Annotated in this window: 76 protein-coding genes and 4 tRNA genes (1 of these 80 only partly in view); 27 read left to right on the top strand and 53 right to left on the bottom strand. The window is 52.1% G+C overall.

Going from position 1 to position 85,607, the window contains the following annotated elements:
- The 6 genes from AAGJ81_06570 to fusA form a co-directional block, all read right to left on the bottom strand.
- A partial coding sequence (locus AAGJ81_06570) for a hypothetical protein (GenBank protein ID MEM0965793.1) occupies nucleotides 1-722 on the bottom strand: 722 nt, incomplete at its 3' end.
- Nucleotides 723-1,164: 442 nt separating this feature from the next.
- The gene (hemN, locus tag AAGJ81_06565) at nucleotides 1,165-2,529 is read right to left on the bottom strand and encodes an oxygen-independent coproporphyrinogen III oxidase (GenBank protein MEM0965792.1); all 1,365 of its coding nucleotides are present in this window, start codon (nucleotides 2,527-2,529) and stop codon (nucleotides 1,165-1,167) included.
- 18 nt (nucleotides 2,530-2,547) lie between these two features.
- Nucleotides 2,548-2,850 (bottom strand): Dabb family protein, encoded by a 303-nt coding sequence (locus AAGJ81_06560; protein ID MEM0965791.1) that lies wholly within the window; start codon nucleotides 2,848-2,850, stop codon nucleotides 2,548-2,550.
- Between the two features lie 119 nt (nucleotides 2,851-2,969).
- Complete coding sequence (locus AAGJ81_06555; GenBank protein ID MEM0965790.1) at nucleotides 2,970-3,686, bottom strand: metal ABC transporter ATP-binding protein; 717 nt, start codon at nucleotides 3,684-3,686, stop codon at nucleotides 2,970-2,972.
- Complete coding sequence (locus tag AAGJ81_06550; protein MEM0965789.1) at nucleotides 3,679-4,125, bottom strand: hypothetical protein; 447 nt, start codon at nucleotides 4,123-4,125, stop codon at nucleotides 3,679-3,681. The genes AAGJ81_06555 and AAGJ81_06550 overlap by 8 nt, the downstream gene beginning before the upstream one ends.
- A gap of 69 nt (nucleotides 4,126-4,194) precedes the next feature.
- Nucleotides 4,195-6,282 carry an elongation factor G gene (fusA, locus tag AAGJ81_06545; protein MEM0965788.1) on the bottom strand — a complete coding sequence of 696 codons (2,088 nt, stop codon included), beginning with the start codon at nucleotides 6,280-6,282 and terminating at the stop codon, nucleotides 4,195-4,197.
- 179 nt (nucleotides 6,283-6,461) lie between these two features.
- On the opposite strand from fusA, the gene AAGJ81_06540 reads away from it, so the two are divergent.
- Nucleotides 6,462-7,001: a hypothetical protein gene (locus tag AAGJ81_06540; GenBank protein MEM0965787.1), complete on the top strand. Its 540-nt coding sequence runs from the start codon at nucleotides 6,462-6,464 to the stop codon at nucleotides 6,999-7,001.
- 291 nt (nucleotides 7,002-7,292) lie between these two features.
- Here the strand turns inward: AAGJ81_06540 and AAGJ81_06535 are convergent, their stop codons facing one another.
- From AAGJ81_06535 to AAGJ81_06510, 6 genes are all read right to left on the bottom strand, one after another.
- Entirely contained in the window at nucleotides 7,293-7,904 is a 612-nt protein-coding gene (locus AAGJ81_06535; protein MEM0965786.1) for a histidine phosphatase family protein, read from the bottom strand.
- A gap of 260 nt (nucleotides 7,905-8,164) precedes the next feature.
- Nucleotides 8,165-13,675, bottom strand: a complete 5,511-nt coding sequence (gene uvrA, locus AAGJ81_06530; GenBank protein ID MEM0965785.1) for an excinuclease ABC subunit UvrA — start codon at nucleotides 13,673-13,675, stop codon at nucleotides 8,165-8,167.
- A gap of 130 nt (nucleotides 13,676-13,805) precedes the next feature.
- A complete protein-coding gene (gene clpB / locus AAGJ81_06525) occupies nucleotides 13,806-16,421 on the bottom strand; it encodes an ATP-dependent chaperone ClpB (protein MEM0965784.1) in 2,616 nt (871 codons plus the stop codon).
- Nucleotides 16,422-16,690: 269 nt separating this feature from the next.
- Nucleotides 16,691-18,193, bottom strand: coding sequence for a YihY/virulence factor BrkB family protein (locus AAGJ81_06520; protein ID MEM0965783.1), 1,503 nt, complete (start codon nucleotides 18,191-18,193; stop codon nucleotides 16,691-16,693).
- Between the two features lie 19 nt (nucleotides 18,194-18,212).
- Nucleotides 18,213-19,286: a hypothetical protein gene (locus AAGJ81_06515; GenBank protein ID MEM0965782.1), complete on the bottom strand. Its 1,074-nt coding sequence runs from the start codon at nucleotides 19,284-19,286 to the stop codon at nucleotides 18,213-18,215.
- Between the two features lie 33 nt (nucleotides 19,287-19,319).
- A complete protein-coding gene (locus AAGJ81_06510; GenBank protein ID MEM0965781.1) occupies nucleotides 19,320-20,147 on the bottom strand; it encodes an NAD(+)/NADH kinase in 828 nt (275 codons plus the stop codon).
- A gap of 101 nt (nucleotides 20,148-20,248) precedes the next feature.
- Between AAGJ81_06510 and AAGJ81_06505 the strand changes: the two genes are divergently transcribed.
- The gene (locus AAGJ81_06505; GenBank protein MEM0965780.1) at nucleotides 20,249-21,175 is read left to right on the top strand and encodes a site-specific tyrosine recombinase; all 927 of its coding nucleotides are present in this window, start codon (nucleotides 20,249-20,251) and stop codon (nucleotides 21,173-21,175) included.
- A 19-nt stretch (nucleotides 21,176-21,194) separates the two neighbouring features.
- On the opposite strand, the gene AAGJ81_06500 is transcribed toward AAGJ81_06505, so the two are convergent.
- Entirely contained in the window at nucleotides 21,195-22,085 is an 891-nt protein-coding gene (locus AAGJ81_06500) for an amidohydrolase family protein (protein MEM0965779.1), read from the bottom strand.
- Between the two features lie 80 nt (nucleotides 22,086-22,165).
- On the opposite strand from AAGJ81_06500, the gene AAGJ81_06495 reads away from it, so the two are divergent.
- Nucleotides 22,166-22,891, top strand: coding sequence for a class II aldolase/adducin family protein (locus tag AAGJ81_06495; GenBank protein ID MEM0965778.1), 726 nt, complete (start codon nucleotides 22,166-22,168; stop codon nucleotides 22,889-22,891).
- A 64-nt stretch (nucleotides 22,892-22,955) separates the two neighbouring features.
- The gene (locus AAGJ81_06490) at nucleotides 22,956-23,996 is read left to right on the top strand and encodes a LacI family DNA-binding transcriptional regulator (GenBank protein ID MEM0965777.1); all 1,041 of its coding nucleotides are present in this window, start codon (nucleotides 22,956-22,958) and stop codon (nucleotides 23,994-23,996) included.
- Here AAGJ81_06490 and AAGJ81_06485 read toward each other — a convergent pair.
- The 5 genes from AAGJ81_06485 to AAGJ81_06465 all read right to left on the bottom strand — a co-directional run bounded on the left by AAGJ81_06485 (nucleotide 23,962) and on the right by AAGJ81_06465 (nucleotide 27,550).
- Nucleotides 23,962-24,714: a dipeptide/oligopeptide/nickel ABC transporter ATP-binding protein gene (locus AAGJ81_06485; protein MEM0965776.1), complete on the bottom strand. Its 753-nt coding sequence runs from the start codon at nucleotides 24,712-24,714 to the stop codon at nucleotides 23,962-23,964. The two genes, AAGJ81_06490 and AAGJ81_06485, sit on opposite strands and share 35 nt — an antisense overlap.
- Before the next feature lie 107 nt (nucleotides 24,715-24,821).
- Nucleotides 24,822-25,598, bottom strand: a complete 777-nt coding sequence (locus tag AAGJ81_06480; protein MEM0965775.1) for an ABC transporter ATP-binding protein — start codon at nucleotides 25,596-25,598, stop codon at nucleotides 24,822-24,824.
- Between the two features lie 21 nt (nucleotides 25,599-25,619).
- Nucleotides 25,620-26,627, bottom strand: coding sequence for a hypothetical protein (locus AAGJ81_06475; protein MEM0965774.1), 1,008 nt, complete (start codon nucleotides 26,625-26,627; stop codon nucleotides 25,620-25,622).
- Nucleotides 26,614-27,024, bottom strand: a complete 411-nt coding sequence (locus AAGJ81_06470; GenBank protein ID MEM0965773.1) for a hypothetical protein — start codon at nucleotides 27,022-27,024, stop codon at nucleotides 26,614-26,616. The genes AAGJ81_06475 and AAGJ81_06470 overlap by 14 nt, the downstream gene beginning before the upstream one ends.
- Before the next feature lie 7 nt (nucleotides 27,025-27,031).
- Complete coding sequence (locus AAGJ81_06465; protein MEM0965772.1) at nucleotides 27,032-27,550, bottom strand: transcriptional repressor; 519 nt, start codon at nucleotides 27,548-27,550, stop codon at nucleotides 27,032-27,034.
- Nucleotides 27,551-27,581: 31 nt separating this feature from the next.
- Between AAGJ81_06465 and priA the strand changes: the two genes are divergently transcribed.
- Nucleotides 27,582-29,915 (top strand): primosomal protein N', encoded by a 2,334-nt coding sequence (priA, locus tag AAGJ81_06460; protein ID MEM0965771.1) that lies wholly within the window; start codon nucleotides 27,582-27,584, stop codon nucleotides 29,913-29,915.
- 97 nt (nucleotides 29,916-30,012) lie between these two features.
- Here the strand turns inward: priA and AAGJ81_06455 are convergent, their stop codons facing one another.
- Nucleotides 30,013-30,426 carry a PIN domain-containing protein gene (locus AAGJ81_06455; protein MEM0965770.1) on the bottom strand — a complete coding sequence of 138 codons (414 nt, stop codon included), beginning with the start codon at nucleotides 30,424-30,426 and terminating at the stop codon, nucleotides 30,013-30,015.
- On the bottom strand, nucleotides 30,413-30,667 hold the full coding sequence (locus tag AAGJ81_06450) for a hypothetical protein (protein ID MEM0965769.1): 255 nt from the start codon (nucleotides 30,665-30,667) through the stop codon (nucleotides 30,413-30,415). The genes AAGJ81_06455 and AAGJ81_06450 overlap by 14 nt, the downstream gene beginning before the upstream one ends.
- Nucleotides 30,668-30,905: 238 nt before the next feature.
- Here AAGJ81_06450 and AAGJ81_06445 point away from each other — a divergent pair, with 238 nt between their 5' ends.
- Nucleotides 30,906-33,734 (top strand): alkaline phosphatase family protein, encoded by a 2,829-nt coding sequence (locus AAGJ81_06445; protein ID MEM0965768.1) that lies wholly within the window; start codon nucleotides 30,906-30,908, stop codon nucleotides 33,732-33,734.
- Between the two features lie 17 nt (nucleotides 33,735-33,751).
- Here the strand turns inward: AAGJ81_06445 and ubiE are convergent, their stop codons facing one another.
- Together ubiE and AAGJ81_06435 are read right to left on the bottom strand one after the other, a co-directional pair.
- Entirely contained in the window at nucleotides 33,752-34,477 is a 726-nt protein-coding gene (ubiE, locus tag AAGJ81_06440; protein ID MEM0965767.1) for a bifunctional demethylmenaquinone methyltransferase/2-methoxy-6-polyprenyl-1,4-benzoquinol methylase UbiE, read from the bottom strand.
- Nucleotides 34,478-34,637: 160 nt separating this feature from the next.
- Nucleotides 34,638-36,227 (bottom strand): AAA family ATPase, encoded by a 1,590-nt coding sequence (locus tag AAGJ81_06435; GenBank protein ID MEM0965766.1) that lies wholly within the window; start codon nucleotides 36,225-36,227, stop codon nucleotides 34,638-34,640.
- Nucleotides 36,228-36,383: 156 nt separating this feature from the next.
- Between AAGJ81_06435 and AAGJ81_06430 the strand changes: the two genes are divergently transcribed.
- Nucleotides 36,384-36,713 (top strand): HU family DNA-binding protein, encoded by a 330-nt coding sequence (locus AAGJ81_06430; protein ID MEM0965765.1) that lies wholly within the window; start codon nucleotides 36,384-36,386, stop codon nucleotides 36,711-36,713.
- 10 nt (nucleotides 36,714-36,723) lie between these two features.
- Nucleotides 36,724-38,052 (top strand): histidine--tRNA ligase, encoded by a 1,329-nt coding sequence (gene hisS, locus AAGJ81_06425; GenBank protein ID MEM0965764.1) that lies wholly within the window; start codon nucleotides 36,724-36,726, stop codon nucleotides 38,050-38,052.
- A gap of 96 nt (nucleotides 38,053-38,148) precedes the next feature.
- Here the strand turns inward: hisS and AAGJ81_06420 are convergent, their stop codons facing one another.
- The 8 genes from AAGJ81_06420 to purD form a co-directional block, all read right to left on the bottom strand.
- Nucleotides 38,149-38,754: a YqgE/AlgH family protein gene (locus tag AAGJ81_06420; protein ID MEM0965763.1), complete on the bottom strand. Its 606-nt coding sequence runs from the start codon at nucleotides 38,752-38,754 to the stop codon at nucleotides 38,149-38,151.
- A complete protein-coding gene (locus tag AAGJ81_06415) occupies nucleotides 38,747-39,271 on the bottom strand; it encodes a deaminase (GenBank protein ID MEM0965762.1) in 525 nt (174 codons plus the stop codon). Before AAGJ81_06415 ends, AAGJ81_06420 begins: the two co-directional genes overlap by 8 nt.
- Nucleotides 39,258-40,664, bottom strand: a complete 1,407-nt coding sequence (locus AAGJ81_06410) for an MBL fold metallo-hydrolase (GenBank protein MEM0965761.1) — start codon at nucleotides 40,662-40,664, stop codon at nucleotides 39,258-39,260. Before AAGJ81_06410 ends, AAGJ81_06415 begins: the two co-directional genes overlap by 14 nt.
- A gap of 2 nt (nucleotides 40,665-40,666) precedes the next feature.
- On the bottom strand, nucleotides 40,667-41,995 hold the full coding sequence (argA, locus tag AAGJ81_06405) for an amino-acid N-acetyltransferase (GenBank protein ID MEM0965760.1): 1,329 nt from the start codon (nucleotides 41,993-41,995) through the stop codon (nucleotides 40,667-40,669).
- Between the two features lie 336 nt (nucleotides 41,996-42,331).
- Nucleotides 42,332-43,333 (bottom strand): oligopeptide/dipeptide ABC transporter ATP-binding protein, encoded by a 1,002-nt coding sequence (locus AAGJ81_06400; protein ID MEM0965759.1) that lies wholly within the window; start codon nucleotides 43,331-43,333, stop codon nucleotides 42,332-42,334.
- A complete protein-coding gene (locus tag AAGJ81_06395; GenBank protein MEM0965758.1) occupies nucleotides 43,330-44,340 on the bottom strand; it encodes an ABC transporter ATP-binding protein in 1,011 nt (336 codons plus the stop codon). The genes AAGJ81_06400 and AAGJ81_06395 overlap by 4 nt, the downstream gene beginning before the upstream one ends.
- 13 nt (nucleotides 44,341-44,353) lie before the next feature.
- Complete coding sequence (gene purN, locus AAGJ81_06390) at nucleotides 44,354-44,941, bottom strand: phosphoribosylglycinamide formyltransferase (GenBank protein ID MEM0965757.1); 588 nt, start codon at nucleotides 44,939-44,941, stop codon at nucleotides 44,354-44,356.
- Nucleotides 44,942-44,946: 5 nt separating this feature from the next.
- Nucleotides 44,947-46,260: a phosphoribosylamine--glycine ligase gene (gene purD, locus AAGJ81_06385; GenBank protein ID MEM0965756.1), complete on the bottom strand. Its 1,314-nt coding sequence runs from the start codon at nucleotides 46,258-46,260 to the stop codon at nucleotides 44,947-44,949.
- 131 nt (nucleotides 46,261-46,391) lie between these two features.
- On the opposite strand from purD, the gene AAGJ81_06380 reads away from it, so the two are divergent.
- From AAGJ81_06380 to AAGJ81_06355, 6 genes are all read left to right on the top strand, one after another.
- Nucleotides 46,392-46,922 carry a hypothetical protein gene (locus tag AAGJ81_06380; protein ID MEM0965755.1) on the top strand — a complete coding sequence of 177 codons (531 nt, stop codon included), beginning with the start codon at nucleotides 46,392-46,394 and terminating at the stop codon, nucleotides 46,920-46,922.
- Nucleotides 46,923-47,147: 225 nt separating this feature from the next.
- Nucleotides 47,148-48,806, top strand: coding sequence for a 30S ribosomal protein S1 (locus AAGJ81_06375; protein MEM0965754.1), 1,659 nt, complete (start codon nucleotides 47,148-47,150; stop codon nucleotides 48,804-48,806).
- A gap of 231 nt (nucleotides 48,807-49,037) precedes the next feature.
- A complete protein-coding gene (locus AAGJ81_06370; protein ID MEM0965753.1) occupies nucleotides 49,038-50,057 on the top strand; it encodes an RluA family pseudouridine synthase in 1,020 nt (339 codons plus the stop codon).
- 4 nt (nucleotides 50,058-50,061) lie between these two features.
- Nucleotides 50,062-50,202: a hypothetical protein gene (locus tag AAGJ81_06365; GenBank protein MEM0965752.1), complete on the top strand. Its 141-nt coding sequence runs from the start codon at nucleotides 50,062-50,064 to the stop codon at nucleotides 50,200-50,202.
- Entirely contained in the window at nucleotides 50,195-51,397 is a 1,203-nt protein-coding gene (gene hemW / locus AAGJ81_06360; GenBank protein MEM0965751.1) for a radical SAM family heme chaperone HemW, read from the top strand. Before AAGJ81_06365 ends, hemW begins: the two co-directional genes overlap by 8 nt.
- A 49-nt stretch (nucleotides 51,398-51,446) precedes the next feature.
- Complete coding sequence (locus tag AAGJ81_06355; GenBank protein MEM0965750.1) at nucleotides 51,447-52,343, top strand: cell surface protein; 897 nt, start codon at nucleotides 51,447-51,449, stop codon at nucleotides 52,341-52,343.
- A 28-nt stretch (nucleotides 52,344-52,371) separates the two neighbouring features.
- Here AAGJ81_06355 and AAGJ81_06350 read toward each other — a convergent pair whose 3' ends face one another.
- From AAGJ81_06350 to AAGJ81_06320, 7 genes are all read right to left on the bottom strand, one after another.
- The gene (locus AAGJ81_06350) at nucleotides 52,372-52,659 is read right to left on the bottom strand and encodes an acylphosphatase (GenBank protein MEM0965749.1); all 288 of its coding nucleotides are present in this window, start codon (nucleotides 52,657-52,659) and stop codon (nucleotides 52,372-52,374) included.
- An 89-nt stretch (nucleotides 52,660-52,748) separates the two neighbouring features.
- Nucleotides 52,749-53,393 (bottom strand): lipoyl(octanoyl) transferase LipB, encoded by a 645-nt coding sequence (lipB, locus tag AAGJ81_06345; protein MEM0965748.1) that lies wholly within the window; start codon nucleotides 53,391-53,393, stop codon nucleotides 52,749-52,751.
- A 1-nt stretch (nucleotide 53,394) separates the two neighbouring features.
- Nucleotides 53,395-53,904 (bottom strand): DUF456 domain-containing protein, encoded by a 510-nt coding sequence (locus AAGJ81_06340; GenBank protein MEM0965747.1) that lies wholly within the window; start codon nucleotides 53,902-53,904, stop codon nucleotides 53,395-53,397.
- A 5-nt stretch (nucleotides 53,905-53,909) separates the two neighbouring features.
- On the bottom strand, nucleotides 53,910-55,742 hold the full coding sequence (locus AAGJ81_06335; protein ID MEM0965746.1) for an AsmA family protein: 1,833 nt from the start codon (nucleotides 55,740-55,742) through the stop codon (nucleotides 53,910-53,912).
- Between the two features lie 100 nt (nucleotides 55,743-55,842).
- Nucleotides 55,843-56,313 carry a hypothetical protein gene (locus tag AAGJ81_06330; protein ID MEM0965745.1) on the bottom strand — a complete coding sequence of 157 codons (471 nt, stop codon included), beginning with the start codon at nucleotides 56,311-56,313 and terminating at the stop codon, nucleotides 55,843-55,845.
- 34 nt (nucleotides 56,314-56,347) lie between these two features.
- On the bottom strand, nucleotides 56,348-57,133 hold the full coding sequence (locus AAGJ81_06325; protein ID MEM0965744.1) for a hypothetical protein: 786 nt from the start codon (nucleotides 57,131-57,133) through the stop codon (nucleotides 56,348-56,350).
- A 76-nt stretch (nucleotides 57,134-57,209) separates the two neighbouring features.
- On the bottom strand, nucleotides 57,210-58,097 hold the full coding sequence (locus AAGJ81_06320) for a septum formation inhibitor Maf (GenBank protein ID MEM0965743.1): 888 nt from the start codon (nucleotides 58,095-58,097) through the stop codon (nucleotides 57,210-57,212).
- Between the two features lie 170 nt (nucleotides 58,098-58,267).
- Here AAGJ81_06320 and metG point away from each other — a divergent pair, with 170 nt between their 5' ends.
- Nucleotides 58,268-59,791 carry a methionine--tRNA ligase gene (gene metG / locus AAGJ81_06315; protein ID MEM0965742.1) on the top strand — a complete coding sequence of 508 codons (1,524 nt, stop codon included), beginning with the start codon at nucleotides 58,268-58,270 and terminating at the stop codon, nucleotides 59,789-59,791.
- Nucleotides 59,792-59,818: 27 nt separating this feature from the next.
- Here metG and AAGJ81_06310 read toward each other — a convergent pair whose 3' ends face one another.
- The 3 genes from AAGJ81_06310 to AAGJ81_06300 all read right to left on the bottom strand — a co-directional run bounded on the left by AAGJ81_06310 (nucleotide 59,819) and on the right by AAGJ81_06300 (nucleotide 62,333).
- Complete coding sequence (locus AAGJ81_06310) at nucleotides 59,819-61,051, bottom strand: hypothetical protein (protein MEM0965741.1); 1,233 nt, start codon at nucleotides 61,049-61,051, stop codon at nucleotides 59,819-59,821.
- A 19-nt stretch (nucleotides 61,052-61,070) separates the two neighbouring features.
- Nucleotides 61,071-61,760 carry a hypothetical protein gene (locus tag AAGJ81_06305; GenBank protein ID MEM0965740.1) on the bottom strand — a complete coding sequence of 230 codons (690 nt, stop codon included), beginning with the start codon at nucleotides 61,758-61,760 and terminating at the stop codon, nucleotides 61,071-61,073.
- A gap of 487 nt (nucleotides 61,761-62,247) precedes the next feature.
- Nucleotides 62,248-62,333: transfer RNA gene (locus AAGJ81_06300), tRNA-Leu, on the bottom strand.
- An 89-nt stretch (nucleotides 62,334-62,422) separates the two neighbouring features.
- Here AAGJ81_06300 and gcvT point away from each other — a divergent pair.
- The 3 genes from gcvT to AAGJ81_06285 are packed head-to-tail and all read left to right on the top strand — an operon-like array spanning nucleotide 62,423 to nucleotide 66,103.
- Nucleotides 62,423-63,526, top strand: a complete 1,104-nt coding sequence (gene gcvT, locus AAGJ81_06295) for a glycine cleavage system aminomethyltransferase GcvT (GenBank protein ID MEM0965739.1) — start codon at nucleotides 62,423-62,425, stop codon at nucleotides 63,524-63,526.
- A gap of 26 nt (nucleotides 63,527-63,552) precedes the next feature.
- A complete protein-coding gene (gene gcvH / locus AAGJ81_06290) occupies nucleotides 63,553-63,939 on the top strand; it encodes a glycine cleavage system protein GcvH (protein MEM0965738.1) in 387 nt (128 codons plus the stop codon).
- Nucleotides 63,902-66,103 (top strand): DUF3857 domain-containing protein, encoded by a 2,202-nt coding sequence (locus AAGJ81_06285; GenBank protein ID MEM0965737.1) that lies wholly within the window; start codon nucleotides 63,902-63,904, stop codon nucleotides 66,101-66,103. Before gcvH ends, AAGJ81_06285 begins: the two co-directional genes overlap by 38 nt.
- 77 nt (nucleotides 66,104-66,180) lie before the next feature.
- On the opposite strand, the gene AAGJ81_06280 is transcribed toward AAGJ81_06285, so the two are convergent.
- Genes AAGJ81_06280 through AAGJ81_06270 form a run of 3 tightly spaced genes read right to left on the bottom strand, consistent with a single transcriptional unit; the run spans nucleotide 66,181 to nucleotide 68,714 of the window.
- Complete coding sequence (locus AAGJ81_06280) at nucleotides 66,181-67,251, bottom strand: hypothetical protein (GenBank protein ID MEM0965736.1); 1,071 nt, start codon at nucleotides 67,249-67,251, stop codon at nucleotides 66,181-66,183.
- A 40-nt stretch (nucleotides 67,252-67,291) separates the two neighbouring features.
- Entirely contained in the window at nucleotides 67,292-68,188 is an 897-nt protein-coding gene (locus AAGJ81_06275; protein MEM0965735.1) for a DNA glycosylase, read from the bottom strand.
- Nucleotides 68,175-68,714, bottom strand: coding sequence for a hypothetical protein (locus tag AAGJ81_06270; GenBank protein ID MEM0965734.1), 540 nt, complete (start codon nucleotides 68,712-68,714; stop codon nucleotides 68,175-68,177). The genes AAGJ81_06275 and AAGJ81_06270 overlap by 14 nt, the downstream gene beginning before the upstream one ends.
- A 103-nt stretch (nucleotides 68,715-68,817) precedes the next feature.
- Between AAGJ81_06270 and AAGJ81_06265 the strand changes: the two genes are divergently transcribed.
- Nucleotides 68,818-70,137 (top strand): hypothetical protein, encoded by a 1,320-nt coding sequence (locus AAGJ81_06265; GenBank protein MEM0965733.1) that lies wholly within the window; start codon nucleotides 68,818-68,820, stop codon nucleotides 70,135-70,137.
- 37 nt (nucleotides 70,138-70,174) lie between these two features.
- Nucleotides 70,175-71,776: an apolipoprotein N-acyltransferase gene (lnt, locus tag AAGJ81_06260; GenBank protein MEM0965732.1), complete on the top strand. Its 1,602-nt coding sequence runs from the start codon at nucleotides 70,175-70,177 to the stop codon at nucleotides 71,774-71,776.
- A 63-nt stretch (nucleotides 71,777-71,839) separates the two neighbouring features.
- Here lnt and AAGJ81_06255 read toward each other — a convergent pair whose 3' ends face one another.
- The 5 genes from AAGJ81_06255 to AAGJ81_06235 form a co-directional block, all read right to left on the bottom strand.
- Complete coding sequence (locus AAGJ81_06255) at nucleotides 71,840-72,118, bottom strand: hypothetical protein (GenBank protein MEM0965731.1); 279 nt, start codon at nucleotides 72,116-72,118, stop codon at nucleotides 71,840-71,842.
- A gap of 10 nt (nucleotides 72,119-72,128) precedes the next feature.
- Entirely contained in the window at nucleotides 72,129-72,323 is a 195-nt protein-coding gene (locus tag AAGJ81_06250) for a hypothetical protein (protein MEM0965730.1), read from the bottom strand.
- Complete coding sequence (locus AAGJ81_06245; GenBank protein MEM0965729.1) at nucleotides 72,320-72,577, bottom strand: hypothetical protein; 258 nt, start codon at nucleotides 72,575-72,577, stop codon at nucleotides 72,320-72,322. The genes AAGJ81_06250 and AAGJ81_06245 overlap by 4 nt, the downstream gene beginning before the upstream one ends.
- A complete protein-coding gene (locus AAGJ81_06240) occupies nucleotides 72,570-72,890 on the bottom strand; it encodes a type II toxin-antitoxin system Phd/YefM family antitoxin (protein ID MEM0965728.1) in 321 nt (106 codons plus the stop codon). The genes AAGJ81_06245 and AAGJ81_06240 overlap by 8 nt, the downstream gene beginning before the upstream one ends.
- Before the next feature lie 223 nt (nucleotides 72,891-73,113).
- Nucleotides 73,114-73,189 (bottom strand) — tRNA-Ile (locus tag AAGJ81_06235).
- Nucleotides 73,190-73,445: 256 nt separating this feature from the next.
- Here AAGJ81_06235 and AAGJ81_06230 point away from each other — a divergent pair.
- The 5 genes from AAGJ81_06230 (at nucleotide 73,446) to AAGJ81_06210 (ending at nucleotide 77,096) form a co-directional block, all read left to right on the top strand.
- Nucleotides 73,446-74,264 (top strand): PEP-CTERM sorting domain-containing protein, encoded by an 819-nt coding sequence (locus tag AAGJ81_06230; protein ID MEM0965727.1) that lies wholly within the window; start codon nucleotides 73,446-73,448, stop codon nucleotides 74,262-74,264.
- 34 nt (nucleotides 74,265-74,298) lie between these two features.
- Nucleotides 74,299-74,862: a hypothetical protein gene (locus AAGJ81_06225; protein ID MEM0965726.1), complete on the top strand. Its 564-nt coding sequence runs from the start codon at nucleotides 74,299-74,301 to the stop codon at nucleotides 74,860-74,862.
- Nucleotides 74,863-75,042: 180 nt separating this feature from the next.
- Nucleotides 75,043-75,363, top strand: a complete 321-nt coding sequence (locus tag AAGJ81_06220; protein ID MEM0965725.1) for a hypothetical protein — start codon at nucleotides 75,043-75,045, stop codon at nucleotides 75,361-75,363.
- A 41-nt stretch (nucleotides 75,364-75,404) separates the two neighbouring features.
- The gene (locus AAGJ81_06215) at nucleotides 75,405-76,418 is read left to right on the top strand and encodes an SgcJ/EcaC family oxidoreductase (protein ID MEM0965724.1); all 1,014 of its coding nucleotides are present in this window, start codon (nucleotides 75,405-75,407) and stop codon (nucleotides 76,416-76,418) included.
- Between the two features lie 33 nt (nucleotides 76,419-76,451).
- Nucleotides 76,452-77,096, top strand: coding sequence for an HAD family hydrolase (locus AAGJ81_06210; protein MEM0965723.1), 645 nt, complete (start codon nucleotides 76,452-76,454; stop codon nucleotides 77,094-77,096).
- A gap of 339 nt (nucleotides 77,097-77,435) precedes the next feature.
- Here the strand turns inward: AAGJ81_06210 and AAGJ81_06205 are convergent.
- The 3 genes from AAGJ81_06205 to AAGJ81_06195 form a co-directional block, all read right to left on the bottom strand.
- Nucleotides 77,436-77,520: transfer RNA gene (locus tag AAGJ81_06205), tRNA-Leu, on the bottom strand.
- Between the two features lie 258 nt (nucleotides 77,521-77,778).
- Nucleotides 77,779-77,854: transfer RNA gene (locus AAGJ81_06200), tRNA-Thr, on the bottom strand.
- Between the two features lie 126 nt (nucleotides 77,855-77,980).
- Complete coding sequence (locus AAGJ81_06195; protein ID MEM0965722.1) at nucleotides 77,981-80,104, bottom strand: ATP-binding protein; 2,124 nt, start codon at nucleotides 80,102-80,104, stop codon at nucleotides 77,981-77,983.
- Nucleotides 80,105-80,220: 116 nt separating this feature from the next.
- Here AAGJ81_06195 and AAGJ81_06190 point away from each other — a divergent pair, with 116 nt between their 5' ends.
- Complete coding sequence (locus tag AAGJ81_06190) at nucleotides 80,221-81,852, top strand: ABC-F family ATP-binding cassette domain-containing protein (GenBank protein MEM0965721.1); 1,632 nt, start codon at nucleotides 80,221-80,223, stop codon at nucleotides 81,850-81,852.
- Between the two features lie 69 nt (nucleotides 81,853-81,921).
- Here AAGJ81_06190 and AAGJ81_06185 read toward each other — a convergent pair whose 3' ends face one another.
- Nucleotides 81,922-84,417 (bottom strand): DEAD/DEAH box helicase, encoded by a 2,496-nt coding sequence (locus AAGJ81_06185; GenBank protein ID MEM0965720.1) that lies wholly within the window; start codon nucleotides 84,415-84,417, stop codon nucleotides 81,922-81,924.
- A 217-nt stretch (nucleotides 84,418-84,634) separates the two neighbouring features.
- On the opposite strand from AAGJ81_06185, the gene AAGJ81_06180 reads away from it, so the two are divergent.
- Entirely contained in the window at nucleotides 84,635-85,135 is a 501-nt protein-coding gene (locus AAGJ81_06180) for a type II secretion system protein (GenBank protein ID MEM0965719.1), read from the top strand.
- Between the two features lie 22 nt (nucleotides 85,136-85,157).
- On the opposite strand, the gene acs is transcribed toward AAGJ81_06180, so the two are convergent.
- On the bottom strand, nucleotides 85,158-85,607 hold the end of the coding sequence (acs, locus tag AAGJ81_06175; GenBank protein ID MEM0965718.1) for an acetate--CoA ligase. It continues 1,518 nt past the right edge of the window; 450 of the gene's 1,968 nt are visible here — the last part of the coding sequence; the start codon falls outside the window, past its right edge; its stop codon occupies nucleotides 85,158-85,160.

Genomic DNA, 85,607 nt, shown 5'->3' with positions numbered 1-85,607 from the left:
GAGATTTCCTTCTTCTCTAAATCGATAATGGCAATCGCATTGCTTTCTTGGAGGGTGACCATGGCGATACTACCATCTGGTGAGACGGCTATGTATTCGGGTTCGAGATTCTGTGAAAGGCTGGAGGCGGGATTTCCCGGATGAAGACCTTCAATGGTTGTTCCGTCAAAACTCTCGAAGGTAAGGTGGACTGGGTCTTCATAGGCGGTGAGCGGATCCGTTCCGATGGGTATAATCGATACCGATCCGGGTGGATCGATGGAGTAGTCGTCGGAAGGCTCTCCCTCGTTCGCAACGAGTAGGTAAGATCCGTCGGGTGTAAAGGTCACCATATCTGGGAGTGGACCAACCTCGACCTTCTGGAGTAATGCGCCTTTTGGATCAAAGAATGCAACCAAACCGTTGTCCGTTGCGGGATCGGAAGAAACGGCAACAGCGATCAGATCATCGTGAATCGCTACGGATTGCACCCCATCACCATGTGCGTCCAGTGGGATGGAAAAGGATTTGGTTGGGTTCTTTGGATCGCTAATCTGCACCACATCGATCCCCGGAAGATTTCCATTTACAATAAAAAGCTGCTGAGATTCAGGATGGTATTGGACGATCTCGGCAGCGCCTTCATCAAAAACGCCAGTCGACCAGGTGCCGATCGGTTTCAAGGTGATTGCTGAAGCAATCGAAGCAGCAAAGAGTAGAGTGGGTGGAATGGGATTTACCATTCGAGGTTTGTCGGGCCAATTGATGTCGCCGACAAGTCTACAGTGTTTGGGAGGTGTGACGTTTTCGACACACAATTTTTGAGGGAAATCGAAGTGCCCTTAAGGAGAAGCGTGTGATTTCGGACTGTCTGTCGACTAGCGAACAAACGGTATCAGTCTGTCAGTTTTACCCTAGAGCATTCTGTATTCATTCTGTCCAATCAGGCTGAGAGGATTTCTTGCGGCCAACGAGGCAGAGCGCCTCGTAGCGCACTAGAAGTGCGTGAGAGTCGCTCAAACGCTGTTGGCACAAAAAAACACTCAGTCCTACTGATGGGGCAAAAAAGAGGGGTCGCAGCGTTAGTCCTGAGTTTACGGGCTTCTAGCCCGCTACACTCAGGGCCGCCTTGCGCTGCCCTCTTTTTTCTCCCCACCTGATGCGACAGAATGAATACAGAATGCTCTAGACTGTCTTGGAGTATCGTGCCTGCTCACTGTATCGATCTCTATCAAAGCACATGGCAATGTTCCTCAAAAAAAGGCGTCCAATTTCGCTCACCTGAATTGTGTTCCCATTGTCCTGAATCAGTCCGTCGTCCACAAGTTCGACCAGCTGCGATTCGCTCTCCTGAAAATAGTCGTCGAAATCGATATTCCATCGAACTCCAAACTCTTCGCGATCAATCTGGAGGTCACACATGAGTCGCTGGATGGCATCGCGTCTAATCCTATCATCCTGATCCAGGAGGCATCCGCGTTCGATAGGGAGTTTCCCTGAACTGAGAAGATGCGTGTAAGTTTCGAGATTCTTTGAATTCTGACGGTAGGCCGATGATGTTTGGGAGATTGACGAAATACCGAATGCGGCAATCTCCAAACCGGCCTTGGTGCTATAGCCTTGAAAATTTCGCTGCAGGGATTTGGCGTCTTGGGCGAGAACCAGCTCATCCTCCGGTTTAGCAAAGTGATCCATCCCGATGTACCGGTATCCATTCTCCGTCAAAAAACTCACAATCAACCGAAGCATCTCCACCTTCTCCTCTGCCGACGGGAGGCCTGCTTTTTCAAGCATTCGTTGGGCGGGTTTCATCCAAGGGACGTGAGCGTAGTTGAAGATAGCAAAACGATCGGGATCAAGGGTAAGAACTGTCTCCAATGTCTTCCGAAAAGAACGAACGGTTTGACCGGGTAGCCCGTAGATCAAGTCGATATTGACGGACTCGAACCCATAGTCACGGAGCCAAGTCATCGTTCGAATATTGGTCTCTTGCGGCTGAATCCGATGGATGAGTTTCTGAACTTTCGGATCTACATCCTGAACGCCAAATGAGGCACGCTTTACCCCGATGGACCCGAACGCGTTGACCTGTTCTTCAGTTAGATGAGCGGGAGCTAGCTCCACTGAGCATTCCGCATCATCGGAAAAAGTGAAGCGTTCCCGGATGGACGACCCCAATTGTCGAATCGCATCAGCCGGAAAGAAATTGGGTGTGCCTCCTCCAAAATGCAGCTGTTCCACGACTCGACCCGAAACCAGCTCATCCCGGTAGAGATTCATCTCCATCTCCAGTAGCTTGCTGTACTCTCCAACTCGACTTCGGTCTTTGGTGATGATCGTATTGCAGCCACAGAACCAACAGAGGGTTTCACAAAACGGAAGGTGAAAATAGAGCGATAGTGGAGCGGTCGAGTTTCGGGTGTCAGAAAGAAGTGAGGAGACGTCCACCTCCTCCTTGAAATGAATTGCAGTCGGGTACGAGGTGTAGCGGGGGCCCGGCCGGTTGTACTTTTCGATCAGACCAGGTGGGATATCCAGAGAGACAGTCATCACCGCAGGTGAGCGGTTTCACACTTCGTAATCGACGACCGCGCGCTCACGGGTCAGTGGTCCAATCAGATCTTTGACCTTTTCATGCTCAGGATGGATCTGGTAACTCTCCAAGTCCTCCTTGGATGCGAAGGCGGTGTAAAGAGCCATTTCGAAAGAGGCAGGGGAACCGTTGAAATCCCGGCCGACCTCAATTTCCAAAAGCTCCGGAACCACTCCCTTCAAGGCGAGGAGGGATTCTTTGACCCTATTCATGTTCTCTTCCTTCGAATAGCCATCGGCTGTTTCCTTAAATTTCCAAATCACGATGTGCTTAATCATGTGGAGGGAGATATCGAAGAACCATCGTTGACTCAAACAAAAGTAGGCAAACAGGTCGCTTCTCCTTTCCGAAAGTAACTTTGCCAGCGGGAAGGCCGTATTGGGATCTGTCCTAAAACCTAAAACTCCTTCAACGTCGTCTGCGAAAGAATCTCCGAGGAAACACCGAACCCTATCTGCTCTGTCCGCAGGAGAAGGGTTTTTTGAAAGGTCTGTGGAATGGAGGGTAAATCGTGGTGAGAAGCAAGGAGAAGCGACCCCTCTTGGACCAAAGAAACAAGAATCTGTGAAAGGGTCTCGGATGCAGATGGATCCAATCCGGAAAACGGCTCGTCCAACAGAAACAGGGTAGCGCCACCAGCAACAGCCCTCGCGAGAAACGCTCTCTGCTGCTGACCGCCGGAAAGCTCTCCAATTCGTCTTTTTGTCAGATCCTTGAGTCCCATTTTGTCGATGGCTTCGTCTGCTGCGTTCCGGTGTCTTTTCGAAAACTTTCCCCAGGAACCGGCTTTCGAGTATAGACCCATTTCAACAAGGCCCTGAACGGTGATCGGAAAGTTCCAGTCGATCTCCTCGCGCTGCGGAAGGTAGGAGAGCAGACTACGGATCGCTTCCTTGGTCAACTTCGACTCGTTCCAATGGATCTCTCCGCTTACCCCTTGAATGAGACCAGCGATGGCTTTCAAAAGAGTGCTTTTGCCAGCACCGTTCCGACCGATAATGGCAACGGATTCTCCACTTTCTGCGGAAAATGAGACATTCTTTAGCGCACAGTTCTTCTGATAGTGGACGGTTAGGTTCTCCACCCGTAAGCACCCCTTCTTTCGGTCACTCATTGAAATCGGACCGGCGAATGGTGATTGTCGAGGCAGGTCTTCGAATCCAATGCACCGTGCTGTCGGTTCCTTCAGAAGAATCCTCTACCTCGATGCGGATGGCTACAGGTAGATCACGAGGATCGAATGACCCCGAGAGAATCAATGCTTCATCGTTCCATCTTTCCAACTCTACCGAGAATGCCGAATCGGTCATGGTGAGAACCTCGACGTTCTGATCACCCAGAGCGACATGAGACGACGCAAATGGAGCGGTTGCGATCACTTCGATAAAGACTGGGTTTGGAGAAAGCTCCGCGTAGTCAGCTTTGTCTACTGAAGTTAACAGGTCCGTATCATACGCCTGCTTTGTGTTTCCTACAATTGACGACAAAGCCAGCCACCCAACCGCAATCAGGAGGAGGAGGATAAGAATCTGAAGTGGAGGCCAAACACGCATCGCAGACGAAACCGCAACCGAGGCTAGTCGCCCAAGTTAGGATTCGGCAACCGAAGACGAGCGTGGAACTTACTTTTTGGCCGCCTCGAGCTCTTGGGCCTTCTTGACAACCAGATCGGAGATGTTCTTCGGGGTCGATGCGTAGTGAGAGAACTCCATAGAGAACTGACCACGGCCCGAAGTCATTGTGCGTAACGCACCGATGTAGCCAAACATCTCACTCAGCGGGGTTTCCGCTTTGATCCTGACTCCTGATGCTGCCGGTTCCTGGCTCAGGATGACCCCGCGACGTCGATTCAAATCGCCGATCACGTCGCCCATCTTATCGTCACCACAGAACACGTCGACCTTCATGATCGGTTCTAGGATTTCTGGGGCGGCTTTCGGAACTGTTTGACGGTAAGCTGCTCTGGCAGCCGTTTCGAAAGCGACCGCTGACGAGTCCACCGCGTGGAAAGCTCCATCGCTTAAAGTCACCTTGAAATCGAGGCAGGGATATCCGGCCATAACGCCCTTTTCTACCGAGTTTCTGAAGCCCTTCTCGACTGCAGGCCAGAACTCGCGCGGAACGTTTCCTCCAACAACCTTGGACTCGAATTCGAAACCGGATCCCGGATCAAGTGGCGTTAGGGTGTAGTCGATCTTGGCAAACTGACCTGCACCACCGGACTGCTTCTTGTGCGTGTAGGAGTCAGTGAACTCTCGGGTGATGGTTTCCCGGTAAGCCACCTGCGGTTCACCCACGGAAACTTCGACGCCGTGTGTGCGCTTAAGGATGTCCACCTTGATGTCCAGGTGAAGCTCACCCATTCCCTTCAAAATGGTCTCTCCGGAGTCCTCATCGGTTTCCACGCGGAAGGACGGGTCCTCAGAAACCATTTTGCCGAGGGCGACTGACAGCTTTTCTGCATTTCCTTTGTCGTTCGCCTGAACCGCGATCGAGATCACCGGATCGGGAAAGATCATAGGCTCGAGAGTCGCTGGATCGTTTGGATCACAGAGAGTGTGACCGGTCTGAACAGACTTCATGCCGAGAAGTGCTACAATGTCACCTGCTTTGGCAGTATCGATCTCACTTCGATCATCGGCATGCATTTCGATAATGCGTCCGATACGCTCGGTTTTGCCGGTGGCCGTATTGAGGACGGATTGGCCCTTGGCGATTGTGCCCGAGTAGAGGCGGGTAAAGGTGAGAGCTCCATACTTGTCGTCCATGATTTTGAACGCCAAAGCCCGGAGCGGCTCACTGTCGGAGACCACTGCAAACTCACCCGTTTCATTCCCTTCCAGATCGATTTCTGGCTGAGGTGGGACCTCAGTTGGTGCAGGAAGGTAATCTACTACGCCATTCAAAAGGGGCTGAACCCCTTTGTTCTTGAAAGACGATCCGCAGTACGTGGGGAAGAACGACAGATTAATGGTTCCTTTTCGAATACACTTCTTGAGTGTCTCGATATCGGGTTCATTTCCTTCGAGATAGGCCTCCATAACCTCGTCGTCCTGTTCGACAGCAGTTTCGATCAACTTCTCACGATACTCCTCCACTTTTTCGACCATATCTGCGGGAACATCCGTGATTTCATAGTTGAGCGGATTTCCGGAATCGTCCCACACCCATGCTTTCCGGGTAAGAAGATCAACGATCCCTTTCAGGTCGCTTTCCGTTCCAATGGGCAGCACCATGACAAGAGGCGTCGCCCCGAGAACGTTTTTCACCTGGTCGACCACTCGGTAAAAGTCGGCTCCAATGCGGTCTAGTTTGTTGACGTAGATCAGGCGAGCTACCTTTGAATCGTTTGCGTAACGCCAATTGGTCTCGGACTGGGGCTCAACGCCTCCAGAACCGCAGAAGACGCCAATTCCACCGTCTAGAACTTTAAGCGAACGGTAGACCTCAATCGTGAAGTCAACGTGACCCGGAGTGTCAATAATGTTGAAACGGTGGTCGTCCCAGAAACAGGTCGTTGCGGCCGACTGGATGGTGATCCCGCGCTCTTGTTCCTGCTCCATGAAATCGGTCGTTGCCGCACCATCATGCACCTCGCCCATTTTGTGGATCCGGCCGGTTAGCATGAGAATACGCTCGGTCGTAGTCGTTTTGCCGGCGTCAACGTGTGCGAAGATGCCGATGTTCCGGTATTTGGATATGTCGCTCATGGATGTTCTCTATTAAAAAAACTTTCGAAAATACTGAGGTGGAAACCGACTGCAAGGAAAGAAAGAGAATGCTTTGGAACTCGGTGGGTGGCTGGGCACACTCTCTCGGAGGTGTAAGCCTCAGGCAGAAGCGTTCTTGCGCTTAGCGGAGTTCCTGATTGAATTAGGCCATCTTCACATTGAAAACAATAGTCTTTCTGGGCCTCCTCTGCCTATTCGCTGGTTCATCCGTTCGTGCTCAAGTCCGGCAAATTGATTTTACCCAGCGTAACGAAGCTATCGAGTCGAAACGTTTTGAGACCAGCTCGGAAAATCCAGTGCCTAGTGGAAAGTGGATGTCTCGGCGCTACAACACCACTTCGTTTCAAACCACTGACCACCCATTTGCATCTCAGAAGTTTTCGGTTGAGAAGATCAACCTGTTTCAATCCGACCGCTTTGAGACCCCGGAGCTTGACATGGGCATGATGGAGACTGGTGATTTCCGAGGGAGCGGACTGCTCTTCGCATCATCAAATCTGGAGCGTATTCGCTTCAACACTCTCCACCACAGTGCCAATCGGGAGTCGGTTGTTGCTGACCGACCGGCGGTGAGGTTTGAGGATCTGGTGGATCAGCTATCCCTCGCTGAATTAAATCGATATCAATTCAGAAGGAGCCGTGCTCGAGAGCCGGGAGTTCCAGTCCAGCAGGCTGCCAGTGGAGCCGGAAACAGGTGATCATCTGAAGGTCTCTCGGTCTTGCTACGATCAGCAAAAATTGGGAAATGCCGAACTACGAATACGAAACCGTCCCGAGAAAAAGGGGTGAGAAGCCAAGGCGTTTTGAGTTTTCTCAGTCAATCAAGGATAAACCTCTCACCCATCACCCCGAAACTGGTGAAGAGTTGAGAAAAGTGTATTCCGGGTTCTCTGTCGGTCCCTCAACGGCGCGAGGTTCCAGTGGCAGTCCTTCTTCGGGGGGTGGGTGCTGCGGTGGAGGCAGCTGTGATTGTAGCAACTAAGAGAAGTCTACCAGGCGTCGGGAGCGATTGACCCCAGCACTTGGTAGCCATCGCCAAGAGGTTTCAAGACAAACGTCACTCCTTGCGGTTCGGGATAGATACCGGTTGCGGCTTCAAATGGATCGTCATGGGCAACGATTACGGTGTTGGTCCCGTCGGCAGGTATAGCAGACAAGTAGGGAGCAACTCTTTTCTTCATCTCGGCAAACTGCTCAGGAGTGTAGTCCTCGAACGGCAAGAAGTTGAAGTCGGGATTCTTCTCGTATTCGCCGAAGGCGAGCCATGCGGTTTGCCATGCTCTAAAATACTCACTGCTCAGGACAATCCCGACCGGAATGTTGTAAAACCGAACGGCATTTCCGATGTGCACAGCTTCGTGCCAACCCGCTTCACTGAGGACTCTTTGCGTCGAACCATCGTTTACGTCTGCGGAAACTTGATCGGCATAGTCTTTTTCCGTCGTTGCATGCCGGATGTAGAGAATGAGACCTCCTTCTTCCAATTGCTCCAACAATTCAGATTTGCTCAAACCTTCGTCGAGGCTTGTGTCATCTGCCGATAAAACAGAAAGCGTCAGAGCACTGGCGAGTAGTGAGAGAGTGAGTTTTTTTGGATTCATCGGGTTACTAAAGATTCACTAAATGAAGACTGAATCTCAATAATGCGAAGGAGAGTCGTTCGGCGTCAATGGAGAAAGGGAATTAGAGCAATCTGCACACACGGTGATAAGCTACGCTGATGAATTTCGAGGCCTCAAATCGTGAGATCTCACTTCTGAGAAGCCTTCATGAGAATATCTCCAGACCTTCCGGGAGGAGTCTCTAGAGGCATGTTGACAGGTCAATTCATCTCCTGGTCGTCGTTTGGAGGACGAGCGTTTTATGGGCACTTCGAGAGCAACTGTCTCAGGCTGGGGCCGGTAGGACTCTTCTTGTTCCGAACAATCTCTTCCGGAGTGCCGGCGTGAATCACTTGCCCGCCTTTAGACCCGCCTTCCGGTCCGATTTCCAGAAGGTAATCGGCCTCGGCGAGAATGTTAGCTTGGTGCTCGATGACAATTACTGTGTGTCCATCGTCGACAAGACGATGAAGAAGACCCGTTAGCCGCTCACAGTCTTTGAGGTGGAGTCCAATGGTTGGCTCTTCAAGCAGGTAAAGGTTTTCGTATCCAGAGGATCCTGAACCTCCCTCAGCCAGTTCGCTGACAAGCTTTAGACGTTGTGCTTCACCTCCGCTTAGGGTCGGGGAGGGCTGGCCCAGCTTGAGGTAGCCGAGTCCTGTTTCGACCATGAGCTGGAGAACTTTCTGGATGCTGTTATCGAAGTAGAAAAAGTCGGCTGCCTCCTCGAATGACATTTCCAAAACGTCTGCGATCGATCGATCTCGCCAGAGGATTTCGAGAAGATCGTCCCGGTAGCGTTTCCCCTCACACTCTTCGCAAACGACAGACGCATTAGGTAAAAAGTTCATCTCCAGCTTGCGGACGCCCGCACCCTTACAAGTCTCACATCGGCCACCAGCAGAGTTGAAGGAGAAGGATCCTGAATGTAGTCCTCTGACCTTTGCTTCGGTCAATGAAGCAAAGGAGTTTCTAATTTTATCAAAAACGCCGATGTAAGTGGCTGGAGTGGATCGTGATGTCTTTCCGATCGGTGATTGGTCGATCTCGATCACCTTTCGGATTCCCAGGAAGCCGGATACTCTACGAATCAAAGAAGCACCAGTTTGTCCGGTTCCGAAAATCTTCTTCAAGGCACCTGCACCTAACTGTTTTGAGTCGTTTGCCAATCCGAACCCGACCGAGCGAAGAATAGCCTCATGGACCAGAGTCGACTTTCCCGCGCCGGAGACGCCGCAAACTGCTGTGAGTCGACGTCGCGGAATTGCGACACTGCCACCTTTCCAATTCCGGAGCTGTATTCCTTCCAGTCGTATCCAGTTCTTGTTGCCTTCCGGCAACTCCCGGCGGGAACCGCGCAAAGGATGATTAGCGGTCCGCTTGAGGTATTTCCCGGTTTCTGAACGACGATTTTTAATGATCTGGGCTGGGGTTCCTTCTGCGACGACATTCCCTCCATGAACCCCCGCTCCCGGGCCAACATCGATTACGCGATCGGCGTTGAGGATAACGTCAGCGTCATGTTCGACAACGAGGACGGTGTTGCCCCTCGACTTGAGCCGATCAATGGATTGAAGGAGCTTTTCGTTGTCGCGGGTGTGCAGGCCAATCGTCGGCTCGTCCAGAACATAGAGCACCCCCGTAAGATTCGACCCGAGTTGGGACGTAAGGCGAATTCTCTGGGCCTCTCCTCCGGATAGTGTGCGGGTAGGGCGGTCGAGAGTGAGGTAGTCCAGTCCAATCTCCTCCATGAAGATCAGTCGTTCGCGGATTTCCGGTAAGATCTCGGCTAGAATCGCCCTTTCGCGAGGACCGCCCTTCACTTCCGAAAGAACACTGATCACTTCAGAGGCTCTTAGGGAGAGAAGTTTAGGGAAACTAATTTTCCCGAGAGAGTGTGTGTCGAGAAAGACATTGCGACTCATCTCCCCTAACCGTGCTCCCTTGCAGTCTGGGCATATTGGCTCTTCGCCATTCTCATCCTTTTCGTCCAAAAGAGTGCCCCGCCCCCTACAGGTTGGGCACCATCCTTTCGGCGAATTCCATGAAAAGTGTTTTGGGTCTAGGTCTGGAAAAGATTCACCCGTCTCTGGATCTACCCGCGTGCGCGAGAAATAGATTTTCTCACTGGTTTTACTGGTTTGGAGAAATGCTGTGCCATTTCCTACCTTCAGCGCCTCGGAGAAGATTTCCTGAGACCCTTTTTGGTCCCAGGCTGAAATGTCTGCAAGGACCACGTCGACATCATGTTCTCTGTAGCGATCAAGCTTTTCAAACTTCTCAGGGGATATCCACCTACCGTCACAGATGAGAAACGGGTGATCATGGGCACCTGCCCAGTCTGCGATGGGTTGGTGGTGACCTTTCTTTGAGCGAACGAGCGGCGAGCCGAGGAAGAGTGTCTTGGCGCGGGATGAAATTTCCGTGCGACGCTTGTGGAAAAGGCGGACAAGTTGCTCTTCGGCCATGGCCTCCACTGGGTTACCCGTCTCAGGATTGTGTTGGACACCGATGCGAGCATAGAGCAACCGGAGGAACTGTGCTACTTCAGTGATCGTGGCCACCGTCGACTTAGCCGTTCCGGACGTCACGCGTTGTTCGATCGCGACACTCGGTGCAAGACCAGTGAGTTTTTCGACAGAAGGTTTGGGAAGTTGCTCCACGAACTGGCGTGCGTAGGCCGACATGGACTCGAGGAAACGACGTTGACCTTCCGCGAAGACAATGTCGAAAGCCAGGGTGGACTTGCCGCTGCCCGAAACACCTGAAACTACGGTTGTCCTTCCATGGGGAATCTTCACGTAAACGTCGCGCAGGTTGTGTTCCGAGGCCCCTTCTATCGAAATAGAATTTGGGCGTTTTCCGTATTCAGACTGTGATTCAGCCACTTTTAAAACTTCTTTGGGAAAGGAGATAACCTTGCCATTTGAGTTTGGGGTATGGGATTTCTGATCTGTCGTGCCCTGGATCGAATCTCGGAGAAAGGCTGCGGAAAGGCTATTGCCGGAAGCAACCTCTTCCGGGGTTCCTGCCGCTACGATTTCACCACCGGACGAACCGGCTCCCGGTCCCATCTCTATCAACCAATCCGCAGCGCATAAGATGTCCGGGTGGTGTTCTACGACTACAAGACTGTTTCCAGCTTCCACCAACTCTTCAAAAACAGAAAGGAGGTTGGTAATATCGTGCCGGTGAAGTCCGGTTGTGGGTTCATCGATGAGAATCAGACTCCCGTTTCCAGATACTTTTCCGAGGTGTTTGACGAGCTTTAGTCGTTGAGACTCTCCACCGGAAAGCTGATTGAGAGGATGCCCGAGGGACAGGTAACCGAGGCCGACGCGTTGGATTGGCTCTAGCTTTTGAACGATGGATGGATCCCCGGCAAACTCCTTCAACACCTCATTGACCTCCATTTGCATCAGGTCGTGGACCGAGAATCCGTTCAGCTGGATCGCGAGAACCTCCGGTTTGAACCGCTTTCCGTCACAGACTGGGCAAGGCAAGTAGAGATCGGAAAGGAATTGCATTTCCACCTGCTCATAGCCCAGGCCCTGGCAGTGTTCGCACCTACCATCTCCGGTATTGAACGAGAAGGTGCTCGCGGTCATCCCGGCTTTCATCGCCTCGTCTGTCTTTGCGAATGCCTTTCGGAAGTCTTCCCAGGCACCACTAAGCACCGCCGGATTGGATCGAGGGGTTTTGCTCAGACTGCTCTGGTCGATGCGCACGACTTCACCTATTGAAGTGCTCGCATCGATATCGCGGATGATGGCGGGATCTTCAACTGCTGTGCCTTTTTGAGCAGTTAAGCCCTCGTAGATGACTTTTTGGAGGAGGGTGGATTTGCCTGATCCGGAAACTCCGCTGATCGCCACGAAGCGATTGAGGGGAAGGTGGAGGTTGACCTCTCTGAGGTTGTGCTTTGAGGCACCGTAGAAAGAAACTCTCCCGGTAGCATTTTTGTTTCTCTGGTCCATCTGGATCTTTCTTCTGGCGAATGATCGTACTGGACCTTTCTTTCCCGAAAGGTATTGCCCGGTGAGACTGTTTGGGACTCGTTGAATTTGCGCAAGGCTACCTGCAAAAGTGACTTTGCCGCCGAGCTTGCCGGGTTTTGGACCGATTTCAATCAATCGATCGGCTGCCCGCATGATTCGCTCGTCGTGCTCAACGACCACAACGGTATTTCCCTGGGTAACGAGTCCCCGCAGGATGGCGGTCAGGCGATCGATGTCCTGAGGGTGGAGTCCTACAGACGGTTCATCGAGAACGAAGAGGGTTTCAACCATGGATGTTCCGAGGCAGGTTGTCAGGTTGACTCTCTCTGTTTCTCCGCCGCTCAGGGTTCGGGTTTGTCGGTTGAGGGTCAAGTAACCCAGTCCGACCTGATCAAGAAAACCCAGCCTTTGAAGGATAGAATTCAGCAAATCTCCTCTCTCGGCGGATTCAAAGCGATCTGCCAAAAGCCTCCGCAGTGAACTCACTTCAAGATCATAGAGGTCTGGAAGAGTGAAGCCCTGCCACTTCCAGCACATGGACTCTTCACCGAGACGTTTGCCATCGCATGCCGTGCATTTGTCATAGGAGCGGTACTTGGAGAGAAAGATCCGGACGTGCATCTTGTAAACATTCCGCTCGAGCCATCCGAAGAAGCGTTCAATTCCATACCATTGCCCACTCCAGTCCTCTTCATCCGGCGAGAAATCGGGGTCACCCTCCCAGACGAATCGTCTCTCCTTTTCCGTTAGCTCGGCCCAGGGCACATCCATCCGCAAATTAGCCCGTTTCGACTGTCGGCGAAGATCATCGAGCGAGTTGGAGTAGACTTTCCCCTGGAAAGCTCTGATCGCCCCTTCATTCAGGCTGAGCGAAGTATCGGGAATCACCATGGACCGGTTCAGGCCGATAACGCGACCGAATCCTCGGCACGTTGGGCAAGCGCCAATTGGGGAATTGAAAGAGAACAAAGCCGGCTGAGGGCGGCGAAAGACACGTCCTGAAACGGGAGACCGAAGCCCGTGGGAGAAGCTCTCCAGTAACTTTCCTTCCTCAGAGAGAATGACCAGCTCACCCTGACCATGAAGGAACGCAGTAGACGCCGCTTCGAAGAATCGATTCCGGTTTGAGGGGGCGACCTTTAGCCGGTCTTGGATGACGTATACCCTGTCTCCTTTCTTTGGCTCCTGAGTCCTTGTGTCTAACCTTACGAGGGTTTGCCCGGCTGCAATGCGCGTATACCCCTGCTTCTTCAGGGATTCTACGATCTCTCCCCAGGAAATGTTTTTGGGTCGTGCAACAGCAAACGCTACCAGAATCACTGATGAGATCCGAGGATCCTCAGAAATGCTCGCCCAGATCGATTGTGGAGAATCGTCGGAAATCGCTTTTCCGGATGCCGGGTCATAGAGGGTGGCAACAGTCGGAAACCACGCTTTAAAGAAGTCACACAGTTCTGTCATCGTCCCGACGGTTGAGCGGGACGCGCGAACCGAGTTCTTTTGCTCCAGAGCGATCGAAGGACGAATGTTCTCCACCTCGTCGACATCGGGGCGGGGCATCATTTCGAGAAACTGACGCGTGTATGCGTTGAATGTCTCGACATAACGTCGCTGGCCCTCGGCGTGGAGAGTATCAAAAACCAGGGATGATTTGCCGGCTCCGCTCAGGCCGGTCACCACAGTCATCTTCCCAATCGGGATGTCGAGGTCGAAGTTTTTGAGGTTGTTCTGCCGGACTCCCTTGAGCCGGATCGCTTTCAGATTTGATGGCACTTTCGTGAGATAAGTCGGGAAGCCAAAGTTCGCAATCACGGAAGGTGGTAGGAACCGATCTTCCTTTAGAAGTCCAATGGCTTTCCCCAGGATTGCCTCACGAGTGAGTCGTGAGGTTTCCCGTTTGGACCTATGCTGCCTGCTCGTCCGAGAACGTTCCGTTTGGCTTTAGGGTGGTCTCGCCATTTACATGGTCTAACCCGACAACTTGTCCTTCTTCAATTTCTCCGGAGATGATGGCCCGTGCCATCAAAGTCTCTACCTGTCTTTGAATAAAGCGTCGCAGTGGTCTTGCCCCATACACCGGATCATAGCCTTCTTCAGCGATCCATTCGTAGGCTGCTTCGGTGGGCTCGATTCGTATTCTTCTTTCCTCAAGGCGGGTATTCAAATCGGCAACCAAAAGATGAGTGATCGATGAAATCTCCTTCCGAGTGAGAGGTTTGAAGAGGATGGTGTCGTCAATCCTATTCAGGAATTCCGGCCGGAACGATTGTCTTAGCTCTGCCATGACCGATTCATGAACCGAGTCAGGAATCAGTTCCCCTTTCACGCCTTCCTGCAAGTGACGACTGCCAACGTTCGAAGTCATGATGATCACCGTATTCTTAAAATCTACGGTTCGCCCGTGAGAATCGGTTATGCGCCCATCGTCCATCACCTGAAGCAGGACATTGAAGACATCCGGGTGAGCCTTCTCGATTTCGTCAAAAAGGAGCACGCTGTAAGGCTTGCGGCGGACGGCTTCCGTCAACTGGCCGCCTTCCTCGAATCCAACGTAACCAGGAGGTGCCCCAATAAGGCGGGCAACGGCATGCTTCTCCATGTACTCGGACATATCGATGCGCGTCAAGTTGGCCTCTGTATCGAAGAGAGTGCGGGCAAGCGTCTTTGCTAGCTCAGTCTTTCCCACACCAGTCGGACCCAGGAAAAGAAACGAGCCAATGGGGCGGTTGGGATCCTTGATCCCTGCGCGTGCCCGGAGAATGGCCTCGGTAGTACGTTCAACAGCTTCGTCCTGACCAATCACTCGGTCGTGGAGGATCTCCTCCAAACGCATCAGCTTCTCCCGTTCACCCTCGAGCAAGCGGGAGACGGGGATTCCCGTCCACCGCCCAACGATATCGGCGATCTCTTCGGCGGAAACCACTTCCTTGAGGAGATGGGTCTGAGACTCTGCCTTTTCGTAGCTTTTTAGTTTTTCCTCCAGTTGAGGCAGCTTGCCATGCTGCAGTTCGGCCAGAGTGCTCAAGTCATACTGACGTTCGGCAGTCTCCATCGCGTGGCGTGTATCTTCAATTTCCTTTCGAATGGAACGGGCTTCGTTGATGACCTCTTTTTCGTTTTCCCACTCAGCTCGTAGGCCGTCCATCGACTCACGCATGTCGGACAATTCCTTATTGAGCGCCTCCAAGCGCCTTTTGCTCACGTCGTCCTTCTCGTTCTTGAGGGCAGCCTCCTCAATCTCGAGTTGAAGGATTCTTCGATTCAGCGAATCCATCTCCCCAGGCATACTGTCCATCTCAGTACGGATCATCGCACAGGCCTCGTCCACAAGGTCGATCGCCTTGTCCGGGAGAAAACGGTCACTGATATAGCGATTCGATAGGGTAGAGGCCTGCACAAGGGCGTTGTCCTGTATCCGAACTCCATGATGCACCTCGAAACGTTCTTTGAGCCCCCGCAGAATTGAAATCGTATCTTCTACGGTGGGTTGATCGACCATCACGGTCTGAAAACGACGTTCAAGTGCTGCGTCTTTCTCAATGTTTTGTCGGTACTCATCCAGGGTGGTAGCACCAATACAGTGAAGTTCTCCGCGGGCTAGCATGGGCTTTAGCATGTTTCCTGCATCCATCGCTCCCTCAGCCTTACCGGCTCCGACGATCGTGTGTAATTCATCGATGAAGAGGATTATGCGCCCATCGCTATTCTTTACTTCCTGCAAAACAGCCTTCAGGCGCTCCTCAAATTCTCCTCGATACTTTGCTCCCGCCAAAAGGGATCCGAGATCGAGTGAGAAGATGGTTCGATCTTTCAAACCATCCGGCACGTCGCCTCTGACGATTCGCTGGGCAAGTCCTTCCGCAATCGCCGTTTTTCCCACGCCCGGTTCGCCGATCAGAACCGGGTTATTCTTCGTTTTGCGGGAAAGAATGCGGATCACGCGTCGAATTTCGTCGTCCCGCCCGATGACCGGATCCAGTTTGTTGTCCCGAGCTTTCTGCACGAGGTCTTCACCATATTTGGCAAGCGCTTCAAATGAGGCCTCTGGATTCTCTGAAGTCACTCGTTGGTCACCTCGAACCTCTTGTAGTGCTTCTTCGATCTTTTTGGAGGTGATCTCAAAACTCTTGAAAAGTTCCTTTAATGAGGGGGGTCTACCGCTGGCGATCAGGCCAAGAAGGAGATGCTCCGTGCTGATAAACTCGTCTTTCCTGCGTTTGGCTACGCTCTCCGCTTCAGTCAAAGCAGCTTGCAAATCGGTGCCTATCCCCGCCTGCCCAGTTGAACCGCTGACTTTTGCAAGCCTCTCGATCTCACGGTTTGCGGCAAGGACGATAGCGTGAGGAGTGATTTGCAGGCGGTTGAGCAGTCCGGGAACAATACCGTTTTCCTGATGGGCTAGGGTGGCCAGTAGGTGCGCGGGCTCGATCTGGGAATTTTGGTGTTCCCGCGCAAGAGCCTGAGCTTCCACAACGGCTTCTCGGGCTTTTTCGGTAAATCGATTAAAATCAGGGTTCATGGTTATTGTTGTTGCACAACCGATGCCGAAATCTGTGGAATCGAAATAGAATCTAAAAGGCTTCTGGGTCTGAAAAAATAATTCTTAAATATATCTATATCAATATTTTAAGAACTAATTATGAAGGTCTGAATAACGCCGATCCTTTAAAGATCGAAGGTATTCAAGTGACAATGATCGGGCGTTCTTAAATGGGTGAGCCATTATGGCTCAATTCGTGATCTGTCGAACCTGATTCCTTTCAGCACCGAAAACTCATTTAGGGCACTTTACGACTTCGTCTCTCCATCTTCTCTCAGGACCTCGGCAATCGACCGGTCGAGGCTACCTGAGAAAACGAAGGCAGACTGAAACTCTTGGAGGAGGGGCTCGACGTCTCCAAGAATATGGGCGCCCTGATTGTTGCCCTCCCGAGAAAGACTTCGATGGAAGTCGCCAAGGGTTTTTTGATCCAGCGGTAACCCCGGCTGAAAACGGGTTTCTGCCTGCCGGTCCTTTTCGTTTGGTTCGATTGGGCGAATCCACCCGGAAGAAGTTAGCTGGCTCAGACAATTGTTCATCAATTGTGCCGGCACTCTCAGTTGGTTGGCAATCTCGGTGGTGCTGGGTGGCTCCTGGTAGCGAAGGAACTTTCGGGCAACGTAAAGGAAGCAAGAGAGCGCAAGTGATTCACGGGTCTGGGGGCTAATGTTGCTCCACGCTTCTTCGTTCGTGAGGTTGTTGGCGTTCTGGACCGCGTAGGCGACCTGACACGAAACGAGAACGATCAACCAGAACAAATATAGGCCAAACATCAGAACTGGTATAATACCGACAGAGCCGTAAAGGCTTTGGTCGCGAAGCACCTTGTGGACGTAGAGGAAGGAAAGCGAGTGATTGGCCAGCATGAGGAGAGAGCCAATAAATCCACCGTAGAAAGCAGCGCGCCAGTGAACGGAAGTGTGCGGGAAAAACCGGTTGAAAACCGCCAGAACCAGGGTGAGCAGCAGAATCGAAATCACAGGTCCGGCCCATGTGTTGATGTCCTCGTATTCAACTCCAGGGACGAAGCGATTGAAAAGGTTGATTGCAGCTGATGCGGAGAGAACGGTCACAGCGGTTATACTCAGAACCGCACCCAAACTCGCGATTGTCCAATAGGAGATGATCCGCTGGGCCCACGACCTTCCGCGTTTAACCCCCCAGATCCCGTTGAACGTCTTTTCAATCGACGTGATGAGCTGGATGACGATTACGATGAGGGCTACTGAGCCAACCACTCCAACTGTGCCCGAACGAGCGCTTTTGACGATTTGATCAATAAAATTAATGACCGAAGGGTTTATCTTTTTGGTAACCCCTTCATTATCTTCCGCGGTAGAGGGTGCACTTTCGGTCGATTCCTCATTGGTCTCCTTTGTTTCGCCCTTTGTAGAAGCGTCCTCATCGAGGTCCCATTCAGACACGGGAGGTGCCACAAATATCAGAGCCTGACTCAGCTTCTCGACGATCACATTGTCTTGCTCGTCTCCTTTGAGCAGGAAGCTGGAGATCATGATTCCGATTGCGAGCAGTGGACCGAGTCCGATCAGAGAATAATAGCTTAAAGCAGCCGCTTGGCTGAATAACTTGTTCCCATTAATTCCCCTCCAAACGATAATCAGAATACGAAGTAGGGCGAATGACCTAGCGCGACGGTTCTTAGGATCATCGTCTCCACTCGACCAGATCTCTCTTTCGAGAAGGGTAGGAATCAAACGAATCCCGTCTTTTATTTTACGGAGAATTCTCATCCTGATGACCAATCGGAAGTCAAAACCAGAAGAAGCGAACCAACACAACGCCACCTCCCACTGATAGGGCAATGAAGAGTAGCGTGGTCGCGAAACGCGTGCAAAGAGTGGCTCCAATGATGCCGGATTGAAGAGCGGTCATCGCCACGAGGGCAGTCCATTCTTGTCTCGAGTAAAAGAGGAATAGAAAGAAGCCGATACCGATTCCGCAACGCAACCGGGCAAAAGGGAATACCGCGGTCTTACCGAAGCCGATTGCCAGTGCGAGGAAAACATCGATGACTACAAAAACGAGTATCCAGTTCTTCAGAAAGAAGCTGGTCGTAAAGTTTCGGCTCTGGATCATCTCGAAAAGTGTCTCCCAGAAAGGTTGAACGATTGCGGCTGCCGAAAGAAGAAAGGAGAGGAGCAACCCCGGAAGAAGGATTGAGAATGCCCGTTCCCGTGACTTGCGAAAGCTTTGAACGTGTTTGGTTTGTCTTGTGTTCCCTTCTGCTGCCTTAAGCATGTGGTCAATGTCGGGGGATTCCTGTAAACCATTTTCCGTAACCTCCATCAGTGGCTTCTTCTTTCTTAGGCTTGGAATCTTGGTATCCCGTGAAGCACTCGTGGCGAGGGTTGGTTCCTTCTTTTTGAGGCGGAGAACTGGCTTATCCTGGGGGCGTATTCTCTCCCAAATGGGATCTTGGGCGAGTGGTTTAAATCCGCTGTCAACAGACCGGGAAACTGGCGTTGTTGCCCCGATAGCACTCGCTGCGGCGAGGCTGCGAAACTGATCTAGTGTGTAAGGTCCTTGAACCTCGTCCGTAGTCGAATTGAGAAAAAAGAACTGAGACAGAGCAGAGCCTTCTTTTTTCCTCTCTAGTGGAGTGTCCTCGGCTGTCTCCTGACCGATTTCTGACTCCTCATTGGACGATACCAGATTCCATAGCTCCTCATTGGAAGAAAACGGTGCAAACCCTTCGGTCTCGATCTCGCGAAACAGCGTCTCTTCGTTCAGCATCTCCGCTTTGTATAGCTCCTGGAGCTGTTCAACGGAGAACGGTCCATCCGCTGAAGTTGCATTTGGCGATCGAACGTAAAATTCATCCATTTCAGTGTCGGGTTTTCGGTTCGAACTGTTTCTCTACAAAGCAGTTTCCCGCCAAAGAAGTTTGGTGCGAACCGTAGAAAAATGGGAGTATCCGTTTCGATGAATCAGCGAAACAGTTTTTTCCGGAGTGCTGATCGACAGAGGAAATTGGGAGTCCTCAAAGACCATGTGTCCGTCCAAAGTGATCTGAGGGCAAGAGGTTTCCACGTCCGTGCGAACTTCAATCTTTGTGTCTGCTGAAAGAAGAACACTTCGGTTGCTTAGTGAATGAGGACAAATTGGCGTGAGGGTGATACCTAGAACCGAAGGGTGCACGATTGGACCACCCGCCGATAGATTGTAGGCCGTTGAGCCTGTAGGTGTGGAAAAAATCAAACCATCACAGGCAAATTCGTTCACCAGTTCTCCATCCGCAAAAACTTCGAGCATCATCATTCGGGAGGAGGAGGTTTGTTTGATCACGACATCATTCAGGCAAAAATGTTGTTTTTCTCCAGGAACCCATGCTTCGAGAAGAGTCCTTTCCTCTATCTCATACTCACCCGAGAGAATTTGAGTAAATTCGCGCGTGATCGTATCGGGCGAGAAGGTGACAAGAAATCCCAGTTTGCCCAGATTGACTCCAAGAATCCTTACATCAAATTCGAGTGCCTGAGGAACCACCCCGAGAAAGGTTCCATCGCCCCCAATCACACAAACCGCATCGCAGCCTTCTAAAAAACCGTCGGGTAGCGGGTGATCTTCGGTCAAGAGGGTGGTGACCCCGCGATCCTCGGCGAGTGCCTTGAGTTGATCGCCAATTTTGCGGGCACCGGGCTTTGAGCAATTGACTACCAAAGCGACTGTGTGAAGTGGATCCACGAGGTCACCCTAGTCCTCACTTGTAGTATGACAAAGAAAATTCGTGAGCTAGATTCAGTTCGACAAATTTTTGGGACACTAGGTAAATCAGGGTCTGGAAGATGACCGACGATAAGAAAAGAGATCACTTCTGGCGTGAGGACATCGACGCTTTTCTTGCATGGATTCAGCTGGAGAGGGGACTTTCCTCGAATACGGTCGAAAGCTACGAAAAGGATTTGACGCAATTCGGACAATTTCTCGAAGAGGCAGGCTGTTACTCGTGGCGGGATGTCGATGAGTCGAAAGCAGGTGAATTTCTCGCGTCATTGTCAGAGTTGAATTTTGAACCTAGTTCGTTGTCCCGAAAGCTTTCTGCCCTAAAGGGTCTTTCCGCATTTCGAGAACGGGAGAGTGGCGCTGCGAGCTTTACTGAAGTTGTCCGTGGGCCTCGTTCGGGAAGAAAGGTTCCAAGTAGTCTCACTGTGGAAGAGACGCTGCGACTTCTGGAGTCTCCTTCCACTTCCACTCCCCATGGTTTGCGGGATCGTGCAATTCTCGAGCTGTTGTATGGGTCTGGACTACGGGTGAGTGAGCTCACGGCTTTGCTTCTCCAGTCTGTTGATTTGGACAACAGGTTCGTCCGCGTTTTTGGCAAAGGATCTAAGGAGAGGCTCGTACCCGTTGGAGGAAGTGCACTAAAAGCCTTCCGCGATTACCTTCAGGCTGGACGACCTAAACTCGTGAAGGCGAAGACAGGTAGCGAAGTCTTCCTAAGTCAACGTGGATTACCAATTTCCCGAAAGACGGTTTGGCACTTGGTCAAGGTCCACGGAGAACGGGTAGGACTCTCCCTTTCCATTAAACCCCATCTTCTGCGACACTCTTTCGCGACCCACTTACTGGAGGGTGGTGCGGATCTACGAGTGATTCAGGAAATGTTGGGACACGCAGACATTTCCACGACCCAAATCTACACAAAAGTCGATAGCGAACGGCTTCTTGATGAGCACTCAAGGTTTCATCCACGCAATCAGGACAGTCTATGAAAATATCCTGAATCCGGTATTACACCTCAGTGATATCGAAGAGCCTCGAGGCGTTGCGATGGAGGATCGCGTCCAGCTGTTTACCTGAAAGTCCTGATTGCGAAATCTCGCTCAGAAACCTCGCGCGGCCTGGCCCCTTTTCGCTCGCGGGATAAAGTCGCAAAGGATAGTCGGAGCCAAAGAGTATTTTCTCCGCTCCGACCATCTGACAAGCTAGTTCGAAGATCTTTGGATCGTAGAGAAGGGGACTCGCTGCGGAATCGTAGAAAACGTTCGCGAACTCTTTACGCACAAAAGGGTTGAGTTCATAAAACAAAAGACCGCCGCCCCAGTGTGAAAGTATGACGGTGAGTTCTGGATGATCAGAAATGAACCTTTGGATTTCCTGAAAGGGCGTTTCCAATCGGCCGCCGTGGGTCCGCCCCACCAGTTCAGACACGTGAAAGTTGAACGCAAGATTCTGCTGGGCTGATCTTTCAGCCAGCTCTTGCCAAAACGGATCTAGAATGCTCGAATGCTGAACGGTTGGATGAATTTCTCCAAAACCAGAGAACCCCTGCTCAACCGCTTTCGCCACGACTTCCCCTGGCGGTGGACCCCCTGGATGAACAGAGGCTAAGGCCGAAAACTTTGAAGGAAACTGTCGTAACCAACCTGCCATTTCGTCGTTGTGAAGAGAACAGGTGTCTGGGTTTTCCCAATACCACCCCAAAAGAATGGTATATTCGATTCCGTCTTTTTCGGTTTCTCGGTAAAAGTCCGTTTTCCCCCTCCAGCACTGAAGCGAAGGTTTCGAACCACTCGGTAGAACGAGTTCACTCCAGTGTTTTTCGCCTTTTTCCAAGGCCCACTTTTGAGGGTTTGCAACTGCTTCCTCAGGGAAAGCATGAGCATGACAATCAATCACCATAATCCAGTCGAAAACCTCACAAAAGCCGCGAAATTTACAGGGTTGCTCTCGATCTGTCGATGGGTTTTGGTTCGGGCTCTATGCTCGAAAACCTTCGTTTGGCCGTCCATGAGGCGACACTTCAACTCATTGAAAACGGACTGGTTGATTATTTCCGGGGAAACATTAGCGGCTTCGACCGCAGGAGGGGACTGGTCGTGATCAAGCCCCGAGGAATCGATTACGTAAATCTCTCTCCAGAGAACTACCTGGTCGTTTCAGCGCGGACTGGCCAAGTTGTAGAGGGCCTGGGAGCGCCTGCTACCGGTCTCGAGGCTCATTTGAGTCTGTACCGGGATCTTCCTGACATTCGATCTGTGGTCGGAACCCACTCAAAGTATGCGACGATGTGGGCTCAAGCGGGCCGGGCGATACCCTGTCTAGGGGTCGCTCACGCCGATTTTTTCCAAGGAGAGATTCCTATTACCGTTCCCTCCGAGGACGAGATTGACGATGAAAGCTACTACGAGAGGGTGGGAGAACAGATTGTCGCGCACTACGAAGCTAGTGGTGAAGATCCCAGTTTGGTTCCCGCGATTTTGGTCGACCGGTTGGGCCCGGTAACTTGGGGTGATTCTCCAATGGATGCTGCCCGAAATGCGGTTTATGTCGAGATGCTCGCGGAACTTGCTTATGGGACGCTTACGCTGAACCCGGATCAGTCTTCGCTCCGGGATTCGGATATACGCAGACACTTTTCGCTGATGAGGAAGCGGGGAATTGTTCCGTCCTATCGGATCAGGGGTCGCCAGATTGAGCTTCGCTAGTCAAGGGGTGCAGTTTTACAAGGATTCGGGATGAGTATTCTTCTCGAGAAAGTCTGAGGTCGCTATGAGTGGCTCTCGAAGGCGGAGAATCAACTCAACCGAAGCTCTCGCTCGCTCATTAGGCTTGTCCCGCTGGACCGTTTCCCGAGTGCTGAACGGCCATGGCGGTGTGAGTAAGAAAACGGAGGCGCGGGTCAGGGCGCTCGTTCGAGAGAGTGGTTTTGAACCCAGTCTTTACGCGAGAACGTTGCGGGGAGGAAGGACCTTGACGATAGGCGTCTGTATTCAAGAATTGGATTCACCTTCACTGAGCAAGAAAGTGGGTCGTCTACAGGCACTGTTCCGGAAAGAGGGTTTTCGCTGTCTTTTAGAGCTGACTGGGCGGAACCGGGTCCTAGAAGAGCAGGTGCTTTCCCGATTTCTCAATCTTAAGGTCGACGGAATCGTTGTGATTGGGTCGATCCTTTCGGGAAACTCTCCAGTTTTTGCAGAACTGGTCCAGTCTGGAACACCGGTTTCCCTGGTGGATCCAGAGACAGACGTCGACTTCCCTTCCGTTGAGGTCGACCGTGCGGGTGCCATGGAAAAAATGCTCGAACTGCTTTGGAAGGAGCAACACCGCTCTTTTGGCCTCGCTGGTTTCGATCCGGAGTATCCATACAGCTTTCAGCGTTTGAAAGGAGTAGAGCTTTTCCTCTCTCGCCGAAAGGCAACAAAGATTTGGTCACTATTCGAACCTGGAATGGTTACACATGACTATGAGTATGGAGAGAGACTTGGAAAAATGGTTTTGAAGGAGAAAAAGAAACCCTCGGCAGTTGTCGCGGTGAATGACCGTGTTGCGATTGGTCTGATCACTCATCTTCGAAGTGCGGGAGTTCAAATTCCTGGAGACCTATCGGTGGTAGGTCACGATAACCTTGATGTCGCGTCTTTTACCGAACCAAAGCTCACAACGGTGGACCAAAATATTCATCTACTGATGCAAGCAGCGGTCAATGGGATCATTGACGGAATCGAAAAACGGGGAAAGGTGCCAGTGCGCCAAGTCATCCCGACGGAAATTGTGATCAGGCATTCTCACCTGAGAAAGGTTTCGCAGTAGGAACCGGGTCCACTCGGTCATCTTTCACCTCCAGTCTAAGGACTGAGTCCAACAACCTCTTGGTCTCCTTTGTCTTAGGAGTTGAGAAGACTTCGGCAGACTGTCCCTCCTCTTTCAAGTTTCCTTTGTGCATGATGACTACCCTTTCACAAAGACTCTCGATCAGGGGTAAATCGTGAGTGATAAAGAGTAGGCTAATACCTTCTTCCTCGCTGATCTTTTTTAGCAGTCGCACCACCGAGGCTTGGGTAGACGCGTCCAGAGCGCTTACGGCTTCGTCGCAGATTAGGATTCTAGGTTGAACGGCTAGAGCGCGGGCAATGCAAATTCTCTGCCGTTGACCGCCGCTAAATTCGTGGGGATACCGAGGGAGGATCGAAAGATCCAATCCAACTCTTTCGAGGAGGCTAGTGCAGGCACTCGGATAGTCTTTTGCAGGCGGCGGATTGGCTTGGGCAGCAACTGCTTCAGAAAGACTTTGCAGTATGGATCGTCGCGGATTGAGTGAATGGTATGGATCCTGAAAGACCATTTGAACCAACCGCGCCCGATCGATCCTCTCTTTTTGAGATCTGCCATGATAAGTCTTCCCGTTGATCGAAATTGATCCGCCGGAGATCGGTTGTAGCCCGAGAATTGCCCGGGCCAAAGAAGACTTTCCACTCCCGCTCTCTCCCACGAGTCCGACTCTTTCACCTTCTTCAATTCGAAAGGTCACTTCGTGAACTGCCCTAAACCCTCCACGGTACTCAACTGAAACGTTTTCAAGTAGGAGTTGGCTTTCAGTTTTTTCTCTTGGGAACATCGGTATAGGAGCAAAATTGTTCAGAGAGCGGAAGCAATCAGTTCCCGTGTATATTCGTGCTGGGGATTTGCTAGGACCCTCTTAGTGTCGCCGCTCTCGACGATCTGTCCCTTTTTTAAAACCGCCATTCGATCTGAATAGTGAGAGACCACGCCAAGGTCATGAGTAATCAAAAGCACACTCCGGGCGTTCTCACTCGCTTGATTCCGGATGAGCTCCAACACCTCTTTCCTAATCGTTGGATCGAGCGCTGTTGTAGGTTCATCGGCTATTAAAACGGGGGGCGAATTGGCAATCGCCATTGCCAGGACGATCCTCTGCTGCATTCCGCCACTTAGGTGGTGAGGGTAGGAGCCGAGAATACGCTTCTCCGGATCGAGTTGAACGGATTCGAGAAGCTGAGCCACGCGAAGATCCGTCTCCTCTCGGGATCTCCTTGGCTGAATGGCCTCGGCAACTTGTGTTTTTATCCGGATAGTTGGGTGAAGCGCAGATGCCGGTTCCTGAAAAACGAACCCGATCTTAACTCCACAGTTTTTGCGCAAGGTAGCGAAGTCATCTGCGGGAATCGAACGACCGGCGACAGCAATTCGGCCGCTCACCTCAGTGTTGTTGGATTGAAGTAGACCTCCTGCAGCGAATCCAGCAGTCGATTTTCCGCTACCACTTTCCCCAACAAGTGCAAAGACCTCGCCCCGAGAGACCTCAAGTGAAAAGTCTCTAAGCGCAAAATCGGAGGATTCATTCAAACCGTAGCAGACATTCAGATTTTCGTATTGTAAGACGAATTCACTCATTGTTCGTTTTGCCAGTAGCACCTAGAAGAGAAGATCCAGCCAATGGTCCGAGAGTAACGAGCTAAATCTGTCCGCGTTTTCATTCTTTGGGAGGCATTTTGAAATCTCGGACGGTGCGTGAAGCTTATCTCCGAGGTCGATCGCAAGCCTCTGAAAACTCTCGTCCCATTGTTTGTCGTCGCACTTGAATCTGGCGGACATTATTTTACCCTCCCGAACAACGAGGAGGCTGCTCACTTCTCCGAAAGAAGACTTCACCGTTTTCCTCAGCTCATATTTTGGTGAGCGCCCGTAGATCCACCCGTTAGACTTGAAACGTTCACCATATTTCTCATTTGCCGTCTTGAGCGCGATTGGAGGCTTGTCAAGGAGAGTGAGACACGGATGGAAATCCTGAAGAGTAGCAACGAAATCCTCGGCGAAGGAACGAGTATCGGAGAGTTTTGGAAGAAAAGTGGAGAGATTGATTGTTCGGTTGCGGTTCGAATCGATGCTCCGATCTCGGTATGCCGAGGAAGATGGGGTGAGAAGGGAATGCAGTCGATTCAAATCAGATTTGAAGAGCAGCGTTCCGTGGTGCAGGATCCGACGACCAGAGAAATACTCGGCATTCCCGGAGAATTTCCCTTCCCCCTTAAATAGATCGCTCCGGTTGCGAATCTCCACCGAGAGTTTCCTTGCCTCAAAATAGGGAAAGAGGAAGTGGAGATGACGGCAGAAATCTACCCGAGGCTCTCCAGTCGAGATGAGAGCGTAGTTAAGATTGCCGAAATCATGGTACACCGTTCCTCCCCCCGTAATCCTCCGATGGAGACTTACGTTGGACTCAAATACTTCTTTCGCGGAGACTTGCGCCCAGAGGTTTTGGTTCTTTCCCACATGGAGCGATGGGCGATTGATGTAGACCAGAAGATAATCCTCTTCAGAGTCCCTTAAACAGGCCTCCTCCAAACAGGCGTGGAGAGTCGGGTCGTCATCGTCCGAAATCCAAGCGTAGCGAACTCGTCCCGATGAGCTAGGCGACCCCACCTTCCAAGTGCTTCCTCACTCTCTCAATGAGAACTACGAACGGGCGATACTCCCGAAGGTTTTTCAAATCTTCGTCGTTCAACATCCAAGAAATGTCACGGTAGCCGCGTTTAATCGCATTTTCCAAAGACTCGACGGCTTCCTTCTTTCGATTTCGCAATGCCAGGCTACACGCCAAGTTGTAGTGAGCCACTGGATTGTCTGGATCCTGGCGAACAATCCTCCGGTCGACCCTCAGGCCCTCGCCAACCCTACCACTTTTAGTGTAGTAATGCGCCAAGACCTCAAGAACGCGCAAGTCCTTGCTGTTTCGGCGAGAAAGATCCTCGAAAAAACCGACTTCGAAACTGTAGTCTTTTTCTTCGTCTGTGCTGGTTGGATTGAGACTTGACCCCATCCCTTTGTTAAACCTTGGCAACGCCTCCGGAAAGGGCCTTTCGGCGTGCTTCCTCAACCGCCTCACTAACCTCGATATCCGCCCTATATTTCGCCTGTACCTGCAGGCGCTGAGATACCACCTCGAGACCCAGTTTGGCGGCGACTGCCTTGCCATACCATTCCATAAAAGGTGCGTCCACCTCGTAGATTTGGTCGTCTTCCATGCAAATCACCTGCGCTTTGAAAGTATCCGCCGACCGATGGGCCATGTAGTATTTGTAGTCCTTTCCTATGTCGACTTCGCGGATCAAACCACTTTCGACCATTATCGGCAACGTTCTGTAAATTGTCGCGCGGGAAACCGTATGGTCAATTGCCCGCGCACTGTCCAAAAGCTCTTCCGCGGTGAAGTGGTGCTCACTTTCGTAGGCGGCTTTAAAGATAGCGTGTCGCTGATTTGTAATCCTCAATCCACGGCTGGAAAGAAAATCTCTAAATGTGGTCCACGGATCTTCGGTTTCTGTCTGAGTCAGGGGTGTTTCCATTTCTTATTGAGACGAAATTGACACTGATAGGGTGAGGTGTAAAGCGGATTCGGGAAATTCAGTTGAATGGGAGTTGGATTTTCCGCTCACTCTCAGGGTGTCGAGCAGCAAAGGGAATCGATCTGTTGAGTCGGCGACCTTCGTTGAGGTCGTTCCTTTGAGTGGGGGCGACCTTCGATTGACTTACAGAGTTCCAGCTGCTCTTGGAGCGATCTCTCTCGGAAGTCTTGTGGTTGTTCCTCTCCGGGGCGGGCGGCAGAAGGCTCTTGTAGTAGGTGTAAGTGACGTCTGTGATTTGCCGGAGAATCGCATCAAGTATGTCAGTGCGCTCGTGTCCGAAGGTTCGGTATTACCGGGAGATCTCCTAAAACTGGCCCAGTGGATATCCGACTACTACATGGCTTCCTTTCGCGCGACTGTGGAAACGATGGTCCCCGCACCGGTTCGGGAGGGAAAAGCGGCAAAAGCAGAGGTTTGGATTGAAGCAGTTCGTCCGGTAAAGGAGGAAGCCATCGATCAGCTCAAACGGAAAGCACCTCGCCAGGCTGAGCTTCTCACTTTTCTTCTCGACCAAACGCAGGCGCAGCCTAGGGGGATGATCCTCCGGCGGATGAATCTATCATCGACGGTTGCAGGGGGCTTGGTCAGCAAAGGATTGGCGGTTTGTTCGATCGCAACTCCATCGCGGGAGTCCTATCGAGACGGATTGGATGGAGAGGCGGTTCAGGAAGCGGGGCCTCCGGTATTGACCGAGGAGCAAAGTAAAGCCTTCGAGAAGCTGGAGGTTGCACGAAGCCAAGAAGCTTATTCGTGCTGGCTACTTCACGGGGTAACAGGATCGGGAAAGACCGAGGTTTATCTGCGCCTCATGGAGAAGACGATCGCTGGGGGTGGACAGGTATTGTTTTTGGTCCCGGAAATTGCCCTGGCGCCACAAACAGTAGCGAGGGTACGGAGCCGGCTGGAAGCGATCGGAGCACAGGTGGTGGTTTGGCATAGTAATTTGTCTGCGGGCCAACGGGCCGATGCGTTCCGGGAGGTTGCCGCTGGTAGAGCAAATGTGGTGGTGGGGGCGCGGTCGGCGGTCTTTGCACCTTTTACGGCACTACGCCTTGTCATAGTCGATGAGGAGCACGAGCCAGCCTACAAGCAAGAGGAGACTCCGCGCTACCATGGGCGGGATGTCGCGATTCTTCGTGCTTACGTCCGAAACGCCATGTGCGTTCTCGGTTCTGCCACTCCCGCTCTTGAAACCCTCTATAACGTTGAAACGGGCAAGTATTCAGTGGTCCGCTTGACCAAAAGAATCGATGACCGTCAGATGCCTCTTCTCCATGTGGTCGATCTGAGACGCGCCAGGTCTGTTGGAAAAGGGACAAGCCTCTTCTCGGATCTATTGAAGGAGAAGATGACAGATCGTCTGGAAAAGGGCGAGCAGGTCATTCTCTTTCTAAATCGCCGGGGTTACTCGACCACCGCTCTTTGCCCGGATTGCGGTCACGTGATCGAATGTCCTCATTGCAGTGTAGGACTGACCTTGCATCGCACGGATAACCGCATGCGGTGTCATATGTGTCGTTATGAAGAGGTGGCACCGTCCAGCTGTCCTTCTTGCGGCTCTGCGGGCTTTCGATGGAAGGGTTCGGGAACGCAACGGGTTGAGGATTCAGTGATGAAGCTATTTCCGCGGGCGACCGTCGTTCGGTTGGATGCGGATTCAGCCCGCCGCCGAAACCATTTCCGCCGCGTGCTTGGCGATTTCAGAAAGGGTAAGATCGATGTATTGGTTGGCACGCAAATGATCGGGAAAGGATTGGATTTTCCGAACGTGACTCTGGCTGGGCTGGTTGACGCAGACCTCTCGCTCCACCAAGAGGACTTTCGTGCGGCGGAGAGAACGTTTCAGTTAATCGTTCAGGTGTCTGGAAGGGCAGGGAGGGGAGACCGATCCGGTGAAGTCGTCGTGCAAACCGTAACTCCTCACGCGGCCCCCATCCAGTTTGCTCGGCAGCAGGACTTTGATGGGTTTCTTCGCGAGGAGCTGGAGTTGCGAAGGGAGTTTCGCTACCCGCCTTTCCGTCATCTGATCCGTCAGTTGTTTCAAGGGAGAAATGAAGAAAAGGTATGGTTTGTCGCCGAGAAATGGGTCGAGGCGGCCGAAAGGGCCCTCGGTGCCGAGGTCGAAATACGGGGTCCTGCGCCGCCTCCGGTGGAGAAAATCGCCGACCAATACCGAGTCCAACTCTGGTATTTTACTGAGGCGGTTCAATCGACGGGAAAACGCCTATCGGGATTGCTGGAAAAGTTTGATCTACCGGAGGGAGTTAGAGTGACCTTTGATGTGGACGCAGTGAGTCTCCGCTGAGGAGGAATCAATTGGCTCAACGGAGGGACCGAGGCACTGTGGTCTGTTGGGTGCAGACTCAGATCCACAAAGATACTCGAAACTCACGAAGTAGGGTTTACAGATCGATGAACGGATTGATCACCTGAATACCACCGTAATTCTGATCGTGAGTGAGGTCTTCAGAGAGTAGAGTTGAGCAAGCTTGAAGGCGGGCAGCCTCTATAATTGCAGCGTCCCAGAAAGATAGTTGCCACCGCAGCTTTGCGGACAGAGCGTTATCCATCAACTCAAGGGTCATGGGCTGAACAGAAAATCGTTTCCAGGTTTCAATAAGGCCGGTTGCTTCAGGGTGCGAAAGTGGGCTTTCCCGCGATTCTCTTGTTGCTTGGACATAGAACTCTTGAAGGACCTGAACCGAGAGGCATGGGTCCCGGTCTCTGAGGATGGAAGAAGCCACCTCGGCCTTATCCTTTTCTGCGGGCGCGGGGCTAACTCGGTAGAGCAGAATGTTGGTGTCAACGAAGCGCATTTCGGTCGTGGGCTTCTTCACGACTTAGACGGTCCGCTGCCGTAAAGGTGCATCCCCTAATCCGAATTTGGTCGACGATCTGTTGCTCCTCAAGGGCAAGCTGCTCTGACTTCGTTCTTTCGGAAGACAAGGCATTCAGGGTTTCTCGGACGATGGCTGAGAGAGAGGTCCTTCGCTCAGCAGCGAGAACGCGTGCCCGGTAGTAGGTCTCGTCGGGCACAGAAACTGTGATATTTTTCATACACACAGAAAACTAACTGAGTCAGTTTCTGTCAACTAATTGGTTGTACAAACGGGGCTGGCGACTCTTCTACCCGCGGGAACAAAAAATGCGCTCAATGGAGGGACCACGGCCTCGTGGTCTGCGGATTGCTCGGGTAAGGTCGCGAAATACGTTCAATATGGGGCAGAGCTCGACGCCATAGAAACTGGCACTTCGGGGTAGACGATTCCTAGATTCGTAGCTAGCGATTACAAAAATGCCCGAACGAAAAGTCCTACTCATTGGCTGGGATGCCGCCGACTGGAATGTCGCTCTCCCTCTCGTTGAACAGGGGAAGATGCCCGCTCTGAAGCGCCTGATGGACGAAGGAGTATGGGGGAATTTGGCGACGGTGCGACCGGTTCTATCTCCTATGCTTTGGACGAGCATTGCCACTGGAAAACGAGCGTGGAAACACGGGATTCATGGCTTTTCCGAACCTTGTCCTGCCACTGGAGGGATACGTCCGATCACTAATCTTTCCCGCAAAACGAAAGCAATCTGGAACATTTTTAGCCAGCAGGGATGGCAGAGTAATGTAATCGGCTGGTGGCCCTCTCATCCAGTGGAGCCGATCAATGGCGTAATGATTTCGAATCACTTTCAGCAGGCCGTGAAGAATCTGGAGGAGGAATGGCCCATGCGTCCCGGCACTGTTCACCCCAAGGAATTGGAGGAACCGCTCAAGGAAATGAGAGTTCACCCCGCTGAGTTGCAGAACGAACATATTCTACCCTTTATCCCAAAGGCGTCAGAAATCGATCAGGATAAGGACAAACGGATGGCTTCCTGCGCAAAGGTGATTGCTGAAATCTCTGGTATCCATGCAGCTGCTACTGCTTGTATGCAGCTTGAACCGTGGGATTTTATGGCCGTGTATTACGATGGCATAGATCACTTTGGGCACGGGTTCATGAAATTCCATCCCCCGCGGCAGCCTTGGGTAAAGGAAGAGGAGTTTGAACTCTACAAAAACGTGATCGAGGCAGGCTACCGGTATCACGATATGATGCTGGATGTTCTTCTGCAGCTCGCGGGCGAGGATACGACCATTATGCTGATCTCGGACCATGGGTTCGAGCCGGGGAACCTCCGTCCGGCATCTATCCCGAATGAGCCGGCTGGACCTGCCGCCGAACATTCACCCTACGGTATTTTCTGTTTGAAGGGACCCGGTATTCAAAAAGGAGAGCGGATCTTTGGGGCTTCTCTGCTCGATATCGCACCGACCCTTCTTCATCTCTATGGTTTGCCGGTTGGCCGCGATATGGACGGCAAGGTGTTACTCAATTGTTTTGAAGACGAAGAGACGGTTGAGTTTGTGGAGAGCTGGGATGAGATCGAGGGGGAGTACGGCGACGGACGTCATCCACCTGAGGCGGGAATGGACGCCGCAGAGTCGAGAGAGTCGCTCCGGCAGCTTGTGGATCTTGGCTACATCGATGAACCGAATCCAGACCGCGGTAAAGCGATCGATGAAACCCTTCGTGAACTCCAGTATAACCTCGCGCAGGCATATATGGACGGGGGTCTTTACTATGAAGCTGTGGAAATCCTCGAAAAGCAGTGGGATAGATGGCCGGAGGAGAGTCGTTTTGGAACCAAACTACTGGCTTGCTGGCTGGCACTCGAAAACGGGGAAAAGGCAAGGGAGACATTTGATCGTCAGCTCGAACGCAAGAAGGCGGCCGTAGAGTCGGGAGGGAAGGCGTTGCAGGAACTTCAGGAGGAGCTGAAAGCCGAGGAGGAAAAGCGGAAAAAGGAAGCAGAGGAACAAGGTGAGGAATTCGAGCCTGCCGAGTTACCACGGGCGACGCAGATGAAGATTCGTCGCTTACGCGGACAGTCAGGGACCAATCCGCATGCCTTGGCTTACTTAAATGGTTGCGTGCTCACTTTGGAGGGAAAGCACATGGAAGCGTTGGAGTCGCTCGAACAGGCCACGAAAGTTCAGACCGCGAACCAACCCAGCCTGTATTCAAAGATCGGAGACGTTCACTTCGCTCTGGAGCAATGGGACGAAGCAGAGAAGAGTTATCAAAAAGTTGTCGAAATCGCTCCGAACAGCCATGATGCCCGCTTAGGTCTGGCGCGGGTTCATTTGAAAAGAGGAAATCACTTCGCAGCGGCAGATGAGGCTTTTGGATCGCTGGAACTGATCTTTCACAATCCGAGGGCACATCTGGTTTACGGCACGGCTCTCATGCGAATGGGCAAGGCAAAGCTGGCAGAGTTGACGCTTCTCACAGCAGTGTCACAGAGCCCCACGTATCCGGCGGCTCATGAGCAGTTGGTTGTTCTCTACGAAAAGGCTCTAAAAGATCCAGAGAAGGCCACACGTCATCGAGAGTTGGCAGTTCTAGCAAAAGAAAAAGCTGAGCAGGCGAAGAAGAACCGGTCCGAAGGTCGGCGGGAATTGTCAGCGTTTCCACCGATTGTAAAGGTAATGGGTAAAGCAACGAAGGGCTTCGCAGATATACTGATCATTGTCTCCGGTTTACCGCGTTCAGGAACCTCTCTCATGATGCAGATGTTGGAAGCTGTAGGCATCCCGATTGTTTCGGACCGACACCGGGTTTCCGACGAATCTAACCCGAAAGGCTACTACGAAGACGAACGGGTAAAGAAGCTGGCAGCGGACAAGGACAGAACGTGGCTCAAAGAGTCACTAGGCTCTGCAATCAAGATTGTGGCTCCGCTCCTAGGATTCGTTCCGCGAGACCTTCCGTGTAAAATTATATTTATGGAGCGCGACGTTGTTGAGGTGTTGTCGTCCCAGCGGAAAATGCTGGATCGGGAAGAGAAGACCGGAGCCATGACCTCTGATGAGAGTCTAGCAAAAGTTTACGCGAATCACCTGGGGAACATTAACAAACTAACCGCTAATGCGGAAAACTGGGAACTGCTTCCGGTTCGATACAGTGAGGCGGTTGGCAAGCCACTTGAAACAGCTAAGCAGATCGTGGAGTTTCTCGGTGGAGGTCTCGATTTTGAGGTGATGGCTGCAGTGGCAGATTCTTCTCTCTATCGTGAAAGGAAGATTTAATCTTCTCCCAGAAGGGGCTACTTTCTTGCGTGATGCAAAGCAACGATTCCTCCGGTGAGTGGTGTCGCCTTCACCGACTCGAATCCCGCAGCTTTGATCTGGGTGGAGAGTGAATCCCTGTCCGGAAAAGCACCAATCGTCCCACCCAGATACTGGTAAGCGTCCACGTTTCCGGTGACCTTAGAAGCGATCCACGGCAAGACTTTGTTGAGGTAGAAATAGTAAAGTGGTCGAAGGATTCGGTAGGGCTGGGAGAACTCGAGAATCAGGAGGGATCCTCCCGGTTGTAAAACTCGATACATTTCCTTCAGACCTGCATCTCTATCTTCCAGATTCCGAAGACCAAACCCGATGGTTGCAACGGAGGCAAACTCATCAGGCAACGGAAGAGACAGACAATCCCCATGGCGGAACGAAAGTCCACTTCCGCGCGAATTCTTTTTGCGGGCCTCTTCAAGCATCTCTTCGCAGAAGTCCAATCCAATCACCTCAGTCTCTGGAGTGAGTTTTTTCCGCAAGAGAAGGGCGATATCGCCCGATCCTGTAGCCAGATCAATCACGATTTCCGGTTTCTCTTTTTTTGCCCGGGAAACCGTCCGATGCCTCCAGTAAACATCGATCCCTACGCTGCAAAACCGATTTGCTCGATCATACTTCCCGGCGATTCCAGCAAACATCCGGTTGACCTCACTAGACTCAATGACCGGTCCGCTCGAGGCGCTGTTATTGGCATGGGTTGACATGGATTTGGAGGATCAGGAAATAAGAACTTAGGGTGGCGGAGGACTAAGGGAGGGAAGCATCTTATGAATCCATGTCAATCCATGCAAAAACTGATGCAGAGTGTTTAGCATGGATGGACATGGATGCACAGGATGGGAGAGGTGTTCGTCTTCGGGACTACTACTCAGTCGATTCCTCGTTCTTTTTGAAGCTCTGGATGACCCAGTTTGAGATTTCGCGGTCAGGATTTTCCGCACAGGCTTTGTCGATCAGAAACTCTTTTTCTCCTGAGTTTCGCGAGACAATCTTCAGACCGTAGGGCAGATCTTGGAAGTGCTCGGTGCAGAATGAGGCGAAGTCTCCACTCACACCTTCAGCTTTCTCAACCAAGTAAAACAGAGCCTCATCCGTAAACCGAAGGTTGAGAGAGTGCTCCTTTGCGAACGCGTCCACGAAAGGCTGGATGATGCTGCGGTCAATCGAGTGCGAAGGTGCATGTTTCTCGAGAAGTGATGAGAGCTTTTCATCTGGGTCCGAAACGAAATCAGTGTCCACGGTCAGGTGCTCGAGGTTGGTTGAGGGAAGCTCGAATTTGAAATCCCGAAACAGTCGCTCCAGAACTGACATCACTCCTCGCGCACCAGTGTGCTCTTCGTGTGCTTTCTCGGCAATCGCGTGAATCGCCTCGTCTTTTACGTCCAACTCGATCCCGTGGTTGGCAAAATCCCGAACGTATTGCTTCAGAACACTGCCTTCAGAAGTCTGCATAATTTCCGCGAGATCCTTAGGGCGTAGCGAGTCGAAAGCGACCCTGACCGGAATTCGTCCGACAAACTCGGGTTCGAACCCGTATCGGATAAAGTCGTTCGTCTCGGCCAAGCGCAGGTATCGGTAGAGGTCCTCTTCAGATTCGGCAATTTCACTCGCGAAGCCCATGCCCGTTTTACCGACACGCTTCTGTATTGATTTTGCCAGCTGATCAAATGCACCACTGACGATGAAGAGGATGTTTTTTGTATTAATCCGGCGGCTGGTCTTTCCACGTCCGCCTCCCATCATCGCTTGCATCTGACCCATCATATCGGTTTGGCTAAAGGGGTTTACCTCAGTCTCTTCCATGAGTTTGAGCAGATTGATCTGCACACCCCGGCCCGAAACGTCTTTTGACCCACTCGCAGCCTCACTGGCAATTTTGTCTATTTCGTCGATGTAGATGATTCCCTTTTCGGCGAGGTCTACGTCACCACCGGCAACCTTCACAAGATCCCGGACGAGATCTTCCACGTCAGAACCCACGTATCCGGTCTCAGAAAACTTCGTAGCATCCGCTTTGACAAACGGGACTCCAATGAGCCGAGCAAGATTCTTCATGAGGTAGGTCTTGCCGACTCCAGTCGGTCCAAGAAGGAGGATATTCTGCTTTTGGTATTCGTAGTCCCTCTCTTCCTCGGGTGCTTCGAACTGACGCCGAATGTGGTTGTAGTGGTCACAAACTGCTACCGACAAGACTTTCTTGGCGTCGCTCTGGCCGATGACGTAACGGTCAAGCTGTTGAAAGACTTCTTTCGGCTTCAGTTTAAAGCCGCGAATCTTTTCTAACCTTTCCTTTGCCTCTTTTTCGTCGTCTTCTCCTTTTTCTCCACTGGGAGCCGGAGAGGCAGGCGTTGCGTGAACTCCTTGAACCCTGACCCTCGGATCTCCTATGATCGATTGGATCTGTTTCTGCAGCTCCTCAAATGGGTTGTCTGATTCTTTCTCTTTGTCGCTCATGATAAGATAACCGAGACGGTACGACTGAAGCTGTTGAAAAGCAATGATCGACGGCGATTGGATTTTGCCTCTTGAATTTCGCTAAAACGTTGACAGGGAATCGCGTATGAGGGATTTTTGCAGCCTCCAACGAAAAATTGATCGGAAGTCGTCTTCATGTCCAACAACCTGACAAAACGAGATATAGTCCTCAAGATTTACGAGGATTCGCGAAACGACTTTCCGCAGAAGGATGTGAAAGAGATCGTGCAACAGACGCTCGACGCCATTGGTGAAGCGATTTGCGAAGGGATGAATGTCGAGCTTAGGAACTTCGGCGTCTTTCAAATCCAGGTGAGAAAAGCAAGGGTGGGTCGCAATCCGAACCGTCCGGAAACGGATGTGATGATTCCTACGAGGGCGGTGATTAAGTTCAAGGCGGGTAAAGAGATGAAGGAAAAACTCAAACACCTTGATCTCGATTCGCTCGACGGGTCGCGGGAGTAGGAAGGTCCCGATGTATCAAGCCCTTCCCGGTTTTCGGGACTTTCCACCGGAACGTTTCCGGGAGCGAAACCGCGTGTTTCGCATCTTGAGGTCTACTGCGGATTTGTTTGGTTTCGAGGAATTTGATGGACCAGTTTTGGAGCCGCTTGAGTTGTATGTGGATAAGTCAGGCGAAGAGATAGTCGACCAGCTCTTTTGGTTTGAGGACAGGGGTGAACGGAAGGTTGCGTTGCGGCCAGAGATGACCCCAACCCTCGCCCGAATTGCTGGTTCTATGGCGAATTCCCTCAAGAGACCCGCCCGTTGGTTCACTCTGAATGAGCAGTATCGTTTCGAAAGGCCTCAAAAAGGAAGACAGCGGTCCTTCTTCCAGTTCAATCTCGATATTCTGGGTGAATCTGCAGTGGGTGCAGACGCTGAAGTGATTGCCTGCTTCGTAGCGGCTCTTGAAAGGTGCGGTCTAACGCAAAGAGATTTTCGAGTGAGGCTAAGCGATCGTCGAATTTGGACCCGCTTCCTCGATCTGATGGGAATACCCGAAGAAAAGCAGGATGAATGTCTTTCGGTGGTCGATCGCATCGAGCGACTTTCCGCTGAAAAGACCCTCCAGTCTCTCAATCCTGTCCTCGGGGAGGCTTCCGAGGATTTTCTGGGTCGGGTGGAGGAGCTACGGACGATTCGATCTGATGATGATTTGAGGGCTTTCCTTCTCAGTCTCTCCACCCGAGTCGACGAGAATGAAAGGACCTCTGAACTGCTGTATTCGTGGAAGGAATTTCGCTCGTCGGTAGAGGCGTTGGGTCTTGGAAACTGTGCGGTCATGGATCTCGGGATTGTTCGCGGGCTGGCCTATTACACGGGTCCGGTGTTTGAAATTTTTGAATCCACAGGTGAGGGACGTGCGCTCGCCGGTGGGGGGCGTTATGACGACTTGGTCGAAAAGGTTGCGGGAACTCCGATGGAGGCAACGGGAGGCGCAATGGGTGATGTCACTCTTCTTGATCTATTGGAGTCGAAGGATCTTCTTACCAGAACCGAAACCGGAACGGATTGTTTTGTCGCGGTTGGAGATGCCACCGCCAGGCCGAAAGCGTTGCAGGTAGCGCAGCTGATTCGACAGTCCGGGGTTTCAACTTCTTACCTGTTTCGTGAGGCAGGATTTAAGAAGCAGTTCAAGGAAGCAAATCGATGCGGGGCCAAGGTTGTGGTTTCGGTGGGGGAGAGAGAAGTTGAGAGCGGGCTGTTTCCCGTGAAAGAACTGTCCACAGGCGAACAGGAAAGTATCCCTCTTGAGGGCCTTGGTGATTTTGTAAGCAGTCTGGTTCTGGGGGAGTCTTAGTTTTTCGCTGTCTCGACCTCACCGCTCTAGCGGCTTCCACTCTAAAGTTGAGATCCCGAAAAGGTCGGGAATCCGCTTAGACAATCTCTCCGGTGATCAATTAAAATCTAGATCCTCGGGCGGACGGGGCAGTAACTCGTCATCGTCGGATGCCTCGGAGGAAAGATCCACCTCGTTCTGGGCCAACGAGTCATCGGTAAGCTGGTTCCAAAGTGCCGGGTTTCCGTCTTGGTCCAGGACTTCAGTGGCGATTGGCTTGGTGATCCACGATTGGGCTTGAAGCTCAGCTTCCAACTGACCGGCACTCCACCCAGCATATCCGAGGTAGGCTCGCACCGTTACTGGATCATCACCCTCGATGAGATTGAGGGCGTGTTCACTGGTGATCCCGAAAAACATCTTATGTGAATTCTCTTCCTGATCCCACTTCCAAGCGGTCAGGATGAGCTGACTGTGATCGACGGGCCCACCCTCAAAAATCTGAATATGGGCGAGCTTCTCAAAGTGTTGCTCCGGATACATTTCCCCTAGAGTCTGACCAGTAGGCCTGTTCAAGATTACGCCAAGGGCTCCACTGTCGTCGGAGTGAACCGGCAAAAGGATTACCGTCTTTTCGAAATTAGGGTCTTGGAGTGACGGGTGCGCCACGAGCAGCGATCCCGATAGACCGGAAAGACTGTTGAATCGTGGTGTGCTATCCATTGCTACTTAGACTCTCTAGGATGATCCCGGATTCTTCAAGAATTTCCGTTACCATAGGGTCGTTTCGGTAGTCGTAGAAATACTTGATTTTCTGGATACCTGCAGCAGCAAGGACTTTTGCACATTGGATGCATGGAAAATGACTGATGTAGGCAGTGGCTCCCTGGACGGAGATGCCGCGTCTGGCTGCATCCGCAATGGCGTTTTGCTCGGCGTGCACGGTTCCCTGTTCGTGACCGTCACGAACTCGCGAAAGGTGGGGTGAGCTCGGTAAAAAACCATTGTAGCCCGCCGCTATGATACGGTTCTTGTGGGTTCCCCCGGAAACCAGAACACAGCCAACATGAAGCCTCTCGCAGGGAGATCGACTTGCGATCAACAACGAGGTGGCCATGAAATATTCATCCCATGACGGCCGCCCCGGACGAGCGGAAACCAAAGCAGAAACCTCAGCCAGAAAGCTCTCCGAGTTCTCATCTACACCTGAATCGACCATCTGACCCTTAGCAATGGACACGCTCAAGTGGCTCCGGGTCAATGATTCGGCTGTCGAGGACGCTGGCGTACAACTCCTCCTCGAACCAGGCCCTTGCCTCCGGGTCGCCATGCGTGAGCACGACAGTTCCCGGATTCATTCTGATGGCATAGTCGAGAAGCTCCTCGCGATCGGCATGGCTGCTCAGATCAAATTTCTCAACCTTGGCACGGCAGGTCGCGACGAAATCAATTTCTTTGAACAGGATATCAACCCCATGTCCGGCCGATAGAATATCGTATCCAGGTGCCTCAGGGTCACAGTAACCAACGAAACAAATGGTGTTTGAGGACTCTCCGACCATCGCAGCAGCGAGGTGGTAAGAGGGAGTGTTGGCTACGACCATTCCACTACTGACGACATAGATCGCAGGTCCGGGAGGGTTTTTGCCGGGTCGGATATCCTTGGGAATCTTCCGGACATTCATGTCTTTCAAAATCCGCTTCCGAAACTGCAATGCGCTGTTTTTCCGGGAAAGAAGATCGAAGTAGTTGGCAAGGTCCATTCCAAGGCCGGAAGCAAAAACAGGACACTCAGGAATGGCTTGTGTCCGAAACGCTTCATGGAGAACGGAGAAGATTTCCTGCATACGTCCGAGAGCGAACACGGGCAATAGGACCGAACCACCATGGCGGATCGTTTCGGAAACCGTACTGACAAGGCGTTCCACTTCCTCGGAACGACTTGCTCCTACTGAGCGACTGGTCATTCCCCGCGTCGTCTCCAGGACTAAGGTATTGATGTCAACAGGCTCACCGACCTCCGCTCCGGGTAGGATGTGTTGGTCGGTAAACAAGATATCGCCCGAGAATAGAATCGACTCTTTTTTATACCGTAAGAGAACGCTGACTGCACCGGGAACGTGCCCCGCATGAAAAAACTCAACGTCAAGGGTCTCTCCATTTGCGTGGAGCTGATTGATCCGGTCTACCGGAACCGCTGTGAACCTTTCCTCTAGCATCCTGACTTCTCCATCCGTGAAAAGTGGATACTCGGGGACATCCTCCTCCTCGCGCTGACGGCTCATCACTCGGACGGAGTTACGCATCATCCGAGGTGCGAGAACCGACGACTCACGCGACATCCAAATCTCTGCGTTCGGATGTTGACGAGCGACCACCGGAAGAGTGCCGAGGTGATCGAGGTGGCAGTGCGTAAGAATGATCAGGTCCAAAGCAACGTCTCTGATTTGATCAAAGCGCGGCATTGCTTCTCTACCTTTCTTCTTCGGGTGTAAGCCAGCATCCACCAAGATACGAAAAGGTCCGATCTCGACGAGTGTGCTGTTAGAGCCAATTCCGCCGTCTCGATTCAAATCGGTAAGAAACATAGTGGATGATTCAGTATGGGTAGCCGAAAGATTACCTGCCTTCATGGCTAACTGAGGTTCTTGACGAGAACCACTGGCTTCCGAGCTTCCGAGTGAACGAGGTCCCGCCGGGAACCGGGCAAATCATCTTCCGAAGCTTCTTCGTAGCCGCAAGCGTCGCGGAAAAATGCGAAACTCTGAGTGCTCAAAGCAAAAAGCCTCTTGAGTCCCTTCGCCTTTGCTTTGCGTTCCGCATAATTTACCATCTTCAATCCGACCCCACGTCCCTGGTAAAAAGGTTGGACAAATACGCTCGCGATCTCGCCATCCTGTTCAGCAGGGTAGGAAATCATCGAAGCACACGCAACCAGACTACCGTCGATCTCATAAAGGAAAAAATCTTCGATAGAATCTCGGATGGATTCGAGGGAACGTTCGCGCACTGCGTCACTGGAAGCCGCATTTTGGATCAAATTGTAGAGCGAATAAAGGTCGCTGGATTCTGCTTGGCGAATTTCATCGTATTCATTGCTATGAATCATTGTACCGAGGCCAACCTTGTCAAATACCTCGGTTAAGAGTGCGCCAAATACCCTTCCGTCGAGAATGTGAGCACGAGGTGTCCCTTCTTCAAGAGCAGTGAGAGATGCCGCAACCTTAGAATGAAGCTCGCTCGGTATAGCTTCCGGTCCCCTCGAAACCGTTTCCCGAAGAACCTCAGCGGGTATGTTGAGAAGAGACTCGCCATGAACCGTGAGCCCTGGGTGCGAGGTCAGGAAAATGAGCTTGGAAGCTTTCAAAGCGGAAGCGACTTCGGCTGCAATCCAATCAGAATTCACGCGGAGAATACTTCCGCTTCTGGAGGCGTTTACGGGACTTATGAGCGGCGTGATACCAGAGTCGAGAAGCTGAGTCAGCATTTGGCTGTCCACTTTCTCCACTTTGCCGGTCCGCTGATAGTCCTCTCCCCGAATGATTCCTTTAACGGTTGCCCGAACGGCATTCGGCACCGCACAACTGATACCGAGCTCGGTAAATTGAGAGAGAATGTGGGCGCTTACCTGCCCTGAGGCTTCGACTGCTAAATGGAGAACATCATCGTTTGTCGGTCCCGACCCATATGCATCCTCTACCGCTATACCACGTTCTTCCCCAAGAGAACGGATCTGTTGCCCAACCCCATGAACAAGAACCACTCGGATGTTCAGGCTCCGAAAGACCGCAAGATCCATCAATAAGTTCCGAAAATTCTCGTGGGCCACCACGCTCCCATCGACTGAGATAACGAACGTGTGACCGCGAAACATCGGGACATACTTGAGGATTCCCCGCAAGTCAGCCGGCTTGATCGGAGCTTCCGCGTCGACTGTAGAATGATGAATCTGGTGTGCACTCATGATGGTCCCAAACCGCTAAACTAGGAGACGTTTGGCAGATTGATCGAAACAAAAATGCTGGAAGCCAACTCTGCTTTTTGACTTGAGGGGCCAACCTTCAGTCCCTCGGAGGAACCCTTCTCTTCCACAGGTCTCTATGAGGTATACGATCCCAGAGTGAAATTTTCGAAAGGCCGTAGTGATTTCCAGGGGGAAGGTCGCAGGCCTCTCAGAGACTACACTCTACAAAGAGCGGCGACTTCAGTCGCCGAACTGGTTCCCCGCTCCAGGCCTGGAAAAACAACTGCAGGCAACCAATAACTCGAGGCCCTAATTCCGAGGTAAGCTCGGCTGTGGTCATCCTCCTTTCCGCATCTCTTCATACCCCTCAATAGTTCCAATATGCGCCTCAACCCAGTGATCAGGTTCGATCTCGATAAACTCGCCGGGGATTGCTGCCTGCTCTTCCGAGCACTCCAGATAAGTACGGTAGGCAAAAGCGCAACCAGGAGGTGGGTCGATAGGAGAGGGCACGTCGCCCTTAAGAAGGATTCGGTCTCTTTTAGCCGTTGGATCAGCCTTGGGGATCGCAGATATGAGTGCCTTGGTGTAGGCGTGTTTTGGATTCGAGAATAGTTTCTCGCGACTCGTCAGTTCGACAACTTTACCAAGATAAAGGACGGCAATTCGGTCGGATATGTGACGCACGACTGACAAGTCATGCGAGATGAATAGATAGGCGAAACCGTGTTCCTTTTGTAGGTCCAAGAGAAGATTTAGAATCGAGCTCTGCACGGAGACGTCCAAAGCAGAGACTGCCTCATCGCAAACAATTAGGGAAGGTCTCAACACGAGAGCTCTGGCGATTCCTATACGCTGCCGTTGGCCACCGGAAAACTCGAAGGGATAACGGTCGACAGTATTGGCATCCAGTCCGACTTCATCCAGAATTTTGGCGACCTGCATTCCTCTCTCTTTCCGGGTCCCAATCTTGTGGATGGTCAGAGGTTCTTCCAGGATCTGTCCGACGGTCTGGCGGGGATTCAGCGATTCAGCGGGGTCTTGGAAAATCATTTGAACCTCCCGTCGGTAACCAAGAAGGGAGCTGCCACGAAGTTTCAAAACGCTCTCACCATCCAAGCGGATGTCTCCATCAGTGGGTTTAACCAATCGGCAGATGGCTTTACCGAGCGTAGTTTTGCCGCATCCCGATTCGCCTACAATTCCGAGAGTTTCTCCGGGGCTTATCGAGAGCGAGAGGTCATCCACGGCCCGGCATACCCTCTTGACACGAGGGATTAGGCCTCCTCGCAAGGGGAAGTGCACCTTAAGATTCTCGATTGTTACGCCCTCTTTCATCGATCAGTGCGCACTACATCACAATCCTCCACCCAATGACCGGGCCGGACTTCAATTAAACGCGGGCGAATCGTTCGGAAATCTTCCGACTCCAAATATTCGTCTCTCCGCGGATGATCAGAGCGTGGTGCGAAACGGGCACCAACGGGTAAATCCTGTAGTCCCGGTACTCTCCCCGGGATCGTCGGAAGCATAGTCTTGGGTCTAGATTCCAGCGACGGTATGGAGCGGAGAAGTCCCGCCGTGTACCGATGAAGTGGATTTAGAAAGAGTTCTTCTACAGGGGCCACTTCCACGATCCTTCCCGCGTACATGACTACGACCCGATCGCAGGTTTCCGCGATAACGCCAAGGTCGTGAGTGATCAGTATCATGGCCATTGAGAAAGATTCTTTTTTCTCGCGAAGGAGGTCGAGTATCTGAGCCTGTGTCGTCACGTCGAGTGCGGTGGTCGGCTCGTCTGCAATCATCAGTTTCGGCCCGCAGACCAGTGCCATTGCAATGACTACCCTTTGACGCATGCCTCCAGAGAGTTGATGGGGGTATTCCTTCATTCGTTGTTCGGGTGCAGGGATGCCCACTTTTTTCAACACATCGAGAGACCGTTCGTAGCTCTCTCGCTTTCCGCACATTTCATGGATGAGAAGGCATTCCGCGATTTGTCGGCCTACAGTGTGGACGGGATTTAGAGCGGTCATAGGCTCTTGAAAAATCATTCCGATCTCCTTTCCCCTCACCCCTCGCAGTTTCTTCTCTTCCAGTGTGGCAAGGTCCACTCCCGAAAACTCAATACTCCCACTCGATACCCGTCCTGACGGCTTGGGCAGCAGGCCAAGAATACTGTGAGCGGTGACACTTTTCCCGCATCCAGACTCACCCACAATTCCAACCGATTCATTTTGGTGAACCGAAAAGGTAACTCGGTCAACGGCCTCTCGGAATCCCGCATCGGTTTCAAAGCCAGCGGAAAGACCCGTCACGGAGAGAAGACTGTTGGAACTTTCCATTCTTGTTCGAATCTTAAGAATTCAGAAAGGATAGGGGATCCTTTAGGAATTCAACGAACGCCCTGCCTTCCAGCTTTTGAACTTTTGCCTTTAGGGTTTCGGGAGTGTCATCCGGTGCCACCGGGCATTTCTTTTGGAGTATGACCCTCCCGGCATCCACTTCTTCTTCGGCAAGATGAATCGTGCATCCCGATTCCGAATCACCGGCTCTAAGGACGGATTCATGAACCGCAAGATCCATCAATCCTCCGTGGCGAGGTAACAGAGAAGGGTGAATGTTTACCAAGCGGCCCCGCCAACGCTCGACAAAAGGAGGAGAGACGATTCGCATGTATCCAAGCATCAGAACCAACTCTACCTGATGTTTTTCGAGTTCGGCGGTGACGGCTGCGTCAAACTCTTCACGCGTCAGGTCACCCGGACGAATTGCTCGGCTAGGGATTTCCTGCTCCCTGGCAAACTCAAGTATGGGTGCCTTCTTCCTGTTGGATACGATCACCGCGAGATCAATCGGGAGCTCACCTTTTCTCCAAGCCGCGACAATTGGCCTTAGCGCGCTCCCTCGCGTCGAACCCAGAACGCCAACTTTCACTTGCTGCATGTGATTCAACCTCGTAGCTGGTCAATCAAATCCACACGCTTTTGGACAAGAGCTGCCGTTCCGATATCCGATCTGTGAAAGAGGGGACCTGGAACTGATAAAGCCAAAGACTCCGCGGCTACTTCAGCTTCTTCCAAAGACTTTCCCGTCCCTACGAAGGCAAGAGTCCGTGATCCCGCCGCCAAGAGCCTGCCGTTTCTCGAGTCAACGGACGCGAGGAAGAGGTTTTTACAATCTGCCACCTCGGAAAGATCGATCTCAAACAATTTGCGGGGACGCTCTGGATAGCCTTCCGGGACCAGATACTTGCAGACGCTAGCCTCACTTTTGTAGGAAACGGAAGAGGGATCAAAGCTGCCATTGGCAATACCTCTTAAAGCCGTAAGAAAATCGCCTTCGAAGAGGGAGAGCAAATTCATGCACTCCGGGTCTCCGAAACGAGCGTTGTACTCAATCAAACGGATGCCATCTGCGGTAGCCATGAAGCCGCCGTAGAGAATACCGCGGTAAACGCTCCCGGTTTCGCTGGCAATCGCTTCAAGGGTTTTTTCGTTCATATCCACAGCCGCTTGGTAATCCGACTCTTCGGTGAAAGGCATTCGGTGATCTGGCATTGAATAGCTGCCCATACCGCCGGTATTCGGACCCATGTCGCCTTCATAGGCGCGCTTGTGATCCTGAACGAGAGGGGAGTGTGAGACAGTTTTTCCGTCCGTGTAGGTGAAGAGTGAAAACTCGGGGCCGATACACTTCTCCTCGATGACGAATTTCGAACCTGCATCGAGAGTTTCGAGACACCAAGAAAGAGCCTCCTTCCGTGTCTGAAGGTGCTCTCCGGAAACCTTGACTCCCTTGCCACCCATAAGCCCATCGGCTTTGAGGACGAAATCGTCTCCGAGCTCCACAAGAAATGCTTCCACTCCATCCATTGATGAAAACCACTGAAAGACGGGTGAGCCAGGTATGGAGTGTTTGAGGAGAAGTTCCCGGGTAAATCCTTTGCTGGATTCAATCTTCGCCTGCTCTCGGCCAGGGCCTGCAGTAGCAATTCCAGCTGCCGACAGCGCATCGACGACTCCTGCCTCCAACGGCGCCTCGGGACCCACAACGGCAAAATCGGCTCCGTGTTCGACTGCGAATTCACAGATCTTTGTGGGATCTGTCAAAGGGCCTTCTGTATAGGCAATCGAAGCAGACGACAAACCAGGGTTGTTGGTGCTCCCGTAAACAAGCAATTCGGACTTTTCTGGAGAGGCACTTAAGGCCTTTGCGATGGCGTGTTCGCGAGCCCCAGAGCCAATAAGGAGTACTTTTTCCATTCAGCGTGAAGTGTTTCTTCGATTCTGAGGGTGCGCAAGACTCAGTTTTTGAGTTTGCAATCGAAAGGTGAATTTCATCTTCTTGAAACGCTTCCGGCCTGTCGTTCAAACCCCCCAAACGCATTGTTCAGATGAACCTAAAACCCCTTCTCTTATGTGTCGCATCTAGCGGCCTCTTTCTCTCCTCCTCGTTTTCCGCTTCCGAAGCTGGGGACGGCTCAGCGCGTTACTATGAGAGTCGCCCTGACAGCTATGATGGAAAGCAAATCGAGCTCGACTGCACTTTCGTTACACGGATCAATGGTGGTCCTCAAATTGAAGGAGTTGTGCTTTTTCTCGCCCACACTGAAGATGAGGAAAACTCCCGCCGTGGGGGAGCGATTGTAACGGCAGTGATGGAAGACGATGCAGACAGCTTTATCAAACGATATGGCGATACGGTAGATGTCGACCGTGGAACTGCTGACCGGATTGATAGCCGCCGATTGAAAGGCACTTTTTATGTTCTCGACCGGGGTCACGTTTATGTGGATGCATCAGAGAACGGAGAGGCCCACGAGCTCATTCTCGAGCGCGCAGAAGACGTCAAAACAAACATTCGGCGCGGAAAGGCTGGTGGCCCAAGGCCAATGAAGGGTCCGAAGGGAAGAGCCGAGAGCTAAGGCCAAGTCTACCCTCGATAGTCACTAGGCCAAGGTGGACTAGTCGGGAACAGCCCCTGCCAGAGAATAGGGGCTTTTTTTCTTGCGAGTTGCGAGTCTCTTTGACTTGATTCCGCGCTTGGCTGAATTTCGCCCACTTTCATTGGGTGAGGCCACTCACTAACTACCAACAATAACCACTAACCATCAGGCTTGATTGCACGATTGAGCCTTACAAAAAAACCTATGAGTTCCTTAATGGAAGAACTTCTCTCTGACAGCAGTATTGATAAGCTGGAAGAGGGTGAAATTATCAAAGGGCGGATCATGGAGATTCGTCCGACCGAAGTGATCGTCGATATCGGCGGCAAATCGGAAGCAGCAATCCCCTCGGTTGAATTTTCCGATCCTGGAGATTTGGATGTCGGAGGCGAAATTGAAGTCTACCTTGACCGTTTGGAGGATCGCGACGGTAACCCCGTCGTTTCCTACGACAAGGCAGAGCAGAAAAAGAACTGGGAGCACATCCTCGAAAACTGTGACGAGGGTTCGATCGTCCCTGGACGGGTTAAGTCCAAGGTAAAGGGAGGGTTGATCATCAGCATTGGAGTAGACTCGTTCCTCCCAGCGTCCCAGATTGATATTCAGCCGCCTAAGAATCTGGACCAATATGTCGGACAAACCTACGATTTTAAAGTCATCAAGATTAACCCGGACCGGAAAAATATCGTAGTTTCCCGCCGGGAGCTGATCGAAGAGCAGAGAGCGGAAAAGCGTCGCAAGCTTCTTGATGAGGTCAACCCGGGCGATGTTCGCCGTGGGGTGGTGAAGAACATCACTGACTATGGAGCGTTTGTGGATCTCGACGGTCTGGATGGTCTCCTTCACATCACCGACATGAGCTGGGGTAGGGTTTCCCACCCGAGCGAAATGCTGAAAGCGGGCGAAGAAATTGACGTTCAGATCCTGGAGGTCGACCGCGACCGTGAGCGGGTGTCACTGGGCACGAAGCAGCTTAGTCAGAATCCTTGGGATCTCATTGAACAGAAGTATCCGGTCGGCGCTGTGGTCAAAGGCCGCGTCGTCAATCTGGTCGCCTACGGTGCATTCATCGAAATCGAAGAAGGTGTCGAAGGTCTGGTCCATGTGACCGAGCTTTCCTGGACGAAGCGCATCAACAAGCCATCCGAAGTCTTGCGGATCGGCCAGGAGGTCGACGCGGTTGTTTTGGGGATCCAGAAAGATGAGCAAAAGATTTCTCTGGGAACCCGTCAGCTCGACGAAAATCCTTGGGACATGGTCCGCCACAACTACCCGGTCGGTGCTCACGTTCGCGGGCAGGTCCGGAATCTCACCAACTACGGTGCCTTCATTGAATTGGAAGAAGGTATCGACGGAATGGTTCACGTCTCCGACATGAGTTGGACCCGCAAGGTCAATAACCCAACAGAGGTGGTGAAGAAGGGTGACGAGGTCGACGCGATCGTTCTGGATGTGGACGTAGACAACCGTCGAATCTCTCTCGGTATGAAGCAGTTGAGCAACGACCCATGGGAAGAAATCGACCAATACTTCAAGATTGGCGATGTTGTCTCAGGCACGGTCATCAAGCTCACGAACTACGGAGCCTTTGTTCAACTGGAGCATGACATTGACGGCTTGGTGCACATCAGCCAGCTCAGCGAAGATCGGGTTGAGAACGTGAAGGATGCGGTGGATGTCGACCAGAAAGTGACGGCCCGTGTGATCAAGATCGACCGGAATGACCGCCGGATTGGTCTCAGCATCAAGGCCGCTGAGTACTCGGATGACGAGGTGGCAGCCGAGGCGGCAGCTTACGACTCGCTCTCTGGAGACGAGGATCTAGCGAGCCTCGGGGACATCCTCGATCAGGCCGGTCGCTAAACCCAGCGATTCAACAAAAGATTTTCAGCCCCTCGGTGCCAGGTCGCACCGAGGGGCTTTTTTGTGATATCGAATTTGAGAAACTCTGCTGACACCGAACCTACTCGAAGGAGACTGTCCAATTGATTCACGTAGTCTTGCCGAAATTTGTGACTTCGATAGGGCTATCGGATCTGTTGCAAAGCCGATTGGTTTCGGAGAGAGTAAGGGTGTAGGGATCATATTTCTGTTTTGAAAACCTCAATTTACAATGGCGAAAAGGAGTTGCCACTTCGATCAGACTTCAGTCGAAACGTAAGGGTGGATGAGGCCGAGAGATCTGTGGAGTGGATCGAGGCTCAGGTGGTTTCGGCGAATCCGGTTCGCCTGGATAGCTGGTTGTCTTCCCACTTTCCCGAGGTGTCCCGTTCGCGCTGGCAAAAGGCGATTCGCGAAGAAAGAGTGGTCAGAAGCGAGAAAGATCTTGTGCCTCGAGTGATGGTCTCGGATGGGGATATTTTGTCGATTGACGCTCAAGTATTCAATGACAACTCGAACCATCCCAAAATTCCCGAGCCTCAGGATCTGCCCCTCACGATTCTCTTCGAAGACGAAGACATTCTGGTCATCAATAAAGCATCGGGGATGGTGGTCCACCCCGGAAACGGCTGTGAAAATGGAACCGTAGTCAACGCAGCCCTTCACCACACTCACGGCAAGCTCGCGGCTCTGGATGAGGTTGAGAGACCGGGTATCGTTCACCGGCTGGATAAGGAAACCTCGGGTGTGTTGATTCTTGGCAAAACCGAAAAAGCTGCGAGGGATCTCTTCTCCCAGTTTCAGGCCCGCTCCATTTCGAAAACCTACATTTGTGTAGTTCAAGGGGTTCCCGATCAGCAGGTGGGAACCTGCGACGGACCCATTGGGAGGCATCCGGTCAATAGGACAAAGATGGCAGTTTTGCCTGACGGGAGACCTGCTGTTTCTCATTGGGAGGTTCTCAATGGCTCTAATGATGGATGGAGTGCCTTGCGGGTCTCGATTGAGACGGGTAGGACGCATCAGATTCGTGTTCATCTGTCGGAAATGGGATTCCCGGTATTGGGAGATTCTCTTTATGGCTTCCGAAAAACACGTGTTTCTGGTGATGCGGCACGGGTGGAGCGTATCCTCTTACACTCTTTTGAGACAGTCTTTCGACATCCAGTATCAGGCAAGGTTCTTGAGGTGCAGGCACACCTGCCAAGTGAAATGACCACTTTTATCAGTTGAGCGGATGGAAAAGGAGCGGAAAGAAGTGGATGAAGGGCAGGGGACCGAAGGTAAGGGAATTCCTCTCAAATGGATTTTCTACGCGATCCTTGCTTACGCGTTTTTCCAGACTGCTTACCTTTGGTGGCAAGTGAAGGGTGAATAGGCATTCGGGATCTCCGGAGTCGACGGATTCTTCTGCCGCAGTTACCACTCCGATTCAATTTCACCCGAATTATATTCCAAATGGGGCGGCACTCTATCTGCACGTTCCGTTCTGTACTGCGCTTTGTGACTTCTGTGCGTTTAAAAAGAGTCTCCCCTCTCCGGGAGATTGGGATCGATACCGGGCTGGATTGGAAGCGGAGTGGGAGAGCCTTCATTTTGAAGGGACAGTTAGTAGCGTATTCTGGGGTGGAGGGACACCGGGTCTTTTGAAAGCCTCGGACATTCTCAGAATCGGGGAATTGATCAATGAGCAAGTGGCCTCTGGCACAGAATGGACGGTTGAGCTGACGCCGCTTTGTCCGACTCGCGAGAAGCTCAAGGCCTGGTGTGAGATCGGAGTGAATCGCCTGTCCCTTGGTGTTCAGTCCTTCTCCCCACGGCTTCTGAAAGCAATGGGACGGCCTTATGACCCCAAGAATCTGGAGGCTATTGTCGGAGAGATTCGGGAAGCGGGTTTCAAAAATCTTAATCTCGATCTGATCATCGCTTTTCCCGGTCAAACGGTAGAAGAGCTGGAGGCGGATTTGGAGCAGACAGTGGCTCTAAGTCCAGACCACGTTTCTGTTTACTGCCTTACTCTGGAAGAAGATACCGCTCTCTATACCCGGTTGACGCAATCCGGAAATCAGCCCGATCCTGATCAGGAGGCCTCTCTCTACGAGCGAGCGTGGTGCCTTCTTGAAGAGGCAGGGTTTCACCAATACGAGATCTCAAACTTCGCAAGGGAGGGTTCCCACTGTAACCACCACTTGAATGTTTGGTCCATGGGTAACTGGCGCGGAATCGGGCCGTCCGCAGCTTCGCAGATCGGTTCATTGCGATTCCGAAATGCTTACGATCTCAAAAAGTGGAGCGAGTTTCCGTTTACAGCAGCAGCTGATCGCTACCCTGATCTTGTAGAAAGCTCTGATTCTGATAGGGCTCTGGAGAAGATCATCTTCGGGTTGCGCAAGAACTCTGGAATCTCCACAGATCTTGTCAATTCTTTGCACCCAACGGATCGGGACAGAGTAAAGGTATTTTTGGAGAAGCTGGAATCTGAGGGATACTTGGTTCAGTCTAAGGGCAACTATCGCCTGACTTTGCAGGGCCGATTGCTCGCAGACGAGATCTCGCAACAGATCCTTGGATAACTTTGTCTTGCACGACAGTTTCCTTAGAACTAATCCCTTGAAGTACAATATGAACCCACGTCTCCTCTCGCCTCTTGCTGCTGTTTTAGTCTTTTTCCTCGCCGGCTGCGGGGTGACCATGGAGAACCTCACTCCTACCCGGATTCCTGAGAACCCCTCTGGCATCTACACGATTACGATGAGGACAGACGCTGCCACTGGGGCTACGATCAAGAACGATTCGGTGAAAGGGAACATCGTTATTGATGGAACCGTGTTTCCAATGGAGCAGAACCCTATCGATCCGAGTCTTTTCGACTTCGACTATGTGATGCCTGAGGATCAGTCAGAAGCGGCGTTCTATTTTATTCTAAACTACGTGGTTTTAGGTGGTTCTGAAGAGAACCCTAACGAGGCCGTCTCGAATCTCTACAGTTTCCGGTTGGTGAATAAATATGTGATCCAAATGCAGGTGGACCGTGCACCGGTAGGTAGACCTGTCGCGGTGTTGGGACGCCGGTTTTTCCGATCAGACAGGATCATCATAGGAGGAGTCGAGGCGGAGACTCGGTTCAAGTCTGACAATGAGATCGATTTCGTAGTGCCTGCTCTTCCCGCGGGTGAAAGTTATTTTGTTCAACTACAGTCGGGCGGGCAATTGGTTCCGATTGGTAATTTTATGGTAGACCTTTCTCTGCTAAAGGTTGCTCCGATCAGTCTTACACTTGCCTCTGGCGAAACGGGTATTCTTGTCTTCTCGGTAGACTTTGATGCGCCCGCTGGCGGCCTTGCGATTCGGGTCACCACAGATGTTCCGGCATCCGTAATCATGCCTGAGGTGATCATTCCAGCAGGGAGCCGTTCAGTGAGTGTGGTAGTTGAAGGTGGTGTCCCGGGAGACGGAGCACTTTTTGCTGACGTTCCAGGGATGAAGGAATTGACAATCCCGATTACTGTTACCGAGTAGGCTTTGGAACCTTTTTAGAGGTCATTTTCTAAATCTTTAACTGGAACCCCTCGAATGGGTCTTTCGCGTCGCCAACGCGTATCTCCGTATCTCGAATGTATTCGGACAGCCCATCGCAAACCGCCTCGATAAACTGTCGAACTTCCTCTTCGGTTCCGTTGGCGACCAGATGGACTCGACCGTCAGCCAGATTCTCGACATATCCCGTTACTTCATAGCCGTTGGCAATTTTTGTGGTCTCATATCGGAAGCCTACACCCTGCACGCGTCCTGAAAACCACACCTCATTGAGGATCCGAGACTTTTCTTTCCCCATAGGAATCGAGGAAAGCAGGATGAAGGTGGATGTGGCAATCTGTTAGTCGAATCGAAGGACGGTGCCGCTATTCGACTCCAAGGGAGCCGTCAGTTTTTACTCTCGGTCCCAAACGCCCTTTGAAATTCCCTACCAAGGCGATTCTTTACCTCGTCCAGCACTACTGATCTTCCTAATTCCTTTTCTAGGGAAGTCACCGTTCCGTCTGTGATCCCACAGGGAACAATTCCTGAAAAGTGTTCGAGATTCGTGGAGACGTTTAGAGCGAATCCATGAAAGGAAACCCAATGTCGAGCGGCCATTCCAATGGCGGCGATCTTGCGGGAGTCTATCCAGACCCCGGTCAGGCCCTTCCGCCGATTCGCTGCGAGGCCGAAAGAGCAGACTGTAGCGATGACCAGGTCCTCTACTTGGCGAAGGAGTTGGTGAAGATCCTTCGATTGGGAAAGGTCGACGAATAGGTACCCGGTGATCTGGCCTGGCCCGTGGTATGTGATATCCCCACCGCGATTGGTCTCAACCACTTCGATTCCATGAGTGTGTAGAAATGTCGGTGAGGCTATCAAGTTCTTAGCAGCCTTGGGGTGACGACCGACCGTATAGACGGGTTGGTGTTCAGTAAAGACCAGTGTATCGGGTCTTTTTCCTTCTCTTCTCTCTTGGAGAGTGCGCAGCTGTATCTGAAGTGCATCCTGATAGGACGTCGAACCCCAATCCTCAATAGTGGTCTTCATTTCAGCCTTCGGAAATCTGTCGAAACCAGAGGTATCCGAATCCGAGTATTACGAAAAAACAAACAGCGAGTTTGATAACCATCGCGATCATTGCTCCGAGGAAGGTTCCCCAACCGGCCTTTCCTGCGGCCCTAAGCTGTCGTCCACCCAAAAGCTCTCCGAGAATCGCTCCAATAACGGGTCCAATAAAGATCCATACGAGGGGTGGAGGAATAAAGATCCCGACAATTCCACCGATAAGAGCACCCGTCGCTCCCTTCCAGGTGGCACCGTAACGCCGCGCACCCATTATCGAGAGAACGAAGTCAAGAACGAGGGTAAGGAGTGTGAGCCCTAGGGTTACCCAAAGAAAAGCTATACCGGGAGAAGCATCGGGAACCGTAAAGTGAAAAAGGGCGACCCCCGCAAAGACAAGAATCGGCCCGGGAAAAACCGGTAAGACCGTTAGGACCACTCCTAAGAGGAAAAGAAGGAGTGTGACGGCCAGGAGAAACCAGGCAGTCGGATCCATTGACTCTAGGAGTCCGCCTCTACCGCCTCACGCGCCCGCTCTGCATCGGAATCGCCCCGTTGCGCATTGACCGGTTCATCCAAAGTCTCCTCTGGCTTTGGCTCTGAAACTGGAGGAAATGTGCCTTCTTCCAGCCACTGTTTTGCCGCAGCTTGAAACTCTTCGTGGCGCTTAGTGCTTGCCTCCCTCCAGTTAGCCTGGCGGTTCGCACCAGTCCCAGAAGAAACTGCACTCACAGCTCCCTCCGTCGCCGCCTCGGCGCTATCGCCAAGGGCTGAACCGGCCGTTGTAACCGTCCCAACAGTAGCTTTCTCAAGACCTTTGCCAGCTCCTTTGAGATCTCCTCTAGCAAGAGCCTTACCCGTATCGAAGATCCCTCTTCCTAAGTTCATCACCGTATCTCCGGCACCCCTTGCGAGAGTGCCTGCGGCGTCAGCAGCACCGGAGACGACCTCCATACTACCCTTCATCGCGTCGCCAGCTAAGTTTCCGAGGAATTGTCCCGGTCTCCCAATAACGTTCAATAGCATTTCACCGCCATTGATCCTTGGGTTGTCGGGAGTGCCACTCAGCGTGACCGAAGTAGTTACATTGTTACTGCTGACGAGGGTGATTTTCCCGTCCAGTTCGTCAGAAGAGACGAACCACCGGCCGGTTAGATCAAAGGCTGGCCCCCCGATGGCGGTTTGAGTGCCAGCAGGGACGAGAGAACCTACGGTCTGCAGTTCGAAACCGGTCAACTGGAACCGCCCAGCAGTCACTGGAATACCAGATCCAATCACCGTTGATTTAACCACGGAGTCGAATTCTGCAGCCGTAACGCCTTCAGCTTCCTGTTCAATCCGAAACGAAATCTCACCGGTCATCACTTCATCTTCCCTCGGTTGACGAACGCCTGATGGATCAAAAGCGATGTTCTTTCCACGCACTTGAAATCCATCTACCTTAACGTCGAGATCTTCATCGTTTGCTGGTCGGCTTGAATACTCGAGTTGGAAATTCTCGATCAGAAAGTCTCCAATATAAATGGGGTCCGTGGTATCGCCGTCGGTTGGCTGCTCCTCAATTTCCTCAGCGTCTTCTGATAGTGCAGTTTCGATTGTCTCATCAGTTACCGGTTCTGTAGTTTCCGGCTGAGGAAGCTCGTTGGTGGAGTAAACCAGTTTCGCGTCCGAGAGCTTGAGAAGGGCAAAGGAGACGCCTTCTGCAACCGAGGCGACGGAGCTACCGGGATTTACGGTGATTCCTTCTCCAAGAAAATTGAATCCAGTGAGGTCGTAAACGTTCTTAGCGTTTGGGCTACCTTCGTCCGAAAAATACGCAGAGAGGCTAGTGACCGAAATGGAGTCGATCTGGATTGCTTTTCCACCTCCCGATTCTGGTGCGGGTTCCGGTTCCGGCTCAGTCTCTTCTGTAGGTTGCATCACGGCCAATTTCTCAAAAGAAAACTTCCCGTCTTTGTCTCGATCTATCGACACTGAGGGCCCTGTCACCGCGATCTCGTTGATCTTGATTACGTCTCCAAAAACTGAACTTGGGTCCACATCAATAACGAGAGATTCCAAGAGAAACAAATCCTTTACCCCGTCGGCATTGTCGGGATCTGCGACTCGCACCCCCTTCACCTCAACGTCTCCCGACCAAAGGTTTATTTTTAGATCCTGGATGGAGGCTTCGGTCCCCAGAATTTTAGGGAGTTGGCTATTTGCAATCCACTTAGCCGTTGGGGAGAGAAGAAAAGTAAGAAAAACGACTACCAGCAGAACGAGCGCAAGAACCGCAAAAAGCAAAAACTTGAGAACTGAAAAGCCACTTGAGGAGGAGGTCTTGCACTTCATACCCAGACATCATGCGGGTATTGCAGGTGGTGACAAGATTTCAGATGAATAACCAGCTGAAAACGAGGCTTCCCTCGCAAAGGCTAAGTTTGGCCTACGGTCAAAACCGAAAACCGAGTGACACGGTTCCTAGCCACCCGTCTCCGTCCCCGTCCACCCGTCGATAGCCTCCGAGGGAGAGGATTAAGGATTGGATACTCCCTTGCACTTCAAGACCAAGGTAGGTGTTGTCCTCATCCGCACCGATTGGCTCAAACCAAGTCCGAAGCAGACTTCCTTTGATACCGTAACCCAATCCTTGGCCGATCGTGTCCATTCCAATGAGAATTTTTCCACCGCCAATCCCAAGCTCCCCTTCAATCCCGGTGCGAAGAGCTTGGCTACCTACCTCCACTCCGGAATCCAAATACAAGCCAGCGGTCCCGCTTACTACTAGCGGAGACGAAATGTTGATTCCGAGATATCCCTCAGACCGAGCCGAAAAAGGTAAAAGAACGAGAAGAGCGAGGAGACAGTATGAGGGAGCATTAGCGAGTTTCATGCGATCAAGAAGCGGGGATAGAGTCTGCATTGTCAAGCATCCGGTATCCGACTCGTAGTTCAATCTAATCGACGTCTGGAAGAGTCAGCTCTCGGGCGCCTTCAGGAATTGCGAACACCTCTTCGTCTAGGTCCAGGTAGGTAATGTTTGAAACCGTCCCTGTTGCCTTTGGCTGATCTGCGGCGTAAGTCTGGTTTTCCGGGTCCCAAAGCCAGAATTCATAGGTCTGAGAGATTATCGGATCACTGCCATCACTGTAATCAAGGTAGCGGATTATGGAAGGTTCTTCATTCGCAGTCTCTGCGTCCTTTCCGTACGTGACGATGTACGACATTTCCTCGATAACACCGGTGTCAGGGTTGATGAAAAAACGGTACCAGTCGTCGGGAGTGTCTCCCACTCCTGAACCAAAGGTTTGGAGAAGCGTGACCCGCGGTTCACCATTGAATGTTCCTTCCTCTAGTTCACTGAGTTGTATTCCGTCTCCTTCCATCTTGAATGGAGCCATGATGAACCAGGGCCAGGTGAGCACGTGAAATCGCCCCCGGCTCGCCTCGGCTTCCGCAGGGTGAACCCACGCAGTCTCCCCGTCAAAAAAGATCGTCGTTCCGTCCTTGCGGTCGTACCGAGCTTTCGGACCATGCGCTTCAAACGTGAATGTTCCATCGACTGCAATCATCCCGCCAAAATCAATGAGGACGTCTGCCTGCACCACGTCTTTTCCCCACCAGGACTCTAGATTGTGGGCAGTCTGGGTTTTCGAAACAGTCTCGCCAATCTCTCCTGAGATATCCGCGAACACGGAAACGGAAGAGAACGCTAGTATTGCGGGAAGGGTCCTAGTTTTCATCCGTTAAGAAGAACAGAGCGGCCGAGTGAGGTCGACTTGTTTCTCCTACCCGAACTTTCTCCCTCAACTCGAAACCCTACCGATCAAATCCAAGCTTTTGGCGAAGAGGCTCGTCTTTGATCGCGTTGTTTTCCCAATAGTAAAGCATTTCGGAATGCGTAGCTGTGCCCTTCGAAAAGAGCTGCCCGTTAACCGTCTCTTCCCACCCAAGAATTCGGTGAGGAAAATCACTCTCAAAACTGATCGAAATCGTCCGTGCTAACGAGGGCGTATTGATCGTGTAGGATGCGGTAGCATCGGAAAAATCTAGTTCCGCACTTGCCTCAACCAAAACAGGTTGTAGATGGGCCAGCCGTTGAAAAAAGGTTTCTGGGAAAAGTGAAAATTCTCCCGTTGGAAGAGACTGCGGGTCTAGTCGAAGTCTCGTCCAAAGCTCATCCTCCGTCCAAGCCTCAGGTAGGGAAACGTCCTGATCCGCCTCTCGCTGGAAGTAGGAGCGTACCTCTACCTCCAGGGCATCGGAGCGGCGGTTGACCTGTTGGAATACGAGTCCACACCACTCTGTAGTGCTGGTAGCTATTTTCAGTCCCGAGGGAGCAGGGCCAGTCTCGTGCACGGGCTGAAAAATCGAGGTCATCATTTCGTAAGGATAAATTCCTGTTTTAAAGGACCGCAGGCGATTTAGCTTCAGAACGGGAACGGCATCATCTCCGGGACCGTACTCGTGCTTCACCTGTTGCTCGGAGAGAAAGGGCTCGGTGACAAAAATCAGGACACTTTCGCCAGACCGGATCTCGCCATACCGCAACTGCTCCAGATCGTATCGGGTGATTTCTGCCTTATCGAACCAGTAGTCTTCTATACTTTTCGCAGAAGTCTCAGGAAAGGGAGAAGCACAGGATACCGTAAATCCGGCGACGAAGGCCACGCCGGAATGGCGGAGAGTGGAGAGTAATGAGTTCACACTAAAGAGGGTAGAATCTTTTTGTTTTTTGCCAAGGAGCAGAGCGTGTTTTGCCTGTAACGGAGATTCTTTTTTGGACCTTGATTTTGGCATCCCAATCTCCCTCTCGGTCGGAGAGGCGTATTCAAAGGTTGAGTTCCTCCTTGGTAACGCATTCGTTCGGATTCTGAATGAAGAAGTTCTACATTACGACCGCAATTGACTATGCGAATGGTAAGCCTCACCTCGGGCATGCCTACGAGAAGGTGCTTACTGATGTAATTGCACGAACCCGTCGTATGTCAGGGGAGGATGTTTATTTTCTCACTGGGATGGATGAACATGGGCAGAAGGTCCAACAATCAGCCCAACGGGAAGGGGTCGAACCGATCGAGTACACGAACTCTATCGCCGAAGATTTTCAGGCACTTTGCCGCGATCTCAACATTTCGAACAACGATTTTATTCGAACAACCGAAGAACGTCACCGTGTAGTCGTGCAAGGCCTTTTGCAGAAGCTTTATGATGCGGGCGAGATCTACCTAGCGGAGTATTCAGGGTTTTACAGCACACGCGCTGAACAGTTTGTTCTCGAAAAGGACAAAGTAGATGGAAAATGGCCTGAGGAGTTTGGCGACGTCCAGCCCATCACCGAGCGCAACTACTACTTCAAACAGAGTAAATATCAGGAATGGTTGATCGGCTTTCTTCGGGATAACCCGGACTTCATTTACCCGCGCTATCGACTGAAGCAGGTTCAGGAGTTTTTGAAGGAACCGTTGAATGACCTCTGTATTTCGAGACCAGTCGAAAGACTATCGTGGGGAATCCCCCTTCCTTTTGACGATGGTTTTGTGACTTACGTTTGGTTCGATGCACTGGTCAATTATATCTCTGCTATCGGATACGGTAGCCACGACTTTGATGAATTTTGGCCTGCAGACTATCATGTGATCGGCAAGGACATTATGCTACCGCCTCATTCGGTTTACTGGCCCATCATGCTGCATGCCTGTGGGATTTCGTTGCCTAAACACTTGTTGGTTCACGGTTGGTGGACTTTGTCGGGTGCAAAGATGTCAAAAAGCACGGGGGCCGTCGTCAACCCTCTGGAGATGGTCGAGCGTTTTGGAGCAGACTCCTTCCGTTACTTCGTGATGAGGGAAATGGCGGTTGGTCAGGACAGTGACTTTTCCGAAGAGCTTTTTCTTAGCCGCTATAATGGGGAGCTCGGCAACGACCTTGGTAATCTTCTTAGCCGTCTGCTGAATATGGGCGGGCGATTTACGGACCACAAAATTCCCGAAAGCTCGATCAAGGAAAGTCCCGAGCAAGACTTGCAGGAGACATGGAAGAAGAACTGGTCAAAAGCGCGCGAAGCCTACGATGGTTTTCTGTTCCATTTCGCGTTGGAGGAGATCTTTGACTTCATCAAAAGCATCAACCGATACGCCGAAATCAGGGCGCCGTGGAAGCTTGCGAAGTCCGAAGCTGAAGAGGACCGTAAAGAGTTGGAAACCTCACTTGCCTTCATGGCAGAGGGCCTTCGGCTTGCGGCTGCTGCCCTCACACCGGTTATGCCTGAAGTGAGCACAAAGATTGTCGCCCTACTTGGATGCGAGCCCGTCGCCGATTGGAGCGAAGGAATGGAATGGTCGGACCTACTTGCGGGCTCGACCCTTGGTGAGAAGACGATCCTCTTTCCCCGTCCATAGAGCGAAATTGTCTGACTTGGACGGTTGCTACTCGCCTTCTTGAGCTCCAAGGATCCCGGTAGCTTCCGGGATGATAAACTCCGGTTCCGGAAGATCCGCGTTCGGGTCCTCCGCAAGGATCCGAACGTCACGGGCCATCGCTGCGGCGATTCGGGCCTCACTGGCAAACTCTTCTGAATGGAGTTCATAGTCGTCCCTATCGCCATCGAGAAGGGCCTGAAACTGAAGACCAAGACTGCGAAAAGCGTTGTAGAAAATGGGATTAACGCGGGGAAGCACCGCATCGATCTCAGCAAGTCTCCCCGTAGCAGACTGCCGAATCAAAGGGTTATCTCGATAATCCCACAACCCGCTCGCATCGGTAAATATCGGCTGTCCGTCCTCGATCAGTTCAAAACGATTCAGGAGGAAGAGTTGTTTCCCAGTTCTCTCGATTGGTAGGACGATACCAGTTTCCCGGTGAACGAGATCCTGAAACCCAATCACCCACCACGCTTCGATACCCCCCGAGAAACCCCCGCGGGACTCGGCCTGCTTCTGGAGCGAATCTACGGCAGTCTCTCCCTCGACAACTGAGTCGAAGACGTTTCTCAACTCTTTGTCGGTGGGTAGCGACCGGATCAAAAGCTCGATAAACCAGAACGAGGCAATCCGATCTGCGGTAGTAAGATCGGAAAACTCCTTTTTGGTCGTGAATTCTTCGAGTGAGACCATAGGGGAGTCTCGACCGAGCTCCCTTAAGTATTCGATCAGAGATGGGCGGAGTGCCACCTGCACTCTGAGATCAGCTCCAGCGATCAGCCAGGGGGGAACTTCCTCCGCGCGCCTGCGGTCTGAAACAGTAAAAACAATCTGTTTCAGGTAAGTTTCGACCAGAGCCTTCGTGAATACGGATATCGATAATTCTGGAGTCCAGTTCACCGCGATTCCGTAGTCGCCGGCAATATCCTGATAGAGGAGATAACTCTCTCCTTCGAGATTTCCCCGTCCCTCCGGAGCGAGCTTTACAGCAATTTTCGGGATACGCTCCAGGGGTGGTGTAAGCAACTCATCACAGACTTCCACTACTTTGCGTCCGATTACACGGGCAATCTGAAGAGACCCTTGGTCTGCAGCGACAAAGTCAAAGACGCCTGCGCTGCCTTCGAAAACCGAGGGCGAAGGTGCAAGAGGAGGCTGGACCAACTCTTGAGAAAAAACGAATCGTGGCGAGACGATCGATCCAGAAAGGAACAAAAGAAGTAATAAGCATCTATTCATTTATGCACACTCGGTAGGGTTACCGGATCGTAATGGCCATTGAGTTTCCATCGATCTCGATGTGGTCCACGTTCGTCCAAGCTTTGGCAAGAAGGGAGTCCTCTACCATATTGCCAATAGCTTTTGTAAAGCGGTCGACTACGAAGCTCGCTGCAAAAGCTGGCATTCTGGCTGAATTGATCCACGACTCTTCCACCGAAAAAGAAGGCTTCCCGTCCTTTTGAACAAACTCGCCTATCGAAACGAAAAAACCCTCACCCTTCATTCCAAAAAAAAGAATATCGAAGGGCACGAGGACCTGAAGTTTGCTTTCGACGAGATTGAAGTTGGGCGTGTCTGGCAGAATCGCATAGGTCGGTTCGGACGAGTTACTCAATGCCTGCTGCTTTCCGAGCGTTAGATTGAGGTATTCATCAGCGATCTCGTTCAAATCCCCGGCCGTGAGGCTAACCACAGATTCTTCGCTGTTTGAATCACTCAGTTGGCGCATCGCTCGGTTCAAATTTGCCCCGGGCGATTGAATGCCCAAGAGGAAGGTAGGTCTTCCGTCTGAATCCGGACTAGCAACCGCGTCAGCAGTGCGCACGAATGTGGGGATAAAACGGACTTGATAGACGAATCCAAGGACCACACCGACTACCACTGCGGCCAAGACAGTCGAGAGTACAGCAGCGAGCGATGCCTCTTTCTTTGTTTTCGGTGGAACCATGAAGAATCGAAGGGTGCGGAACCGTTTGGAAAATTGCAATTCTTAGAGCACTTCGGCGGACAGCCTTCGTCTCTCATGCTCGTGTCTACCATCGTTTTCCTTGTTCCCCCAGGCGAAGCCAGCCGTAGTGCCGGACCGTTAGGTCCGAGACGAAGGCTACGTTCAAAAGTGCTCTTTATTGGTAGGTCCTCCTGCGTCCGCGACTTGGTCGCGGCACTTCGGCGGATAGCCTTCGTCTCTCGTGTTCGTGTCTACCATCGTTTTCCTTGTTCCTCAGGCGAAGCCAGCCGTAGTGCCGGACCGCTAGGTCCGAGACGAAGGCTACGTTCAAAAGTGCTCTTTTTTCGTAGGTCCTCCTGCGTCCGCGACTTCGTCACGGCACTTCGGCGGACAGCCTTCGTCTCTCGTGCTAGTATCTACCATCGTTTTCCTTGTTCCTCAGGCGAAGCCAGCCGTAGTGCCGGACCGCTAGGTCCGAGACGAAGGCTGGTACCCGGGGTGGGAATCGAACCCACACTCCCAGAGGGAAGCAGATTTTGAGTCTACCGCGTCTGCCTATTCCGCCACCCGGGCACTCTCAGATCCGTGAGAAAACGTCTCTTCTTCAAGAGAGTCGAGAAAAATTCAGCCAAACCGATTTTCCCTTGCCTGTGGTAGGATTTGTGGGGACTACTCTACTAGTGTCGGATACGGAATCGATTCTAAGGCGTACCTCTTTCTTTGAAACCCATGTTGCGGCGAGTGCAAGAATTGTGGATTTTGCGGGATGGGAGATGCCGGTCTCTTACCGAGGGATCCTGGAAGAGCATCGTCAGGTCCGGGATAGAGTAGGCGTCTTTGACGTTTCCCACATGGGGGAATTCATGGTTTCCGGTTCGCAGGCAGATGAGTTTCTAGATTATGTGCTTACCAATCGCATCGGCAATTGTCCTCCCGGTAAGGCAGTCTACAGCCCCATGTGCAATGAAGCGGGTGGAGTGGTTGACGACTTGATTGCATATCGCCTGACCGAAGACTCTTTCCTCGTCGTTGTAAACGCGTCGAATCGAGAAAAGGATTGGCGGTGGATGAACGAGCGGTCTGGACTTTTCGACGTTTCTTTGGCCGACGAATCAGAGGATTGGGCGCTTTTAGCAGTTCAGGGCCCACAAGCAGTTTCCTACCTGAACGATGTGCTTGAGGTAGACTGGAGCGGCGTGAAGCGGTTTCACCTGTTACAGGCCGAAGTCGCCGGCATTTCTATCGTTGCCAGTCGAACAGGCTACACTGGAGAGGATGGTTTTGAACTGTTTGTGAGGGCAGAGAACGCGCTGGAGCTGGCAAAGAGATTGAAAGCGGGAGATACGATCGAATGGATTGGTCTTGGAGCGCGGGATAGTCTTCGACTCGAGGCGGGTCTACCGCTGTACGGGCATGAGTTGACGGAACAGATCTCACCGGTTGCAGCTGGCTTTGGTTGGGCTGTAAAGGAAGAGAAACCGCGTTTTGTTGGGAAAGATGCTCTTCAGCTCGAGAAACAGATCGGTTCGGAACAAACCGTTCGCTTTTTTACCGTTGGGGATCGGCGGATCGCTCGCGAAGAGATGCTTTTATACTCGGAAGATGAAGAGATTGGAAAGGTGCTTTCCGGCTCCAAGAGTCCGATTCTGGATAAGCCGATTGGTTCTGCCCTAATCGATGCCTCTTTTACTGGGGATACGGCGGAAGTTGACTCGAGAGGTAAACGGCTCCCTGTCATTTTTGCTAAACCACCCTTGCACCGATAATTTCTACCGAATAAAAGCCAGAGACAATGAGCAACACTCCTAGCGATCTTCAATACACGAGAGACCACGAGTGGGTGAAAATTGAAGCAGGTGTAGCCACCGTAGGAATTACTGACCACGCTCAGGAAGCGTTAGGCGACATCACTTTTGTCGAGCTGCCAGACGTTGGTTCGGAGTTCAGCTCAGGGGACACTTTTGGCGTGGTGGAGTCCGTGAAAGCCGCATCAGATATTTATCTGCCGGTTGGAGGAGTAGTTGAAGGCGTGAATAGTGATCTCGAAGACTCTCCAGAGACTTTGAATTCAGATCCTTACGGAGAGGGTTGGTTGATTCGAGTGCGAATCTCTGAAGACGCAGCAACGGACGATCTGATGGATGCGCAAGCCTACGGCGAATATTGTGAGAACGAGTGACCGGGCCAACCGGTCAAGACTCGGTTCCGTTCTGGCCTGCCTCATTTTATCGCTATATCCGTCTGTCGTTGCGGGCCAAAATGAAAAGGGGGTCCAGAAGTCTGCGAGTCCTGAATGGGCAGATTTTATAGACGCTTTCGAGGTTTCTGATAGCACGCCGTATTCCGCTGGTGGGGTTTTTTACCACTTGGTTTCACACCATTTGCGGGCGAATGAGAGGGCAATCTTCTCCCGCTACGTCTACGAGTTTCAATCACAGGTGGGTTTGGAGGATAATAGCACGTTAGTCTGGAACTTTAACCCGGAATTCGAGACGCTTGACTTGCACTGGATCCGAGTTTTTCGGGACGGTCAGTGGATAGATGTGTTACCGACTCTCGCTCTTGAGGTAGTCGATGCGCGAACAGACGTCAGTTCGTGGTTCTACGATGATTCGAAGGATGTCCGTGCTATTCTCGAAGACGTTCGGGTAGGGGATGTGCTCGATTACGCGTTTACGATCCGTGGGAGTAATCCGGTCACAAAAGACTACTATTCCGAGTCAGTCTCTTTGGGCTACTCGGTGCCTGTCGGTGAAATTCGCGTTCGGTTCGACTGGCCCCTCGGCAACGAAGCTCTTCGTTATAAGACGTTTCCCGAATTGATCGAACCTGAGGTTCGAGAGGAGGGTGATCAAAAGACCTTCCTCTGGAATCTTGTCGATGTGGCCCCGGTAATCGTCGAGGATCAACTGCCTTCTGGGACGGAGGTGCTTCCTTGGGTTCAGTTTTCGGACTGGCCTGACTGGTCAGCAGTCGCGGATTGGGCGGTAGAATTGTATCCGCTTGATTCTGATTTGCCTCTTTTTTTGGAGTCCAAACGAAAGTCGATTTTGACTGAGGGAGGAACCCCAATGGAGATGGCGACCAAAGCGCTGACTTTTGTTCAGGACTCAATTCGCTACGTTTCAATTCCGATAGGCCCACACTCTTATAAACCCTACCCGCCCAAGAGAATAGCGGAGAGACGCTATGGTGACTGCAAGGATAAAAGCCTTTTAACCGTGCTCTTGTTGCGAGGTCTTGGTCTCGAGGCATGGCCCGTTCTTGTCGATAGCGTGGATCGCAGCCTCGTGGTTGATCGTTTACCAACTCCCGCCTCATTTGATCATGTAGTGGTTCTGGCGATGATTGAGGGTGAAGAGGTCTGGATGGATCCCACCAACAGTCATCAAGGTGGAGTGTTGCCCGAGCGTTTTTTCTCCGACTACAGCTTTGGTTTGGTAGTCGGAGATGAGACTACCGGATTGATCAGTGATGTAGGACCACAGGGAGAAGAGTTTTCCCGTTCGACAATTCAAGAGCAGTTTTCCTTGGCGAGCTTTTCTGGTCCTGTAGAATTCAAGGTGGTGTCCGAATATTTCGGTGAGGAGGCGGATTCGCTTCGCTGGAACCTGGCTGACGACGGTCTCGATTCTTTTGCCAGAAGCTACCTGAATTACTACGCCGAACTCTATGATCGTATTCCCGATTCGGAGCCACTTTTGGTGAAGGACGAGCGAGAGGAGAACATCCTCACGATCGAGGAGACTTACCGTTTCGATACTTTGTTTCCGGATGAGGCAGGTTCGACTACCGTTACGAATTTTCCTGCTGAGGTCATTCGCGACAATCTGGCTTACCCTCCGGAGCGGATCCGCTCGTCAGCTTTCTCACTTCCTAGGCCACTTAATTTGGAGCACAAGATCGAGATTCAGATTCCGGACCAGTCGGAATTCGAGGATGAAGATTTCTCGGTAGAGAATGAGTGGTTCCTCTACGAAGGAAATGTCCGGCAAGAAGGAAATCTCCTGATCCTCTCCCATCGTTATGAAAACCAACTGGATTTTGTGTTGAATGAGGACCTTGACCGCTACGTTGAGGATTTGAATGTGGTAGATGGTTGGCTCGACTATTATATTGAGGTCAACCAAGACAGTTCGGCGTCAGGTAACGAGACACCAAGCTCTTTCTTCGCAGCCTTGCGGGATACCTTCTCTACCCCAGTTGAAAACGCTGAAGCCGAGGCAAAGGTCTCTTGGACTAACCAAGGTTACATTTCAGGCAGCCACGCGGTGGCCTTTTGTATGATCTCATTTCTCGGTGGAATGCTCTTTTTTAGAATGATACGGGGTAAAGCTTCCTGATGGAAACCTACACGGCTTTCAAGAGGTCCCGGCCGAAACTCGACGGGTAACCTATCCATACAAGCCAGCTTTATCCTTTATCCACCTGTGCTTGGCCGCCGCAATGGATCGTCACCCCAAAGGAGCATTTCTACCCCAATCCTGAAACCAAACTCGGCGTCCCAGTCTTCATCTTGATCCCACTCGATGAGGGGAACAATGGTGTAGAATAGATAATTCTTGTAGAGCCGACCCTTTCGAAAAAGCGATATTTCGTAAGTGAGCGGCTGAACGATATCGCCTACGACACGACCTCTTGCGCCCCATCCATCAGCAACATCCGAACCCCGCACCGTTCTGCCATAGTCGCGCTCATCGATCAGAAGTGGAACATATCCAACAACCGTCGAAGACTCCCACCGATAGCCTCCACCATCCTCACCGAATCGCGAATTGTCGGGATCGTTGGCATCGTCAGAATCGTCCTCCTGCTCTCTTCCATCCCACCTAAAGGAGAGTGTCTGACGAAACAGCCAACGATCTTGCCACCTGTCCCCAACTAAAGATCCCAAATAGCCAAACTTATCTTTACTGTCCCAAAAGAGTTTCACCCGCGGATATAAACTCCAATGGGTCCCGGCGTCGTATTTGCGACTCCACTGAACATTAGCAAAGACCTCCGGCGGCCATCTTGCCTTCACGCCGAGTGAGGTGTCCCAGTTTTTGAAGAGATCGCGGGTGGCACCGATCCGAAGGGCGTTATTCGACTCCAAAGGATCGTCGCCCGGCAAAGCGGCCTGATCTTCAGTTGTGACAAACAGCCTTAGGCGGTGCTCAAGGTTGGGCAGGTGGACGTCCGTTTTGAAATCGACCACCGGTGAAATTTGGAACCCGTTGCCTTTTCCGAAATCGAACTCGGAGAACAGGCCTAAACGAAATCGGGAAGGAGGCAATGGAATCGGTTTCTCGCCGTCGGGAACAAACTGGTCGTCGAACCATTCTACCGAACCGTGAGATTTGCCGTAGATGTAATTGTGGACCGAATCGATCCAATTGGTGGAATCTGGGTCATCAGCTCCAAAAATGGGCGCGAACGCTTTTCCGTAAATTTGCAGAGGTAAAGGTGCGAAGACCAGTGCCAAGCAAAAGCCGGCCGAAGTGATTCGCATCTTCTGAAAAGTCATTCGCTGAGAAATTGTGAAAACTCTTTCACTGCGCGAGGTTTTTTCGGGCATGAGCGAAAAGAAACTGCTGGGCAAAACCTGCGGACATTCCAAAGTGGGCTGCAGCAAAAGTCTGTAGCTGATTCTCGCTGTAGTCAGTCAGTTGATACTCCTCGACCAAAAAGCGGTGGATCCAGGTATCGATTGGAAATGCCTCGAGCCTTCCAAGTCCAAACAAGAGCACACAATCTGCGATTTTCCGACCGACTCCGGGGAGGGTCATGAGGCCTTTGCGGGCTTCGGCAGTTGATTTCTCTTCCATTTCCTCCAAAAAACAGGGCTTCGCTGCCAGCACCTTAGAGGTCTTGTGGATAGACCTTGCCCTGTATCCGATTCCGCATTCGCGCAACTCCTTTTCAGGAACCTCTTTGAGCGTCGACCACTCGGGTGGCGCGTGGAAACCACTACCGAGCGGATCACCCCATCGCTTCGATAAACTTCGTAGTCCTTCCCGAATTTGATCAATCCGTTTCAACGGGCTAAGGAGAAAGGATAGCAAGATCACTCCGCAGTCCTGCCGGAGTATCCGAAGCCCCATAAAATTCTGGATCGCCGACTGTAAAAGAAAATCCGACCTCCAAGGTAAACGGTCCGTCAATTCTTCAAAGTCTGTCGATACCGCAAATAGACTTTCGATTGATGCACAAGCTTCTGAGGAGGGACCACTCAGGCATCCCCAATTCAATCGATTGTCGGAACCGAGCACTAGCCGGAAGACTTTCCTTTCCTGCACGCCAACCCAACAATTCTGGCCGGCTTTATCCCAGAGAAAAGACTGTCCCCCAAGAAGAATTTCGGAAACGACCTCTTCGCCTCCTGTGATGGAGAAGGGAAGTGTTCCGGTGCAAACACTCGATTCGGAATGCACGCTAGTTAGACTCATTGACTTCACCGGAGGATGGGTCGTCTGCGGCGACAATCTTCACCTCTGGAGTCCAAAGAAAACTATCTCTTGAGTAGAGAACGGTTCCTTCCTCGGACTGAAAGGACAGTTGCCACGCTATTGGGTGGAACTTTCTCCCCGGCCAGTCCTCTCCCGTGATGCCCAGCCAAAACACCGATCTCTCCCTCTCCGCTTCCGAAATCGGGAATTCGTAGTGAATCCATTCGGGAGATCCGGGAAGCTGCACCGTGAGCTTTGCCACACTCGGTTGATCGGGAAGATCTTCGCTCGGAACGATCCAATAGTAACCCTCCCTTGAGTCCGGGCTTGTCCGCAGATAAACTCTTCCCCCAACGGGTTCCCTGCCTGTGAAAAATTCGCTGATTCGGGTAAAATCTTCCTCAGTGGAATATCTTTGCTCGACGAGTTGCTTCGAGACGTCGTTCTTGCGGGAGGAGCACGAAAACCCGGCACCGATGACCATTGTAATTAGCAAAAAAGACGTAAAGGTTTTCGGGTAATTCATCGGACGATACGCACAGGGAAATGGTTGACCTCCAGTGAGAAAGAACGATCCTCTATGGAGCTAATCCTTGTCACAATCATACACCGCCTACTTTTGTGAATTCATGTCTACCCGCAAGAATTTTGATTTTTCAAGCCTGTGTCCTGCATTTCTCTCACTGGCGAATAAAAGCAGCCTAGCGATTTTCGCGTTTGCAGTGTTTTTGCCACTGCAGAGCGTTCTCTTGTCGGAAACCGATGCCCAGCTCGACTCTGAGAACGAGGTGATTGAGGGCCCGGATGAAGAGGGACCGGAGGCGGCCGCTGAAGACTCCAAGCTAGCCGAGGAGGCGGCAGGCACAGATACCGCCCTCGATGAAGAGGTAGTCTCTTCCAATGCCGCTGCAGAGGATACCCAAATGGCTAACGAGGCGGCTGCAACCGACGGCGCACTGGATGCAGAAGGTGCGGGGCTTGATTCGACAACTAATGATGCCCAGCTTGACGATGGGATCAGTTCGGGGGTCAGTAGTGTCGCGGATCCGTCTGACGCCTTGGTTGCTGTAAGGGGTGACGCTGAACTCGGTTTGGGTGTCGTCGTCGAGTATGACGGGAAAGTGGTTGTCATGACCTCATTGTCCTCGCTTGTAGGCAATCGTCGAATCGTTGTAAACACTGCTGGAGGCACGGTCGTGCCAACAGGCCAAATCATTGCCGCCCAGGATCGGGATCTCGCTCTCATCGCAGTCACAGGCTCCGGGGATTCGATACCAGTTACCGAGGTCTCAATTGATCCAGAGATTAGTGATGGAGAAGACCTCACTATTCTCTCCCCACGAGGTCAGGTTGAAGTTTCCGTGAGTCAGGTTTCTGGCAATCGGATCAACTTTAAGGCTCTTGATGGTAGGGTTTATTCCGGTTCTCCTGCCGTTGATGGTGACACGGTGGTTGGAGTTTACAGTCCGGCGAGAAACGTAAGTCTCGGCACGGGAAGCCGCTCGAACGAAGATCTTTGGCCTGTGGGGATCGTTCCTCCATCTGCCGGTATTTCTTGGGAAGGCATTGATCTGCGAACAGTCGCGAGTGAAAGGGAGAGGCTCGACGAAATTCGCAATCTAATTGAGCAGCTCGCTGTTTTTCTGGGCGTAGGATCTCGAGACACCCAGGTGACTCTGCAGAGACTGCTGTCCGCACAGAGTCGCTTGAAGGATGGCTTGCAGCGGTCCGGACAGGACGTTGAGAAGGATAGGGCTCGTTCTAGCTTCCTCTTCTCGGTCAACAGCACTGCCGGCAGCATCCAGGGCGACCTGCAGGAAGCGGAGGAGAGTTATTACAGCTACTTCATCCCTGAAGTGAGGGCGCTGATGGATTTTTACGGTCCGGTAAACAAGAAATTGCAGGATTTGGCTCGGAACCCCCGAGGGGTCGACTCCTTCGCTCGTTAAGAGTTGGTCAAACTGACCGCCCGCCAGGCGGTGCAGAGTGAACGTGGCACAAGAGGAGAAGGAAAAAGGAGGCGTTCGCGCATCTGGGTGGTTTCTCACCGGGATGATCGTGCTTTGCGCAGTTTTGCGGTTTTGCCTCTTTCCTCCCATCTCACTTGCCGAAGCAGCTTACGTTTTTCTTGTTCCGCTACTGCTGGTTGACTGGTCGAGTGCCTCAAAACGGCGTGTCTTCCTTCTTGGCTGGCTTTCCGCTTTTCTCTTCTGGACGGCATCCTTGATCTGGTTGCGGCATGTCACTGTAGCTGGGACTCTGGGGCTTTCGGGTATTCTAGCGGTCTTCTTTGGAATCTGGCTAGTGGCCTTCGCCAAGTTGATTCGACCTTCCGGCCGGTGGTGGATCTCTTTGGCTGCTGCATCCCTTTGGGTCGTTTTAGAGTGGGTGCGCTCCTGGATCTTTTGGGGATTTCCTTGGAACCCGGTTTCGGTTTCGCAATGGAACCGACCAGCGGTTTTATCACTGGTTTCCGTCACCGGAGGATGGGGACTATCTTTTCTCCTCGTCTGGCTGAACGTCGCCCTCGCGGAGTGGCTGGTCCGACCCTTTACAGAATGGAAGAGGAAAGGATTCTTGCCGTTCGCGCGAAGGGTCCCACTGATGGTGGTACTTCCGCTTGGCATTCTTATGGTGAGTGCGGGATGGTTCTTTTTTACGATAAATGATCGGGAACCGTCGCAGCCGATTCGGGTAGGCTTCGTCCAGCCCTACCTCTCGATGAAGTGGGATCGCGAACAGGTAAGTGCCAATCTCGATACTCTTTGGGAGGAGACCCTGGCGGTCGGTGACGACGAACCCGATCTGATTCTTTGGCCCGAGTCATCGACCCCGCTTCCCATCGTAGGCAATGATGGCCTCCGGATCGGTGTGGAGCGTCTCGCCACCCGTATTGGTGCGCCGATCCTCATGGGAAACATGGCTTTTTACCGAGAGGATGAGTACTACGAAAACGGCGTCTTCTATGTCGATCCCGAGGATGGATTAGCGGAAGAATATTACGCCAAACGCGAGCTGGTTCCCTTCGGTGAGTTCATTCCCTTTCGGCAGTTTCTACCGTTTCTCGAAACCGTAGTTCCGATCGGATTGGATTGCCGACCGGGCGACCGCCCGGTTTTGTTTCCCTTCCCAGTAGAAGGACAGACCAACGAACAGATTGGTGCGCTCGTTTGCTACGAGGATGTCTTCCCGGGACTGGCCCGAAGCACCGCGGCCGCAGGTGCCGACTGGCTCTTCGTGGCCACGAACAACGTTTGGTATGGCGAGGAAGCGGGTGCCTACCAACACGCCGTCCACGCAGTTCTCCGCGCCGTAGAAACCAGACGCCCGATCCTCCGCAGCGGCAACGGCGGCTGGTCCGGCTGGATCGACGAGTGGGGGAGGGTGCGGTCGGTAGTGGAAAACGAAGAGGGAACCATCTACTTCCGAGGCGGTGAAGTCATCCCGGTAGAACGCGAACTAAGATTCGCCGGCTACCAAACTCCCTTCGTGCGTTGGGGCGACTGGTTTGTGGGGCTTTCCGCTGTAGTCCTACTCGCCTCGATTATCCGATTACTCTCCACCCGACAAAACAACCAACCCCAGTAGCATGACGACGGCAGTCGTTGTGAGAGGCCGCAAACGAGTTCCAAATGCTCCTACCCACGCACGTTAAAAAAGCGCAGGCAGAAACAAAACCCCACCGATAAGCGCAACCACCGCAAAAACTTTCACGCCATCTCCCAGGGATCGAAAGAACGACCACAGCAGCCCGGCTCCGATCACACCAAGGGAGACGAGGTACGCCACCTTTAGCTCATCACCGATACCCGTCTCAAAGATCACCCGTCCCGGGTTTCGGGCGGAGATGGTCAGTGCGATGAATCCTAAAACAGTACTGACCGAAGAAATAACGATCCATCTCAGAAACGGATTTTCTTTCTTGGTCATAAGAATGTGGTCAATCCCTTAAAAGGAAAAGATTCAGGCCTGAGCCTTCATAGGCCACAAACCCCTTGTCGAAAGTGACCATCTGCAGGTCATTGCTAATCGCCATTGCGGCCAAGTAGGCATCCATCCAGCGATTCGGTGAGGGTTTTGGAGAACGCGCCAGTGCAAGCCACGGGGCCCGGGTGCCTGGCACCTCGTAGGTCATACCGACAGCCTCATCGCGCAAAGTCTCTGCCAGAAATTGAGCTGCCGATTCATTACTTTATGTTGCGACAGACAGGCCTGCATCACCTTCGTCTGGGTAAGTAAACGTAATAGGCCCATTTCCGTCGGACGACAGAAATTCAGATCACTGGCCAACAAGTCTTCGCTCTCATACCAAGCACGGGCGACGGCATGTTGTGAATGGCCTTCCAAAAGAAGCGCCAGCCACGAATTGATGTCGAGGAGCTTACTCACCGCCCTCGCCAAACTCAGCTAACTTCACCAACTCCACCATTTCCATAGGAGAATAGCGAGTGCCGGAGCCCTCGTGCGATTTGCGGACAACAGGAAGCGACTTTGCTGCCAAGGCAGCTCTCTCCTGAACTTGGGACGGGAATCCCGCCTTGCGTGCCGGAGCTCTCCCAGATTTGAGACGGTCGTACTCCGCCACCGACAAGATGACTGCGGTGGGATGCGTATGCTTTTCAATGAGCACTGGCTCATGCTGTGCCGTTTGGAGAACGGTTCCCAAAGACTGTTTAGCTGTATTGGATGAAATAGTCTGCATTCGTCCATTTTTATTCGGCGGATACCGTTCGTCAAGGAAACGCCTCGGACTTTGATTGGAATTCCTTTGAAGCGATTAGTGTCATTGGAAGTCCGAGACGCTTCGTGCTGTGAACCATCCCGGCGTTGTGTCGAGCAAAGCGCTGCGCGAGGTTTTCGGTTGACCCTATGTAATACCTATTCGAGGTTCCCTTAAGAATATAGACTTCAGCCATTCGTAAAATTGGTGGGCCCTCGGGGATTCGAACCCCGGACCAAAGGATTATGAGTCCTCTGCTCTAACCGCTGAGCTAAGAGCCCCCACGAACCCGAACTATCAATATCTTTTCACCCCTTCGCAAGATCGGAAACCATCCAATCCCTTGAACGGAGGACGAATTTAAGTTGGTCTCTCCGTTTTGCTACAAAGACTTGTTCAACCGAATCTAGTAACCAAGCGCAGTCCGGCCGACTCGGAGCGATTGTGGAAGCGTTCGTTCCTTTTCCTTGTTTACACTGGAGAGTAGCTGTCCCATAAATCCAGAATCCAAACAACGATCTGTTCGAGGAAACTACCATGAGAAATGCCATTCCATATCTGTTGCTACTAGCGACAGCCCAGAGCTTACCGGCTGTCATGAACTTGTATGAGATTGATGCTTCCGGGGTTGCGACCAAATCGCCTTTCCTGGATGTCGACATCGGCGCCTTCGCAACTTGGATACTCGAGGACGGCGACACACTCTCTGGTACTCCAATTAGCGGTAGTGTCGATGTAACGGGCCTCGATCCTGGAGACTCGCTCGTGACAATTTCAACATCGTCTTTGACAAATATACTCGCTTTTTCAAACGATGGCGACCTCTACCAAATCACGACAGCCGGCGTGGCTTCCAAGCCTGCTTTTCTGGATGTCGACTTCGGCGCCTTCGCAGCTTGGATACTCGAAGATGGTGACACACTCTCTGGTACTCCAATTAGCGGTAGCGTCGACGTAACGGGCCTCGACCCAGGCGACTCTTTAACAGACATTTCAACGTCGAGTGCCGGATTCGTGGTCGCGTATTCAAACGATGGTGACATCTACCAAATTACGACTACGGGTGTGGCCTCCAAATATTCTTTTCTGGACGTGGACTTTGGGGCTGTAGATTCATGGATTCTTGTAGACGGAGATACACTCTTCGGCACTTCAGTCTTTGGGAACCTAGATGTAACTGGTCTCGACCCAGGAGACTCATTGATATCAATCTCATCGTCAGATGGTTCAACTGTCTATGCATTTGCCATTCCTGAACCCCAGTCGGCGCTTCTTTTTGGTTTATCGATTTCGGTTTTTGTAACTCTGCGTCGCCGAATCAAACAGACCGAACAAGGCACGGTAAATCAGCATTGACTCCCGTGTCCCGAGGCCACTTGATCCACGACCTGTGAGACGGATTGTTTTCATTGGGGCGCTGGCAGGTTTGCTTTTTGGGCATACCGCTAACGCTGTGCTCCAGCTCCAAATCAATCCGTTTACGAATGAGTTCGCTCTGGTGGGGTCGGATTTTGTTGACGCGGGGTTTGCGCCCAGAACGGTTTCTTGGGAGTTTGCTCTTTCCAATGATCCAGACCCACTTCCCCAAGTCATCATCTACGAAAATGATTTGGCATTCTCGCTCTTTGAGGGAGAGTCGGAATCCGTTGAAATCAACCTCCGTGTCAACTCTGGTACGCCCTATTTCTTCTTCAGCATCCGAGGAACAGGTTTACCGACTACCGCTACCGGTTTAGGGTTTTTCCAGTCGTATGGTGCTCTCAGTGCCACGAATCAAGACCTGCTAGAGTCCGCAATCGGAAACACTATGCCGGTTTTCTTCAACGGGAATGGGGGAAGTGCAAACCCAATTTCTGTGGTTCAGGTTCCGGAGGCGGCTACAGCGGGACTGTTCTTCGGCCTCTTTGCAGCGTCGGGCGTCTTGCTTCGGCGCAGGCGGTCTAGGCGGGAGTAGGCGAGGTCAGTCATCGGTCTTCGCGACCGATGCTACGATACCTTTGGGGCCAATGTTACGTCAGGCGGGCGTGCACCGTACCACCAGCTTGTTGAAGCCAATTTGGCGGCTGTAGTCCTTTTCCACCTCCATGCAAGGCTCCTCTTCCACGACGGTGATTGTTGAGACCGTTTGGGAGATTTGAAGGAGGAAGCAGCGCATGATGCCGCGGGCGTGATGGGCACCGAGGCAGTTGTGGTGGCCGAATCCGAAGGCGGCATGATAAGTTCGAATGCCGAGAGAGGTTTCCTTTTGAACGCGTGGTTGACGAGCCTTTGTGAGGGGAGGGACGGGCTTGTCCCGTCCGGTAATTTTGGGCGAAGGACCACTCCGACGCGCGGACCACGCGGCGTGTCCGCCGAAGCTCGAAGAGCGAAGGAGGAAGGTGGTCCCTCCCGAAGAGTCGATGCACTTGCCCCATGGATTAAATTGGACCCTGCCGAAAATGCTCGTGGTATTTAGGATGGCAGAAACGCGCGCCTAGCGTTTAAACTTAGCCGATTATGAAGGTGTTAGCGCGCGTCCTTGTCCTTCTTCTTGTCGTAGGCTTGTTCTACATGTTGTTTGTTCCAAAAGTTGGATCAACAGGAAGGCTAGTCCCGAGAGCAGTTGTAAAGGCCGACATGAAGAGTCTCGCGATTGCATACAATACCTACGTGATCGACGCGCCAAGAGTTCGCCTCCCGACCAGTAGTAGCCGACACGAACTAGCGGTCACATTTGCCAAGGAGGCGTGGTTGAATGAGAGCAGTCTTTACTTCTTTGGGGACGATGCGGAAGAGTTTCGGGAACAACCTCTCGTTCTGGACGGGAACTACGTCATGGATCCGGAGGTATTTGAAAAGAAGGTGATTTTCGATTTTGCTGTTCCGTCTAGTAAGGACGTTCATTCGAGCAAAATTCCGATTCTTTGGGTCAGTGGCCTTCAGGAAGATGGGACGTGGTCCGAAGACTCTCTGTTTGACGGGGAGGGTGGCCTTGTTGCGTTTATGGACGGGCGTGTCCAGTGGTTCGAGAGAGCCGATTTTGCGAAATACGGGACGGACGAAACCACCCAAAATTACCTTGAGGCGTTGCCGCCGGGTTCTCGCATCTTGGGAAGCTCCGTTACGGTTGTGCCTGAGGAGCTTCCCGAGATTTCGGATTCCAGCCCCGAAGAAATCAGACAGGTCCTTCAGGCTTACGTCGACGGTCGTCAGGCGAGGGATCTGGAGGCGGTTGAGGCGGTTTTACATCCAGAGGTCGATCAACTGACCTCCCGTGGCGAGTGGAGGAGGGGAGTAGAAGGGGCTACCGCAGGAATGAAACGAAGCACGTCAACCAATCCCGGGGACCGCATTCTCACCGTGGAATCGGTCCGTTTCCTTCGTCCTGACGTAGCTCTCGCCGATGCCCGCTACACGATTAAGGGGATCGATGGCCCGGATCGATGGCTTTGGAGCAGTTTCACTTTAGTAAAGGGCGAAGATGGACAGTGGCTGATTACATCGATTCGGAACCAGAAACCGGCAGAGTAGTGGATGTAGCCCCTCGGCCCCTTTCTATCTCTTATGATCCGCGCAGCCATCTTCGATTTAGACAATTGTCTCGCACCCGCTACTGCTGTGGGTGAAGCGCTCTTTGAGCCTGCGTTCGCAGCGATCCGAAACGCCAATCACGGAAACCTGTCCGAGGAGAAACTGGAGACGGCTTTTGATGAGATTTGGCGGCATCCGTTGGATTGGGTGGCCGAACGGTATGGTTTTACGGACGAAATGCGGTCGGCGGGTTGGCAGGTGTTTCAGACTTTAGAGGTCGCAATACCTATGGAGGATTATGGAGATCTTGAGGCGCTGGATGGCCTGGGGATGGATTGCTATCTTGTCACCTCGGGCTTTCGCAAACTGCAGGAAAGCAAGATTAAGGCGTTGGGCCTTTTCCGTTTCTTTCGGGAGATGATTGTGGATGGGATCGACGAATTGGATCGACTAGGGAAGAAGGGTTACTTCGAGCAGATCATCGAGAGGGGGCACCTGAATGTGTCTGAGGTGCTTATAGTGGGCGATAATGCCGACTCCGAAATTGCCGCAGGCAATGATCTCGGGATGTTGACCTTACAAACACTAAGACCGGGGGTCCCTCGAACGAACAACGCGGATTACCACATTCCCTCATTGTGGCAGATGAAGACTGTTCTCGAGTCGATCAATTCGTAAGAGTTGAAGCCCGCCTTCGCTCTACGCACCGTTCAAGCGAAGGCTGCGGTTACTTGCTAAGCCGTAATCTCAAGCGTTCGGACTCTCTGATATCGTATGCCCGGCCTAGGTCCACTCCTCCGTCGTGGTACTTCGTCGGGCAGCCTTGGTCCTTGAAAGACCTACGGGAATACAAAGCCGCAATGGTAAGGGCGGAGCCAGCCGAAGTGCCGATCCCGTCTTTTGCTGGCTTGCCAAGTCGTAGCCTTGAGCGTTGGGAAGTCGGTGGGTTAAGGCCCGCCTACGCTCTTCGAGACTCCGCGTGACAGCCTTCGGCCTGCGCTGCGCTTGAGCGAAGGCTGGTGCCCGGGAAGGGAGTCGAACCCTTACGCCTTGCGGCACTGGATCCTAAATCCAGCGTGTCTGCCAATTCCACCACCCGGGCGAGTTTCACGGCTTTTGCCATTCAACCAAGCGACGAGCGTAAGGATGCCCGTTGTCGATTAGCAAGGGCAATTTGATGGCTTGCTAAGCCGTAACCTCAAGCGTTCGGACTCTGTGATATCGTATGCCCGGCCTACGTCCACTCCTCCGTCGTGGCACTTCCGTCGGGCAGCCTTCATCCGTGAAAGACCCCTGGATTTCAAAAGCCCCCTGTCCGTCATCCACCCATTTTAATAACCGTTAATGGAACGGGAGGTGGTGGAGCCACCTGTCGGGATCGAACCGACGACCTGATGATTACAAATCAACTGCTCTACCAGCTGAGCTAAGGTGGCGACGATCGTTTGAAGGCTTGGGGAGCGAAGTTAAGAAAGCAAGTCAGGAGCACCTGTTTTTCGTCGAATTTGGCCTCCGAGTTAGACAGGCAGGGAAGACCACACTTAGATTTCCCGAGTGATCTTCTAGGATCTTGATCGTTCGAATCTCTCGATCGCGTCCTGCAGCTTTCTTTTTGATACAGGTTTTACAAGGTAATCATCCATTCCAGAGGCTTTAGCCTCGTCCCTGTCGGTCTGAGTTGCTGCCGCTGTTATCGCAATCACGTACGGTCTGGATCCGTTTGCTCGTGCTAAAATCTCTCTGGTTGCCAGAAACCCGTCCATTCGTGGCATTTGACAATCCATTAGGACAAGGTCAAAAGGGCCATCTTTCTCATAAGTCATCACCCCCTCGAGGCCGTCTCTTGCGCAGGTAGCCTCGAGGCCGAGGCTCTTCAGCTGTAAGCTGGTAACCCGTTGGCTGATTTCGTTATCTTCTACAATGAGAATCTTTGGCTGAAACTTCCCTTGCGATCCTATTGTTTTGGCTTCGTTCGAAAGTCTTGTAGTTTTTGCAGGCTCCAGTACGGATTTCACTTCTGCATTCTTCCTTTGGCAAGGTAGCTCGACACAAAATTGACTCCCTACACCCATCTCGCTCTTGAACCAGATCTTACCCTCCATCAACTCGGAGAGTCGCCTGCAGATTGCCAGTCCGAGGCCAGTTCCGCCATAAAGCCTCGTGTTTGAGGAATCCGCTTGTTTGAAGGATTGGAAAACTGAGGCCCTCGCGTTTTCGGATACGCCGATACCCGTATCGGAAACAATTAAACGCATGTGGCTCGCCTTGCTGAAAGCAGTCTCTAGGCGGAGAGTCACACCTCCTTTGGAGGTAAACTTAACGGCGTTTGCAATCAGGTTGGTGATGATTTGGCGGAACTTCTCTGAATCTCCGTAGACACTCCGTGGAAAACCTTTCTCGACTTCCAAGCAGAGGCCAATGCCTTTCATTTCAGCGTTCGCTCTGAATAAATCGATGACCTCTTGAGATACGGTTTGCGCTGAAAAGTCGTTGAGGCAAATCTCCATCTTACCAGCTTCGATTTTCGAGAAATCAAGAACATCATTGAGTAGGTCGTTCAGGCTGTGTCCACTCTTGTGGATTGTGGTGAGAAACTCCCGGTGTTCATTGTTTTCGACCTCATCGAGCATGATTTGGGTCATCCCCAGAATCCCGTTCAAGGGGGTTCGGATCTCGTGGCTCATGGTAGCCAAGAAAGAACTCTTAGCGGTATTTGCCCGAATCGCTTCCATTGCGGAATCTTCGGCTTTCACAAGGGCATCCTTAAGACTTTTCTCAAAGAGGCTCTTTTGAAGTGAAATCCCGAGGCTACCTGCGATGGACTGAAGAAGGTTAGTCTCCCGGACCGACCATCTGCGTTCGGATCGGCAATCGTCAAAACCGATCACCCCGTAAAGAAGTTCATTGAGGAAAATTGGAACCATCAGGATGGACTGAACGTCCTGAGCCCTTAGAAAATACTGCTCCTTGAGAGGTAAACTACCCACGGCAACTTCAATGGTTTCGCCTTTTTTCAGCAGGCTCGACCATTCGGCAAACACCCCGCCTGAAGCGGAGAAGTTCTGCATTTCGGGAATTTGCAATAGCGGTCGAAAGGCTCCCGAATTCCATTCGTATTTGATACTAAATACCCCTTTCTCTGGATCAGAAACGGGTTCTGAATAAGTAAAAATATAGGTTCGATCAACTTCGCTTGCTTGACCTAGGAGCTCAAGGATTTGAGGTATGGTAACGGAAAGACTGGAGGAATGGACCAGAATCTGGTTCGCCTCGGCAATACATCGGAGTATCTGTTCGGTCCTTTTTCGTTCAGTAATGTCCTCTTTAATTGCAACAAACTGTCGGGTCTTTTGATGATCATCGAAAACTGGAAAAATCGTCGCGTGCTCCCAAAAAAGAGTGCCGTTCTTTTTTTTGTTTTGAAGTTCGCCAGTCCATGTGTGGCCAGAGGAGATCCTTCTCCAAAGTTCTTCATAGACTTCCTTGGACTGCCTTCCCGATTTAAGGATACGGGGATTTCGCCCGAGGACCTCTGCGCTCGAATAACCGGTCTTGTCGAGAAAGGACTGATTTACGTACGTGATACGTCCACGAGTATCCGTGAAAATGATCGCACTTGTGCTGAGTTCGAGAGTCTTCACCAGAGCGTTAATACTCTGTGATGCTGAGCTCTGTTTCTTTTCCATCACCCTTTCAGACAAAGCCTTATCTATCTTTGGTTAGCGGTGTGTTGTCAATATACCCTTTGGATTCGGGCGGGAGGGAGAGGGAGTTTGTATTCGTGTTTGCTCTTCTCGAAACCATGTCGCTAGAAAGGCGGATGATTACTTTGCGGGATATTACGCTGGCGTATGGAGACCGGAAACTCTTCAACGAGGTCAACGTGACTATTGGGTCAAGGGATCGGATCGGCCTCATAGGGGTAAACGGTTCCGGGAAATCAACTCTGATAAAACTACTCCTTGGAGAAGTGACGTCTGATTCTGGAGAGGTCGAAAAGCCTGGATTCGTGACGCTTGGTTATCTTCCTCAAGACGGCATAGAGTGTAAGGGCCGCACCTTGTTCAAGGAGGCAGAGCAGGCATTTGCAGACGTTTTATCCCTCCAAGAAAAGATCGATGAAGCGACTGAGAAAATGTACCAACTCGATCCAGAGGAGGAAGAGTACTACGACCTTGTGGACGCCATCGGAGAGTGGGAGCAGCAGCTTGAAGACCATGAGCCTGAAAAGATGAAGTCCCGGATAGAGCGGGTCTTTATCGGATTGGGCTTCTCGATGAATGACCTCAAGCGCGACACCGGAGAGTTCTCTGGCGGATGGCAAATGAGAATCGCTTTGGGGAAGTTACTCCTCCAGAACCCTTCCTTACTCCTTTTGGACGAGCCAACCAATCATTTGGACATCGTCTCCCAAACCTGGTTGGAGGGCTACCTGAAAGAATATCACGGAGCCCTGATGGTGATTTCGCACGATCGCGCCTTTCTGAATTCGGTAACTAACCGGACTTTCGAGCTGAAATTCGGTAACTTGAATTCGTTTTCTGGAAACTACTCCTTTTACGAGAAAGCAAAGGCTGATCTTATTGCTACCCAGCGCAGGAAGGCGGATAACCAAAAGAAGGAGATTGCCCGTCAAAAAGAGCTCATCACTCGCTTTCGGGGCAACCAGAAGAAAGCGGGGATGGTTCAGAGCCGAATCAAGCAGCTCGACAAGATGGAGCTGGTCGAAGTGGAGCGGGATGAGAAAAGGATCTTTTTTCGTTTTCCGGCCCCACCTCCTGCCTCACAGAAGGTCGTTGAGTTGAAGGACCTCTACAAGTCCTATGGCGACATCAAGGTTTTTCAGGGGCTTGACCTCAGAATCGACAAGGGGGACCGGATTGCAGTTGTCGGAGTCAACGGGGCAGGGAAGTCGACTCTTGCCCGAATCATCGCTGGGGTGGAGCCAATTGACTCGGGAGAGATCGACAAGGGAATCCAAACCGTTTTTGGCTATTTTGCGCAACAGCAGGCGGAAGAGTTGGATCCCAACAAAACCGTAATCGAGGAAGTGGAACAATCGTGCACCGGAGACGGAGAGGCGAATCCAAAGGCAGCCTTAGGTGCCCTGCTTTTTTCAAAAACTGATCAGAGTAAGTCAGTTCGGGTCCTTTCGGGAGGGGAACGAAACCGGGTCGCCCTAGCAAAAATGCTCATGCGCCCGTGCAACTGCGTGATTCTTGATGAACCGACCAATCACCTTGACCTGAGAAGCAAAGAGGTCCTCCAAGATGCCATCAAGGAATTTTCAGGGACAGTTATTCTCGTAAGTCACGACAGGGATTTTCTCGATCCAGTAGTCAATAAAGTGCTTGAGGTTCGCCCTGACGGAAGCCGAATGCTCACCTGCAACGTTACCGAATATGTCGAGCGGGTGCTCAAGCAAGGAGAATGATCCGCTCTAAGGAGTTGGGTCTGTCCGGCTGATTTATTTCGCCATAAAATCCTCTCACAAAGGCCCTCTTCACCCGAAGGCAATCCGCTGTCGCTGATGAAGTGTTAGGGGAGGGAGGGAGTCCAGATCGACCGCCGAAGAACTTGCGACGAGATGCCGCCTCGCCTCCTCCTGCAAGGCGAGCCAACGGTCCCAAGCAAAATCCGGCGACCCTACGATTTGTCTTAAAACCGACCGCCATTCGAGAACAGCTCGCTGGACATCGCCTGACCGGACATGGTCTGTCTCAAAATCAGTTGGCTTTCGGGCGTCGAGAATAACCGCAGCAACGATTTCGGCTGCGCCCTCACCGTATTCTGTGGGGACCCCTCTCGTCAGGTAGCCAGGAATAGAGCGCCACCCATATCGTAACCTGCTGATGTCGCCAAGACGACCGTCGGCTTCGTGTAGGTCGGCAAACCGGTGACCGGCTCGTAAATTCGCTAGCTGGAAGACCAATTCCTCCACTTCAAGCGAGTTTTCTTCGAGACCGGCAGCAATGGCCAATCCTTCGCCTTGGGCAAAAAAGCTGAACACCACTCCACGCCGCGTGGGCTTCAGAAAACGGTCCACTAGCCCTAAATCGAACCAATTGCGCGCTGGTCGTCTCGGTTTGTCATCCGCGCCACCACCAAGTGCGATCCGTAGGTCGTGTTCATCAAAATGATCACGTTCTCTCAAGGGAGGGTTGATAAGAGCGCGTCCGAGACTATCAATACGGCAGAATGCTTCGGCGTTAGAGTAGTCGAGGTAGGCGCGAATCTGGTCGTTCTGTTCCTCCCATCGTAAAACGGTCCCACCGCCAGAAACTCTGGGTAGGAGAGGGAGGATACGTTTTTCCAGCCAATCCAAAGAGCAATTCCACCGGGGTTTAGGAAAATCGGCGTTTTGTTTCCACTCTTCGATGAGTAGACGGCGAAACGACTTCGTTAGGCGAACCGTATTCTCGTTTGCCTCTTTGGGGAAATGGGCAAGAACGACAATCCTACCAAACTCGTGTGAATTGGGATGGGGAAGACGGCACAAACTGCCAACCTGAAGGGTTTTTAAAACGGTAGAGGATCGAAGAGCATCTCCCCATTTCTTTCCGTCAAAAAATTTTGCTTCGGAAAGGGGAATCCGGCGCTTCTTTCCGAGTCTCTCCCAAGTTCCATCGGGAGTCAGCATCTCACGTTGTTTGGTGGCAACGGGCATCCTGCTTGTCGTGACTTGGGGATCTCGAGCAGGCAGTGGATCTCTTAGCCCCAAATTGAGTCTCCCAGAACTGAGGAACCGTTGATTTAGTTGTTCGAGGTCACTGCGGGAGTTCGTGCCCAGGGTAGCACTCAGCTGGAGATTGCTGAGGCAAGCTTGCCAGTCGATCCTTCGGTTTGGCGAAAGGTCAATTGAACGTCCGTCACGAAGCCGGGGTTTGTCAGCGCCTGTCAATACATACCCTACCGAATCAATCCCTCTCCGTCCGGCGCGCCCGAACATTTGAAGCAACTCATCGGATCGGATTCTGCGCACCTCATCCCCGAACCGGTAGTGGGTTTCGGTGACCAGAACCGATCGCATGGAGAAGTTAATTCCCGCGGCGAGACCTGTTGTGGCGACGACCACTTTCATTTGACCGGCCTTCGCAAGAGGTTCGATCAGGCCTGCCCTAAGGGAATAGTCGAGCCCACTGTGGTGAAGTGCGACTCGCCTTCGGAGCAATTTTCGGATCGGTCCCCGCGCAAGTTTTGATTGTTCGGCCGTTAACTCCAGTGGTTCGGACGCAGGAAGAGCAGCTGCTAGACGCATTGCGATTTCCTCTGCAGATTGACGTTGCGGGGCAAAAATGAGCACGGGTCCGAGCCCTGCTGCGAGGGCCTTTGCAATCCTGCGGGGCCAATACCCTCTGACCCCGGGAGGGACTTTCTGGCGAAGTGCATCCAGGTGAACCTCTTCGAGCGGAACTGGCCGATCGCGACAACGAACTAACTCCGCTTTGCGAGAGAGTCTTTGCAACCATTGAACGATCAAGTCCGGATTTGCGGTGCTCCCGCTCAAAAGGAGGAGCTGAGTTTCGGGAGGTGCACAGGCAATCGCCATCTCGTAATGAAGCCCGCGAAGAGGATCGTTGAGCATTTGGTACTCGTCGATTACGAGCAAATCCGGACCCTCACCGTTCAAAAGAGCCTGTCGCTGCGTTTCCAGCGTCGCAACAATTGTAGGTGCTTCCAGATTCTGCGAGAGATCACCCGTTGCAATTCCTACGTTCCAGCCTCTCTCCCGCCATTCCAACAATTTGTCGTTGGCGAGAGCTCGTGTTGGGACTGTGTAAATCGCTTTTCCAATACTGCCATTCTCGACCAGCTGCTCGAAAACGAACGTCTTTCCGGAACCGGTTGGCGCATCGATCACCACATCGCGACCTGCCAGCAAAAGACGAATGGCATCCTGTTGCCATAAATCAGGCACTAAGATGGACGGATTCAGCGAGGAAGACTGCTGTCGGTTCCTTCTAAAGTCCGGATGAAACTGCGGAAATGCTCCGCTCATCTCTAAATGGTTGACGGGAACATGTGGGAAAGCAAGGCAGATCCATAGGATGGCTTTCCAAGTGAAACTTTACACTGTTGAGAAGAGGAAGTTGGATGAGTCTGCCGAAGCAATTCGTTGGCGGTTGAACTACTTTTATTACTCGACACTATCCCGCATCCTCAGGACCGATCCAAATTTTTAGAGACAACAGGCAGCACAGAGAGAGAGTCACCTAATGCGTAGCCACAAGATCAGAAGTCATCAGGAAGGTCTTACCCTTCTGGAGATTCTTCTCGTGATCGCGTTGATCGGCCTCCTTGCTGGCTTCTTACTCACCGATTGGGGAAACGTTGCGGATTCATTTGGGAGAAGGGGATGGAAACAGTCGATTGAGGAAGCTTTTCGACGAGGCCATTTTCTTGCCGAGACCAATGATCAGTCCATTCGCCTGCGTTTTGATTCAGAGAATCGGGTTTTGATACTCGAGGAGGGAGCGAATGGGACAGAGCTGGAAACAGTAGATTTGCCCAGTGTGGAAACAATTTCGATCGTTTCGGGCGGCAGGCCTACAAACGGTTTTGATCGAGACTTCTTCTCTGTTCGATTTGGAAGGGATGGATCCGCACAGATGATTACCTTCGAGGTAGAGCGGGATTCGGGCTCGACGCTCCTCCACAATCACCCGTTTTCTGGCCAGCTATTTGAGGGAGAACGGGATGACGATGGATCCCTTTAATCGAAGTGCCCTTAGAGTGCGCCTAACCTTCCTGATACCTCTTTCGCAGTGTTTCCACCACAGTAGGATCAGCAAGTGTGGTTACGTTACCGAGAGCATTACCTTCGGCTATATCGCGCAGGAGCCTCCTCATGATCTTTCCGGAACGGGTCTTGGGCAGATCGGCTGAAAATACCAGCTTCTCCGGGACCGCGAACTTTCCTATCGCGGAAATGACTGAATTGATAAGCTCTTGCTCCAAATCCTTGTCTGCAGCAATGCCTTCCCGCACGGTAATAAAAGCAACGAGGCCTTGCCCCTTGATCTCGTGAGGAACGCCAATGACGGCAGACTCAGCCACGGATGGATGCTCTACAAAAACGCTTTCCAACTCTGCCGTTCCAATCCGGTGTCCAGATACGTTTACGACATCGTCCACCCGTCCGAGGATCCAGAAGTATCCGTCATCATCGACCCGCGCGCCATCTCCGGG

It is taken from the genome of Verrucomicrobiota bacterium (genome assembly GCA_038744685.1).
Lineage (GTDB): Bacteria > Verrucomicrobiota > Verrucomicrobiia > Opitutales > Puniceicoccaceae > Puniceicoccus.
This window is presented reverse-complemented; position numbering and strand designations above follow the sequence as displayed.

Coding starts and splice junctions, on each gene's coding strand:
- hemN (MEM0965792.1), bottom strand. CDS start 2,529: ATGACTGTCTCTCTGGATATCCCACCTGGTCTGATCGAAAAGTACAAC.
- AAGJ81_06560 (MEM0965791.1), bottom strand. CDS start 2,850: ATGATTAAGCACATCGTGATTTGGAAATTTAAGGAAACAGCCGATGGC.
- AAGJ81_06555 (MEM0965790.1), bottom strand. CDS start 3,686: ATGAGTGACCGAAAGAAGGGGTGCTTACGGGTGGAGAACCTAACCGTC.
- AAGJ81_06550 (MEM0965789.1), bottom strand. CDS start 4,125: ATGCGTGTTTGGCCTCCACTTCAGATTCTTATCCTCCTCCTCCTGATT.
- fusA (MEM0965788.1), bottom strand. CDS start 6,282: ATGAGCGACATATCCAAATACCGGAACATCGGCATCTTCGCACACGTT.
- AAGJ81_06535 (MEM0965786.1), bottom strand. CDS start 7,904: ATGAATCCAAAAAAACTCACTCTCTCACTACTCGCCAGTGCTCTGACG.
- clpB (MEM0965784.1), bottom strand. CDS start 16,421: ATGAACCCTGATTTTAATCGATTTACCGAAAAAGCCCGAGAAGCCGTT.
- AAGJ81_06520 (MEM0965783.1), bottom strand. CDS start 18,193: ATGAGAATTCTCCGTAAAATAAAAGACGGGATTCGTTTGATTCCTACC.
- AAGJ81_06515 (MEM0965782.1), bottom strand. CDS start 19,286: ATGGATGAATTTTACGTTCGATCGCCAAATGCAACTTCAGCGGATGGA.
- AAGJ81_06505 (MEM0965780.1), top strand. CDS start 20,249: ATGACCGACGATAAGAAAAGAGATCACTTCTGGCGTGAGGACATCGAC.
- AAGJ81_06500 (MEM0965779.1), bottom strand. CDS start 22,085: ATGGTGATTGATTGTCATGCTCATGCTTTCCCTGAGGAAGCAGTTGCA.
- AAGJ81_06495 (MEM0965778.1), top strand. CDS start 22,166: ATGCTCGAAAACCTTCGTTTGGCCGTCCATGAGGCGACACTTCAACTC.
- AAGJ81_06490 (MEM0965777.1), top strand. CDS start 22,956: ATGAGTGGCTCTCGAAGGCGGAGAATCAACTCAACCGAAGCTCTCGCT.
- AAGJ81_06480 (MEM0965775.1), bottom strand. CDS start 25,598: ATGAGTGAATTCGTCTTACAATACGAAAATCTGAATGTCTGCTACGGT.
- AAGJ81_06470 (MEM0965773.1), bottom strand. CDS start 27,024: ATGGGGTCAAGTCTCAATCCAACCAGCACAGACGAAGAAAAAGACTAC.
- AAGJ81_06465 (MEM0965772.1), bottom strand. CDS start 27,550: ATGGAAACACCCCTGACTCAGACAGAAACCGAAGATCCGTGGACCACA.
- AAGJ81_06455 (MEM0965770.1), bottom strand. CDS start 30,426: ATGCGCTTCGTTGACACCAACATTCTGCTCTACCGAGTTAGCCCCGCG.
- AAGJ81_06450 (MEM0965769.1), bottom strand. CDS start 30,667: ATGAAAAATATCACAGTTTCTGTGCCCGACGAGACCTACTACCGGGCA.
- AAGJ81_06445 (MEM0965768.1), top strand. CDS start 30,906: ATGCCCGAACGAAAAGTCCTACTCATTGGCTGGGATGCCGCCGACTGG.
- ubiE (MEM0965767.1), bottom strand. CDS start 34,477: ATGTCAACCCATGCCAATAACAGCGCCTCGAGCGGACCGGTCATTGAG.
- AAGJ81_06435 (MEM0965766.1), bottom strand. CDS start 36,227: ATGAGCGACAAAGAGAAAGAATCAGACAACCCATTTGAGGAGCTGCAG.
- AAGJ81_06430 (MEM0965765.1), top strand. CDS start 36,384: ATGTCCAACAACCTGACAAAACGAGATATAGTCCTCAAGATTTACGAG.
- hisS (MEM0965764.1), top strand. CDS start 36,724: ATGTATCAAGCCCTTCCCGGTTTTCGGGACTTTCCACCGGAACGTTTC.
- AAGJ81_06420 (MEM0965763.1), bottom strand. CDS start 38,754: ATGGATAGCACACCACGATTCAACAGTCTTTCCGGTCTATCGGGATCG.
- AAGJ81_06410 (MEM0965761.1), bottom strand. CDS start 40,664: ATGAAGGCAGGTAATCTTTCGGCTACCCATACTGAATCATCCACTATG.
- argA (MEM0965760.1), bottom strand. CDS start 41,995: ATGAGTGCACACCAGATTCATCATTCTACAGTCGACGCGGAAGCTCCG.
- AAGJ81_06400 (MEM0965759.1), bottom strand. CDS start 43,333: ATGAAAGAGGGCGTAACAATCGAGAATCTTAAGGTGCACTTCCCCTTG.
- AAGJ81_06395 (MEM0965758.1), bottom strand. CDS start 44,340: ATGGAAAGTTCCAACAGTCTTCTCTCCGTGACGGGTCTTTCCGCTGGC.
- purN (MEM0965757.1), bottom strand. CDS start 44,941: ATGCAGCAAGTGAAAGTTGGCGTTCTGGGTTCGACGCGAGGGAGCGCG.
- purD (MEM0965756.1), bottom strand. CDS start 46,260: ATGGAAAAAGTACTCCTTATTGGCTCTGGGGCTCGCGAACACGCCATC.
- AAGJ81_06380 (MEM0965755.1), top strand. CDS start 46,392: ATGAACCTAAAACCCCTTCTCTTATGTGTCGCATCTAGCGGCCTCTTT.
- AAGJ81_06375 (MEM0965754.1), top strand. CDS start 47,148: ATGAGTTCCTTAATGGAAGAACTTCTCTCTGACAGCAGTATTGATAAG.
- AAGJ81_06365 (MEM0965752.1), top strand. CDS start 50,062: ATGGAAAAGGAGCGGAAAGAAGTGGATGAAGGGCAGGGGACCGAAGGT.
- AAGJ81_06355 (MEM0965750.1), top strand. CDS start 51,447: ATGAACCCACGTCTCCTCTCGCCTCTTGCTGCTGTTTTAGTCTTTTTC.
- AAGJ81_06350 (MEM0965749.1), bottom strand. CDS start 52,659: ATGGGGAAAGAAAAGTCTCGGATCCTCAATGAGGTGTGGTTTTCAGGA.
- lipB (MEM0965748.1), bottom strand. CDS start 53,393: ATGAAGACCACTATTGAGGATTGGGGTTCGACGTCCTATCAGGATGCA.
- AAGJ81_06340 (MEM0965747.1), bottom strand. CDS start 53,904: ATGGATCCGACTGCCTGGTTTCTCCTGGCCGTCACACTCCTTCTTTTC.
- AAGJ81_06335 (MEM0965746.1), bottom strand. CDS start 55,742: ATGAAGTGCAAGACCTCCTCCTCAAGTGGCTTTTCAGTTCTCAAGTTT.
- AAGJ81_06330 (MEM0965745.1), bottom strand. CDS start 56,313: ATGCAGACTCTATCCCCGCTTCTTGATCGCATGAAACTCGCTAATGCT.
- AAGJ81_06325 (MEM0965744.1), bottom strand. CDS start 57,133: ATGAAAACTAGGACCCTTCCCGCAATACTAGCGTTCTCTTCCGTTTCC.
- metG (MEM0965742.1), top strand. CDS start 58,268: ATGAAGAAGTTCTACATTACGACCGCAATTGACTATGCGAATGGTAAG.
- AAGJ81_06310 (MEM0965741.1), bottom strand. CDS start 61,051: ATGAATAGATGCTTATTACTTCTTTTGTTCCTTTCTGGATCGATCGTC.
- AAGJ81_06305 (MEM0965740.1), bottom strand. CDS start 61,760: ATGGTTCCACCGAAAACAAAGAAAGAGGCATCGCTCGCTGCTGTACTC.
- gcvH (MEM0965738.1), top strand. CDS start 63,553: ATGAGCAACACTCCTAGCGATCTTCAATACACGAGAGACCACGAGTGG.
- AAGJ81_06285 (MEM0965737.1), top strand. CDS start 63,902: ATGCGCAAGCCTACGGCGAATATTGTGAGAACGAGTGACCGGGCCAAC.
- AAGJ81_06280 (MEM0965736.1), bottom strand. CDS start 67,251: ATGCGAATCACTTCGGCCGGCTTTTGCTTGGCACTGGTCTTCGCACCT.
- AAGJ81_06275 (MEM0965735.1), bottom strand. CDS start 68,188: ATGAGTCTAACTAGCGTGCATTCCGAATCGAGTGTTTGCACCGGAACA.
- AAGJ81_06270 (MEM0965734.1), bottom strand. CDS start 68,714: ATGAATTACCCGAAAACCTTTACGTCTTTTTTGCTAATTACAATGGTC.
- AAGJ81_06265 (MEM0965733.1), top strand. CDS start 68,818: ATGTCTACCCGCAAGAATTTTGATTTTTCAAGCCTGTGTCCTGCATTT.
- AAGJ81_06255 (MEM0965731.1), bottom strand. CDS start 72,118: ATGACCAAGAAAGAAAATCCGTTTCTGAGATGGATCGTTATTTCTTCG.
- AAGJ81_06250 (MEM0965730.1), bottom strand. CDS start 72,323: ATGACCTACGAGGTGCCAGGCACCCGGGCCCCGTGGCTTGCACTGGCG.
- AAGJ81_06240 (MEM0965728.1), bottom strand. CDS start 72,890: ATGCAGACTATTTCATCCAATACAGCTAAACAGTCTTTGGGAACCGTT.
- AAGJ81_06230 (MEM0965727.1), top strand. CDS start 73,446: ATGAGAAATGCCATTCCATATCTGTTGCTACTAGCGACAGCCCAGAGC.
- AAGJ81_06215 (MEM0965724.1), top strand. CDS start 75,405: ATGAAGGTGTTAGCGCGCGTCCTTGTCCTTCTTCTTGTCGTAGGCTTG.
- AAGJ81_06210 (MEM0965723.1), top strand. CDS start 76,452: ATGATCCGCGCAGCCATCTTCGATTTAGACAATTGTCTCGCACCCGCT.
- AAGJ81_06195 (MEM0965722.1), bottom strand. CDS start 80,104: ATGGAAAAGAAACAGAGCTCAGCATCACAGAGTATTAACGCTCTGGTG.
- AAGJ81_06190 (MEM0965721.1), top strand. CDS start 80,221: ATGTCGCTAGAAAGGCGGATGATTACTTTGCGGGATATTACGCTGGCG.
- AAGJ81_06185 (MEM0965720.1), bottom strand. CDS start 84,417: ATGAGCGGAGCATTTCCGCAGTTTCATCCGGACTTTAGAAGGAACCGA.
- AAGJ81_06180 (MEM0965719.1), top strand. CDS start 84,635: ATGCGTAGCCACAAGATCAGAAGTCATCAGGAAGGTCTTACCCTTCTG.